Here is a 113,258-nt window from a genome sequence, read left to right as displayed (position 1 = left end):
TCTGGTGCATGAGCGTGATGCCTGGCGTCTGGCGGATTATTACGCCGAGAATCGCCAGTTTTTGAAACCCTGGGAACCCGTTCGGGATGAGAGCCATTGTTACCCCTCCGGCTGGCAGGCGCGCCTCAGCATGATTGCGGAATTTCATAAGCAGGGTAGCGCGTTTTATTTTGCGTTGCTGGATCCAGAAGAGAAAGAAATTATCGGGATCGCCAATTTCTCGAATGTGGTGCGCGGGTCGTTTCACGCCTGTTACCTTGGCTACTCCATCGGTCAGAAATGGCAGGGGCAGGGGCTGATGTACGAGGCGTTAACGGCGGCCATCCGCTATATGCAACGTACGCAACACATTCATCGCATTATGGCGAACTATATGCCGCATAATCAGCGCAGCGGAAATTTACTGGCGCGCTTAGGGTTCGAGAAAGAAGGTTACGCCAAAGACTATTTGTTGATAGACGGCGAGTGGCGTGACCACGTGCTGACGGCGTTAACCACCCGTGACTGGACTGCAGGTCGTTAAGGAGAAAAGATGAAGTATCAGCTAAACGGTACAGAAGCGCGCGTGATTGGGTGCTTACTCGAAAAACAGGTCACCACGCCGGAACAGTATCCGCTTTCTGTTAACGCCGTGACCATGGCCTGTAACCAAAAAACGAACCGTGAGCCGGTGATGAACCTCAGCGAGCATGACGTTCAGGACGTGCTGGATGCGCTGGTAAAACGCCACTATCTGCGCACCGTCAGCGGCTTCGGTAACCGCGTGACCAAATACGAACAGCGTTTCTGTAACTCCGAATTTGGCGACCTGAAGCTGAGCAGCGCCGAAGTGGCGGTCATAACTACGCTGTTGTTGCGCGGGGCGCAGACGCCGGGGGAGCTGCGCACGCGTGCTTCCCGTATGCATGAGTTTAGCGACATGCATGAAGTTGAGCAGACGCTGGAGGGGCTGGCCGCACGTGAAGATGGCCCGTACGTTGTCCGTCTGGCCCGCGAGCCGGGTAAACGTGAAAGCCGCTATATGCATCTCTTCTGCGGTGACGTTGATATTTCAGTTACGTCTCCTGTAACCGATATAACCGCTGGCGATGACGATTTGGTTGCCCGTGTGGAGGCTCTGGAAGGTGAGGTTGCCGGGTTGAAACAACGTCTGGATGCATTACTGGCGCATTTGGGAGACTGACGGTGAAAAAATTACGCATTGGCGTCGTGGGGCTGGGCGGAATAGCGCAAAAAGCCTGGCTACCGGTTTTAGGGGCTGCGACCGACTGGACGCTGCAAGGCGCATGGTCTCCTGGCCGTGAAAAAGCAGAGCGTATCTGCGCAACCTGGCGCATTCCGTATGCCGCCTCGCTGCAGGATCTGGCCCGCGAGTGTGACGCCGTCTTTGTGCATACCTCCACGGCCACCCACTATCAGGTGGTAAGCGAGCTGCTCAATGCGGGCGTCCACGTCTGCGTGGATAAACCGCTGGCGGAAAACGTGCAGGACGCCGAACGCCTGATTGATCTGGCGGCGCGTAAAAACCTGACCCTGATGGTGGGGTTTAACCGCCGCTTTGCGCCGCTTTACCAGCAGCTGAAAGCGCAGTCCGGCAATATGGCTTCGCTGCGTATGGATAAGCATCGTACCGACAGCGTAGGGCCGAACGATCTGCGTTTTACCCTTCTTGATGATTATCTTCACGTGGTGGATACCGCGCTGTGGCTGAGCAACGGTAATGCACAGCTGAAAAGCGGCACCCTGGTCACTAACGAACGAGGGGAGATGGTGTACGCGGAACACCATTTTGCCGTTGAGCATCTTCAGATTACCACCAGTATGCACCGTCGTGCGGGCAGCCAGCGTGAGTTCGTTCAGGCCGTCACCGACGGTGCGCTGTATGACATTACCGATATGCGCGAGTGGCGCGAAGAGAAGGGCAATGGCGTTGTTACGCCTCCTGCACCCGGGTGGCAAAGTACGCTTGAGCAGCGTGGTTTCGCAGGATGTGCCCGTCACTTCATCACCTGTGTGCAAAATCAGACGGTTCCTGAAACGTCCGGCGAGCAGGCCATTCTGGCGCAGCGCATTGTGGAAAGGCTCTGGCGCGATGCCATGAGTGAATAATTCGCTGTAACATCTGCCGATAGTAATTCGATGAAATCCGGTTAGACTAAGCGCCGCTTGTTGGCTTTGCCGGGTGGCGCTTATGCTAACCCGGCCTACAAATCCGTATGGTTCTGGAAATTCACGTTAATGAACTTATTAAAATCGCTGGCGGCAGTCAGCTCGATGACCATGTTTTCTCGCGTGCTGGGCTTTGCACGTGACGCGATTGTGGCAAGAGTTTTTGGTGCAGGAATGGCGACGGACGCCTTTTTCGTCGCGTTCAAATTGCCAAATCTGTTGCGTCGTATTTTTGCGGAAGGGGCATTTTCGCAGGCATTTGTGCCTATTCTCGCGGAATATAAAAGCAAGCAGGGCGAGGATGCGACCCGCGTCTTTGTCTCTTACGTTTCGGGACTACTGACCCTGGCGCTGGCCGTGGTGACCGTTATCGGGATGCTGGCCGCGCCGTGGGTGATTCTGGTGACCGCCCCCGGTTTTGCCGATACGGCTGATAAATTTGCACTGACCTCGCAGCTGCTGCGCATTACCTTCCCCTATATTCTGCTGATCTCGCTGGCCTCGCTGGTGGGGGCGATACTGAACACCTGGAACCGTTTCTCCGTTCCGGCGTTTGCGCCGACGTTCCTTAACGTCAGCATGATCGGTTTTGCCCTGTTCGCCGCGCCGCATTTCAACCCACCGGTACTGGCGCTGGCCTGGGCGGTAACCGTGGGCGGCGTGCTGCAGCTGGCGTATCAGCTGCCGCACCTGAAGAAAATCGGTATGCTGGTGCTGCCGCGCATTAATCTCAAAGATGCCGGCGCGATGCGCGTGATTAAGCAGATGGGGCCCGCCATTCTTGGCGTCTCCGTCAGCCAGATCTCGCTTATCATCAACACCATCTTTGCCTCTTTCCTGGTGTCGGGCTCTGTGTCGTGGATGTATTACGCGGACCGTCTGATGGAGTTTCCATCCGGTGTGCTGGGCGTGGCGCTGGGGACCATCCTGCTGCCGTCGCTGTCAAAAAGCTTTGCCAGCGGCAACCATGATGAATACTGCCGCCTGATGGACTGGGGGTTACGTCTCTGCTTCCTGCTGGCATTGCCAAGTGCGGTGGCGCTGGGGATTCTGGCCAAGCCGCTGACGGTGTCCCTGTTCCAGTACGGTAAATTCACTGCCTTTGACGCCGCGATGACCCAGCGGGCGCTGATTGCCTACTCCGTCGGCTTGATGGGGCTGATTGTCGTCAAGGTGCTGGCTCCGGGGTTCTACTCGCGTCAGGACATTAAAACGCCGGTGAAAATTGCCATTGTGACGCTGATTATGACGCAGCTGATGAACCTGGCGTTTATCGGCCCGCTGAAGCATGCCGGTCTGTCGCTGTCTATTGGTCTGGCGGCCTGTCTGAATGCCGGGCTGTTGTACTGGCAACTGCGCAAGCAGGATATCTTTACGCCGCAGCCGGGCTGGGCGAGCTTCCTTGTGCGGTTGATTATTGCAGTACTGGTGATGTCTGCGGCATTACTCGGGATGATGCATGTTATGCCAGAGTGGTCCCAGGGCACGATGCCTTATCGTCTGATGCGGCTGATGGCCGTGGTGGGCGTTGGGGTGGTAGCTTACTTTGCCACGCTCGCTGTACTGGGCTTCAAAGTGAAAGAATTTGCCCGCCGTACGGCATAAACGCCAAAAGGGGAGTTCACCTTAGGGTGCTCCCCACTGCATGATTTGTCGCAGATGCGTCAAATCGAAATCTTTTTCACACCCGCAATGCGCGCCGTCGCTGTCTGACCATCCGCACCGTAAAGTCCGGTTTCTTTATGCGGCTTCAACACCTCAAGCGCCTGCTGATTACGCTCTATCTGGCCTTCAAGCAGCCAGCCGTTATGCTGGTTGAGGTCGCGCAGGTGCTGGGTTTTTTCCGTTATGGTCTGCCAGCGCTCAACAATATCGTCATTGGCGCTGCGCTTAGGATCCTGCTCAGCGCGTCGTTGCTGCTCCAGATAATCCAGCGTCGCCAGAAGCGAACTCTTATCCTCAGTAATCCGCTGCAGCGCACTGCCGTTGATGTTACCGGAAGAGAGGTGCTGCTGTTCAGCGTCCATTACCGTTTTCAGGTCGTTCAGGACAACCGTCATGTGATCCAGTATTTCTGACAGTCGACTCATACGGTTAGTTACTCTGTAAGAAACTCTGTGCTTCCTGAATCAGGGCGTCAGCGATTTTGCTGGTGTCCATTTTCAGCTCGCCGTTACGAATTGCGGTTTTCAGCGCTTCCACACGTTCCATATTGATATCGTTGCTGCCGGGCTGCATCAGTTTTGCCTGGGCATCGCTCAGCGTCACGCTGGTGCTGTTAGACGTTGACGGTTTTTCCAGACGCGTTTTCTGAGGGGTAGCGTCATTCGTTTCGCGAGGCTGTACAGCGCTTACCGGCTTCAGGGCTGATGTACGATCAATGCTCATAGTGTTGTCCTCATCGAGGGTTCGCGGCGTTTGCGCCTGACATCATCATTAGTTGAATATTTATCGGCACGCGCCGCGAAATCTTTAAAAAGATTATAGGTTAATCAGAATATTCCCATCAGAATCGACGGTTCCGCTCACCACCTGGCCTGAGGACATTCTGACGCGGGCGTTTTGCGCGACCGCGGCATTGTTTAACGCTTTCCCTTCACTGTTGATGCTAAAGCCGTCTCCGTTGGCCACAACCATCACCTGCTGTCCCGCTTTGACACGCCATGCCTGGCGCAGCATTGAAAGCTGAATCGGCTGGCCTGGCGCAACATCGCGCAGGCTGACGGCATCCTGTGCCTGGTTCATTTCCAGCATTGTCCGTGGCGGGAGCTGATCCAGGCGCCCGCGCTTCAACGTCACGCTGTTTGCCTGCAGCAGGCTGCCACGCGCAATAGGCACGGCGGCAACAACATAATTGCCCGTCGCCTGAACGGCAACCTGTAAATAGCGTTTTTCGTTGGCGCAGCGAGCCAGCACGTTCACATTGCCCCACAGCTTCGTGGTTCCCGTGACGCTGAATGACGGTTGCTCACAGGTGGGGTACATATTCGGGGGCGTACGTACGGTAACGGTAACGTCATCGCTAAAGCCTGCCAGCTTTTCCGCAAAGAAAGCCGTTAACTGATCCTGTAAACCTTCAGCCTGCACCAGAGGGCTAAACAGCAAGAAAGCCGCCACCAGACCACGTTTTAACGTTTGCATCGCAAGTTCCACCGTTTCCAGAGTTGACTGAATTCTACCTGCAGTGGTTTTGCATCAACGGAATAAATAGCGACGCATTTTGCGCTTATTCCGTCGATAGGGGAGACCGGGTGAGATTTAAGCTGTGAACTGAAATTTTGCCATCAGCGGAGGAGACATGCTCGATAAACTCGACGCCGCGTTACGTTTTCAGCAGGAAGCGCTCAATTTACGCGCCCAGCGGCAGGAGATTTTAGCCGCCAACATCGCTAACGCCGATACGCCCGGGTATCAGGCGCGCGATATTGATTTTTCCAGTGAACTCAAAAAGGTGATGGAGCGTGGACGTGCCGAAGGAACGGGTGTTGCACTTGCCATGACATCCTCTCGCCATATTCCTGCTCAGGCGATGACCGCGCCAGCGACCGATTTACTTTATCGCATCCCCGACCAGCCATCACTCGACGGTAACACCGTGGATATGGACCGGGAGCGTACGCAGTTCGCCGATAACAGCCTGAAATACCAGACGGGCCTGACCCTACTCGGCGGACAAATCAAAGGCATGATGAACGTCCTGCAGGGGGGCAACTGATAAATGGCCTTGCTGAACATTTTTGATATCGCCGGTTCGGCGTTAACCGCCCAGTCCAAACGTCTGAACGTGGCGGCCAGTAACCTGGCGAATGCCGACAGCGTGACCGGACCTGACGGACAGCCTTACCGTGCCAAACAGGTCGTCTTTCAGGTCGATGCGGCGCCCGGTGCGGCCACGGGCGGCGTGAAGGTGTCTGACGTGGTAGAGAGCCAGGCGCCGGACAAGCTGGTGTATGAGCCCGGTAACCCGCTTGCGGACGCTAACGGATACGTGAAGATGCCAAACGTGGATGTGGTAGGTGAGATGGTGAACTCCATGTCGGCCTCTCGTAGCTACCAGGCGAACGTCGAAGTGCTTAATACCGTGAAGAGCATGATGCTCAAAACACTCACTCTCGGCCAGTAAAGGAGACACGCATGTCCATCGCCGTCAATGTGAATGATCCCACGAACACGGGTGTTAATAACACCCAAAGTTCGACAAGCTCCAGCTCCCTGACGGGAAGTAACGCCTCCGACTTGCAGAGCAGCTTTCTGACGCTGCTGGTGGCTCAGCTGAAGAACCAGGATCCCACGAACCCAATGCAGAACAACGAACTGACGACGCAGCTTGCGCAGATCAGTACCGTGAGCGGCATTGAGAAACTTAACACGACCCTGGGTTCCGTCTCCGGCCAGATTAACAGCAGCCAGTCTCTGCAGGCGGCCAGCCTGATTGGTCACGGGGTAATGATCCCGGGCACCACTATTCTTGCCGGCACCAGCACCACAGACGGTACCTCGACCACCACGACGACCCCGTTTGGCGTTGAATTGCAGCAGGCCGCTGACAAAGTGACTGCGACGATCACCGACTCGACCGGCGCGGTTGTTCGCACCATCGACATTGGTGAGCTGAAGGCGGGCGTTCATACCTTTACCTGGGATGGCAGCCTGGCGGACGGCACCAAAGCACCAAATGGCTCCTACAAAGTCGCGATTAGCGCCAGCAACGGGACAACCCAGCTGGTGGCGCAGCCGCTGCAGTTCGCGCTGGTTCAGGGCGTGATTAGAGGGGGCGACGGCAACAAACTGGATTTGGGTACCTCAGGTACCACCACACTCGACGAAGTTCGGCAGATTATCTAAGCCTTAACACTTATCAGGAGTAAGTCATGGCCTTTTCTCAAGCGGTCAGCGGCCTGAATGCTGCGGCCACCAACCTGGATGTCATTGGCAACAACATCGCCAACTCCGCGACCTATGGTTTTAAATCCGGTTCTGCTTCCTTTGCAGACATGTTTGCCGGTTCCAAAGTGGGTCTGGGCGTCAAAGTTGCGGGCATCACTCAGGACTTTACTGACGGCACCACCACCAATACCGGGCGCGGCCTGGACGTTGCCATCAGCCAGAACGGTTTCTTCCGTATGGTCGATGCAAACGGCTCGGTGTTCTACAGCCGTAACGGCCAGTTTAAGCTGGACGAGAACCGTAACCTGGTGAACATGCAGGGGATGCAATTAACCGGTTATCCGGTTGCCGGCACGCCATCAACGGTTCAGACCGGTGCGAATCCACAGGCGATTAATATCCCGACCACGCTGATGGCCGCGAAGTCCACCTCCACGGCTTCCCAGCAGATTAACCTCAATTCCACCGACACCGCACCGACCACCGCCTTTGATCCGGCTAACCCGGATACCTACAACAAAAAAGGCACGGTAACCGTCTTTGATAGCCAGGGTAATGCGCACAACATGAACCTGTTTTACGTCAAAGATGCGACTCCGGCCAACTCCTGGAAAGTGTATGCCCAGGACGGTAGCGTGGCAGGCAGCACGGCGGCACTGGCCACCACGCTGACCTTCGATAATAACGGGACGTTGACCGGTGGTGGAAACATCAACCTGACGACCGGGACCATCCCGGGTGCGACCCCTGCGACCTTCGCCATGAGTTTTGCTAACTCTATGCAGCAGAACACCGGCGCAAACAATATCGTGGCGACCAGCCAGAACGGCTTCAAGCCGGGCGATCTGGTGAGCTATCAGATCAACGATGACGGTACCGTGGTGGGGAACTATTCCAACGAACAGACTCAGGTGCTGGGTCAGATCGTGCTGGCAAACTTCGCCAACAACGAAGGCCTGAAGTCTGAAGGCGATAACGTCTGGTCGGCTACCCAGTCCTCCGGCGTGGCGCTGCTGGGTACGGCGGGAAGCGGTAACTTCGGTACGCTGACCAACGGTGCGCTGGAAGCCTCAAACGTCGATCTGAGTAAAGAGCTGGTGAACATGATTGTCGCGCAACGTAACTATCAGTCGAACGCGCAGACCATCAAGACCCAGGATCAGATCCTCAACACGCTGGTTAACCTGCGTTAAGCGGCTAACAGGAAAGCGCAATGGATCACGCAATATATACCGCGATGGGCGCGGCAAGTCAGACGCTCAATCAGCAGGCCGTTACTGCCAGCAACCTGGCAAACGCCTCGACGCCGGGCTTTCGCGCGCAGCTGAATGCGTTGCGCGCGGTGCCGGTAGAAGGTCTTTCCCTGCCGACCCGTACGCTGGTCGCAGCCTCTACCCCTGGCGCAGATATGACGCCAGGGCAGATGGATTACACCTCACGCCCGCTGGACGTTGCGCTGCAGCAGGACGGCTGGCTGGCGGTGCAGACCGCTGATGGCAGCGAAGGCTATACCCGTAACGGGAATATCCAGGTTAGTGCAACCGGCCAGTTGACGATTCAGGGTCATCCGGTGATGGGGGAAGCGGGTCCGCTGACGGTGCCTGAAGGCTCTGAGTTGACCATCGCGGCTGACGGTACCATCTCCGCGCTGAACCCGGGCGATCCGGCCAATACCGTTGCCCCTGTCGGACGACTGAAACTGGTGAAAGCGGAAGGCAAAGAGGTGCAGCGTGGTGACGACGGGATGTTCCGTCTGACCCAGGCTGCTCAGGCTACCCGTGGTGCTACGTTACAGGCCGATCCGAGCATCCGCGTGATGTCCGGCGTTCTGGAAGGCAGTAACGTCAAGCCGGTAGCCGCCATGAGCGACATGATCGCCAGCGCCCGTCGTTTCGAAATGCAGATGAAAATTATCAGCAGCGTGGATGAAAACGCGGGCAAGGCTAACCAACTTCTGTCTATGAGTTAACAGGACTCTTTATGATCAGTTCTTTATGGATCGCGAAAACTGGCCTGGACGCGCAGCAAACCAACATGGATGTGATTGCCAACAACCTGGCAAACGTCAGCACCAATGGTTTCAAGCGTCAGCGCGCCGTTTTCGAAGATTTGCTTTATCAAACCATCCGTCAGCCGGGCGCGCAGTCTTCTGAACAGACGACGTTGCCGTCAGGTCTGCAGATCGGTACCGGTGTTCGCCCGGTGGCCACCGAGCGTCTGCACAGCCAGGGCAACCTGTCTCAGACCAACAACAGTAAAGACGTGGCAATCAAAGGTCAGGGCTTCTTCCAGGTGCAGTTGCCTGACGGTACTTCTGCCTATACCCGTGACGGCTCGTTCCAGGTCGATCAGAACGGCCAGCTGGTGACGGCGGGCGGTTTCCAGGTTCAACCTGCGATCACCATTCCGGCGAACGCTCTGAGCATTACTATCGGCCGCGACGGTGTGGTCAGCGTGACCCAGCAGGGCCAGGCTGCGCCGGTCCAGGTCGGACAGCTCAACCTGACCACCTTCATGAACGATACCGGTCTGGAAAGCATTGGTGAGAACCTCTACACCGAAACGCAATCCTCCGGTACGCCAAATGAAAGCACGCCTGGCCTGAACGGCGCGGGTTTGCTGTATCAGGGGTATGTAGAAACCTCCAACGTGAACGTGGCGGAAGAGCTGGTGAATATGATCCAGGTTCAGCGCGCGTATGAAATTAACAGTAAAGCAGTCTCGACGACCGATCAGATGCTGCAAAAACTGACGCAACTCTAAGGTGTAGCCCGGTGCGGTAAACGCCGCACCGGCTCCCTGTTTTCGAAGATGAAGGCAATGCAAAAAAACGCGGCGTTTCGTTATCCGATACTGACTGTCCTGGCCGTCACCCTCAGCGGGTGTGCCTGGATCCCGTCTAAACCATTGGTCCAGGGTGCGACGACTGCCCAACCCGTTCCTGGCCCTGCGCCAGTGGTAAACGGCTCTATTTTCCAGACCGCGCAGCCGATTAATTACGGTTATCAGCCGCTGTTTGAAGATCGCCGCCCGCGTAACGTCGGCGATACATTGACCATTGTTCTGCAGGAAAACGTCAGCGCGAGCAAGAGCTCGTCGGCGAATGCCAGCCGAGATGGCAAAACCAATTTTGGCTTTGACACCGTACCGCGTTATCTGCAAGGGCTCTTCGGCAATGCGCGAGCGGACGTTGAGGCTTCCGGCGGCAATACCTTTAACGGTAAAGGTGGCGCGAACGCCAGCAATACCTTTAGCGGTACGCTGACGGTCACGGTTGACCAGGTGCTGGTCAACGGCAACTTACACGTTGTGGGTGAAAAACAGATCGCCATTAACCAGGGCACTGAATTCATTCGCTTCTCGGGCGTGGTGAATCCACGCACCATCAGCGGCACCAACACCGTTCCGTCCACTCAGGTGGCGGATGCGCGCATTGAGTACGTCGGTAACGGCTACATTAATGAAGCGCAAAATATGGGTTGGCTGCAGCGCTTCTTCCTTAATTTATCGCCGATGTAAGCGAGGTGACCCATGTTTAAATCGATCTTCGCCGTGGCGCTGGTTCTGGTGGCTACCTTTGCCCAGGCTGACCGTATTCGCGATCTCACCAGCGTTCAGGGCGTACGCGAGAACTCGCTGATTGGCTATGGCCTGGTTGTGGGGCTGGACGGTACGGGTGACCAGACAACCCAGACGCCATTCACGACGCAGAGCCTGAACAACATGCTTTCCCAGCTCGGTATTACCGTTCCGGCGGGAACCAACATGCAGCTGAAAAACGTGGCTGCGGTCATGGTCACGGCCTCTTACCCGGCGTTTGCACGCCAGGGGCAGACCATTGATGTGGTGGTCTCCTCTATGGGGAACGCCAAAAGCCTGCGCGGCGGTACGCTGCTGATGACGCCGCTGAAAGGCGTCGACAGCCAGGTCTATGCCCTGGCGCAGGGTAACATTCTGGTCGGCGGTGCGGGGGCCTCAGCTGGCGGTAGCAGTGTGCAGGTGAACCAGCTGAACGGCGGACGCATTACCAACGGCGCGATCATTGAGCGTGAACTGCCGACCCAGTTCGGCGCCGGGAATACCATCAACCTGCAGCTGAACAACGAAGATTTCACCATGGCGCAGCAGATCGCCGACACCATCAACCGCAGCCGCGGCTATGGCAGTGCGACGGCGCTGGATGCCCGTACCGTGCAGATCCGTACCTCCACAGGCAGCAGCAACCAGGTGCGCATGCTGGCCGATATCCAGAATATGGAAGTGAACGTCCCTGTTCAGGATGCCAAAGTGATCATCAACTCCCGTACGGGCTCCGTGGTGATGAACCGGGAAGTCTCGCTGGATAGCTGCGCCGTGGCGCAGGGTAACCTCTCCGTGACGGTTAACCGTTCTGCCAACGTCAGCCAGCCGGATACCCCATTTGGTGGCGGCCAGACGGTGGTGACGCCACAAACGCAGATTGATTTACGTCAGAGCGGTGGTTCTCTGCAGAGCGTACGCTCCAGCGCCAACCTGAACAGCGTCGTGCGTGCGCTGAATGCGCTGGGTGCCACGCCGATGGATCTGATGTCCATTCTGCAGTCCATGCAAAGTGCAGGCTGTCTGCGCGCCAAACTGGAAATCATCTGATGCTGACCGATAGCAAACTGTTGACCAGTGCCGCCTGGGATGCCCAGTCGCTCAACGAACTGAAAACCAAAGCAGGTAAAGACCCGGCGGCGAATATCCGCCCGGTCGCCCGCCAGGTGGAAGGGATGTTTGTACAGATGATGCTGAAAAGCATGCGTGAAACCCTGCCGAAAGACGGGATGTTCAGCAGCGATTCAACGCGTCTTTACACCAGCATGTATGACCAGCAGATTGCGCAGCAGATGACCGCCGGTAAAGGCCTCGGTCTGGCTGACATGATAGTCAAACAGACCGAAGCCGCGCAGGGGATCCAGCCGAAAGATGAGCCGCAGCAGGTACCGATGAAGTTTGACCTGCAAACGGTGACCAGCTATCAGAACCAGGCCCTTACGCAAATGGTGCGTAAAGCGATACCGAAGGCGACGGTGAGCAGCGACGAGCCGCTCTCCGGTGACAGCAAAGACTTTCTGGCACAGCTTTCGCTGCCGGCCCGCCTTGCCAGTGAGCAGAGCGGTGTGCCACACCATCTGATTCTGGCTCAGGCCGCGCTGGAATCCGGGTGGGGCCAGCGCCAGATCCGTAAGGAAAACGGCGACCCGAGCTTTAACATCTTCGGCGTGAAGGCCACCTCCAGCTGGAAGGGACCGACAACGGAGATCACCACCACCGAATACGAGAACGGTGCGGCGGTGAAGGTGAAAGCGAAATTCCGTGTTTACAGCTCCTATCTGGAAGCATTGTCCGACTATGTCGGTCTGCTGAGCCGAAATCCACGTTATACCGCCGTTACGCAGGCGGCGACGGCGGAGCAGGGCGCTCAGGCCCTGCAAAACGCAGGCTACGCGACCGACCCGAACTACGCTCGTAAGCTTACCAGCATGATCCAGCAGCTGAAATCCATGGGCGAGAAGGTCAGTAAAGCCTATAGCACAGATATTGAAAATCTGTTCTGAAAGTTCTCAAGTCCCGGTGGAGGTTGCCGATAACCTTCATCAGGACTCGTGTCTGAACGTATAAAAGGAACCCCCATGTCCAGTTTGATTAACAGCGCCATGAGTGGCCTCAGTGCCGCGCAGTCGGCACTCAATACCGTCAGTAATAATATTTCAAGCTATAACGTGGCAGGTTACACCCGCCAGACCACGGTACTGGGTGCCTCTAACAGCACGCTGACCGGCGGTGGCTGGGTGGGTAACGGGGTGTATGTCTCCGGTGTCCAGCGTGAGTATGACGCTTTCATCACCAACCAGCTGCGCGCCGCGCAGACCCAGAGCAGCGGCCTGACGACGCGCTATCAGCAGATGTCAAAAATTGACGATGTGCTCTCCGATACCACGAACTCGCTTTCGACCACCCTGCAGGATTTCTTCAAGAGTCTGCAAACGCTGGTGAGCAACGCCGAAGACCCGGCTGCACGTCAAACGGTGCTGGGTAAAGCGGACGGTCTGGTGAATCAGTTCAAAACGAACGATCAGTATCTCCGTGACCAGGATTCACAGGTTAATACGGCCATTGCTTCAAGCGTCGAGCAGATCAACAACTACGCAAAACAGATTGCGAATCTGAACGATCAGATTTCCCGTCTTACTGGCGTGGGAGCAGGTTCATCGCCAAATGATCTGCTGGATCAGCGCGATCAGCTGGTGAGTGAGCTGAACCAAATTGTGGGTGTTGAAGTGGCTGTTCAGGACGGTGGCACCTATAACGTCTCCTTTGGCAATGGTTACAGCCTGGTGCAGGGGAGCAAAGCAAACCAGTTAGCCGCGGTAAAATCCAGCGCCGATCCGACCCGGACCACTATCGCCTACAGCGATGAGGTGTCCGGCAACGTCGAAATTCCCGAGAAAATGATCACCACCGGTTCTCTGGGGGGCTTGTTTACGTTCCGCTCAGAAGATCTGGATAAAGCGCGTAACAACCTCAACCAGCTCGCACTGGCCTTTGCGGACGCGATGAATAAGCAGCATGAAGCCGGGTTTGATGCCAATGGTGATGCCGGTGGCAAATTGTTCGACTTTGGTTCGCCAGCCGTGGTGACTAACAGCCGCAATACCGGTACGGCTGCAATGACAGCCACTGTGGCAGACAGCACCAAAGTGCAGGCGACCGATTATAAGCTGCAGTTTAACGGTACCGACTGGACTATCACCCGTTCGGATAAAACCAGCTTTACCATGGCCCCAGATGCAAGTGGCAATCTGTCCTTTGATGGCCTGAGCGTCAACGTGACCGGTAGCGCGAACGCCAAAGACAGTTTCACCGTCAAGCCTGTTTCCGATGTCATCGTCAATATGGAACTCAAGTTCAAAGATGAGTCTAAACTGGCTATGGCATCTGCAAGCAACGGCGGCGAGAGCGACAACCGCAATGGCCAAAAACTGCTGGACCTGCAAAACAGTAAGGTTGTCGGCGGGAATAAGACGTTCAACGATGCTTATGCTTCCCTCGTCAGTACGGTCGGCAGCTCAACCGCCGCGCTGAAAACCAGCAGCGAAACGAAAGCGAATGTGGCGACGCAACTGACTAAGCAGCAGCAGTCCATCTCTGGGGTAAACCTCGACGAAGAGTATGGCAACCTGCAGCGCTATCAGCAGTATTACCTTGCCAATGCGCAGGTGTTACAAACTGCCAGCACGCTCTTTGATGCAATTATCAATATTCGCTAAGGCTGAGGTGAGAAATGCGTATTAGCACCCAGATGATGTACGACCAGAACATGCGGGGAATCACCGATTCCCAGAGCAAGTGGCTGAGCTACGGTGAGCAAATGTCCACCGGCAAGCGTGTTAACCGTCCGTCTGACGATCCTATCGCGGCGTCGCAGGCGGTTGTACTTTCACAATCGCAATCCCAGAATAGCCAGTTTGCTCTGGCAAGAACGTTCGCCACGCAAAAAGTGTCTCTGGAAGATAACGTGCTGAGCCAGGTTAACGCGGCAATTACCAGCGCGAAAGAGAAACTCGTCAACGCAGGAAATGGCACGTTAAGTGATGACGATCGTCTGTCACTGGCGAGTGACTTGCAGGGTATCCGCGATCAGCTGATGAACCTGGCAAACTCAGCGGATGGTAATGGCCGGTATATTTTTGCTGGCTATAAGACCGAAGCGCCACCGTTTGATTCCGTTACCGGTGATTACAACGGGGGAACACTGGCCATCTCTCAGCAGGTTGATACCGCCCGTAATATGGTGATTAGCCATACTGGTCAGCAGATCTTCGAAAGTATTACCAGTAACGCGAAAGAACTGCCTGGCGGCGGTTATGGCGAGACGAATATGTTCAAGATCCTCGACTCGGCGATTTCCGCACTTAAGGTTCCTGTTGATAACGATTCTGCGGCGGCGGAAGTGCAGAATAAAGCGATTTCTGACGCACAGATCGGCATCACCAATACCCAGAACAATGTCCTGACCGTCGTGGCGGATGTGGGTACCAAGATGAACGAACTGGAAAAACTCGATAACCTCGGCGATGACCGTGCGCTGGGACAGACACAGCAGATGAGCGATCTGGTCGATGTTGACTGGAACAGTGCAATTTCTTCTTACATTATGCAGCAGGCGGCTTTGCAGGCCTCGTATAAAGCGTTTAGCGATATGCAGGGCATGTCTCTGTTCCAGCTGAACAAATAACATCTTGACCTCTTAGAACATGTCTTGAAACTGGGCATGTTTTGCTGCCCAATCCGTCTGGATTGGGCATTTTTTTTATGCCATTTCCGCCGGCGCTGAGGCGAGGCGGGCGCTTTCAACCAGACGGATTGCCAGCGCAATGATGCCGCATACCGTTGCCAGAGCGACCACGCCCGTCCAGCCCGCCAGCGTATAAATATTGCTGCCTAATGCGGAGCCCAATGCCATGCCGATAAAGATCACGGTAAAGAGCAGGGCGTTAAGACGACCGCGCGCCTGCGGTTCAAGGCTATAGACCAGATTCTGGTGTGCAACCAGACTGGACTGCAGACCCAGATCGAACCCGACAGCAGAGAGGGCAATCAGAACCAGCTGTCCGTGCACCCCCAGCGCGGGCATCAGGAACATCAGGGCAAACGAGATGGTCACGAGGATAGCACCGAGCTGCGTGACTTTCCCGGCACCCAATTTGTCTGCCAGACCACCCGCCAGCGGCGCGGCTAACGCACCGGCCGCACCGGCGATACCAAAACCACCCGCGACTGCACTCCCGAGGTGATAGCGTTCCAGCAGCATGACCGCCAGCGTAGACCAGAAGGCACTAAAGGCAATCGACAGAAAACCCTGAGCCAGCGCCGCACGGCGCAGAGCGGGGTAACGACGCCACAAATGCGCCATTGAGCGCATAAGCGCGGGATAGCTCAGCGTGGAGTGAATGGCAAAACGAGGAAGTACCGCCCACATCACCACGCCGATAAATGCAATGCTTACCGCAGCCAGCTGATACATCACGCGCCAGCCGAACGCTTCGCCCACGACACCGCTGACGGTTCGGGAGAGCAAAATCCCCAGCAGCAGACCGGTCATCACCGTACCCACGGTTTTCCCCTGTTTACCTTCCGGCGCAAGAATAGCCGCTGCCGGGACAATATCCTGCGCCATGGTGGCGGCCATGCCGATGAGCAGACTCGTCAGCAGCAGGGAGTGGATCTGTCCGGTCAGACTACAGCCCAGAAGAAACAGCGCCAGCGCAGCACTTTTTATCAGTATTAACGTCCTGCGGTCGTGGCGGTCGCCGAGCGGTAACAGGAACAGGATCCCTAAGGCATAACCGGCCTGGGTGAGCGTCGGGACCATGCCCATTCCTTCGATACTCAGGTGAAGGTCTGCGCCCATCAGGGGCAGCAGAGGCTGGGCATAATAGATAGATGCCACGCTAAAGCCAGCCCCGAGTGCCAGCATTAAAATGACCCAGCGGCTTACGGCATGGGCGGCAGTGGTTGTGTTCATAAGACATTCCTCATTCATGGTGTACGGCTATTTTTTACCAGGACGCCTTGCGACGGTAGCGGGCCCAGTGGTAAAACGCTTATACGTTGAACGTATAAGTGGAAAGATAATGAAAAGAGTTGAGCGTATAGACAGGGTGGAGTTAATGCGAACGTTTGTCCGTATTGTTGAGGCTGGTTCACTCTCTGCTGCGGCACGCCAGCTGGCAACAACCCAGGCCACGGTGAGTCGACGGCTGCAATCGCTTGAGACGATGCTGGGCGTACGCCTGATGTTGCGCACCACCCATACGGCGCGGCTGACGGATGACGGTGAACGCTGCTACCAGCACGCTCGTCGGGTGATTGACAGCTGGCTGGCACTGGAAGATGAGGTGGGGCATACGGAAGATGAACCGGTAGGTGTGTTGAGGGTGCGGGCACCGCACGCGTTTGGTCAGGATCAACTCCTGCAACCGTTAACCGAGTTTTTGCAGCGTTATCCGCAGCTTTCCATTGAGTGGTTGCTCAACGATCGGTCGGCTGATTTTCTCGGTGACAACCTTGATTGTGCTATTCGGGTGGGGGCAGAAGTCGATCCGGCGACCGTATCCGTGCTGCTGGCGGAAGTGCCGCGCTCGGTGGTGGCATCTCCGGCTTTACTGGCACGTTTCCCGGCGGTTAACACGCCTGAGGATTTGCAACCGTTTCCGTGGATTGCCATTAACTCTTTCTACCAGCGTCATGTAGAGCTTTTTCATGATGCTTCGTCAGCCACCGCGCGAATTGACATTACTCCGCGACTCAGCACCGACAGCCTGTATGTTGCACGTAAAACGACACTCACCGGGCTGGGTGTGGCGGTAGTGTCAAGCTGGACGGTACATGACGATATTCGGGAAGGGCGGCTGGTGCATGTGCTGCCAGAGTGGCAACCGGCGGCATTACCGGTGCATCTGGTTTATCCCTGGTCTCGTTATTATCCTGCGCGTTTGCGGCGTTTTCTGGAGTTGATGCGGCAGGTCATGCCGGAGGTAACGGGAATGAGAAAGCCCGTGCAGCAGCCATAAAAAAGCCGACCCGAAGGTCGGCTTTCAGCGCCAGCGTCCGTTATTCAACAGACTGCGGACGGGTGGCTGGTGCAGTAGCCTTGTGCGTAGCACTGTGACCACCGGCTGCACCTTTACCTTCGAAGTTGAATTCCGGGCGAACCCAGTCGCTGTGACGCGGTGCTTCAGGCACATAATCCGGTGCCGGAGCACGTGTCATCGGCGCTGTTGCAACGTGAACTGGCGCAGGCGCGGCGACAATCTTAACCGGCTCTGGCTCCACTTCAGGCACTTTCACGTCTTCGACAACCGGTTCAACCTGAATCTCAACGTCCTGAACAACGTCTTCAGCGGTGGTTTCGACGATGGCTTCAGCGGTCTCTTCCACTGCGGCTACAGGTTCAGCCTCTTCAGCGACGTCCTTAGCGACCACGACATCTTCTTCAGCAATCAGCTGTGGAGCGGCTTCAACCGGTGCGGCAATCACTTCAGGGTGCGTGGTTTCGACTTCTACAGCCTGAGGTTCTGCTGTTTCAACAGCCTGAGGCTCAACCACGGTTGCGGCTTCAGTCACGACCTCTTCAACCGCTGCGACAGGTGCAATCACCTCTTCGGTCACAGCCTGTTCTTCAACAGCCTGCTCCGGGCGAGCAACCGGGTAACGGATCCAGACTTTGCCGGATGCCATTTCAGGTGACGCGCACGCGACGGTCAACGGCATTGGAGACTGAGTCGGGTAACGCTCGTCACGGTAACGACGACGACGCTGGCCGCTGACGCGCAGATGACGCGGAGAACGACGTGAACGGCGCGGCATGCCTGCGTTGTCACGGTTTTCCCCATTCTCATCCTGCTCAACGTGATTTTCCACAACGGCTGGCAGATCAACTTTTGCAATCTGCGTACCCGTTGCGGCTTCCGGTACTTCAGCCGCTACAGCTGCGGTTTCTTCTGCCTGAGGAGCACCAATGCGCACTTTCTGCGTCAGCTGGCGCTGCTTACGACGTGGCATAACCTGAGTACGTTCTTCCTGCTCGCCGTCCTGCTGCTCTACAGGCTCTTCGCGGTTCAGGTTTTTGACTTCCTGCTGCGCCTGACGTTTCTCGTCGTTACGACGACGGCTACGTTCGCGACGTGGCTGCTGGTCGTCACGCTGTTTGCCCTTCTCAGACTCATCGCCCGCCTGCTGGCGAATTTCACGATCTTCAACGTTCTGCTGTTGTTTCTCGCGACGGTTGCGACGGTTGTCTTCGCGTTGCTCGCGGCCTTCGCTGTTGTCTGAACGGTTGTCACGACGGTCGTTACGATCGTTACGGTCGTTGCGGTCATTACGATCGCGGCGGTTGTTCTGACGTTTACGACGATCCTGCTGACGCTCAGGTTTAGCCGCTTTTGGTTCTTCTTTCGGCTGCTCTGGCTGGACTTCTTCACCCGCAAACATCTTTTTCAGCGCGCCGAAGAAGCGGCTCAGCAGACCCGGTTGCGCGGGCTGGGCTTTCGGTGCCGCGGCTTCTGGTTTCTGCACGACAGGTTTAGTGACCGGTTTTTCCAGGGCCGCTTCTGGCGGTGCTTCTGGCATGATGAAAGTGGCTAACGCAGGCTGCTCTGGCAGTTTGCGCTCGGCGGGTTCCTCATCGGAAGGCAGCGCCATCTCTTCTTCGTGCAGTTTCGGCAGCAGATAGCTGAGCGTGCTGGTCTCTTCACCTTTACGGACACGCAGCACGTGGTAGTGCGGGGTTTCCATCTGGTCGTTTGGCACGATGATGCAGCGAACGCCGCCCTGACGTGCTTCGATAGCACTCACCGCAGCACGTTTTTCGTTCAGCAGGTAGGAGGCAATTGGCACAGGGACAATGGCGTGAACCTCTTTGGTGTTCTCTTTCAGCGCTTCTTCTTCAATCAGACGCAGGATAGAGAGGGAGAGAGATTCGTTATCACGTACGGTACCGGTGCCGGAGCAACGCGGGCAGACGTGATGGCTGGATTCACCCAGCGACGGGCTCAGGCGCTGGCGGGACATCTCCAGCAGGCCGAAGCGCGAGATATGGCTAATCTGGATACGTGCACGATCCTGACGTACCGCTTCACGCAGGCGGTTCTCGACCGCACGCTGGTGGCGGACCGGCGTCATGTCGATGAAGTCGATAACAATCAGACCACCCAGGTCGCGCAGGCGGAGCTGGCGGGCGATTTCATCTGCGGCTTCAAGGTTGGTGTTGAAGGCGGTCTCTTCGATGTCACCGCCGCGTGTGGCACGTGCGGAGTTGATGTCGATTGCGGTCAGCGCTTCTGTTGTATCGATTACGATAGAACCGCCAGAGGGCAGGCGCACTTCACGCTGGAAGGCGGACTCAATCTGGGATTCAATCTGATAGTGGCTGAACAGCGGGATTTCGCCGGTGTACAGTTTGATTTTGCTGGTGAAATCCGGACGACCCAGTGCGGCGATGTGCTGGCGAGCCAGTTCAAGCACTTTTGGGTTGTCGATCAGGATTTCACCGATGTCCTGACGCAGGTAGTCACGGAAGGCACGCACGATAACGTTGCTTTCCTGGTGGATCAGGAACGGAGCAGGGCGGCTTTCTGCAGCTTTCTGGATAGCTTCCCAGTGCTTCAGGCGGAAGCTTAAGTCCCACTGCAGCGCTTCGGCAGATTTGCCCACGCCTGCGGTACGCACGATAAGCCCCATGCCATCCGGCAGCTCAAGGCTTGCCAGCGCTTCTTTCAGCTCGGTACGGTCATCACCTTCGATACGGCGAGAGATGCCACCCGCACGCGGGTTGTTTGGCATCAGCACCAGATAGCTCCCTGCCAGGCTAATAAAGGTAGTCAGTGCGGCACCTTTGTTGCCACGCTCTTCTTTATCAATCTGGACGATAACTTCCTGACCTTCACGCAGAACATCTTTGATGTTTGGGCGGCCATGGGCGTTGTAGTTGGCAGGGAAATATTCGCGGGCGATTTCTTTCAGAGGGAGGAAACCATGACGCTCAGCACCGTAATCAACAAATGCAGCTTCAAGGCTGGGTTCAATGCGGGTGATTTTACCTTTGTAAATGTTCGCTTTTTTCTGTTCGTGTCCAGGACTTTCGATATCCAGATCGTACAGGCGCTGCCCATCCACAAGGGCGACACGCAACTCTTCTTGCTGAGTTGCGTTGATTAACATTCTTTTCATCGTAACTTACTCGTTATTCTTACATTGACGACAAAGCTGCGGGCAAGGTGACGCTTTCCGGGGTATGAACCGATGGCCTCGTGTCTGTTCACGTCGCCAACCTCACGGTTGTCGCTCGCTTAAGAGGCGCAGAGTGTCGGTTGCCTGTATTTCATACGGAAACACAGCGCAATTATCAGGGGAATTGCCTGGGTAGAACTCTCCAGAGAACAATCCTTATACCGGGAAGTACTGCAACCCGCAGCCCGCTAACTGCCTGAAAGATCAATACGTCTTACGCCATTGCTGCGTGGATGATCGGTCAGGCAAAATTGGTCATTCCGTCAACATCCTTACGTAACCAGGATTTAACACGGAAAACGGCTTCATTATTCCACTGCTCGCCGGGTTATAGCAAGATGACTTTTACCAATTATCACCCGGTTACTCACAGTTTCTTCACTTCAAAACGGTGATTGGTTTAATAACCACCAAATCGATTGCGTGAAACGGGGTGCAGGCCGGACAAAAGTAAATATAAGCATAGAAAAATGAGTGGCGCTAATGGCTGACGATATTTAGAATCGCCAACCATGAAAACAGAGACTCCAGCCGTAAAAATGGTTGCTATCGCGGATGATGACGCGGGGCAACGTATCGACAACTTTTTGCGTACCCAGCTGAAAGGGGTGCCAAAGAGCATGATTTACCGCATCCTGCGTAAGGGCGAGGTGCGGGTTAACAAAAAACGCGTGAAGCCCGAGTACAAACTCGAGGCGGGTGATGAAGTGCGCATTCCGCCGGTGCGCGTTGCCGAGCGTGAAGAAGAGACCGTTTCACCTAAATTACAGAAAGTGGCGGCTCTGAGTGATGTGATCCTGTATGAAGACGACCACATTCTGGTGCTGAACAAGCCGTCAGGGACCGCAGTCCACGGCGGTAGCGGTCTGAGCTTCGGCGTGATTGAAGGGTTACGCGCGCTGCGTCCGGAAGCCCGTTTCCTCGAGCTGGTTCACCGTCTTGACCGTGATACCTCCGGCGTGCTGCTGGTGGCGAAAAAGCGTTCCGCGCTGCGTTCCCTGCATGAGCAACTGCGTGAGAAAGGCATGCAGAAAGATTATCTCGCGCTGGTGCGCGGTCAGTGGCAGTCCCATGTGAAAGTGGTGCAGGCGCCGTTGCTGAAGAACATTCTGCAAAGCGGTGAGCGCATCGTCCGCGTAAACCAGGAAGGGAAACCGTCTGAGACGCGCTTTAAAGTTGAAGAGCGCTATGAGTTTGCCACGCTGGTACGCTGCAGCCCGGTGACGGGGCGTACCCATCAGATTCGCGTGCATACGCAGTTTGCGGGCCATCCGATTGCGTTTGATGACCGCTATGGCGATCGCGAATTTGATAAGCAGCTGGCGGGAACCGGCTTGTCTCGTCTGTTCCTGCATGCGGCTGCGCTGAAGTTTACCCATCCGAATACCGGGGAAGTCATTCGTATTGAAGCGCCGCTGGATGAGCAGTTGAAACGCTGCCTGAAGGTTTTGCGCGGCTGATTATGTGCCGGGTGGCGCTGCGCTTACCCGGCCTACGAAACCTGTAGGCCCATGCAAGCGAAGCGCCGCTGTGCAAACGTCACAGGGTCAGCGGATTACACGCTTCTCTGCGCAACATCTGGCACAGCGCTATCAACGGTAACCCCACCAGCGTATTCGGATCGCGTCCGTCCAGCTTGTCGAATAGCGCAATCCCCAATCCTTCACTTTTAAAACTTCCCGCACAGTTCAGCGGACGCTCCCGGCGTACATAATCCATGATCTCCTGCTCGCTGAGATGGCGGAAGTGCACGTCAAAAGGCTCACACTCCGTTTGCAGATGACCAGAGGCGGAGTTATAGAGCGCCAGACCCGTATAAAAGGTCACAATGTTGCCACGCGCCTGCATAAGCTGTTTGAACGCGTTCTCTTCAGTGTGCGGTTTACCTGTTATTTCTCCGTCCAGCACACAAACCTGATCGGAGCCTATAATCAAGTGTGAAGGATAGCGCGCGGCGAGCGACTGCGCCTTCTCCTTAGCGAGACGGCTCACCAGATGTCGTGGTGATTCACCAGGCTGTGGCGTTTCATCAACATCCGGTGCGGCACATTCAAACGGGATCCCAAGCTTTTCCAGCAACATTCGGCGGTAAGGAGAAGTGGAAGCAAGGACGAGATTTGGCATATTTTTATCACCAGATATAGCGTATCGATGCCAGCCATTTTAAACTACAGGCCGCAATGTGTGCGAATAATTGGCAAAAGGCAGCTCTGGTTGCCTTTTTCTTTGACTCTATGACGTTACAAAGTTAATATGCGCGCCCTATGCAAAAGGTAAAATTACCCCTGACTCTTGATCCGGTTCGTACGGCTCAAAAACGCCTCGATTACGAAGGTATTTATACTTCCGATCAGGCTGAGCGTATTGCCGAATCCGTAGTCAGTGTGGACAGTGATGTAGAATGCTCCATGTCGTTCGCTATCGACAACCAGCGTCTCGCCGTTTTAACCGGTGATGCAAAGGTGACGGTAACCCTCGAGTGTCAGCGTTGCGGGAAACCGTTTGTACAGCATGTTCACACAACGTATTGTTTTAGTCCGGTTCGTTCTGACGAACAGGCTGAAGCACTCCCGGAAGCGTATGAGCCGATTGAGGTAAACGAATTCGGTGAAATCGATCTTCTGGCTCTGGTTGAAGATGAAATCATCCTCACCTTGCCAGTGGTTCCGGTGCATGATTCTGAACACTGTGAAGTGTCCGAGGCGGACATGGTCTTTGGGGAATTGCCTGATGAAGCGCAAAAACCAAACCCATTTGCCGTATTAGCCAGCTTAAAGCGTAAGTAATTGAGGAGTAAGGTCCATGGCCGTACAACAGAATAAACCAACCCGTTCCAAACGTGGCATGCGTCGTTCCCATGACGCGCTGACTGCAGTTACCAGCCTGTCTGTAGACAAGACTTCTGGTGAGAAACACCTGCGTCACCACATCACCGCTGACGGTTTCTACCGCGGCCGCAAGGTTATCACTAAGTAATCACGCGTCAGCGTGATTAGGCTTAGTGAGGATTTCCCCGTGCAAACGGGGAAGTTACCGAACCAGGCTGCGACGATACCTTGACACGTCTAACCCTGGCGTTAGATGTCATGGGGGGAGATTTTGGCCCTTCCGTGACAGTGCCTGCAGCATTGCAGGCACTGAATTCTAATTCGCAACTCACACTTCTTTTAGTCGGCAATCCCGACACAATCACGCCATTACTTGCAAAAGCTGACTTTGAACAACGTTCACGTCTGCAGATTATTCCTGCGCAGTCAGTTATTGCCAGTGATGCCCGGCCTTCGCAGGCGATTCGCAACAGCCGTGGGAGCTCAATGCGGATCGCGCTGGAGCTGGTGAAAGAAGGGCGAGCGCAGGCTTGCGTCAGTGCGGGAAATACCGGCGCGCTGATGGGGCTGTCGAAATTATTGCTCAAGCCGATTGAGGGTATTGAGCGCCCGGCGCTGGTGACGGTATTACCGCATCAACAAAAGGGCAAAACGGTGGTGCTGGATCTCGGTGCTAACGTGGATTGTGATAGTACCATGCTGGCTCAGTTCGCCGTGATGGGATCGGTGCTGGCAGAAGACGTGGTCGGGATTAAGAATCCCCGCGTGGCGTTATTAAATATTGGTGAAGAAGAGACCAAAGGCCTGGACAGCATTCGCGAAGCTGCTGAAATGCTCAAACAGGTTCCCTCCATCAACTATATTGGTTATCTCGAAGCCAATGAGTTGCTGACGGGGAAAACGGACGTTCTGGTGTGCGATGGCTTCACCGGGAACGTCACGTTGAAGACCATGGAAGGGGTCGTGCGCATGTTCCTTTCTCTGCTGAAATCTCAGGGAGAGGGCAAAAAAAGTGCCTGGTGGCTGATTTTATTGAAGCGTTGGTTACAAAAAAGCCTGACGCGGCGATTCAGTCACCTCAACCCCGACCAGTATAATGGCGCCTGTCTGTTAGGATTGCGCGGCATTGTGATTAAGAGTCACGGAGCCGCCAATCAGCGAGCATTTTCTGTCGCCATTGAACAGGCAGTGCAGGCGGTGCAGCGACAAGTCCCTCAGCGGATTGCCGCTCGCCTGGAATCTGTATTAGCTAAAAGTGACTGAGCGTACATGTATACGAAGATTTTAGGTACCGGCAGCTACCTGCCAAAACAAGTGCGTACCAACGCCGATCTGGAAAAAATGGTAGATACGTCTGACGAGTGGATTGTCACGCGCACAGGTATCCGTGAACGTCGTATCGCCGCGCCAGACGAAACCGTGTCCACCATGGGTTACGAAGCCGCACAGCGTGCTATCGAAATGGCGGGCATTGATAAAGAACAGATTGGCTTGATCGTGGTCGCTACGACGTCTGCCACGCATGCTTTCCCTAGCGCAGCGTGCCAGGTGCAAAACATGCTCGGTATTAAAGGCTGCCCGGCGTTTGACGTTGCCGCCGCGTGTGCAGGCTTTACCTATGCGCTGAGCATTGCCGATCAGTATGTTAAATCGGGTTCCGTCAAATATGCGCTGGTGATCGGTGCTGACGTACTGGCGCGTACCTGCGATCCAACCGATCGCGGGACGATCATTATTTTTGGTGATGGTGCAGGCGCGGTGCTGCTGGGGCAGTCCGAAGAGCCGGGTATCATCTCTACGCATTTGCATGCCGATGGTCGCTACGGTGAACTGTTAACGCTGCCTAACGCCGATCGCGTTAATCCGGATAACGCTATTTACCTGACCATGGCGGGTAATGAGGTGTTCAAGGTGGCGGTGACTGAGCTTGCGCACATTGTCGATGAGACGCTGGAAGCGAACAACCTTGAACGTACCGCACTCGACTGGCTGGTACCGCATCAGGCGAACCTGCGTATCATCAGCGCGACCGCTAAAAAGCTGGGCATGTCGATGGATAACGTTGTGGTGACGCTGGACCGTCACGGCAACACCTCTGCGGCGTCAGTACCGTGCGCATTTGATGAAGCGGTACGCGACGGACGAATCAAACGGGGCCAGTTGGTCTTGCTTGAAGCCTTCGGTGGCGGGTTCACCTGGGGTTCCGCGCTGGTTCGTTTCTAGGATAAGGAATAAAAAAATGACGCAATTTGCTTTTGTGTTCCCGGGCCAGGGTTCTCAAACCGTTGGGATGTTGTCTGAAATGGCAGCAAACTACCCGGTCATTGAAGAGACTTTTCGTGAAGCTTCTGACGCACTGGGTTATGATCTGTGGGCGCTGACTCAACAGGGTCCGGCCGAAGAGCTGAACAAAACCTGGCAGACCCAGCCAGCATTGCTGACCGCCTCCGTTGCACTGTGGCGCGTCTGGCAGCAGCAGGGTGGTAAAGCCCCCGCGCTGCTCGCGGGTCATAGCCTGGGAGAATATTCTGCGCTGGTCTGCGCCGGTGTGATCGCGTTTGCTGACGCGGTGCGTCTGGTGGAACTGCGCGGTAAATTCATGCAGGAAGCGGTGCCGGAAGGCACGGGTGGCATGTCTGCCATTATCGGCCTGGATGATGCCGCGATTGCAAAAGCGTGTGAAGAGTCTGCTGAAGGTCAGGTGGTTTCTCCGGTTAACTTCAACTCGCCAGGCCAGGTTGTTATCGCCGGTCATAAAGAAGCGGTTGAACGTGCCGGTGCTGCCTGTAAAGCTGCAGGCGCGAAACGTGCACTGCCGCTGCCGGTGAGCGTGCCGTCTCACTGTGCATTGATGAAGCCCGCTGCCGAGAAACTGGCGGTTGAGCTGGAAAAAATCACCTTTAACGCACCGACGATTTCCGTTGTGAACAACGTCGATGTGAAATGCGAAACCGCGCCGGAAGCCATCCGCGACGCGCTGGTTCGCCAGCTCTACAGCCCGGTACAGTGGACCAAAACCGTTGAGTTTATGGCCGCTCAGGGCGTTGAGCAACTGTATGAAGTCGGCCCAGGTAAGGTCCTCACCGGTCTGACAAAACGTATTGTTGACACCCTGACAGCGTCCGCGATTAACGAGCCGGAAGCGATGTCAGCGGCACTCTCGCAATAAAAGAGGAATACCATGAGTTTTGAAGGAAAAATTGCCCTGGTCACTGGCGCAAGCCGTGGTATCGGGCGCGCAATTGCTGAAACACTGGTTGCGCGCGGCGCGAAAGTGATTGGTACAGCAACCAGCGAGAATGGCGCTCAGGCCATCAGCGAATATCTGGGTGCAAACGGTAAAGGTCTGGTACTGAATGTGACCGAACCTGCATCTATCGAATCTGTTCTGGAAAATATTCGTGCAGAGTTTGGCGAAGTGGATATTCTGGTAAACAATGCCGGGATCACTCGCGACAACCTTCTGATGCGAATGAAAGATGATGAGTGGAACGATATTATCGAAACCAACCTGTCATCTGTATTCCGTCTGTCAAAAGCGGTAATGCGCGCTATGATGAAAAAGCGTCATGGTCGTATTATCACTGTTGGTTCTGTGGTTGGTACCATGGGAAATGCTGGTCAGGCTAACTACGCTGCGGCGAAAGCGGGTCTGATTGGTTTCAGTAAGTCGCTGGCGCGTGAAGTCGCGTCCCGCGGGATTACTGTAAACGTTGTTGCTCCGGGCTTTATTGAAACGGACATGACGCGTGCGCTGACCGATGAGCAGCGTGCGGGTACACTGGCAGCAGTTCCGGCGGGTCGTCTTGGCGACCCTAAAGAAATCGCCAGTGCGGTTGCATTTTTAGCCTCTGACGAAGCGGGTTACATCACTGGTGAAACCCTCCACGTCAACGGCGGGATGTACATGGTTTAATCACGATCGAAAATATTTGCGTTATTAGGGCAAATGGCCTCAAAATAACGTAAAATCGTGGTAAGACCTGCCGGGATTTAGTTGCAAATTTTTCAACATTTTATACACTACGAAAACCATCGCGAAAGCGAGTTTTGATAGGAAATTTAAGAGTATGAGCACTATCGAAGAACGCGTTAAGAAAATTATCGGCGAACAGCTGGGCGTTAAGCAGGAAGAAGTTGTGAACTCCGCTTCCTTCGTTGAAGACCTGGGCGCAGATTCTCTTGACACCGTTGAGCTGGTAATGGCTCTGGAAGAAGAGTTTGATACTGAGATTCCGGACGAAGAAGCTGAGAAGATCACCACCGTTCAGGCTGCCATTGATTACATCAACGGCCACCAGGCGTAAGTGAACATCTCCAGGCGGTCATTCGACCGCCTGAGTTTTATCTTTTTTAGTCCCACGAATCTCTTTTTTTATCCCTCCCTGGAGGACAAACGTGTCTAAGCGTCGTGTAGTTGTGACCGGACTTGGCATGTTGTCTCCTGTCGGCAATACCGTAGAGTCCACCTGGAAAGCTCTCCTTGCCGGTCAGAGCGGCATCAGCCTAATCGACCATTTCGATACTAGCGCCTATGCAACGAAATTTGCTGGCTTAGTAAAGGATTTTAACTGTGAAGAGATCATCTCGCGCAAAGAACAGCGCAAGATGGATGCCTTCATTCAATATGGAATTGTCGCTGGCGTTCAGGCCATGCAGGATTCTGGCCTTGAAATTACGGAAGAGAACGCAACCCGTATCGGTGCCGCTATCGGCTCCGGGATTGGCGGTCTTGGCCTGATCGAGGAAAACCATACATCCCTGATGAATGGCGGCCCGCGTAAAATCAGCCCGTTCTTCGTTCCGTCCACGATTGTTAATATGGTGGCGGGTCACCTGACCATCATGTTTGGCCTGCGTGGTCCAAGCATTTCAATCGCGACTGCTTGTACGTCTGGCGTACATAACATCGGCCAGGCCGCGCGCATGATTGCGTACGGCGATGCAGATGCTATGGTTGCGGGTGGTGCAGAAAAAGCCAGTACCCCTCTGGGTGTCGGTGGTTTTGGTGCAGCGCGTGCGCTCTCTACCCGTAACGATAATCCTCAGGCGGCAAGCCGTCCGTGGGATAAAGACCGTGACGGTTTCGTACTGGGTGACGGTGCGGGCATGCTCGTGCTGGAAGAGTACGAACACGCGAAAAAACGCGGCGCGAAAATTTATGCTGAAGTCGTTGGCTTTGGTATGAGTAGCGATGCTTATCACATGACGTCTCCTCCGGAGAATGGCGCAGGTGCTGCGCTGGCAATGGAAAACGCGATCCGTGATGCGGGCATTACGCCAGCTCAGATTGGCTACGTTAACGCGCACGGTACCTCTACACCTGCAGGCGATAAAGCGGAAGCTCAGGCTGTTAAGTCTATCTTCGGCGAGTCTGCCAGCCGCGTACTGGTCAGCTCCACAAAATCCATGACCGGTCACCTGTTGGGTGCGGCGGGTGCAGTAGAGTCAATCTACTCTATCCTTGCGCTGCGCGATCAGGCGGTTCCACCAACCATCAACCTGGATAACCCGGATGAAGGTTGCGATCTGGACTTCGTGCCTCACGAAGCGCGTCAGGTTAGCGGTATGGAGTACACCCTGTGTAACTCCTTCGGCTTCGGCGGTACCAATGGCTCGCTGATTTTCAAACGCGTGTAATGGTTTCTTGCCCATAAAAAACGGAGCGCATAGCGCTCCGTTTTTTTTAGTTCACATTTTTGTTACTGATAGGTGAAAGTGAACTGGACGGTGGTGTTAAATTCGCCTGCCGTGACGGTTCCCGTAGGGGTATAGAGGCGGGCCGCGAGAGGAAACTGCGCATTGTGCGTTGTTCTGTCTACATCGACGGTAATCGAGCCCGCGGGTGAGATCTCGGTGAGATGATCGCGGGTCATGATCTGCATCGCCATGCCTGTTGCATCCCCGCTGCTATTAGCAAATTTTGTCTGATCGTCACTGTCTGAATCGCCGGTCAAGGTAGCCTTAACACGTGTCGTTGAGCTGGGGCAGGATGAAAGCGTGAGTGAAAAATCCTGCCATTCTCCGGTTGCCCCAACGCGACTAAAGTTTACCGCTCGTGCTTGATCGAACCTTACTGTCTGATTTTTGGATCCCGCATCCACGGTACAGGCAGACGCCACGACCGTGCCGCTCAGATCGATAGTGGTTGCTTGCGCGGAGCTACAAAGTGCAAACACCAGGCATGCGAGAGTAGATTTTACCCGTTCTATCATCATCCCCATCCTGCATTACTGATAGGTAAAGGTGGCCTGTGCCTGGCCGATAATGGTGCCTGGCATCACGTTGCCGTTGGAAACGGCTCGGGCGCGCATTTTCAAATCATAGGCGTGCGTACTGCTGCTGATGGCGACATTTTGCAACGTGGCGCCACTCTTGTAAGCCGTGTTAGTCGTTTCGTCGGTCAACTCCAGCTTCAGGTTAGTGGCCGTTCCGGTATTTTTATAATAGTTAGTATCGGTATCCGCTGTACCGCCAAAAGTAACGCTAAAGCTGGACGTTGAAGCAGGGCAGTTTGTTAATGCAAGCGTAAAGTTAGTCCAGTTTGTTGCACTTCCGGCAGTGGCCAGACTATCAGCCTGTATATTGTCACCTAATTTTACCGCCAGCGAGGGGCTATCTCCATTGACCACACAGGGTGAGGCAACAACCGTGCCTGTAATGTCAATATTGACCGAGTTGGCTGAACACGCGCCAGAAAACAGACCTCCGCAGAGCGTTGCCAGAATCGCTATTTTTTTTCCATTCGCGATATTCATTTTCATTCCTTATGTATTAGTTGTAGGTTACTTTAAGTTCAATGGCCGATTTCACATTGCCAGCAGTAACGGTTGCAGCGTCATCAATATAATAAGCGACCTTAAAATCGGGCAGGGTGTAATCGCCTGAGCCGTCATAAAGGCCCAGATTGATCTCACTGTTGATCTTATGTGCAGAACCATCGGCGTTCTGTACCTGAATATAGACATTGCTGGCGTAACCATCGCCAGTGACCGTATTTAATACCCCATTATTGGCATTGTGTGCGCCGTATACCGCGAATAAGTTATAGGTGATCCCATTAATCGCGCCAGGGCAGTTTTTCAACTCAACTTTAGGTACGTCGGTAATGTTTGATGCGCCACTTGCCAGGCTTGCGCCATACAGTGGGGATAATTTTATTTCCTTTGGTGCGTTAATAGTACAGGCAGTTATAATTGGCTGACTGACTACGCCGGACAGAATCAGGCCCGAATCTAACGCAACACCATCACCATCAGGGTTATGTACGTTCATGGTTACGTCGGGGACAGAAATAATAGTACCTGCTGGTATTTTTTCACTTAATCTGACCAGGCGATACCATACATGGTAGTAACCGTCACGCGCGCTACCATCGACAATTGGCAGATTGATGCGGTAATTGGGAGCTGTGGGATTATCTTGCGGTGAATATCCCGGTACAGATGAAACATGGACCTGATATTGAATACCAATACCTGGATTGCTTGTTGCCCAGGTCACATTGTCGGCAAGTAATTGTCCGTTAACAGACAAATCAATATAGGAGTTTTTTCCTTCGCCGGGGATAGTCTCGGTATAAATGGAATCATTATCATACCAGTCTGTCGTGCCGCCCACGACATTCGGTATAGATAATGTAGAAAATCCATGGTGCATGACATGGAAAGATTGAACTTCAATATAATTTGCGTAGGCGCAATTTATGCCTGACAGACCACATGGAATAAAAATAACAGGGGTTAGCCATTTTTTAAGCATTTTATTTAACGACATGATGCGTTGACCTCTACAATTGCGCTTGATGATGTGCTCTCTGGTAATTGCCAGCGGGTATGACACTGCTTATTTGCACCCCATTTAACGGTTGCACTTCCCTGAAGTGACATACCAGCCAGATAAACCTGTCCACCATCACCGACAATCGAGGTGGTTTTTGCGTTCTTGTCGTCAGTCACGATTGCACCAAACGGAACAGGGCGCCCGTCACGACGGGTTAACGTCATCAAAACGCGTTTACCCACACGTGTGTCAAAATGTGCCCGGACAATAGCCCCTCGGGTTGGCGTAACCGTTTTCGCAGAAAGCTCAACGTCGGCATCATCCGGCAGTTGTTCGGTATTCAGCGACAGCGTGTTTTCACGGTATGGGCTGATAAACGGCACAACGGTATAGCCGCGGAAATCGGTGCTGACGCCCGTCTGGTTAGTGATATCAACACCGCTTGCTCCCGGCGCTTCAACCAGAGCGACGGTCTCACCTAATTCCTGACTCAGCGTAATGCCATTTGCATGCGCAACCACACCGCCGCTGATACCATAATTTACCCGGCGCTGATCGTGGTCGTAACTGTAGGCGCTGTTCATTCTGGCATAGGTACCCTGGTAGTCCAGGCTGGCGCTACCGCCGTTACCCCCATCGTGGTTCGTCTCGCTTTCCTGCACGCTCCAGTTGAGGTTCTGATCTTGCAGCGCGGTGCCATTCAGCCCGACCGTATGGCTGGTGCTGCCATGTTTACTGGTATTGAGGTTGTAGGTGGCGCGACTGCTGCTGAGCCAGCGATCCAGCGGCACGCTGATACTCATTGAGAACACCTGGTCCTCGCTGTAAACGGTGTCGCTGTCGCGGGCATCAGTAGTGTTACGGTTAAAGCTGTAGTTCAGGCTCCAGGTGATGCCGTTCCAGCTGTTGCTGTAACCCGCGCCGATTGAGCGCATTGTTCGGTCGCTGTTCCAGTAATCCTCGCTGATGGCGTTCAACGAGATGGACCCCGCGCCTTCCCAGAGATTCTGGTTAAGCAATATCTCGGCACGATTACGCCGGCGTTCGGTATTGTCCTGCCAGTTACTGTCCCGCCAGGTGTCGAGTACTTCCTGCAGGGTGTAATAGCCTGAAGTTGAGTAGCGATAACCCGAAATGGCGATATTGGTCCCCGTTTCGAGAATGTTTTTACTGTAACGAACCCGCATTGACTGGCCGATCGCTTTTTCCTGATCCTGTTGGGTTGACCAGGCCTGCGTGCCATCGACGGATACGGCTCCCAGCCCACCAAAGTTTTTACCGATCCCCACAAGTAGCGACTGATAATGTTGCGATAGCTGTCCGCCGCCGTAGGCGGTAAATCCTGCTGGCAGGCCGTAGATGGCCGAGCCCTGAGTAAAGAATGTTTTATCGACGGCGCTGTCGTAAGGACGGTACTGACCGCTGGTCAGGCTGTACTTTAAACGACCTTCACGCTGTAGAACCGGCAGTGAGGCGAAGGGGACCAACTGGTGCTGTTCGCTGCCGTCAGCTTCTTTAATAGTCACGTCCAGATCGCCGCTACTGCCCGTGGGATACATGTCAGTGATCTCAAATGCCCCCGGCGACACATAGCTTTGGTAAATGGTGTAGCCGTTTTGTTTAATGATGACCTGGGCGTTGGTCCGGGCAATTCCGCGAACCACCGGTGCGTAGCCGCGCAGGCTGTCAGGCAGCATGTCGTCATCGGAGGCCAGTTGCGCACCCCGGAAAGGCACGCTGTCAAACAGATCGGAAGGGGAGTTGCTTTCGCCAAGCGTCAGCTGACTTTTGAGCGCGATAATATTTCGCTGAGCGTAGGTATATGCCGAATCCCAGTTATTCTGGGTATTGTCGCCGCTGGTATTGCGTGACCAGGTGCTGTAGTTACGAACGCGCCATGGGCCGATATTTAGCCCTGGGCGCAGGTTCAGGTAATAGCTGTCTGAATCGGTCATATCAGAGTGACGAGCCTGGGTGTTGCCGCCTGTAAAGCTGTAATTAAGCAGCAGCGCATTGATGCCTTCATCCAGGCGTTCTGGAGCAACATATCCACGCGCCTGGTTATTCATCGCCGCCTGAGGGATGCTCAACAAAAGTTGCTGTTTATTGAAGACGAACTGAGTAGCAGCGTTGGGAATAGCGGCCAGGTTTGCGCAATGGTTCTCTCCGGTCAGTTGCGGAAATTGCTCGGTTCGGACGCCAAAGTCACGTAGCATCTCCATGCTTATGCACGGTTGCAATGATGTCTGGCCGTGACTGTCCTTTTGCATGCTAAATTCAATGTCATGTGTGCCAGTCAATGTCTGATTGACCAGCACGTCAACGCGATAAGTACCCGGCATTTGGCCAACACCTTCTTCAAAGGCACTCAGGTCAGAAATGTCTTTACCTGGACCGTCAATACCCAGTAGCGCGGGGTTAAAATATTCCCGGGCACAGGCAGGGTGCGACAACGAGAACGTACACTGCAATGCGATGAAGCAGGCCAGCCTGGTTGGCGAGATCTTATTTTTTTTAGCTCTGATCATTCCGTGATCCTTTCGGAGTCCGAGTATCTAATGAGTGATTACTGCGTCTGGTGTTCCGCGCCAGCTGCGCCGAAGTCACTGATAATTTTCCAGCGAATATTGCCTTTGGCATTTGCCGGAAGACTGAAGGTCGCGCTGGACATGGGCGCAACGTATGTCGCATCCGTAACCGTACTGGCACCGACTTTGACTTCGCTGAAGTTCATGTAATAGGGGGTTGGGTTACTGACCGTAAGCTGTTGATCGCTGCGTTTCCAGCTAAGCTTGCTGGCAAACTTTTCCGGCATCTCAGTAAGCGATGCGGGGCGATAAATGATTTTGATACGTGTCTTAATCGCAATCTGTAGGGTATTTACGTTGTCTAACTTTTCTGTTGCCGGAATGGTTTTAATGTTCATCCAGAACAGTGACTCACGATCCTGTGGCAGATTCCCGCCCGTATTAATAATACGCAGTTTGTTTTCTTCATTGCCAGCTAAGCGGAACAGGGGCGGCGTGACGATAAACGGTGTTTTACTGGTGTCGTTTTCATCTTTATCAACCCATGACTGAATTAAATAGGAGTATGGGTCTGGGTTTTTGACGTCCAGGGAAGATTCTTTTTTGTCTGCATGGTATATAATGCGAGTGCCTCCAATAATAACACCCGCTTGCGCTGTTGCCATTGAAAAAACAAATGCAGCGGCGATTAATGAATTCACTAATTTCATCTGGTTAACCTCAAAATAACAATGCCGGGAAGCCCCGGCATTGCTTATAGCCTAAGGCGGAAATTTATCGCGCTATGATTAATTGTATGCCAGCGTAAAGTTAGCGGTACCGTTAGCGGAACCCGCCTCAACGGTAGCGGCAGTTGCGATATACTGTGCGCTGAAATTCATGGTAGCGGTGCCAGCAGTCGCATCGATGGTCGCTGCTTTAGATGCGGTTGCCAGCGGTAACGCGGTGCCGTCGCCGTTCAGCAACTGAATAGCAACGCCTTTGGCAACGCCAGTGGTGCCTGCGCCGGTGACTTCCAGATAGTCATTATTAGTGGCGTCTGGTTTGCCGGTGTATTTCACAACAACAGCTTTGCCTTTCAGGTCTGCCGGGCACTCAGACAGTTTCAGAGTAAAGCGAGTATTCGCGGCAACGGAACCAGCCTCTGGCAGAGCAGTTTTAGCGATATCACCTAACTTGACGGTCTGCGGTGCGGTCATGGTGGTGTCAATTTTACAACCTTGCTCGATGATATTACCGGTGAAATTTACCTGTCCATCATCGGCCTGCGCGGCAGAAACCATTCCGAGTGTAGTGATTAAGGCAACAGCCGCTACTTTTCCTTTCATTGATAATGTCCTTGAAGAGTGTGATTGATATAAAACACAGGTGAGTACTCATGGCACACGATGTGATGATGCTCGATAGTTTTCAGCAAGAAACATTGTCTTGTGTTTTTAAAACCATCTTGCGCACTTGGGTATTCACATGGGGGATTATATCTATGTGCTAAAATATGAACTATAAACTATATCTAATGAGTGTTTTTAATTTAACTTTAATAATCCTCTCCGTGAATAATATTTCATTTATTCATTAATAGATGAATAGCATTTCTCTCATGTATACAGGCGTAGGCGCACCCAACCTTCCTGTGCTTTTTTACATTTATTCGAAGATAACAGACTTGCGATATCCTCTTTCACCTGCCACCCTAGTCAGGTATTTATATGGAGGGTGAATGTATCTAATTAATGGTGAGTTACAAAAAAAGTTAGATGTGAACGATCGTAGCGTTCAGTTTGGGGATGGTTGTTTTACCACTGCTCGAATTAGCGGCGGCGTTGTTTCACTTTTCAGCCACCATCTGACACGTTTGCAGACGGCCTGCACAAGGTTGGCTATCCCGTTTGATGCATGGGAAACCCTTGCTGCGGAAATGCGGGATATGGCGCAAAAACAGGGTGACGGCGTGTTAAAGGTCGTTATCACGCGTGGAGCTGGCGGTCGCGGCTATAGCCCCGCAGGCTGTCAGCAACCGGTGCGCATCCTGAGCGTTTCTGAATATCCTACGCATTACGCACGCTGGAAAGAAACCGGCGTAACGCTTGCTCTCAGCCCGATCCCCTTGGGTCGCAACCCTTATCTTGCAGGAATGAAGCACCTCAACCGCCTTGAGCAGGTGCTGATTCGTTCTCATCTTGAGCAGACGGATGCCGATGAAGCCCTTGTCCTTGACAGCGATGGGTGGCTTACGGAATGCTGTGCCGCAAATCTGTTCTGGCGCTGTGGGCAGGATGTCTTTACCCCACGCCTCGATCAGGCGGGCGTAAACGGCATTATGCGGCAGTTTATTATCGCCCAACTGGCACTGACCGCGTATCGCGTTGTCGAAGTGAATGCGCCGCTAACGGCGCTCGCGCAGGCTGATGAAGTGCTTATCTGTAACGCGCTAATGCCGGTTGTCCCCGTACAGCGCTACGCAGAGCGAGAGTGGCCCGCGCGCGAACTTTACCACTATTTAGCCCCAATTTGTGAGTCGTCCGATTAGCATGATGAAACTGTTACGCCTTGTTCTGTTACTGTTGGTTGTCCTCGGCGCTGCCGCCGGCGTCGGTGTATGGAAAGTTTTCCAGCTGGCGGACAGTAAGATCCTCATTAAAGACGAGACGATTTTTACCCTTAAAGCCGGTACCGGGCGGATGGCGCTGGGCGAACAGCTTTACAGCGATAAAATCATCAACCGCCCGCGCGTGTTCCAGTGGTTACTGCGTATCGAGCCGGAACTGTCTCACTTCAAGGCCGGTACCTATCGTTTTACGCCCGGCATGACCGTCAGGGAGATGCTGCAGCTGCTGGAAAGTGGCAAAGAAGCGCAGTTCCCGCTGCGTTTTGTCGAAGGGATGCGACTGAGCGATTACCTGAAACAGCTGCGTGATGCGCCCTATATCAAGCACACTCTGAAAGATGATCGTTACGAGACGGTCGCCGGGGTGCTGAAATTTGAGCATCCTGAGTGGGTGGAAGGTTGGTTCTGGCCGGACACCTGGATGTACACCGCGGGCACGACGGATGTCGCGATTCTTAAACGGGCGCACAAAAAGATGGTCGCGGCAGTCGATTCGGCCTGGGAAGGGCGTATGGAAGGGCTGCCCTATAAAGACCAAAACCAGTTCGTGACCATGGCTTCGATCATCGAGAAAGAGACTGCCGTTGCTGCCGAGCGCGATCGGGTTGCGTCGGTATTTATCAACCGTCTTCGCATTGGCATGCGTCTGCAAACCGACCCTACCGTTATTTACGGCATGGGCGAGCGCTACAGCGGAAAGATTTCGAGGAAAGATCTCGAGACGCCAACGGCGTATAATACCTACGTCATTAACGGCCTGCCGCCGGGCCCGATTGCAACGCCGAGCGAGGCGTCGCTTAAAGCCGCCGCGCATCCGGCCAAAACACCGTATCTCTATTTTGTGGCTGACGGAAAAGGGGGGCACACCTTTAACACCAACCTTGTCAGTCATAATCGCTCTGTTCAGGACTATCTGAAGGCACTTAAGGAAAAAAATGCGCAGTAAATACATCGTCATTGAGGGACTCGAAGGCGCGGGGAAAACCACCGCTCGCGACGTAGTGGTGGAAACGCTGAACGCGCTTGGCGTCACTGACATGGTCTTCACCCGAGAGCCAGGCGGCACTCAGCTGGCTGAGAAACTGCGCAGCCTGGTGCTGGATATCAAATCTGTTGGCGACGAAGTTATCACTGACAAAGCCGAAGTGCTGATGTTCTATGCGGCCCGCGTCCAGCTGGTTGAGACAGTGATAAAACCCGCTCTGGCCGATGGCAAGTGGGTGATCGGCGACCGTCACGATCTGTCCACTCAGGCGTACCAGGGCGGGGGACGCGGTATTGACCAGACAATGCTGGCAACGCTGCGTAATGCCGTACTGGGTGATTTTCGCCCGGACCTGACGCTCTATCTGGATGTCACTCCGGAAGTGGGCCTCAAACGCGCCCGCGCGCGCGGCGAGCTGGATCGCATTGAACAAGAGTCCTTTGATTTCTTTAACCGCACCCGCGCACGCTATCTTGAGCTGGCCGCGCAGGACAGCTCAATTCGTACCATCGATGCGACGCAATCGCTGGAAGACGTCACGCAAGACATCCAGCAGACCGTTACGCAGTGGCTACAGGAGCAGCAGGCATGAAATGGTATCCATGGTTGCGCCCGCACTTTGAACAGCTGATCAACAGCTATCAGGCCGGTCGGGGGCATCATGCGTTACTGATTCAGGCATTGCCGGGGATGGGGGATGATGCGCTAATTTACGCCATTACCCGTTTCCTGATGTGCCAGCAGCCTGAAGGGCACAAAAGCTGCGGGAAATGCCGTGGCTGCCAGCTGATGCAGGCGGGCACGCATCCTGACTATTACACGCTGGCGCCTGAGAAGGGCAAAAGCGCGCTCGGTATTGATGCCGTGCGTGAAGTCAGTGAAAAACTGTACGAACATGCGCGGCTGGGCGGGGCGAAAGTCGTCTGGCTCAACGACGCTGCGTTACTGACCGAGGCGGCGGCTAACGCGCTGCTCAAAACGCTGGAAGAGCCGCCGGAGAAAACATGGTTCTTCCTCTCATGCCGCGATCCGGGCCGATTGCTGGCAACGTTGCGCAGCCGCTGTCGTCTTCATCACCTTGCGGTGCCCCAGGAATCATGGTCCTTGAGCTGGCTAGAACGCGAGGTGACAACGTCACAGGAAAGTGCGCTCTCTGCGCTTCGCCTGAGCAGCGGCGCGCCCGCAGCGGCGCTGGCATTACTGCAACCCGACGTCTGGTCGCAGCGAGAAACGCTCTGTAAGGCCGTCGAGGCTTCGCTCAACAGCCAGGACTGGTTGAGCTTGCTGCCTGTACTGAATAGCGATCGGGCCGTTGAGCGTTTGCACTGGCTGGCGTCCTTACTTTTGGATGCGCTAAAGCTCCAGCAGCGGGCAATGCTACTGACAAACCTGGACGCGTGGCCACTGGTGAACCTGCTGGCGAGCCGCCTTTCAGGAACGTCCTTGCACGCTATCCTTCATGATATCTGCGAAAGCCGGGAACAGCTTTTAACCGTAACGGGTCTTAATCGCGAGCTGTTACTGACCGACCAGTTACTGCGTATTGAACATTACCTGCAACCAGGCGTTACGCCGCCTGTTTCCCATCTCTGAGAGAGACATTATGTTTTTAGTCGACTCACACTGCCATCTTGATGGCCTGGATTATCAATCCCTTCACAATGACGTGGATGACGTGCTGGCAAAAGCCGCTGCCCGCGATGTGAAATTTTGTCTTGCCGTGGCGACGACATTGCCGGGGTACCGCGCCATGCGTGAGCTGGTGGGCGTTCGCGATAACGTGGTGTTCTCCTGCGGCGTGCATCCGCTGAACCAGGATGAAGCGTACGATGTTGATGAGTTACGCCGACTGGCTGCGGAAGAGGGCGTCGTGGCGATGGGTGAAACCGGGCTGGACTATTTTTACACGCCGGAAACGAAACCGCGCCAGCAGGAATCCTTCCGCAACCATATCCGCATTGGCCGCGAGCTGAACAAACCGGTCATCGTGCATACCCGTGATGCACGCGCCGATACGCTGGCGATCCTCCAGGAAGAAAAGGTGACGGATTGCGGTGGCGTACTACACTGTTTCACAGAAGACAGAGAAACGGCGGGTAAACTGCTTGATCTAGGGTTTTATATTTCGTTTTCCGGGATCGTGACGTTCCGTAATGCAGAGCAGCTGCGTGATGCTGCGCGTTATGTTCCGCTCGACCGCATTCTGGTAGAAACAGACTCTCCGTATCTGGCACCGGTACCGCATCGCGGGAAAGAGAACCAGCCAGCCATGACGCGAGACGTTGCGGAATACATGGCCGTGCTTAAAGGCGTCAGCATCGAAGAGCTGGCCCGCGTCACGACGGAAAACTTCTCTGCGCTGTTCCATATCGACCCCGCCCGCCTGCAATCTGTCTGATACACCTGTTTTTTTTAGGCTCGTAATTAATAAACAAAACGAGTAAAGTTCACCGCCTCATTTGGGGCGGTGAGGATGTATTTAGACACATCCAGACATGCTTTTTGTAAATAACTGCAAGTTTTTCGTCCGTCTTAAGCTGAAACGTGATAGCCGTCAAACAATCCCAGAGGGAATTATTTTACTCTGTGTAATAAATAAAGGGCGCTTAGATGTCCTGTCCACGGCACGGTACTCCCCCCGGGCCAATGCGTGAAAGCGTAAAAAAAGCACAAATACTCAGGAGCACTCTCAATTATGTTTAAGAATGCATTTGCTAACCTGCAAAAGGTCGGTAAATCGCTGATGCTGCCAGTATCCGTACTGCCTATCGCAGGTATCCTGCTGGGTGTCGGTTCTGCAAACTTCAGCTGGCTGCCAGCCGTAGTTTCCCATGTGATGGCCGAAGCAGGCGGTTCCGTCTTTGCTAACATGCCTCTGATCTTCGCGATCGGTGTGGCGCTGGGCTTCACCAATAACGACGGCGTTTCTGCGCTGGCTGCAGTGGTTGCCTACGGCATCATGGTGAAAACCATGGCTGTGGTTGCGCCTCTGGTTCTGCATTTACCGGCAGAAGAGATTGCCGCGAAACACCTGGCAGACACCGGTGTTCTGGGCGGTATCATCTCCGGTGCGATTGCAGCGTATATGTTTAACCGCTTCTATCGCATCAAGCTGCCTGAGTATCTGGGCTTCTTCGCGGGCAAGCGTTTCGTTCCGATCATCTCTGGTCTGGCAGCGATTTTCACTGGCGTGATCCTGTCCTTCATCTGGCCACCAATCGGTTCCGCGATCCAGACCTTCTCTCAGTGGGCTGCTTACCAGAACCCGGTTGTCGCTTTTGGTATCTACGGCTTCATCGAGCGTTGCCTGGTGCCATTCGGTCTGCACCACATCTGGAACGTTCCATTCCAGATGCAAATTGGTGAATTCACCAACGCAGCAGGCCAGGTATTCCACGGTGATATCCCACGTTACATGGCAGGTGATCCAACTGCAGGCAAACTGTCTGGTGGCTTCCTGTTCAAAATGTACGGCCTGCCGGCTGCTGCGATTGCAATCTGGCACTCTGCTAAACCAGAGAACCGTGCAAAAGTGGGCGGTATCATGATCTCCGCAGCGCTGACCTCGTTCCTGACCGGTATCACCGAGCCGATCGAGTTCTCCTTCATGTTCGTTGCGCCGATCCTGTACGTTATCCACGCGATTCTGGCGGGGCTGGCGTTCCCAATCTGTATCCTGCTGGGTATGCGTGACGGTACGTCCTTCTCTCACGGTCTGATCGACTTTATCGTTCTGTCCGGTAACAGCAGCAAACTGTGGCTGTTCCCAATCGTGGGTGCGTGCTATGCCGTTGTCTACTACACCATCTTCCGCGTGCTGATCAAAGCACTGGACCTGAAAACCCCAGGCCGTGAAGATGCAACTGAAGACAGCAAAGCAGGTGTGACCAGCGAAATGGCTCCGGCCCTGGTTGCAGCGTTCGGTGGCAAAGAGAACATCACTAACCTGGACGCGTGTATCACTCGTCTGCGTGTGAGCGTTGCCGATGTTGCGAAAGTAGACCAGCCGGGTCTGAAAAAACTGGGCGCAGCGGGCGTGGTTGTTGCAGGTTCTGGTGTTCAGGCAATCTTCGGTACGAAATCCGATAACCTGAAAACCGAAATGGATGAGTACATCCGCAACAGCTAAGCTGTGAGCAGGGGAGACTAAGGCAGCCGAATGGCTGCCTTTTTTATTGCTGCGGTTTGTTGTGCCGGGTAAGGCGCAGCCGCCACCCGGCTAAACACTCAGAAGTCGTAGCTCGCGCTCACCGAGACGTTCAGCGGTGCGCCATAAACCATATAAGAGCCGACGTAATCGTAATACTCTTTGTCAAACAGGTTGTTGACGTTAGCCTGGACGGCAAACTCTTTGGTGACCTGATAACGGCTGAACAGGTTAACCAGCCCGTAACTGCCTTGCTCTGCACGTGATTGTCCCGCCGGGCCGCCGTCCACATCCGTCCACACCTTATTCTGCCAGTTTACGCCACCGCCCACGGTCAGTTCTGGCAGCATTGGCAGTTGATAACGGGTAAACAGCTTCATGGTTGTGCGCGGCTGATCGGAGCTGACTGCGTTGCCGTTTTTATCTTCAGCAATGTAGCGGGTTGCGCCGAACGTTAGCTGCCAGTTATCCGTCAGCGCGCCGTTAAGCTCGAACTCAATCCCTTTACTCACCACACCGTCCAGCGATTCATAAATGGATTCACCGCTCGGCATGTAGGTATAAGTGTTGCTCGCCACGTTATCCTGTTCAATGCGGAAAATTGCCAGCGAGGTGGTCAGGCGGGTATTAAACCAGTCCGCTTTCACACCGGCTTCATAGCTTTTACCCGTGGTTGGGTCGAGGTAACGACCACTGGCATCACGCTTGTCCTGAGGCTGGAAGATTGAGGTATAGCTGACGTAAGTCGACCAGTCTTCATTAATGTCGTAGACCAGACCCGCGTAAGGCGTGACGTCATCTTTGGTACTTTCCAGACGGGTGTCCGGAGAGCCCGCCGGGTTATAGCGAATGTTATAGTTGGTATAGCGCGCCCCGAGGATCAGGTGCAGCGGATCGGCCAGCGAGAAGCGGGCGGAAGTATAGGCCGATGACTGACGGATGTCGTCCTGGCTATAGAGCTTCCATGGCGTCCACTGAGGATCGGCAATATCCCCGTTCCAGTTTTTGAAATTACCCACGTCGACCATGCCGTATAACGCATCCGGCATCCTATTGTCATAATGGTTGCGCTGGCGGCTGAAGCTGCCGCCAAACATCATTTCGTGCTGACGGCCAAAGAGATCGAATCCGCCCCGCAGGAAGGCATCAACCGCATCCTGTTTGCGCTCGCCTTTGTTCCAGCCACCATAGCCCACCATGCCTGCACCGGTCGCTTGATCGGGATAGCCGGACATATACATCAGTTTGCTGTCGAAATTCGTATCAGCATGCATGCCGTTGATGTGGGCTTCCCAGCCGTTGTCAAAGCGCTGAGTCAGGTTGGCGAAAATGCGGGTGTTATCTTTATCCGAATATGCCCACTTTGGCGCTACGGTCTGGCTACGATCGTAATGGGTTTTACTCCCGTCGCTGTTCCAGGTTGGCAATCCACCCCAGGTCGGATCCTCGGTGTTGCTTTCCTGGTATTCATAGCCGACAGAAAGGGTCGTGCTGTCGGTCACATCCGCATCCACCACGCCGTAGAGGAATTTTTTACGGTAGTGGTAGTTATCAACAAAGCTGTCGTTATCCTGATAGCCTGTAATCAGGCGGCCGCGTATCTTGCCGGACTCCACCAGCGGCGCCTGCAGATCCAGCACGTAGCGCTGTTTATCCCAGCTGCCGTAGCTGGCACTGACATTACCTTTGAATTCATTGCTGTCTGCATGTTTGCGCACCATATTGACATAGGCCGCCGGGTTTCCCGTCCCGGACATCAGGCCGGTTGCGCCGCGTACCACTTCGATACGGTCATAAATCGCGGTATCGGCGGCAGTATCGCCGAAGTTCCACACTTCGCTGATGGAGGTCGGCAGGTCATCGTACGCATAGTTACTCACGAAGAATCCGCGTGAGTAAAATACGGTACGGTCGCTGTCCTGAACCTGCGCCGTCACGCCAGTGGTATTAGTTAACACCTGGCCGATAGACTGCAGGTTTTGATCCGCCATGCGCTGCTGGCTGATGACGCTGACGGACTGCGGAATATCGCGAGGCACGAGGAGCAGTTTGGTCCCGGTGGTGGTGGTCTTGACGCTGTAGTCCCGATCCTGCCCGTCGGACAAGGCAGGCGCGTTATCGAAACTGCCATCAACCACAACGGTATCTTCGTCTGTGGAGGCAGCAAAACTCACGGCTGGCATCAATGCCATAGCAATACAGGCTGCCAGCAACGAAGGCGTTGCGACAGGCTGACGTTGCCCATCCCTGGTATGATGATTGAAAGACATGATCAAACCCTTAAGAACGGTGAAGGTTGGTAGCATCAGTCCCGCGATCGCGGTCTGACGTCGTTTTCTATGTTAAAAATGCGCATGAAAATGCAAATGCGAAATATACGCATTGCCATTAATGCTGTAAACAGATGTGTCGAGCGGAACTGAAATAATGTTTCAGCCAGTGAATACGCCTGAGCGGTCACTCTTCATTCAGCTGATGAAGATTCAGGAAAGAATTCGGGGGAGAAGGTTGAAAGGACAGGAGAAACTCGCTCATACTCTTGGATTGTGTCACACAGTCTTCCCGAGAGTGTGTTATCAGCGGACGCACCACGCCAGATTTAACAAAAAAGGAAAAGGTCATGGCTGAAGAAACGATTTTCAGTAAAATTATCCGTCGCGAAATCCCCTCGGATATCGTCTATCAGGATGAACTGGTGACGGCTTTCCGGGACATTTCCCCCCAGGCACCGACACACGTCCTTATCATTCCCAATATTCTGATTCCGACCGTAAATGACGTAAAAACCGAGCACGAAGTGGCGTTAGGTCGTATGCTGACGGTGGCGGCGAAAATTGCCGAGCAGGAAGGCATAGCGGAAGACGGTTACCGTCTGATCATGAACTGTAATCGTCATGGCGGCCAGGAAGTTTATCATATTCACATGCATCTGCTGGGTGGACGTCCTCTGGGGCCGATGCTGGCACACAAAGGTCTTTGACATGTTTAAAGGGCGTATTGCAGCGCTGGTAATGACGATGATGATTGTGGGATGCAGCACGCGCCCGGCGATCCCCGTGAGCGATGAACAGACGCTGGTGATGGAGTCCTCCGTGCTGGCGGCGGGTATTACGGCGCAACAGCCCGCGTTAACCGTCAGTGAAATTAAGTCTTCAGCCTCCTCTGCGCTCTTTAACGAACGAAATGAACCCGTGACGGTCCACTACCGTTTTTTCTGGTATGACGTAAGAGGTCTTGAAATGCATCCGCTGGAGGCGCCGCGCAGCGTCACCCTTCCGGCGAGGTCGTCGGTAACGATCTATGACAGCGCCAGCTATTTGGGTGCACATAAGGTAAGACTTTATCTTTATCTGTAAGGGGTGAACTTTGATTAAAAATTTGAGCCGTTATGCGCTCGTGACAGCTTTCGCTCTGTTTCTGGCAGGGTGTGTGACCCGTACTGAACAGCCTGCACCTGTAGAAGAGGCTAAACCGGGTACTGAGCAGCCGACAACGCCAACGGAGCCACAGCCAACCGTGCCGTCTGTACCGTCCATTCCGTCACAGCCTGGTCCAATTGAGCACCCGGACCAGACGTCACAGCCTACGCCGCGCGTGCGCCATTATGACTGGAACGGTGCAATGCAACCGATGGTCGGTAAAATGCTGCAGGCACAGGGCGTGACGGCAGGCGGCGTGCTGCTGGTCGACAGCGTTAACAACCGTACTAACGGTTCGCTGAACGCGGGCGAAGCGACGGAAACCCTGCGCAATGCCCTGGCGAACAACGGCAAGTTTACGCTGGTCTCTGCTCAGCAGCTCGCGGTGGCCAAACAGCAACTCGGCCTGTCGCCGCAGGATAGCCTCGGCACCCGCAGCAAGGCGATTGGGATTGCCCGCAACGTTGGCGCCCAGTATGTGCTGTACTCTAATGCGACCGGCAACGTGAATACCCCAGCCCTGCAGATGCAGCTGATGCTGGTTCAGACAGGCGAAATTATCTGGTCAGGTAAAGGTGCGGTTACGCAACAATGACAGCACGCGTGATGCGATCCTGACGCGCTATTTTCCGCAGTACCGCCTTATCGCGCCGCAGGCCCACTCCGGGCTTGGCGGCGCGAGTTGTATTCTGGAGCAGGGTGCGCACCGTCTGGTCTTACGGCATAATCACGATCCCTTCGCGCCCGCTTTCCATTTTCGTCGTCAGTTTCGTGCCCTCAGACGTCTTCCGTCAGATCTCGTGCCGGAACCCCGTTTTTTCCGACAGGGCTGGATGGCCGTCGACTATCTTGAGGGCGAGGTGAAAAGCGCGCTGCCGGACACCCCGGAGCTCGCGGCGATGCTGTATCATCTGCACCAGCAACAGCGTCTGGGGTGGCGAATCGCGTTACTTCCGCTGCTTGAGCACTACTGGCAGCAAGCCTCCCCGAAAAGACGTACCCCAGTCTGGCTTGCGCATCTCAAACGGCTGCGTAAAGCGGGCGAGCCGCAACCGATTCGGCTCTCACCATTACATATGGATGTGCACGCCGGGAACATTGTGCATACGTCAGGAGGAGCCAGACTTATTGACTGGGAATATGCCGGAGACGGCGATGTGGCGCTGGAGCTGGCCGCGGTCTGGACGGAAAGTGACGCCGCGCGGCTGACGCTCATCAGAGAGTATGCCAGAGTAGCGCATATTGACGCCGACGCGCTGGCTCGTCAGGTGAGACGCTGGCGACCCTGGGTCATTATGCTGATGGCGGGCTGGTTTGAAATGCGCCTTCAGCAGTCCAGAGATAAACAATTTATTGCGCTGGCAAACGATGCCTGGCGTCAGTTACAAACGAAAGGATAAGAGAGGTGAGTGTGGGTCCAGTCATGTTGAATGTTGAAGGGTTTGAGCTGGATGCGGAGGAGCGTGACATTCTGGCGCATCCGCTGGTGGGCGGCCTGATCCTGTTTACCCGCAACTATCACGATCCGGCGCAGCTGCGCGAGCTGGTGCGTCAGATCCGCGCCGCGTCGCGTAACCATCTGGTGGTGGCCGTCGATCAGGAAGGCGGGCGCGTGCAGCGTTTTCGCGACGGTTTCACCCATCTGCCGGCTGCCCAGTCTTTCGCCGCGCTGCTCGGGACGGAAGAGGGGGGAAAACTGGCGCAGGACGCTGGCTGGCTGATGGCCAGTGAAATGATTGCTATGGATATCGACATCAGCTTCGCCCCGGTGCTGGACGTGGGCCATATCAGCGCCGCGATTGGTGAGCGCTCATACCATGAAGATCCGCGTATTGCACTGGCAATGGCGACCCGATTTATCGACGGGATGCACGATGCAGGTATGAAAACCACCGGCAAACACTTCCCGGGCCACGGAGCCGTGACGGCGGATTCCCATAAAGAGACCCCGCGCGATCCGCGCCCGGAAGCGGAAATTCGTGCCAAAGATATGTCGGTGTTCCGTTCACTTATCACCGATAACAAACTTGACGCTATCATGCCTGCCCACGTGATTTACAGCGACGTCGACCCGCGGCCGGCCAGTGGCTCTCCGCACTGGCTGAAAACCGTATTGCGCCAGGAGCTGGGTTTCAATGGCGTGATTTTCTCTGACGATTTGTCGATGGAAGGGGCGGCAATTATGGGCAGCTATGCAGAACGCGGTCAGGCGTCGCTGGACGCAGGTTGCGATATGATCCTGGTCTGCAATAATCGTAAAGGGGCTGTTAGCGTGCTGGATAACCTGTCGCCGATCAATGCAGAGCGTGTTACACAATTGTATCATAAAGGTTCATTTACCCGTCAGGAGCTGATGGATTCGGCGCGCTGGAAGACGGTCAACGCCCGGCTTGAAGACCTGAATGAGCGCTGGCAGGCGCACAAAGCCAGCCTGTAATCCCTCCCGGAAGGCGTAGCATGGTGAGAAGACAATGATCATCTATTTACACGGTTTTGACTCAAACAGTCCAGGTAATCATGAGAAGGTGTTGCAGCTGCAGTTTATCGATCCCGATGTCCGGTTGATCAGCTACAGCACGCGCCATCCGAAGCATGATATGCAGCATCTGCTCAAAGAAGTGGACAAGATGCTGCAGCTTAATATCGACGATCGCCCGCTGATTTGCGGCGTGGGCCTGGGTGGCTACTGGGCAGAGCGGATTGGTTTTCTGTGCGACATACGCCAGGTTGTATTTAATCCTAACCTTTTCCCGAATGAGAACATGGAAGGCAAAATTGACCGCCCGGAAGAGTACGTCGATATTGCCACCAAGTGCGTCAGTAATTTTCGCGATAAAAACCGCGACCGGTGTCTGGTGATCCTTTCGCGTAATGATGAGGCGCTCAACAGCCACCGGGCTGCGGAGCTTCTGCATCATTACTATGAGATTGTCTGGGATGAAGAACAGACCCATAAGTTCAAGAACATCTCCCCACATCTGCAGCGCATAAAAGCCTTTAAAACGCTGGGCTAAGCCCCAGTCAGTCACCTCCGGAACCCGGTCGCTAATGCGTACCGGGTTTCTTTTTGTCCAGAATTGTCTACTTTTAAGCCATCAAAACTTGATGCATATCAATTTTGGTATGACCAATGCGCCTGACGTGGTATTCTCAATTCACCTGAATGGTTTCAGTGTTGTAACCTGTTGTTAATTAAGGGTTATTTTTATAACTTTTAATTAACAATTGGTTAATAATTTGAGGGGGTCACGTTGACTACGCCATTGAAAAAGATAGTGATTGTAGGCGGTGGTGCTGGCGGGCTGGAGCTGGCCACACAGTTGGGTAAGAAGCTGGGTCGCGGTAAAAAAGCCAAAATCACGCTGGTGGATCGTAACCACAGTCACCTGTGGAAACCGTTGCTGCACGAAGTGGCGACCGGATCGCTGGATGAGGGCGTGGACGCGCTGAGCTATCTGGCGCACGCACGCAATCACCATTTCCAGTTCCAGCTGGGTTCCGTGGTGGATATCAACCGTGAAAGCAAAACCATCACCCTGGCAGAGCTGCGTGATGAAAAAGGCGAGCTGCTGGTTCCTGAACGCAAACTGGCGTATGACACGCTGGTAATGGCGCTGGGCAGTACCTCTAACGATTTCAACACGCCGGGCGTGAAAGAGCACTGTATCTTCCTTGATAACCCGCACCAGGCACGTCGTTTCCATCAGGAGATGCTGAACCTGTTCCTGAAGTACACCAATAACATGGGTGCGAATGGCAAGGTTAACATTGCCATTGTCGGCGGCGGGGCAACGGGGGTAGAGCTCTCTGCTGAGCTGCACAATGCGGTGAAACAGCTGCACAGCTACGGGTATAAAGGGTTAACAAACGACGCGCTGAACGTCACGCTGGTCGAAGCCGGTGAACGCATCCTCCCGGCGCTGCCTCCGCGTATCTCCGGTGCGGCGCACAATGAACTCACCAAACTGGGTGTGCGGGTGCTGACACAGACGATGGTGACCAGCGCCGACGAAGGCGGTCTGCACACCAAAGACGGCGAGTACATCAAAGCGGATCTGATGGTCTGGGCGGCAGGTATCAAAGCGCCTGATTTTATGAAAGATATCGGTGGTCTGGAAACGAACCGCATTAACCAGCTGGTGACGGAGCCAACGCTGCAAACCACGCGCGACCCGGAAATCTTTGCGATTGGCGACTGTGCTTCCTGCGCGCGCCCTGAAGGTGGCTTCGTGCCGCCGCGTGCTCAGGCTGCACACCAGATGGCAAGCCTGGTGCTGCATAATATTCTGGCGCAGTACAAAGGCAAACCGATGAAGACGTATGTCTATAAAGACCACGGCTCTCTGGTATCGCTGTCCAACTTCTCTACCGTCGGTAGCCTGATGGGTAACCTGATGCGTGGCTCGATGATGGTAGAAGGGCGCATAGCACGCTTTGTCTATATTTCACTGTACCGTATGCACCAGATCGCACTGCACGGCTACTTCAAAACGGGTCTGATGATGCTGGTGGGCAGAATCAACCGCGTCATCCGTCCGCGTCTTAAACTCCACTAATCTTTCACTCCCTCCGGGCCCTCCGGAGGGAGTTTTTAGCATATCATGCTGCCCGTCATGGATTAGGTGCTTAAGAGTTCTCCTAAACATGATATATCCCTCTCCAGCGTCCACTTTTTGATCCTTTGTCTTATTGGCGAAGCCGTGGCTTCATTGCAAAATTGTTACCAATAGCAACAAAGGAGGAAGTCCCGTGAATAAATCTATGTTGGCGGGTATAGGGATTGGTGTCGCAGCGGCGTTAGGTGTGGCTGCTGTTGCCAGTCTCAACGTATTAGATCGCGGCCCGCAGTATGCGCAGGTGGTTTCTGCTACTCCCATTAAAGAAACCGTAAAAACCCCTCGTCAGGAGTGCCGTAACGTCTCCGTGACCCACCGTCGTCCGGTACAGGATGAAAACCGTATTGCCGGCTCTGTTCTGGGTGCGGTAGCGGGTGGGGTAATTGGTCACCAGTTTGGCGGTGGCCGGGGTAAAGATGTCGCGACCGTCGTTGGTGCGCTGGGTGGCGGCTATGCCGGCAACCAGGTGCAGGGTGCGATGCAGGATAACGATACTTACACCACGACTCAGCAGCGTTGTAAAACCGTCTATGACAAGTCGGAGAAAATGCTGGGTTATGATGTGACCTACAAAATTGGCGATCAGCAGGGCAAAATCCGTATGGATAAAGACCCAGGAACGCAAATCCCACTGGATGGAAATGGCCAGCTGGTACTGAATAACAAAGTGTAAAAAAGATGTTCTCTGAACTTAGCTCCTCAAGCGCTCAGGCTGAGGAGCTTTTTTTTACCTCAAATTTTGAGGAGTTCAGGCCACAAGCGTAGTGTGGTTTCGGTTATACTCTGAAGTTTTTCCAGCGTCGCGCCTTCACGCGCGCTGATCGACATACCCTGCAAAATACAGCTCAGGTACTGCGCCAGCATCTGCGGCTGACAATGCGCGGGAATTTCACCGCGCTGCTGGCGTTGAGCCAGAAATGCGCTGAGCGTCTCTTCCTGCATGGCATGACGCGATTTCACCGTATTGGCGATCTCTTTCGACGCTGCCGCCAGGGTGGCGGAGGTGTTAATCATAAAGCAGCCCGCGGGCGTATCTTTACTGGTGAAGCAGGTGGCAACGGCGGTGAAGTAATCCCGTAGCGCCTGTTCAACGCTTTTCTCTTCACAAAACAGCTGGGCTTCGTGTTTCGCTGCAAAGCGCGAAATGTATCGGTCCAGCACTGCCCTGAACAGCCCCTCTTTGTTGGTAAATTCAGCATAGAGCGTCGGTGCTTTGGCGCCGGTGGCTTCTACCAGATCGGAAAGCGAGGTCGCTTCATACCCATGTTGCCAGAAGAGAGTCATGGCCTTATCAAGCGCTGCATCCCTGTCAAACACTTTTGGTCGGCCACGGCTTTTCTTCGCACAACTCGTGACGTCGGTTGTCATTTGCCGTTGGTCCTCTGTTGATTTGTTGAATAACCATTATAAAAATAAACGCAACCCATCACCAGTGCAGAATGCTTAAAAATAAATTAATCATATATGTATGAAAATAAACGACTTTAAAAATTAATTAATGTTCGTTATAAAATTATGTTGACGCGTGAGCTGGATCACATTTATGATTTACCTATCGATCGTTAACTAAATAGCTAACGACCTCCAAATTCATCTGCCAAAGGTAAACATCATGAAAAACGTAAAAACCCTCATCGCTGCAGCCGTACTGAGTTCACTTTCTTTCGCAAGCTTTGCTGCTGTACAAGTTCAGTCAACGCCAGCCGATCAGCATAAAGTCGGGACGATCTCTGCGTCTGCCGGGACTAACCTGGGTTCACTGGAAGATCAGCTGGCACAAAAAGCGGAAGCAATGGGTGCAAAATCCTACCGCATCACCTCTGTGACCGGTCCTAACACGCTGCACGGCACGGCTGTCATCTACAAATAAGCCGGGCATAAACCCTCATTTATGCCACTGCAATAAAAAACGCCCTGCTAAGCAGGGCGTTTTACGTTCTGTTTTACATCGACTGCTGAACGATATCGTGATGCCGGGTGACATCGGTCGGCATGCCTGACCGGGCCTCCATCGCACGTTCCATCACCTGGCTCTCGGTATTCGCATTCGTTTTAAAGCTCACCATCGCAGCATTCAGGTTAATGGGTAACGTCTGCGGATCGTCGCCGATATTTTTTGAGAGCGGCTGGTGAATCTCAACCAGCCGTACGCCGCCCGGCTCCTCAGAGACTTTAATCGGCGTATTGATAATATTCACTTTAGTCCCTGGCGTAACGACGTTGAACAGCGTTTTGATATCGTCATCGCGCAGACGAATACAGCCGGAGCTGACGCGCATGCCGATGCCAAAGTCGGCATTCGTTCCGTGCAGCAGGTAAACCCCACCGTATGCCGCCAGGCGGATCGCGTGGTGCCCCATTGGGTTATCCGGGCCAGCCGGAACAACCGCGGGAAGATCGATGCCCTGGGCTTTATAACGGGCGCGAATGTTGGCCGTTGGCGTCCAGGTTGGATTCGCCCGTTTATCCGAGACGGTCGTCACCATCGTCGGTGTCAGGGTGTCGCCGCCAAGTTGACCGATACCGATAGGGTAGACGGTCACTTCATTTTTACCCGGCGGATAATAATAGAGACGTAACTCAGCCAGGTTTATGACGATCCCCTCGCGCGGGGCATCCGGCAGGAGAGTTTGTAACGGGATCGTCAGTACGCTGCCCGCGCGCGGGACATACGGATCGACGCCGGGGTTCGCCTGCAGCAGAGCCAGAAAACCGACGTTATATTTTTTGGCAATGGCTTCCAGTGAACCGCCATTATTTTCAACCACATGAAAGCGGTTTTCCCCGACCAGCTTGCTGCCAGGCGGTGGAAGAGGCCAGGTGTTTGCGCGAGCGGGAAGTGCAACCGCGACGGCGGCAGCCAGCGTAAACAGGGTTATCCAGCGGGTAAAACGCGAAGAGGTCATCATCACCATAATCCATATAAATGATAAGGTTATTGTTTTATAAGGTGTTAATGATAATTATGGCGAAAGGGTGTGTCGGGAAGATCGGGTGAAGTGCAAAGAGTTTGTAAATTGTCCCCCCGGCAGCACTGGCTAACGGGGGGAGGTCAGATTACGCGACCGCGTTCTCTTCGAGCTGCCGCATAAAGTTACGCACCCAGTCCATACGGGTTTTGCGATCCGCCAGCTCCTGGGTAAATTTCAGACGGGTTGGCCCATCCAGGCGGAAATACTGCGGCTGTTTTTGCAGCAGGCCAATCAGCCACATCGGGTTGACGTGGTTCTTCTCGGCGAATTCAATGACGCCGCCTTTTTCATTACCTTCAAGTTTGCGGATCCCCAGCTTCTGCGCCTGCTGGCGCAGCCGCGCGATATCCAGCAGATTTCTCGCCGCATCGGGCAGCAGGCCAAAGCGGTCAATCAGTTCCACTTTGATCTCTTCCAGCTCATTTTCATTCTTCGCGCTGGCAATGCGTTTGTAGAATGACAGGCGGGTATTCACATCAGGAATGAAATCATCCGGCAGCAGGGACGGCATACGCAACTCGACCTCGGTCTGCTGGCTGGTGAGATCTTCCAGCGACGGCTCGCGTCCGGCCTTCAGGGCATCAACCGCGTTTTCCAGCAGCTCCATATAGAGCGAGAAGCCGATGGTTTCCATGGAGCCGCTCTGATCCTCGCCCAGCAGTTCGCCGGCACCACGGATCTCAAGATCGTGCGTGGCCAGCGCAAAGCCTGCACCGAGGTCTTCCAGCGAGGCGATGGCTTCCAGACGCTTTTGCGCGTCGGTGGTCATCGCTTTCGGATGCGGGGTCAACAGCCAGGCGTAAGCCTGATGATGCGAACGGCCGACGCGACCGCGCAGCTGATGAAGCTGCGCCAGACCAAAGTGATCCGCACGCTCAATAATGATGGTATTCGCCGTCGGGATATCAATGCCGGTTTCAATGATGGTGGTACACACCAGTACGTTAAAGCGCTGGTGGTGGAAGTCGTTCATCACCCGCTCCAGCTCGCGCTCGCGCATCTGCCCGTGGCCGATGGCAATACGCGCTTCCGGTACCAGTTCGGCCAGCCTGTCCGCGGCTTTCTGGATGTTTTCAACGTCGTTATAAAGATAATAAACTTGGCCCCCGCGCAGTACCTCACGCAGGATCGCCTCGCGTACCACCAGATTATCGTACTCGCGGACAAAGGTTTTCACCGCCAGACGACGCGCCGGTGGTGTGGCGATAATCGACAGATCGCGCATGCCGCTCATCGCCATGTTCAGCGTACGCGGAATTGGCGTTGCGGTCAGGGTCAGAATATCGACGTCGGCGCGCATCGCTTTGATCCGCTCTTTGTGACGCACCCCGAAGCGGTGCTCTTCATCGACGATCAGCAGCCCCAGATCTTTCCACTTCACGTCGCTTTGCAGCAGCTTGTGCGTACCTATCAGAATATCGATTTTGCCTTCGCTTGCCTGTTCGAGGATCTGCGTCTGCTCTTTGGCGCTGCGAAAACGTGACAGCATCTCAATGCGCACCGGCCAGTTGGCGAAACGGTCGCGGAAGTTGTCGAAGTGCTGCTGGGCGAGCAGGGTGGTCGGCACCAGCACCGCCACCTGCTTGTTGTTTTCGACCGCCAGGAAGGCGGCGCGCATCGCCACTTCGGTTTTGCCGAAGCCGACGTCGCCGCAAACTAAGCGGTCCATCGCCAGCGGCTGGCACATGTCGCTCAGTACGGCGTTGATGGCCTGGGCCTGGTCCGGCGTGGTTTCAAACGGGAAGCTGTCGCAGAACAGCTGGTACTGCTCTTTATCATGCTTAAAGGCGAAGCCCTCTTTGGCCGCGCGCTGGGCGTAGATATCCAGCAGCTCGGCCGCCACGTCGCGTACTTTCTCCGCCGCTTTCTGGCGCGCGCGAGCCCAGGCATCGCCGCCCAGTTTGTGCAGCGGGGCGTTATCCTCCGCGCCACCCGCGTATCGGCTGATCAGATGCAGGGATGACACCGGAACATACAGTTTGGCGTCGTTGGCGTAGGTCAGCATCAGATATTCACCTTTGATGCCGCCGGCTTCCAGCGTGGTCATTCCCTGATAGCGCCCAACGCCATGCTCCAGGTGAACAATCGGCTGGCCCGGATGCAGCTCGGCCAGGTTACGGATCAGCGTGTCCGGGTTGATGGTGCGACGGCTGTCCTGACGGCGCCGCGCGACGCGCTCGCCCAGCAGATCGCTTTCGCAAATCAGCGCCAGGTTGTTGAGGGTATCAATAAACCCGTGTTCGGCGGCACCGATCATCAGATAACGGCCGTTTCCGGCCGCGTCGCTCAGGCGCTGAATGCGTTTCGGCGCAACTTTTATTCGCCCCAGCAGCTCGCCGAGTGCTTCGCGGCGGCCTTCACTCTCAACGGAGAACACCACCGGGCCGGTAAAGGACTCCAGGAACTTACGCAGATTATCCAGCGGCGATTTCTGCTGCGCCTGAACGGCCAGGTCCGGCAGCGTCCGGAAGGCGAGGTTGGTGTTGGCGGCCTTATCGGCAAGCGAATCGGTTTTGAGCTGGATCCGCGGCCAGCGCTTTAGCTCCGCATTGAGTTCGTCGGTACGCAGCCACAGCGCTTCCGGCGGCAGCAGCGGACGCATCGGGTCAACGCCCCGGTTTTCGAAGCGGGCGCGGGTTTCGCTTTCGAAACGGCTGGCGCTGGCGTCGATATCGCCGGTGTTCACAATCAGCGTATTTGTCGGGAAGTAGCTGAACAGAGCAGGCAGCGGCTCGTTAAAGAACAACGGCTGCCAGTATTCGATCCCGGCCGGGAGCGTGCCTTTGCTGACCTGCTGATAGATGTGCTCGGCATCACGCTTGACGTCGAACTTATCGCGCCACTGGCTGCGGAACAGTTCGATGGCAGTTTTGTCCGTCGGGAATTCATGCGCGGGCAGTAAGTTAATGGACTCTACTTCCTCCAGCGTGCGCTGGGTGTCGGCGTCGAACACGCGCAGGCTGTCGATTTCATCATCGAAGAAATCGAGACGATACGGCTGGTCGCTGCCCATGGGATAAAGGTCAAGCAACGCGCCACGGGTTGCGTATTCCCCGTGCTCCATCACCTGATCGACATGGCGATAGCCGGCACCGTCAAGCTGCTCGCGCAGGGCATCACGGGACAGGCGCTGGCCTTTTTTCATCACCAGCGCATGACCATGCAGATAGCTGTGCGGACAGACGCGCTGCATCAGGGTATTCACCGGCACAATCAGCACACCGCGCTGCATGGTCGGCAACTGGTAGAGCGTCGACAGGCGCGAGGAGATGATCTCCTGATGCGGAGAGAAGCTGTCATACGGCAGCGTTTCCCAGTCGGCCAGGCTGAACACCAGGCTATCGGTGAACTGGCGGATTTCGTCGTGCAGGCGCAGGGCATTTTGCATATCCGGGGCAACAAGCACCACCGGGCCGGGGTGTCGCTCAGCAATTTCTGCCACCAGCGTGGCGCACGCCGCGCCCGTAAGTTCACCCAACTGGCGCTGGTCGCCCGCTTTGACAGGCAAGGAATAACGATAGTGTTCAGGCATGGCTATGTCAGAGTCTCTTATGGATATACCAACAGTATTGGGGCATATCACTGATACGCAATGTCTTTATTATCCTCGATCGTTTTACATAAGCAAATTGTAACCGCACGGGGTCACTTTCCGCCCCCAAAACGGGGGCGGAGAGGGCATTAGCGGGTGGACGGTGACAGGGAGAGCGTTGACGGAGGAGAGAAGAAAAGATCGCCAAACAGCGCGGTGGAGAGTTTGCGCACCCCGAGCCCGGCAAGGGTGCAGATAAGCAGGCTGGCAAACGGATAGACCAGAATTAAGCCCAGCTCTGCCCAGACCGGCCAGTATGCGGCATTCATCTCGCCAATCAGGAACAGGCTGAAGGCCTCAATGAGGATGCGGTGGGTGGTATAGATCGCAATGGTGTTGGAGCCAATCACGTTCAGCAGATTGTTGGGATGCACGGCGTAACGCTGCTCAATACTGTAGAAAAGCTTCATGATCAACACAATCGACAGCAGGGAAAGCAGGAGAGGAACGTTAGCAAACCACAGCACCACGGAGACGGCGGCGAACGCGCCTGTCGCCAGCCACGTGCGGCGCAGGTTGAAACTTTTCATCCACGCCATCAGCTCTGCGCCATACCACGCTCCGAGGCTGTAGTAGATCATGTTGCGTACTACGCTGTTCATTCCCCACCACGGCAACGGCAGGAAGTTGATCGCGACGCTCGCCAGTGCCAGCAGCCCGAGCACCGGTAGCTTCCAGCGGCTCAGCAGTTTACACAGCGTGAAGTAGACGACCAGAGCATACAGATACCACAGGCTGGTGCTGGCGGTGAGCATACCGCGTACAAATCCTGAGAGGGAATCGGCGTAGGCCGCGTTCGAGGAGGTGGCAAGCTCACGGTCGGGCGCCAGCCAGGCATTCAGGTGGGTCAATGCCTGCCATTGCAGAATCCCCCACAGGACCAGAACCCAGACAATGCTCCAGATCCGTTTGTCGAGACTGGTTCGCCAGTTCACCTCATCGATATAACGACGGATCAGATAGCCGGAGATAAAGAAGAATACCGGCATGCGGAATGGGGCGAGGTAGAGATTAAAATAGACCCAACATTTCGCGAGAAGGCCGGATAGCGGGTGTTGCAGCCCGCTCAGGTGCGGATAAAAGGTGATGACCGAATGATAGATAACCACCAGGCAGATACACAGCCCTTTTATCTGGTTAATCCATAATGCTTTTTGCTTCATTGTTCGCGACTACCTTAAATTGCCATAAACGAACGAGCAATTGTTGTGAAATGAAACCGGGATGTAACGGGTAACAGTCTGTATCAGGAGGTTTTTCGGAAAAGGTGGAGGTTGCGAGGCGACAATTCAGACAATAGCACGCTGATTTATCTGAATTTTTCAGAAAAATGATTACCAAAGCTTACGGTTTCAGTCATTTACGCTTAACGGATTCGCTTATATACTCGTGGGTCTGCTATCAGCAAACAGACGGATTTCATGTATCAACCTGTCGCACTCTTCATAGGCTTACGTTACATGCGTGGGCGCGCCGCGGACCGCTTCGGTCGCTTTGTCTCCTGGCTTTCGACTATTGGCATTACGCTCGGCGTGATGGCACTGGTGACGGTCCTTTCCGTCATGAATGGCTTCGAGCGCGAGCTGCAAAACAACATCCTGGGGCTGATGCCGCAGGCCGTTCTCTCCTCCACCAACGGTTCGCTGAACCCGCAACAGCTGCCGGAAAGTGCGGCGAAGTTACAGGGTGTCACGCGCGTTGCGCCGTTAACAACCGGCGACGTGGTGCTGCAAAGCGCCCGCAGCGTGGCGGTCGGCGTCATGCTGGGTATTGACCCTGCACAAAACGATCCGCTGACCCCGTACCTGGTTAACGTGAAGCAGACCGATCTGGCCGCCGGAAAATACAACGTTATTCTGGGTGAGCAGCTTGCCGGCCAGCTTGGCGTCAACCGTGGCGACCAGCTGCGTGTGATGGTGCCCTCTGCCAGTCAGTTTACGCCGATGGGGCGCCTGCCAAGCCAGCGCCTGTTTAACGTAATTGGTACCTTTGCCGCCAACAGCGAAGTCGATGGTTATCAGATGCTGGTTAACATTCAGGATGCTTCGCGCCTGATGCGTTACCCGGCAGGGAACATCACGGGCTGGCGCCTGTGGCTCGACGCGCCGCTGAAGGTTGATACCCTCAGCCAGCAAAAACTGCCGGACGGCACCAAATGGCAGGACTGGCGCGAACGTAAAGGCGAACTGTTCCAGGCCGTGCGTATGGAAAAAAACATGATGGGGCTGCTGTTGAGCCTGATCGTGGCCGTGGCCGCTTTTAACATCATCACCTCGCTGGGTCTGATGGTGATGGAAAAGCAGGGCGAGGTCGCCATCCTGCAAACCCAGGGGCTCACGCCGCGCCAGATCATGGCGGTCTTTATGGTGCAGGGTGCCAGCGCCGGCATTATCGGCGCGCTGCTGGGGGCGGGGCTCGGCGCTCTGCTTGCCAGCCAGCTTAATAATTTAATGCCGATCATCGGCGCGCTGCTTGATGGCGCGGCGCTGCCGGTGGCTATCGAGCCGCTGCAGGTTATCGGTATTGCGCTGGCCGCGATGGCCATTGCGCTGCTTTCGACGCTTTATCCTTCCTGGCGCGCTGCCGCCACTCAACCCGCTGAGGCTTTACGTTATGAATAAGATCCTGTTGCAATGCGACAACCTGTCCAAACGCTATCAGGAAGGCGCTGTGCAGACCGACGTGCTGCACAATGTGAGCTTCAGCGTGGGCGAAGGCGAGATGATGGCGATTGTCGGCAGCTCCGGCTCGGGCAAAAGTACGCTGCTGCACCTGCTGGGCGGGCTGGATACCCCAACCAGCGGCGACGTGATTTTTTCCGGCCAGCCGATGAGCAAAATGTCCTCAGCGGCGAAGGCCGAGCTGCGTAATCGCGAGCTGGGCTTTATCTACCAGTTCCACCACCTGCTGCCGGATTTCACGGCGCTGGAAAACGTGGCGATGCCGTTGCTGATTGGCAAAAAGAAACCGGCAGAAATTAACGCCCGCGCCAGCGACATGCTGAACGCAGTAGGGCTGGGTCACCGTGGCAATCACCGTCCGTCGGAGCTTTCCGGCGGCGAACGTCAGCGCGTGGCCATTGCCCGTGCGTTGGTCAACAACCCGCGTCTGGTGCTGGCGGATGAACCGACCGGTAACCTGGATGCGCGTAATGCGGACAGTATTTTCCAGCTTTTGGGTGAACTTAACGCCTCGCAGGGCACCGCGTTTCTGGTGGTCACCCACGATCTGCAGCTGGCAAAACGTATGGGGCGCCAGCTTGAAATGCGCGACGGTCATCTGAATGCAGAACTGACCCTGATGGGAGCGGAGTAATGGCTTCACCGTTATCGTTACTCATCGGGTTACGCTTTAGCCGCGGTCGCCGTCGCGGCGGCATGGTGTCGCTCATCTCCGTCATCTCGACCATCGGTATTGCGCTGGGCGTGGCGGTGTTGATTGTCGGCCTGAGCGCCATGAACGGCTTCGAGCGCGAACTGAATAACCGCATTCTGGCGGTGGTACCGCACGGGGAAATCGAGCCGGTTAACCAGCCCTGGACCCACTGGAGCGATGCGCTTAACAAAGTTGAGAACGTCCCGGGCATCGCTGCTGCCGCGCCCTATATCAACTTTACCGGGCTGGTGGAGAGCGGGGTAAACCTGCGTGCCATCCAGGTGAAAGGGGTGAACCCCGCCCAGGAAGAACGCCTGAGCGCGCTGCCGAAATATGTGCAGAACGGCGCGTGGGCAAACTTTAAGGCCGGCGAGCAGCAGATCATCATGGGCAAAGGCGTTGCAGATGCCCTGAAGGTGAAGCAGGGCGACTGGGTGTCGATCATGATCCCGAACGCCAGCGCCGATCACAAATTGCAGCAGCCGAAACGCGTGCGCCTGCACGTCACCGGTATTCTTCAGCTGAGCGGTCAGCTTGACCATAGCTTTGCGATGGTGCCGATGGAAGATGCGCGGCAGTATCTCGACATGGGCGACAGTGTGACGGGCATTGCCATTAAGGTGAACGACGTCTTTAATGCCAACAAACTGGTACGCGACGCGGGCAGCGTGACCAATAACTATGTTTACATCAAAAGCTGGATCGGCACTTACGGGTATATGTACCGTGATATCCAGATGATCCGCGCGATTATGTATCTGGCGATGGTGCTGGTGATTGGCGTCGCGTGCTTTAATATCGTCTCGACGCTGGTGATGGCAGTCAAGGACAAGAGCGGTGACATTGCCGTGCTGAGAACGCTCGGTGCGAAAGACGGTCTTATTCGCGCCATCTTCGTCTGGTACGGTTTGCTGGCAGGATTGTTCGGCAGCCTGTGTGGCGTGGTGATTGGCGTGGTGGTTTCCCTGCAGTTGACGCCAATTATCAACGGCATTGAAAAGCTTATTGGTCACCAGTTCCTGTCGGGTGATATCTATTTTATTGACTTCCTGCCGTCTGAATTGCACTGGCTGGACGTTTTTTATGTGCTGGTTACAGCACTTTTACTGAGTCTGCTGGCAAGCTGGTATCCGGCGCGTCGCGCAAGCCGAATTGATCCGGCGAGGGTATTAAGTGGCCAGTAATTACGTCATGATCTAGCGGCTTTTGGGCCGCCAGGTCAAAAGAGGAATGCACTATGTATTATGGATTTGATATTGGCGGCACCAAGATTGCGCTCGGCGTATTTGATAAAGACCTCAGGCTGCAGTGGGAAACGCGCGTTCCCACGCCCCGCGAGAGTTACGACGAATTTTTAACTGCCATTGCCGCGCTGGTGGCGCAAGCAGATGAACGCTTTGGCGTCAAAGGCAGCGTCGGCATTGGTATTCCGGGCATGCCCGAAACCGACGACGGCACGCTGTATGCCGCCAACGTACCTGCTGCCAGCGGCAAACCGCTGCGTGCCGATCTCTCTGCCCGCCTTGAACGCGACGTGCGTTTAGATAACGATGCCAACTGTTTTGCGCTCTCTGAAGCCTGGGATGATGAATTCCGTCAGTATCCATTGGTCATGGGACTGATCCTCGGCACGGGCGTCGGCGGAGGGATCGTGATCAACGGTAAGCCCATCACCGGGCGTAGCTATATCACCGGTGAGTTCGGCCATATCCGCTTGCCGGTGGATGCCCTGGACGTTGTCGGGCGTGAGTTTCCGCTGACCCGCTGCGGCTGCGGCCAGCACGGCTGTATTGAGAACTACCTCTCCGGCCGCGGGTTTGCATGGCTTTACGAACACTTCTATCATCAGAAACTTGAGGCCCCTCAAATCATTACCTTGTGGGAGCAAGGGGATGCGCAGGCGCGTGAGCACGTTGAGCGCTATCTGGATCTGCTGGCGGTATGTCTGGGAAATATTCTCACTATCGTCGACCCGGATCTGCTGGTGATTGGGGGAGGGTTGTCAAACTTTACTGCGATTACGGAACAGTTGTCCGGGCGTTTGCCCCGACATTTATTGCCGGTTGCACGCGTGCCGCGTATTGAACGTGCGCGACACGGGGACGCAGGAGGCATGCGCGGAGCCGCATTCCTTCATCTCACCGATTAGTTTACGAGGTTTCTATGCTGTCGCGTCGCCAGGGTCGACTCAGCCGTTTTCGCAAAAACAAACGCCGCTTACGTGAGCGCTTGCGTCAGCGGATCTTTTTCAGAGACAGAATGATGCCAGAAGCGATGGATAAACCCAGAGTGGTGGTGCTGACCGGGGCGGGGATCTCCGCTGAGTCAGGAATTCGAACCTTCCGCGCGGCGGACGGACTGTGGGAAGAACACCGCGTGGAGGATGTCGCCACGCCGGAAGGTTTTGCCCGCGATCCGGAACTCGTGCAGGCGTTTTACAACGCCCGCCGTCGCCAGCTGCAGCAGCCTGAGATTGCGCCCAATCCGGCGCATCTGGCGCTGGCGAAGCTGGAAGAGGCGCTGGGGGATCGTTTCCTGCTGGTGACGCAGAATATCGACAACCTGCATGAGCGAGCCGGTAACAAGAACATCATCCACATGCACGGTGAGTTGCTCAAAGTTCGCTGTGCCTGGAGCGGCCAGGTGCTGGACTGGAAAGAGGACGTGCTGCCAGAAGACAAATGCCACTGCTGTCAGTTCCCCGCACGCCTGCGCCCGCACGTGGTGTGGTTCGGGGAGATGCCCCTGGGGATGGATGATATCTACAGCGCGCTGGCGATGGCGGACGTGTTCATCGCCATTGGTACATCCGGCCATGTTTACCCGGCGGCGGGGTTTGTTCACGAAGCGCGACTGCACGGCGCCCATACGGTTGAGCTCAATCTGGAGCCAAGCCAGGTGGGCAGCGAGTTTGAAGAGAAACACTACGGTCTGGCAAGCGCGGTCGTCCCGGAATTTGTCGACAAGCTGCTGAAAGGGCTGTAGCGGCAATGGTGTAAAAAGGCACCCGTCCTGCGGGTGCCTGACGATTTACGAATGAAAGAACGCCAGCGTCTTCTCCAGCGATTTAGCCTGCTCGTCCAGTGAGAGCGCCGCGGCTGAGATCTGCTGCACCAGAGCGGCGTTCTGCTGGGTTGTGCTGTCCATCTGATTCACGGCGGTGCTGACCTGGCTAATCCCCCGATTTTGCTCGTCCAGCGCCTGAACGATATCGTTGATCACCAGATGCACATGCGACACCGCCTCGATAACCTGTTTCATCATCACGCCGGTTTCATTGACCAGCTCAACGCCTTTGTTGACGCGGCCAGACGATTCGGCAATGAGCTGAGAAATCTCTTTTGCTGCGTTAGCGCTCCGCTGGGCCAGGTTACGGACTTCACCGGCCACCACCGCAAAACCGCGTCCCTGCTCACCCGCCCGTGCGGCTTCTACGGCAGCGTTTAGCGCCAGGATATTGGTCTGGAAGGCAATGCCATCGACAATGCTGTTGATCTCACCGATCTTACGCGCGCTGTCATCAATCTCGCCGATCACCGTGACGACGTCGTTCACCAGCGTTTCGCCATGTCCGGCGAGGCTGGCGGCGCGGTCGGTCAGCGTGGTCGCTTTGTGCGCATTGTCGGCATTATTCTTCACCGTGGCCGAAATCTCTTCCATGCTGGCCGCGGTTTCCACAATCGCTGCTGCCTGCTCCTCGGTTCGCGAGGCAAGGTCAAGGTTACCTGCCGAAATCTCGCTGGTGCCACCCCGCACGGAATGGCTGGCATCGCTGATGTTGTCGACGATGCGTTTGAGCTGCATCTGCATGGTGTGCAGGGCGTAAAAAATACTGCGAGTATCTCCCGCGCGCACCGGAATTGTATTGTTCAGCTCCCCGCGGGCGACGGCCAGGGCAATTCCGGCGGCGTCAGAAGGTTCGCCACCCACCGGTCGGTCAACTTTACGCGTAAAGATTTGCGCCATGACCAGGCTCACCACTACGATACTGAGCACCATAAGGACAATGGCTTTCAGCAAAAATGCACGCGCCTCGGCCATCACCTCACTGACAGGAGTGACGATGGCCAGCTTCCACGGCGTCTGGCTGTTACCAATTGCAATATCCTGCCAGGTAATAAATGCCTCCTCATTCAGCAGTGGATCGTTTTCCCGGATGACATCATGGCCCGTTATCTTCCCCGCGTAAGGCTTTCCGGTGGCCTGTTTGTCCGGGCTGAATACCACTTTATTTTCCGCTGAGAGGAGCAGGGCATAGCCAGTCCCGTTCCACGGTTTTATTGCCCCAGTCATGGCTTGCAGCGTGGCGAGTGAAAAGTCAGAGGTGACCGATCCCAGAAACTTGCCGTCAGCCATAATGGGGGCGGCAATGGAGGTAAGCATGACGTCTACGCCATTGTACGGGTAGATATAGGGTTCGATGATCACCTCTTTTTGCCGTTGCTTCGGCAGCAGGTAATAATCGCCGCTGCCGGGTGTTTCCAGGTCCGTCAGCAGGTGCAGTGCGGGTTTGCCAGAGGCATCGCGGTCGACATAGCGGGCATAGCGTCCGGCAGGATCCTCTCCGCTCTGTCCGGCAAAGGCGGCATCCTGATGGTCAAACGCGTTGGGCTCAAAAGCCATCGACATGGAGAGAAACTGCGGGTGGGCCGCAAGATAATGGATCAGCAGCTGGTTGAGACTTTGGCGATCGGAGATGCCCGCATCCCGCAGCGCCAGGGCACTGTTGCCCATATCCCTGGCGGCAGCCAGCGCGGAATCCATCTCCTTACTGACCTGCAAAGACTGCACCTCAGCAATCTGGCGGATATGTTTTTTGGCCAGACTGTCCTGCTGCGCCATCCACTGCCACATCATAAAACCAATCGTGGCGGTAAAGCCCACCGTCACGGTGAGAAAAATGGACAATAGCATTAACGTTTTGACGCTCATTTTTGATCTTCGGACCATGGCGTTTTGCATTCTTATCTCCCGTAATCGTGTGCGTGTCGGTCAGGCACATATTACTTATCGGATATATCACTCTCTTTCTGTAGAGTACCGGGAGTATTTAATTTAAATTCTGAGAATATAAACCCTGTTAATTAGTGTGGATGCTTTTATTTTGTGCATTCAATCAAAATAGTGCTCGATAATGCTCGTTATCGTCGTGTAGAAAGAGGATGCTAATAAATATTAAGTGGTAGAGGAGGATGGGATATGTACGGATTTATCGCCAGACAACCCATTTTTAACCCGGAGATGAAGACGGTCGCCTATGAACTGCTCTTCAGAGAGGGAATGACAAACCGTTTTCCGGATGTCTCGGCGGAATATGCGACATCCAGAATGATATCAGATCAGTTTTTATGTGTACCCGCGCAACGGATCGCCGGGGAGCACACGTCGTTTATTAATTTTCCCTCCCGGATGGTCATCGACCGGAGCGGAGAAGCGCTCGATAAAGAGAGCGTGGTCATTGAGATACTGGAAGATGCGGTTCCGGGGGCTGAGCTGTTGCAGGCCGTCAGAGAGATGAATGCGCACGGCTACCACTTCGCACTCGATGATTTCACCCTCGCTCCGGAATGGGATGCGTTTTTACCTTATATTTCGGTTCTGAAATTCGATGTCAGAAATTATACCTTAGCGCAAATTAAAGAGTATCTGGCATCGCGTAAAAAAGAGACCGCACATATAAAATATCTCGCTGAAAAAATTGAGACTAAAGAGGAATTTATTCGATTCAGAGATGAAGGATTTTCTCTGTTTCAGGGTTATTTTTTCTGCCGTCCGGAGATGATTAAATATAAACGCTTATCGCAAAATCAGCTTGCGATTTTCCGCCTGCAAATGGAAATCGGACGTAATAAACCTGATTATCGCATTATCGAGTCGCTGATAAAAAGTGATCTCACGCTCTCCTGGAAAATTATGCGCTACATGAAGCACACGGCATTTAAACATGTTGGTGCCTGTAATTTCAGCAAGTTAACCCTGAGTGAGGTACTCCGCTATCTTGGGGAGAATCAGCTGAGACGGTTCGTTGCCGTCGTGGTCCTGGCGAGTGCGGACAATGACACCGTCAGCGAGCTTTATCCGTTGAGCATGATGCGTGGGAAATTCTGCGAATTGATCGCAGAGGCGATAAACGAACCGACGCTGGCTGAAAATGCTTTTCTGTGCGGCCTGTTCTCGCTGCTGGATACTCTCCTTGAACTGCCGATGACCGAGTTGATGAAGCAGATTGCGGTGCCGCAGAGCGTGAGCAACGCACTGTGCCATCAGGAGGGGCAGCTAGCTGATATGATCGCACTCTGTCATTACTACGAGCAGCAGCAGTGGGAGGAGGCGACAAGACTGAGTCACGCACTGGGGCTGTCGGATGATGATGTGGTCGAGGCGATGAGAAGGGCGACGATTTGGGCTGGCGAGAATGCGGCCAGTTAATGCTTCCTCACGCCGTTAGCACGGCGTGAGGAATCGCGCGATGCCGTTTATCGGCCCGCTTTTAGTTTCTGGTAATACTCTTCGTAGAGGCGGCTGGCGTCACCAACGTCGTTCTGCCATTCCCCTTTGCTGATGGTGTCGGCATCCGGATAGAGTGACTTATCGTTAGCCACTTCAGGCTTCAGCAGCTTGCGTGCCGCGAGGTTCGGTGTCGGGTAGCCAATCGTTTCGGCAACCTGCTTCGCCACGTCCGGGCGCAGCAGGAAGTTAATCAGCTTCAGCGCACCCTCCACGTTTTTGGCATTGGCAGGGATCGCGAGGCTATCCATCCAGAAGATCCCGCCTTCTTTCGGCCACACTACCTCCAGCGGCGTACCGGCCTGACGGGCAACATACGCGGAGCCGTTCCACACCATGCCCAGATTCACTTCGCCTTCCATATACGGGTTTGCCGGGTTATCAGAGTTAAATGCCGCCACGTTAGGCATCAGCTTTTTCAGCTCGTTATAGGCCGCTTCAATCTCTTTTGGGTCCGTCGTATTGCCGGAGTAGCCGAGCTTACGCAGCGCTACCTGGAACACTTCGCGCGCGTCGTCGGTTAACAGCAGGCTGCCTTTGTATTCCGGTTTCCACAGATCGGCCCAGCTTGTAACGGTTTTCGGATCGATAGCCTCGCTGTTGACACCAATTGCGGTTGCGCCCCAGATGTAAGGAATGGAGTAGTCGTTATTCGGGTCAAACGGCTTGTTGAGCATCTCCGGATCGAGATTGTTGAAGTGAGTGAGCTTCGTTTTATCGATCTTCTGAATCATGCCCTCTTTGCGCATTTTGTCGACAAAGTAGGTAGACGGCACCACCAGATCATATGCGCCGTCCTTGTAGGTTTTGAGCTTGGCATACATGGTTTCATTCGACTCGTAGGTCGAGTAGATGACCTTGATGCCCGTCTCTTTCGTAAACTGTTCCAGCAGGCCCGGTGGCACATACTCGGTCCAGTTATAGAAGTAGAGCGTTTTACCGTCATCAGCGTGCGCGGCACCCATGCCAAGTACCATTGCCGCAGCGGCGAGCATTTTTTTCATTTCATTGTCCCCTGAGATTTTGTTTTATCACGAGCAATAATCTGGCTGGCAATCACCAGAACCAGCGAAAACACCAACAGAATGGTCGCCAGCGCGTTCACTTCAGGTGAGACGCCGACTTTAACCATCGAATAGATCTTCAGTGGCAGGATTTCGTAACTCGGCCCGGTCACGAACGAAGAAACAACCACGTCATCCATCGACAGCGTAAAGCTGAGTAGCCATCCTGCGGCTACCGCGGGCATCGCAAGCGGCAGAATGATTTTGCGCAGGATGGTCATCTCGCTGGCCCCCAGATCTTTCGCCGCCTCAAGCATACGCACGTCAAACCCTTTCAGACGTGCAAAGACGGTGACCACCACAAACGGCAGGCAGAAGGTGATGTGGGAAAACAGCAGCGACCAGAAGCCAAGCTGAATGCCCAGCAGCATAAACAGCACCAGCAGCGAAATCGCCATCACGATATCCGGCGACATCATTACCACAAACAGCATGCCGCTGACGAACGGCTTACCGCGAAAGCGATAGCGATACAATGCCACCGCGGTGAGGGAACCGATCAGCGTGGCGAAGGTGGCGGAGAAAATCGCCATCGTCAGCGAGTGCTGAGCGGCCTGCAGCAGACTGTCATTATTCATCAGCAGGCTGTACCAGTTGGTGGTAAAGCCCTGCCAGTTGATGCCGAAGCGTGAACTGTTAAACGAATTCACGATCAAAATGATAATCGGAATATAAAGGTAAGCGTAAATGGCGGTCATAAAACCGCCGCGAAGCAGTCGACCGATCATTCGAGTTCCACCTTCTTATTCAGCAACCGTGAGGCGCGCCAGTAGACCAGCAGCATCAGCCCCATTACCACCGTCAGCGTAATGCTGGTCGCGGATCCGAACGGCCAGTCGCGGATGTTCAGGAACTGGCTCTTGATCACGTTACCAATCAGCAGGTTTTTTGCCCCGCCCATGAGATCTGAAACGTAGAACAGCCCCATTGCCGGGAGCATCACCAGCAGACAACCGGCGATAATGCCGGGCATGGTCAGTGGAATGATAATGCGGATAAAGGTTTGCAGCTTGTTAGCACCCAGATCTTTTGCCGCTTCCAGCAGCGGTTTATCGAGCTTCTCGATGCTGGAGTAGAGCGGCATCACCATAAACGGCAGCAGAATATAGACAAGGCCAATAATCACCGCACCCGGAGTAAACATGATGCGTACAGGGGTATCGATCACCCCCAGCCACAGCAGAAACGCGTTGAGGTAGCCTTTGGTGCTCAGGAAGATTTTTAACCCGTAGATGCGAATCAGCGAGTTGGTCCAGAACGGCACAATCAACAGAAACAGCAACAGCGGGCGCACCTTTTGTGGCAGCCCGGCCAGGAACCATGCGAAAGGATACCCCAGTAGCAGGCAGGCTACGGTAGCAATCAGCGCCATATTCAGCGAGTGCAGAAGCACGTCAAAATAGAGCGGGTCGAGCAGGCGCGCGTAGTTATCCAGCGTAAAGACCAGCTTAACGAAGTGGGCATCGTCGCGGGTCAGAAAGCTTGTGGCGATGATCATCAGGTTGGGTAAAAAGACAAATAACACAAGCCAACCGACGATAGTGGTAATCACAACCTTCTGGAATTTACTTGTGTTCTTCATCAGCCAGTACAACCTCCCAGCTTTCTACCCAGTTGATAACCATTTTCTGGTCGAGAGAGTGGTCGAAGTCAGGATCGTCCTCGTTAAAGAATTCGCTGACCATTACCATTTTGCCATTTTCCAGTTCGACGACGGACTCCAGCGTCATCCCTTTGTAATTGCGCTCGCGGATATAGCCGATAAGCCCTTCGGCTTCGGTATTACCGTGAATTTCATCGACACGCAGATCTTCAGGACGCAGCAGGACGTTGAGTTTTTGTCCCTTCTCGACGGCGAAGTTCACGGTGATATTGCATTCACGTCCTTCCACGTTCGCGCGCACGCGCCGATCGTCCAGACGTTCAATCACCGTGGCATTAAAGATATTGATTTCGCCAATGAAGCTGGCAACAAACAGGTTTTTCGGCTCTTCGTAAATTTCACGCGGCGTGCCGTCCTGCTCTATTTTGCCATCGCGCATCACCACAATACGGTCTGACATGGTCAGCGCCTCTTCCTGGTCGTGGGTGACGAAGACAAAGGTGATGCCAAGCTTGCGCTGTAGCGCCTTCAGCTCGTTCTGCATCTGCTTGCGCAGTTTGTAGTCCAGCGCGGAAAGCGACTCATCTAACAGAAGCAGGCGCGGTTTATTGACCACGGCGCGGGCAATGGCCACGCGCTGCTGCTGACCGCCGGAGAGCTGGTGGGGTTTTCGCTGAGCAAACTCGTCCAACTGCACCATCCGCAGGGCTTCCGTGACGCGCGGGGGGATCTCGCTGGCCGGCGTTTTTTGCATCCGCAGGCCAAACGCCACGTTCTCAAACACGGTCATGTGCGGGAACAGGGCATAGCTCTGAAAGACGGTATTGACGTGGCGATCTTCGGCAGGAACCTGGGTTATGTCCTGGTTCTCAAGATGGATGTGGCCATTATCGACGCTTTCCAGCCCGGCGATAAGGCGCAGTACGGTTGTCTTGCCGCAGCCGGAGGGGCCAAGCAGCGTAAGAAACTCGCCGTCATTGATGGTCAGATTGAGGTCGGAAATGACCTCTTTGCCATCAAAACTTTTACGAATTCGTTCAAGTTGCACCAGCGGTGAACGAGAACGGGGTTGTGTATTCAATTTTTGCACTGTCCCATATAGACGCCTCAGGCAGCAGGCCGAAGCGGGGTTTGTGTGTAACCACCTTGGTGACTCGTAATGAGGGCGGACATTCTACGGCAAACCTCGGGAATCGCCAATCCTTGTCACTGATTCATAAGCTACATTTACTAACGCAGAACGATATAAACGGAAAATATTCTCGTTTGCGGGATAAAAGTGACCTGACGCAATATTTGCGTTTTGATGCTTATTGATAATGTTGTCACAAAAAGTGAGGGTGACTGCATGGATAAATTACTTGAGCGTTTTTTACAGTACGTTTCGCTGGATACCCAATCTAAACCGGGTGTCCGCCAGGTGCCAAGCACCGAAGGCCAGTGGAAGTTATTAAACCTGCTTAAAGAGCAGCTCGACGCCATGGGGCTGGTTAACGTCACGTTAAGCGAAAAGGGCACTGTGATGGGCACGCTGCCGGCGAATGTCCCGGGTGATATCCCGGCGATTGGCTTTATCTCCCATGTCGACACCTCTCCGGATTTTAGCGGTAAACATGTGAACCCGCAGATTGTTGAAAACTACCGCGGCGGTGATATTGCGCTGGGCATTGGCGACGAAGTGCTCTCTCCCGTGATGTTCCCGGTCCTGCATCAGCTGCTCGGTCAGACGCTCATCACCACCGACGGGAAAACGCTGCTGGGCGCAGATGATAAGGCGGGGATCGCGGAGATCATGACGGCGCTGGCGGTGCTGAAAGGCAAAAACATTCCGCACGGGGATATCCGGGTTGCTTTCACGCCGGACGAAGAGGTGGGGAAAGGCGCGAAACATTTCGATGTGGAGGCTTTTAACGCGCAGTGGGCCTACACCGTCGATGGCGGTGGCGTGGGCGAGCTGGAGTATGAAAACTTTAACGCCGCTTCGGTGACCATTAAAATTGTCGGGAACAACGTTCACCCCGGCTCAGCCAAAGGGGTGATGGTGAATGCGCTGTCGCTGGCGTCGCGTATTCATGCTGAAGTCCCGGCGCAAGAGAGCCCGGAGATGACAGACGGGTATGAAGGTTTCTATCACCTGACCAGCATTAAGGGCACCGTGGATAGCGCCCAGATGCACTACATCGTGCGCGATTTTGACCGTAAAGCTTTTGAAGCGCGCAAGCGTAAGATGATGGAGATCGCCAAAAAGGTAGGCAAAGGGCTGCATCCTGACTGCTACATTGAACTCATCATCGAAGACAGCTATTACAATATGCGTGAGAAGGTGATGGCGCATCCGCACATAATTGATATCGCCCGGCAGGCAATGCGCGACTGCGATATTGAACCGATCTTAAAACCGATTCGTGGCGGTACCGACGGTTCACAGCTGTCATTTATGGGATTGCCGTGCCCGAACCTGTTTACCGGTGGCTACAACTACCACGGCAAGCATGAGTTTGTGACGCTGGAAGGAATGGAAAAAGCGGTGAAGGTGATTGTGCGCATAGCGGAGTTAACCGCGAAGCGGTGAGACATTGCCCGGTGGCGCTGCGCTTACCGGGCCTACGATCGAAATGTAGGCCGGGTAAGGCGAAGCCGCCACCCGGCACATCTCAAGACTCAATCCTCAAAAAACCAATACCCGCTGTTAACCAGCGCGGCCAGCATGGCGAGGAATGAGGGATCTTCCAGCGCATCGCCAAAGGTTTCAGCAGTCAGAACCATATGGCTGGCAATCGCTTCCAGTGCAGGACGGTGCGGGGAATCCAGCTTCTCGCCATTGACGAAGACCTCTTCACCGATGCGCAGCACGCGCAACCCGCCCAGACGAACCAGCTTGTCGCCCTGCTGAAGGGCATCATAAATCTCGTCAGCCTGATAAGGCGGCTCCGGAGGCGCCACGTCCAGCTCGTGGCGGGACTGGCTAATAAACTCGCCAAACCACTGTCTGAAATGTTCCGGCTCGTTGATCAGATCCAGCATCATACCGCGCAGCTTGTCCAGCTCTGCAGGCAGAATATCTGCCGGATGTTCGCGCGCAGGCACATCCGGATCGCTGTAGCGATAGCTGCCCAGCTCGCGTTGCAGAACATAGTCGGCAAAGCCGCTGATCATCTCGCGACCGCTTGGTGCGCGGAACCCAACCGAGTAGTTGAGCGAGTTTTCCAGGGAGTAACCCTCATGCGGGAACCCAGGCGGAATGTAGAGAATATCGCCTGGCTCCAGCTCTTCATCAATAATCCCTTCAAACGGATCCACCTGAAGCAGGTCCGGATGCGGACAGTGCTGTTTCATCGGCACTTTCTCGCCCACGCGCCAGCGGCGGCGACCCGTACCCTGAATAATAAACACGTCGTACTGGTCCAGGTGCGGACCCACGCCGCCACCCGGAACGGAGAAGGAGATCATCAGATCGTCCATCCGCCAGTCGGGCAGGGCGCGGAACGGGCGCATTAGCGCGGCAGTGGGTTCGTGCCAGTGGTTGACGGCCTGCACCAGCAGCGACCAGTTGTTTTCACCGAGATGATCATAGCTTTCGAAAGGACCGTGACTGACCTGCCATTTCCCGTCCTGGTGACTGACCAGGCGGCTGTCGACTTCGTTTTCCATGGCCAGACCGGCCAGTTCGTCAGGCGAGATAGGGTCGACAAAGTTGCTGAACCCACGTTTCAGAACCACCGGGCGTTTTTGCCAGTAACGTTCAATAAACTCGGGCCAGTTAAGCGTTAAGTGATAATCCATATTTTTTTATTCCGCAGGTTCTTACTGACACGGATTATAACGGAAGCTCAGCCCCCCGGCTGCGAGATCCTCGCATTTTTCACATAACGGGTTAACTATCGTTCGATGTGGGCTGCTGGCGACCAAAAATCACTTCCATTCTGGCGCCGCCCAGCAAACTTTCGCTGGTTTCAATTTTTCCATCGTACTGGTCGACAATTTCACGTGCGACGGCTAACCCCACCCCCTGGCCAGGGCGCAGCGTATCGGCGCGCTGGCCGCGATCGAACACCACATCACGTTTATTGCGCGGGATCCCCGGGCCATCATCTTCAACGATAATATGTAACTCGTTATCCGTCTGACGCGCAGACACTTCCACAAATTCCAGGCAGTATTTACAGGCGTTATCCAGCAGGTTGCCCATGACTTCCATGAAGTCATTCTTTTCGCCGACAAAGCTTATCTCAGGCGAGATATCGAGGCTGATGTTCACCCCTTTACGCTGGTACACCTTGTTGAGGGCGGACGTAAGATTATCCAGCAGCGGTGCCACCGGGTGCAGCTCGCGGCTCAGAAGCGCGCTGCCGGAACGCATACTGGCGCGGTGCAGGTAATAGCCAATTTGCTGTGAGATTCGACTGATCTGCTCCAGCATCACCGGCTCGGCATCATCAACGCTCAGCTTTGAACTGCGCATTGAACGCAGGGTACTTTGCATCACGGCCAGCGGTGTTTTCAGGCTGTGAGTGAGGTCAGTCAGGGTTGTACGGTACTTATCATAGCGTTCGCGTTCACTTTTCAGCAGGCGATTGAGATTACGTACCAGACTTGTCAGCTCACGGGTGGTTTCCGGATTGAGTTTTTCGCGATGGTGTTCCTCAAGCTCGCGCACCTCTCGCGCCAGGGATTCAATGGGGCGCAAGCTCCACCACGCCGCCACCCAAAGCAGCGGGATTACCAGCAGCAGGTTAGCGGCCAGAACATAAACGAACCAGCTCCAGACCCTGTAGGAGCGCTTGAGCTCGACAGGAATGGTGTCGATCACCACAATGGTCAACTGCGGCATGTTCATCGTCGCCGGGTAGATATTAATCGCCACGGAGTGCGTCATCTCCGTTTCGGCATCATCCTCGCGGATTTCATTGAGTTTCTGCTGCATAGAGCGATCTTCGCGAATCAGCGAGCTGGTGGTGTTAAGATCGGCTTCTATCTCATGAAAACCATTGGTTTTAAGCCACTCCGGACGAATGCTTTTAACCAGCCACGGAATATCTCTTTGCGCCCACAGCAACTTCCCTTTTTCGTTGTAAATCAGAGCTAAAGTAGGGCTCTGTTGATTCAGGTTCTCGGGCATTTCAACGCTGATACGGTTGTTTTCCCATTTCGCCAGAGTGTAAAACAGATTACTTTCGCCACGTAACAGTCGAAAAGTCGTTTTATCGAAGCTGACGCTGTAACCCACCAGGGCGACCATACCGTAGGAGAGCGACAGCACCAGCACCACTGCGGCCGTTGCCAGCAAAAAACGAACCCGCAGTGAGAGGGGCAGAATATGGCGCAAAATCTGTCTCATTTAGCGTAATTCAAACAGGTAGCCCTGGCCGCGGACGGTTGTGATCACATCCTGCGGGTACTGCGCCTGAATTTTCTTACGCAAACGCCCCATCAGCACATCAATAGTATGGCTCTCGCGCAGCTCCGCGTCCGGGTAGAGCTGGAGCATTAAGGAGTCTTTGCTCACAACCTTGCCACTGTTACGGATCAGCGTTTCCATGATGGTGTATTCGAATGCAGTCAGCTTGATCACTTCATTGTTAATCGAGAGCTCGCGTCGGGAGAGATCCACCTGGAAAGGCGGAATGGAGATAACCTGTGAAGCCAGCCCGCTGTTGCGGCGTAATAGCGCCTGCATTCGCGCAGCCACTTCTTCAATATGGAACGGCTTGGTGACGTAATCATCCGCACCGGCGCTGAGCACTTCAACTTTGTCCTGCCAGCCTTCGCGGGCGGTCAGAACCAGCACCGGGAGAGAAACATCATGGCTGCGCCAGCGACGAATTAACGACAGACCGTCTTCATCAGGCAAGCCTAAATCGACAATGGCGATATCCGGCAGATGTTCATTGAGATAATAATCGGCTTCTTTTGCATCTTCAGCATCGTCCACCTGATGTCCCATCTCCTGAAGCTGAACCTTCAGGTGGTGGCGTAGCAATGCGTTATCCTCAACAACCAGTACGCGCATCATCTTTTCTCCCAGAATATGTAGTACGAATAGTTTAACGCTGATTATGTAGTTTGAAACCAGCGTCATGAAATTAAATGACTTTTTTAATGTTCCCAATACCTTGGGGGCGTCCTGGGGGCATAGCTGTCGGCATCTGATTGTTCAGCATGTTGACCTGATCCTGGTTCATATCGCCGATCCACTTCGAGTAAACCTCATACACCATACGCGCGTCCTCATGGCCCATCTGGCTGGCGATAAAGGAAGGATTAGCACCGGCCATTAGCGTCCAGCAGGCGTATGTGTGTCGGGACTGATAGGGATTTCTTTCACGTATCCCGGATAGTTTAGTGCCCCGTTTCCACCCATACGAAATCGAGTTCTTCGAAAAATATCGGTTCTTGCCCGACGTGCACCTCTCAGGAGAAAAAACGAAACGTAGATTTTGCGTTTCGGTTTTGCCAAGCTCCCGATGATGGAAGATGATTTGCTGCCTGGGACTATTGCCGGTGATTTCGTACTGCTCCTTCAACGCATCAAGGGCAGGCTTCAGCAGAGTGATCGTTCTTATCCCGGCATCAGTTTTGGGCGGCACAAACAACCCTTTATTCGTAAGGCTTCTGGATACATGAATTTCACCTTTCTTCAGGTCGATATCATCCCATGCCAGAGCACAAACCTCACCTGGCCTCATTCCTGTATGGACAGACACAATAATGATTAAAACCCACTTGCGAGGGAGGAGAGCAATTAACGCATGATACTCATGAAGTAAAAGCGGATCAGGATCTGCCTTTGATAGCTTGAGCCTCGATACTCCCTCATAAGGAGCGTGTAATATAAACTGGCTTCTGTTCGCAAGCTTCAGCATTTCTGATAAAACAGCCATCTGTTTATTGACTGTTGAAGGCGCGCGACCTTTTTTGCTCCGATTGGGCATCGAAGGATTAACAACCTCCCCAGTAAGTAGCTCTTTGCGGTAATTCAGAACATCAGCATGCTGAATATCAACCAGGCGAGTGTTTTCGCCCACAACACGCTTAAGGGTATTAACCACAGAGACAATGGAATGCAATGTAGCTTCTGAGACTTCCAGCGCCTTAGTATCTATAAAAAATTCACAAAGATCGTTGAATGTGCCGATTCGTTTAGTTGATGAGAATTTTTTAAGAGCCTTTGATTCAGGGAAGCGCGCCGCGTAATCGAACTGGCCGAACTGGATCTCACTTACGATGACGGCGCGAAGGTTTCCCGCCTTCTTGATGTTGCTGCTGTTAACCACCCAGCCACGGAGAACTTCGCGGCAGCGAATGCCGCGATAGGTAAAAGTGATCCTGATTTTTCCGTTATGAAGTTCAACGCCGGTTGGAAAGTTCATCATGCTTCCTGAATAAATCTATTAATCAGCGGGAAGTTGTACCAGACCAAAGCGCGTTTGCTTTCTCCGCCGGGTACCGCAGGTACTCGCTTAAAATGAACCCCTTCAATCCAGCATCCGAGGCGATAAGCTTTTATTTGCCTGTCATCCAGCCCCGTTTTTTCAGTTAGCTTTCCCGCCACCATCCACTCTTCATCAAAAATGATTTGCGCCATGCTTAACTCCATGACGCCGCCACGATACCGCAGCGGCAGATAGTATATTGATTGTCAAAAATCATCGACCAAGGCCAGGGAGGCACCGGAGATGCCTGGCACCGGTCATTGCCGTGGCCACGTAACTACGGGGGCGGTTAACAACCTCAACCGTAATTTTTCTCCCTTGGAACTTGATGGTGTAAAAAGTCTGCTTGTCGCTGCGACCATGCGCGCCATATTTCTCAAAATGGCATTTGAGCGCGGCGGCGCATGCTGGCCCGCCGATGCTGTCTCCCTTGCTACGGTTAATCAGACGCACAGGATCCTTCCTGATGGTTGATCACGCTGTGGGCAAGCCCGGCGGCCATAACCGGTAACTCTTCATACTGATTGCAATAAGCCGGGTTGGAACATAAGCCCTGCAGCGCTGCAATTGTCAGCTGTTGCAGGTAGGTAACAGACGAAAGCGGCGAGTATGTTTCAGGTGCTGGTTCGGACTCGATTTTCGGCTTTGCAGTAACGGTCGGTGGAGCGAGCACGACAGGTTTTGGCAGCTCAGGGCGGCGGTATTCCACAATCGCATCAAGGGCTATTTTCTGACGAACGCTGATATCGTCAGACCACTGTTCAAGAATCGTAGTAGCAACGTCTTGTACTTCATCATCACTGAAATAAGGCGACAGAGAGAATTCAGTCGTGGTGATATCTGCAATCAGTAACGGGAAAATATGCTCGATGTCTTTACCCGTGGTGGCGGTGAGATTTTCGATATCGTCCTGGTCACCGATGTTTGTGCGCCCGGACATCAGCTCGTTTAATGCATGGGCGATTTCAATCTCGCGATCATTTAGCGCGGAAGGCACTTCCTGTTTTTCGACTTCATTTGAGGAGGTGGCGTTTATCAGAGTATCAACTGAGAAGACTCCGCCGCCCATATTCTCCACCCGCGGCTGATCACCAGCCTGCTTTTCAGGTGTGGAGTACTGAGCGAATGCCTCGTTGAGTTCTTTGTCGAGTTGCGCAGCTTTGCCAGGGCAAACTGCTGGTGGCAAAGTTTCGCCAGATACAGGCGGTTTGGCTTTATCATTTTCGATTTCCTCAGGGTTGGCGCGAGGTTTTGGGCGGCAAGCCTTATCAATCGTTTTCTGATCGGGGTGCGCGTGGTCAGATTCAACCAACTCGCGATTGATGTACTCACGCAAGGCGACGGGATCCATCCAGAGGTCTTCCTGAGCAGATTTAATCAGGGCGATAATGGCTGCGCGTGAATAGTCCAGAATGCCTGGGGTACCGCGCAGCTTTTTCCACCAGGCTGTGAAGCGGGTGTCCTGCTCAGCTTCGGCCATGGCCTTAGCGGGAATGAAAAACTTGTTTGGAATTGAGTAAATATCGATTTCGTCGAAGGTGCTCAGAATCGCAACAGCAACCTCTATCTTGAGCGTAGAGAGGTTGTGTACCAGATCCGGGCTTCGGTCTGTCTTATTTCCCCCGCCCAAAGTGGAGCCAGTGTCTGTGAGGTTTTCTTCGGTGGTAGTACGAACAGTTTGAGGTCGCTTATCTACCGGGGTATCGATCCATTTAGCGATCTGCTTTTTGATATCCGGCCACTGCGCAGAATCTTTTGTGTTCTCACGTACCCATGCGAGAAGCTGCTCCTGCCGTTCCGGCGCCAGCGCCAGCGCACGGGTCTCTTTCGCCAGTGCCTCTGCCAGTTCGCGGGTAAAGCTGCCAGCATCATCGTTAATCAGGTCTACGATCTGGCCGAACTGCGCCGTAGTGATTCCAGGGACCGGCCCGAACAGTGCCAGACAAGCTGCTCGTGATGCCTGGTCAAGACGCGCAACGGTTTTAATTTCTTCCTGTGCCTTGTTGTCCTCGCAGTCTGCTTTTTCATTGATTTCTGGCTGTGGCGCTGCAGCTGGCTCACCTGCATTCACATTCCATATAGCAACGGTATCGAAAAAGGCAGGTGAGAAAACATCAAGCTCAGGGCAGGGTAAACCTTCTCGGTGTTCCCAGATTTTAACTTTGAAGAAATCATCAATGTGTTCCGGGTGTTCAGCTGCCAGCTTGCCAAAAATAACGGCTTCAGCTATGGCTTTTGTGGTCGCATTAACAGCAGTGGCAAGCGGTTTTAAATCCGGACATTTTTTTAATGCTTTATCTTTCGGGAAATAAGCGCCGCCGAAAACTTTTAATTCAACAGACATAATTACCTCTATTAATTTTTGGGGAAGTGATGTTTATCGATATGGTTTTTGAATAACGCGCCTTACATTTCTTAACGCGTTACGCCTTTCTCTTTTTTCATTGCATTGCTCACATAAATAAATCGTGCGCTTAAAGGGGTATATGTCTGTTTTCCTTTCATGCATTCCCGATTTCTTATATTCTTGGCAGCAAACAGCGCAATGACAAATGGCGTCATTCATATCAGTTAAGTTGATGGCGTTTGTAATCGTAATAAGACATGCCACAAGCGTTCTGCGCTTCTGCGAAATTCACAGACAGCAAGCTAATGTGCTTAACAGCGCAAACCGGGCAATGAAATTCACCGAGCACGTAGCCACTGTCAAGCACGACGGTTACAGGACCTGATGAAGGCAAATGAACTACACCTGAAATGGTACCGTTAATATTAAAGGTGGCAATTTCTTTATTTACGATAACAAGATTCAGTTCAACGGTTGTAACGCTCACTTTCATTTTTAACTCCTTGACTCAGGATGTGAGAATCCCTGCCGTTTAAGGCATAGGTTTTAAATTGAGAAAACTAAATTGCTTTTAAACTATTACGCCATTCCTGGTGAGGTTGGCGATGCACAACGAAATTTCTGTATTTCCGTAATACTTTCCAGGCGGCATGGCATCCAGCAACATCACGAAGAAATACTGAAGTTACGAGTTTTCCCTGTGCCCAGGCAATTTGTTGTTCCGGTGTTAATTGTGTCTTATCCATATAGGAACACTCCACTGGCTTACGCCACATTCATGAAACTGCCTGGACGAACTCGGTAAAGCACAGTGCTTCTTCACCCTCCGCCAGACTGTTGAAATACTCTTCGTATGCTTTTTCCATCTCAAACCCCTGTTTGCTGCTTTGCTTTGTGAATCACCCTTATCGCCGGGTAGGCGGAACGTTTACCTGTCGCACCTGTTGTGCTTCGATGAGTAGAGGATACAACACAAAGTAGATGTGTCAACACCAAAAGTAGAAATCAAAGAGGTGTTAACTACTTATGGTAGTGTTGGAAGGCGTAAAAAAACCCGGCATGGGCCGGGTTCTTTGGGACTTTTTTTACTTCTGCGGGTTGTTGGCGTACTTCAGAAAGAAATCATAAAGCTGTTTATACCGCATTTCGAATGCAAGTAGCATGTTCTTAGCTTCAGCGCTTGGGAACTGTCGATACACACGAACTAGTCGTTTTTCGTCTTCGCTTAACTCTCTGAATTCCGCATCACTGCCGGTGTCTGACTCTGTCGCCTGGAAGCCCGAAAACTCAGTGTCCTGAAGCTTAGCTGGCGCACTCTCACCTTCGCCGTAGTCAAGCCATGCCGCTTGGACATTCAGCCAGTCAGCTATTTTCTGCAGTTTCTCATCGCGTGGCTTAGCCGTGCCCAGCGTATAACGACGAGCCATTTCGTATGTGACATCGCAAGCCTGGCTTAAATCCTTTACGGAACGGCGCTGTCTGCGCATTTCATCGGTCAGCCGGTTCGCGAAATCTTGATGTTTATTCGCTTTTTCTACCATAGGTAGAAGAGTAAGGCACGGCGCGGTCATAGTCATTTCTATTTTTCGTAGTTGTATATTCTACTTTATGTAGTATATTGCAGTCATTGGCTCATTCAGGAGAACACGATGACTACTTCATACAAGAACATAACTGAAAAGGCAGTGAGGTCGATCGGTTCGGTTTCGGCCGTTGCCCGAAAATTCAACTTTAAGTCCTCACAGTCAGTTGCAAACTGGATTATTCGAAACCGAGTTCCAAGTGAGCGAGTGATAAAGCTCTGTGAATTTGGCGGCTGGAGTGTCACCCCGCATGAGTTACGTCCGGATTTGCATCCAACCCCTACCAGTGGAATTCCTGTTCAGGATATCCCACACGCGCAAAAGGAGTCTGACTGATGGAAATCAAAAAACTGGCATGTGAGCTGGAGTCTTGGGCGCAGGAAAAGGGCTGGAAGACGGTGACGCAGCTGATAACCCCGCATCACTTTGGCGATCTTCTCCAGCCACTGGATGACGTTTCGGATCCGGATGAGTACGCGCGGCGGCTGCACAACAACAAGCAGATTATTCAGCGTGCGTTCCGCAACGATACGCCGAACTACCTGAAACAGGCTGAAGCGCTGAGTTATGCCATCCGTACCGCCATTGATAACGAGCTGGCGCAGAAGGACTGCATGCACTACCGGGCGGCCAGGGTGAACAAAGAGTGCATCGAAGCCACCAATGCGGTCTTCACTGGCAAACCACAACCGGTAATCCGCCGCGAGACTCTGGAAGCGATCGACGCCCTGGCGCAGCTGGTTGGCGTCAAAGTGAAGCTCGTTTCGACTTGTTCGAACGTAGCCTAGTTCAGTTGTATCGAGGTGTTCTATGAGCATGGAACTGATGGTTCAGGCGATGAAGGTCAAGGTGGGAAACCCGCTTCGTAAGCTGGTCCTGCTTAAGCTGGCCGATAACGCAAGTGACCAGGGCGAGTGCTGGCCGAGCTATCAGCATATCGCTGATCAGTGTGAGATCAGCCGTCGTTCAGTCATGAATCATGTTGCCGCGCTTTGCGAGTCTGGACTGATGCGAAAAGAGACCAGATCGGGGCCTAAAGGTAACGGCAGTAATTTCTACCGACTAACCCTGAGCGGTGCAAATACCAGCGCAAGGGTAGTGCAGGAGATTCACCAGGGTGGTGAAGCAAATTCACCAGGGGATGGTGCAGGAGATTCACCAGATGGTGCACCACATTCACCAGGGGATAGTGAAGGAGATTCACCCAGAATCAGTCACTCTTCTGAACCAGTCAAAGAACCAGAAAATAATTCTTGTCCGGACGCTTCGCTGTCGGACGAACAGCTGGCCAAAGATGCGTTTTTAAATCGTCATCCAGAGGCCGTGGTTGCCCATGCAGGAAAACGGCAGTGGGGAAGCAAGGAAGATCTGACCTGCGCTCAGTGGATGTGGAACCGCATCGTCAAGCTTTATGAAAAAGCCGCTGAGACAGACGGGGAACTGGTGCGCCCCAAAGAGCCTAACTGGGCTGCATGGTCCAACGAAATCCGGCTGATGTGTGCCATTGATGGCAGAACACATAAGCAAATTTGCGAAATGTTTTCGCGTGTACAGCGTGATCCGTTCTGGTGCCGAAACGTGATGTCACCGTCAAAACTGCGCGAAAAATGGGATGACTTAATTCTACGGCTGACATCGGCAGGGGCAGCTCAGAATCAGGCTGGTGGCCGGGATATCAATCGGATCTCCCGTCCTGACAGCACCGTTCCACCAGGATTCAGGGGGTAAGCATGCAAAACGCAGGTTCCATTCTCGATCGCCTTCGCCGCGTCATTCCGGCAGGCGTAGAACCCAAATTCAAGAACGCCGCTGAGCTGATGGCCTGGCAGCGGGAAGAAGGGCAAAAGCGTGCAGCTGAGATTGACAAGATCAACCAGCAGGCGCGGGCAGAGAAAATTTTCGGGCGATCCGGGATCCAGAACCTGCACCGCAGCTGCAGCTTCGCGAATTACACGGTGAACGGCGACGGCCAGCGCCATGCCCTGAGTATGGCAAAGAGCTATGCGCAAAATTTTGGAACCGGCTTTGCGAGCTTCGTTTTCACCGGAAAGCCCGGCACGGGAAAAAACCACCTCTCAGCGGCGATCGGAAATTATCTGCTGAAACAGGGGCGAACGGTTTTGATTGTGACCGTGCCGGACCTGACCCTGCGCGCCAGGGCCTGCTATGACGAAGGGCGTTCTGAAGCCGCGCTGCTGGATGACCTCTGCAAAGTGGATTTGTTGGTGCTCGACGAAGTAGGCATTCAGCGCGACAGTCGCGGCGAGAAAGTTTTGTTGAACCAGATTATCGATCGCCGCCTGGCCGCTATGCGCCCCGTTGGCGTTCTGACCAACCTGAATTACGACGCGCTGGTAGACACCCTGGGTGAAAGGGTTATTGACCGCCTGCGCATGGATAACGGCATTTGGGTGAACTTTGACTGGGAGAGCTATCGCGGAAACGTTAGCCACCTGAGACCTGTTTAGTGAATTTTGAGGAGAAAATTATGGAATCCGTAATCGACGCACTGAAAGCAATGGGTAAAGCAACCTACCTCGATGTAGCAGCCCGCCTTGATATCGAGCCCGTAGAGGCACTGAAAATGCTTCGCGAGCAGAAGGAAGAAGGATTGTGCGATTTCTTCGATGGATCATGGTCGGTCGGTGCCGCGAAGGAGCATAAGCCGAAGCGTATCAGACCCAAGCAGCCATCGCCGCTGGTGGAGAGGGTATTGGCAGCGATGCAGGGTCAGGGAGCTATGAGTGCTAATCAGGTCGCAGAAAAGCTGGGCAAAGGTTCCCGAGCCCTGAATGCATCGCTTGGTGCGATGTGCAAGGACGGTCTGGTCCTACGCCATGTGGACGGGAAAAACATCACCTGGAGCCTGGCGGGGGAAGCGACAATACAGCCAGAGCAGCAGGAGCCCGAAGCAGCGGAAGTCATGGCCGCACCAACTCAGGAGAGCAAATCCTTGGAAGAAATTATTGGGGATATCCCTGCTTTCGCCAGCCGTCCGGATGATCTGATTGTTCCGTCATCGCGTTTTATCTCAACCGAAATCCGCCGCACGAAAGCGAAGTTGGCAAACCTGCAGCGTCTGCAGGGGGCCGTTCGCGAACTGCGCCGCTACAAACATCTGCTGCAGGGGTTGGGGAATGACTGATTTACCGAAATGCCCTGAATGCGGCATGGCTCCTTCACTGAGGGTTCGCAGCCGGGGGATGAACTGGGGGTCGGCAGAGGTCCGCTGTTCTAACGGTTGCCCTGGAGTCCGCGCGGGATTTTCGTTCCCGCCTGATGGACAGGCAGCGGCCCGGCAGTTGCTTCAAGAAAAATGGAAAGAGCTAGTGGAGGCCAAGTGAGCAACATCGACAAACACGCGCTGCGTGTAATGGAGCCGGTCAAGTCGACAGAAGACATGATCGTTAATGGGTTCGAGCTAGAGCCAGATGGCAGCGCTAAAGCCAGATATGCGGTAATGCCTATCAATAATCATGGTATGTAATGGTATCTCCTTTAAACAATATTATGCTATTGAAATTAAATGATTATTTTGTAAATAAGTTTTCCATAAGGATTTGAATTAGTACCATCATAGTGCAGTTAAATTCAAAGCGGAGGGGGTTATGGTCTGTCCTGATTGTGGTTCAATCACTATTGGAAAAGAGGTTACTCGCAGAGGGTGGAGTGGCGACTCCATTTGCCATCAGTGTGGATACAACAATGCAAAAAATGTATTTATAAATGATGGAAAGTCGGGGGAGAAAGTGTCCACATGGAAGTTAAAAAAGAAGGTCTACAGCACTTGATTTGGCTACACATCAATGTCTAACCCATTCGATACATAACAAACTCTTACAGGAGCTTAAAATGGAAGATTACTTAGTTTTTGGTTTAGGTCATGAAGGTGATATCAAGAACGATGAAGCGGGTCTTGATAAGATAAGCGTTGTAACGAAAGCGGTAATGCTTTCCACAAATTCCAGTGAACCAGTGGCTTACCAAATGACCGAGTTCAAAGAATTTAATGTTGTCAGACAGCAAGCATTTGATGGAGAATTCTACAACATAGCATTCGATGTTTTACCCTCTCGTGATCGTGTCGATGCTGCAATCCGAAAATATCACCCAAAGAAATCATCAACAGTTTAATTACCTTTAATTTTCTTAAATTAACACGCCATAATCGTCTCATCGGAGCCTGAACAATTCCGGTGACTTCTGCGCATTTAAGGGGACTTAAATGCGACCACAATCTGAACTCCTCACCTAGTCACAGATGCAGAAATGCACCTGTGATTTTGTGCATTCTGCGTTTTCCGTCAAGGAGGCCGTAAGGCCCTGCCTGTAGACGGTTTCAAACTCCATCGCGGTAACTTCGCCGCTATCGGCAAGCAGATTCAGCCATTATTGGATGCCGGGCAATGCTTCCGCCTGCAGGTGAAGTCGTTGCGAGAGAAGCGCAGCCTGGCTCAGAACGCGCTCAGCCACTTGTGGTACACGGAAGTCAGCTAATACCTTATTGCCCTAGGCAAGACCTTCGCTAGGCCGGGTGTGTCAAGGACACGATGAAACACACCTATCTCGGCTACGAAAACGATGACTGGGGGACGTCGTGTCCGGCAAGGTAACTGCCGTGCAAACCCTGCACCATACGACCGAGCTGGAAGCCGGCGAGATGTAAATCTTCTTGTGTAAAGTCGAAGCTTGGGCGTTAAGCATCGGCTGCCTTCTGACTATCCCCCAGTATTGCAAGTACCAGCGGTTGCGCGATAAGCATGAGGTAAAACCGTGAACCGCTGGCGCTGCAATTAGGGGCTGTATGGTTAGTTGTTTTAATCCTGCTGGTGGTGCTGGCTATGAGAGGAATTGATTGTTGATTAATCACTTACCCGCCTCGGCGGGTTTTTTGCGCCCAAAATCTTGACCCTCGTTTTTTTGGTGATACTGTATAAATATACAGTTAATTGACAGGGGTGGTCATCATGGGTTTTCCATCACCAGCAGCAGACTACGCAGATCAGACGCTCACTATCACCAGCCTTTGCGGCTATGACGGTAACTGCCGCACCATCGAAATATCAGCCGGGTACGCGATTATCAACGTTGCCAGAAAACCCGAAATTGGTGACACCGTTCTGATCTCGTTCTGCGGGGGGCTGGACTTTGCATCTGTCCAGGGTAAGGCGCTCATCACACAGGATGGGGAGGCGATAGAGGGGGATGCTTTGGACGATACGACGGTGATGGGAGTTGTCACGCACCTTCTGAATCGCGTTACCGATACTGACAACAGACCGGTAATTTAGCAGACCGTACACGATTCCTGTGCTTTAAGGACCGATCGGTTACACAGATCAATTACGGTTAATTGATCTTTCTAACCGCTTAGACGTTCGTTAGTGGGACTGCTTTAGTAACGTTCAGCGCGCAGGGAGAAAAGGGACGGCCCCGATTAGTCGGGGGAAACTGAATTGAATAGGATTTTCCGTTATGAATGAGCAAGAGTTAATTGCTGCCGTTCGCCCTGCTGGACGTTATGAGGTAGTGAGCCAGGAGGATGGCTCCTTTGTTGTTGTCCCGGTACCTGCCGAAGCAATACTCATCACCAGGGAAGCACTCAGACAATGCCTTGAGCGCTTCCGCAACCCTGACAACTGATTTATAATAATCAAGCTGGCCTGAACAACCAGCGCCTGTCGCACCATCACCGGAGAAAAGTGATGGCGCAAAGAACCACCCCGAATTACCCACACCGCCCGTTAATGCGCGGGGTTTCTGCTTGTGCTGGTGGTCCAGCATGAAGAAAGCAGATAGCCTCCATCTTTCACGTGTGGCCGCGCTGGGCTGCATCGTGTGCAGAAATCAGAACCTGGGCGAAACGCCTGCGGAAATCCACCATATCCGAACCGGGCAGGGCATAAGCCAGCGCGCTGACCATCGAAAATCAATTCCCCTGTGCCATACGCATCATCGCAACGGCGGTTATGGTGTGGCGATTCATGCTGGCCGTAAGCAATGGGAGAAAAACTTCGGTACCGAGTTGCAGCTGCTGGAGCAGGTCCAGTTAGAGCTGGGGGTGTTCTATGCCTAAATACATCATCACCCCAGTCGGTAAACCCCGCATGACTCGCCGCGATAAATGGAAACAGCGCCCGCCAGTGATGCGCTATCGCATGTTTTGCGATGAAGCCCGCCTGCATGGAATCAGGGTGCCGGAGAGCGGCGCCCATATAACCTTCGTTTTGCCGATGCCGCCGAGCTGGAGCAAGAAAAAGCGCGATGCTATGGACGGCCAGCCCCATCAACAAAAGCCCGATCTGGACAACCTAACAAAATCTCTGTTGGACGCCTTGTTTGAGGATGATTCCCACATTTGGGACGCCCGGACATCAAAAGTATGGGGCGAAACCGGAATGATAATTATCGAGGACATAAAATGAAGGTTTCGGCACGACTTAGCGATCTTAATCCAGTAGAACTGCATATCAGTTACATTATGAGGCTTGACGACAATGCCTGATATTAAAATTGTTCTTGAGCGCTGGGGAGGGTGGGCTGCGAGAGATAGCTCTGGAGTCGATTATTCAAGCATTGCAGCAGGCTTTAAAGGGCTTCTTCCGCCAAGTGGAAAATCTCGTCTCTCTTGTACCGATGACGATGCTCTGATTATTGAAAGCTGCTTGGCACAACTACACAAAAGAAAACCGTATGAGCATTCTCTGCTGGTCGCTTATTATTTGTATGGTATTCCTAAGCGTAAGTTAGCCAAAATGCGAAAAAAAGATGAGAAAATTATTCGCATAGAGATGCAAATGGCTGAGGGATTCATTGAAGGTTGTTTAGCTATGTTAAATGTTAAGCTAAGTATGGAGTGAAGTAAGCGGCCAAATAACTTGGCCGTTATTTTTAATTTTGCAGTTCGACAAAGGCATCTTCGAATGTTGTGTTTATGAACCCCCACTCAAGGAAAGCCAAAGTAGATCTTCTGATAAATTGATAAATTATAGGTGGGTAGGGATTGTTTTGGCGAAGCTCATTGATTTTTACGTAATTTTTTAAAATCAACACTTCAAGTTCATGGCCGTTTTTAAAGTAAAACTCTCTATCAGATTTGAAAGTTCGGCCATTCATATATGAAATTTCGTAATCTCTATTATTATCTCTCCCTAATAATCTTCTGATTATATTATCAATGACCTTTTGCAGTATATTATCATCTTCTAATATTTCACTCCATGATTTATAACGTGTATCGTCAAGGGTGAAATCCTCATGAATAATGTCATTGCGGTGATGATATGCAAAAATACTTATTGGATCAAAGACGATGTTTTCAATGGAATAAGCCTTGTTTTTCGCGAATACTTTAATATCTTCAATATGTCTTCTCGTTTTTAAATCCCAATCAATTAGTCCTCTTACAGTATGGTTGCCATTTTTTCTCAAGCTTTCAACCATCCCGACAACATTCCCCCAGTTGCCTTGGCCATTAATTGTAGCCACAATTCCTTTTATTTTATCTTCATCGTTAATATGTGCTCTTAAATGTTTTGATAATTCATTTTCTGAGATTTTCTCACCAGAACTGACGAAAGTAAGGTTTATGAATCTATTAATTCTCGAAGAATGGTCTTTGATTTTACGATAAACTAATTCATAGATATTATAGTCATTTTCGTTCTCAACGTATACCTGTCGATTATTGTCTGGATTTATAGATATCTGACTCACTCCGTCAAGAAGTTCAGCGATAGCTTTATCTTTTTCAATGATTTTAGCTAAGTATTTAGAAGAGGTTTCTGAAAAAGTTAAATTAATGATACTATCATTTGGGCACAACGCAACTGTTGTAGGGGAATGAGTAGTAATGATAAAGTTAACCCTTAAGAGATTATGTAATTGATCAAGGCATCTAAAAAGGTCATTTGTCATCTGAGGATGTAAATGCGCATCAGGCTCATCTATTAGCACAATCGACTTATTGTTGAATATGTATTTTGGATTGGAATATTTAATTTCAAAGGTTTTTTCGGCCAGCCAAAAAATTATTTTTTCACCAGATGATAAATCTTTAATGTCAATCTGCTCATTTGTTTTGTTAAGAGTTAATTTGGGGTTGTAATCAAAGTGTGCATTTTTTTCAATAGGTAGGGAGATGGAGAATTTACCTCTAAATAATGACTCTAGGGTTTTATTAAAAGCAATTGCTGGATTTTCTTCACCCATAATAGCATATAATTCATCCTCCTCCAGATAGGAAATATCTTGACCTTCACTTTTAAGGAATTTTAACCATTTATTCTTGAATATTGTTTGAAAATAATTAACGGTTAATTGACTTAGGCTTGCTTGAGTTAAATTTGCCTTTCCATTAATAATATCCTTGTGTGCCAGGATTGATAACTCTAATTCGTCTGCTGTAATATCATGGATTTTTTTCTTTAATAATGCTTCAGCCCGCTCTACTATTTCTTTAACTTTAAATTCTTCATGTTCATAGATTCCAGAGTGGTGATTTACATTCAGACCACAAATTTCAGGGAGTTGGGTTGTGTCGGTTACGGTGGATGCTATCCGAAGGACGCTGTAGGAGAGGTTTTGTGCATAATTGTTATTGCTAAAGTTGACAAGTATGTTCCTATTATCTATGTCCATGTTTAATAAAGTTACTTGATTTTGATATACTTGTGAATCATCAATTATCGCTTGAATGTTACTATTCACTATACCTTCTAAAAGTCGAGTCTTACCTGCGCCGTTTCGCCCTGTAACTAGACACAAATAGTCAAAAAAAGTTATGGGTGACTCTAGTTCAAAGCCTTTATAGCGATTTACTGAGTTAAGAGATGTATTCATGTTGCGTTCCATCTATGAACTGAAAGAGAAATTTTATCAAAAAAAACTAACGCGGTCCGCAAATTTGATTGTAATCTGTTAAAAATTGTTATTCAGCACCGTACTTAACTGCATCTAAATATAGCTACCTTTCCGAGCTGCCCAAAAGGCAGCTTTTTTATTGGCTTTGGCATAACTCTTGGTAAGAGACTGTGAAAATGAATGGTTCAGGGAACATCTTCACGCAGTTCTTCGCGTGGGTAGCAGCTGTTGCGTCTGCCATTGGATTTACCACTCAGGATCTGGTGTTCATGTTCTTTGGCGCTGCTGGTTTGCTTATCTCGCTTGCCTCCTACATCAACGGGCGTATAGATGCACACCGCAGGCGTAAAGAGGATGAGAAGCGAACGAAAATGGTCAATGACTACCTGAAAGGGGTCGGTGATAAACCTCTTCACGAACGTCCGGCTGCGGCAAGCGTGGTTGTCGAGGCATTACAAAAGGAAGGTGAGTAATGGGGAACCGGGCAAAGTTGAGCGCGGCTGTTCTGGGGTTGGTGCTTGCTGGCGCATCTACACCGACTATCCTCGATCAGTTTCTGAATGAGAAGGAGGGTAACAGCCTCACGGCGTACAAAGATGGCAGTGGTATCTGGACTATTTGCCGTGGCGCCACGATGGTTGATGGTAAACCGGTTGTGCAGGGCATGAAATTGACTCAAGCCAAATGCAATCAGGTGAACTCTATCGAGCGAAATAAGGCTTTGGCGTGGGTTGACCGCAATATTATGGTACCGCTTACCGAACCGCAGAAAGCCGGGATCGCATCTTTCTGCCCATACAACATCGGGCCGGGTAAATGCTTCCCGTCAACCTTCTATAAGCGCATCAATGTTGGCGACCGGAAAGGAGCCTGTGAAGCTATCCGCTGGTGGATTAAAGACGGTGGGCGTGATTGCCGCCTGACCAAAGGCCAGAAACACGGCTGCTATGGTCAGGTGGAACGTCGCGATCAGGAAAGCGCTCTGGCATGCTGGGGGATAGACTAGTGAAACTTAATCTTTTCCCAGTCGCCATTGTCATCATCGCTGGCCTGTCAGTCGCACTCGTTAAAAGCTGTTCAGACGCCAGCAGCCTGCAGAGTGATAACGACGTTCTGAGAAATGACAACACTTTGCAGGGGCAGGTGATCGCCACTCAGGCATTCAACTTCAATCGGTTCAATCAGGTTGCTGAACATGCCAACAAGCTTAATTCCCTGATCGATACCAGCACCGAAGAAACCGTAATCGAATACCGGGAGATTCTCCGCCGTGAAAAAACCTGTGATATGCCTGTTCCTGCTGATGTCTCTGGTGGGCTGCTCAGCTACGCGCACCGTTTACGTGCCAGCGCCATGCACGCCGATTCCGACAGAGCTAACGCGGCCAATGTTAGTTCCGCTTCCTCCAGCGCAATGACATATTGCCAGGCTGTTCTCTGGATTAAGCCTCTGTTGGCCGTTATTGAGAAGGGTAACAACAACTTCGCGAGCATAAGGCAGATAGAGCTGGAAAGAAAAAACTAGGGATGGCTCGTCCTTGAGCACACGGGTATTCCTGAACGACGACTTTACCTGACATAGCAAAGCCTGAAATTAATTTTAGAAAACAGTGGGTAATTATCAAGCGAAGCGAGGAAAAAACATCCCTTCTGAGACAAGATCCGTAAGTTCAGAAGGGAGACCAATCTGGTCATCATTACAAGGAGACTCGAACTATAAAGGAAACTGTATGGGAAACCAGACATATTAGAATAACTTTCTGATTTAAAAAGTTTTAATTTAATATTAATTAACCTGATAAATATTTAAGCAAGGCTTAAATTTTTTAGTTCAGATACGAAAAATGTTGATTTTATACTAAATTAAAAATGCACATGCGAATCGACATTTCTGGCACTCAGTGGATCCCCCTATGCGGAGGGGCAAGCAGTCGATGCTGGGCGTAACGTTTGCGGACTTGAAGACTGTGGCAAGTTCACCGGGAGGCACCCGGCACATGAGTGAAAGATAAGGGAATATATAATTTGTCGACCAAGGTGCGAATTGCTACTTACTTACTGCTAGACCCAGCCAGTTCTGTCCGAGCTGGCTTTTTTTTTGAAAAAATGCCCCCACAAGGGAGGCTACAGGAGTCTCAGTTTCACATGCTCTTTTTATCGATGTTTCCCTGGAGTTGGCATTCTCCACATCAGAGTCACGTTTAGCCTGGCACTTAACTGGGAATTAACAAGCGTAAGCGGTTAGATTGAAAAATTAATTAGATTCTAGATCAACTGATTTTGGCCAGTAATTGTAAAAAAAAGCCCTCCAGTGGAGGGCAGCTAAAAAACGGCTAGTTTCGTTTAAGGTGCTATTTTCTCTGGTATTGGTAGGAGCCAGTTCAGAGAATCTTAAGGATGGACGCCATGGCTGATTTAACAAGCGTAAGCGGTAGGTTTTAGGAATTACCTTATTTTATCCCCTGTGGCGGATAATAACTACAACATCCCCACCCGAGGATATGACTCTCCCCCCAAGGCATCTGAGGCTCTATGGGTCCTTTCCGGCTATCAAACATGTTACGGGGCGGCGACCTCGCAGGTTCTCGCTATTTATGAAAATTTTCAGGATTTTGCCGTTTCCGTTCTTCTTCTGTCTAAGTCATTGTATTTGCTGGGTATGGCCAGCCAAAAGAAAGGAAGTATTAAAGCCTGGTAGTAGTCATTTTACGCGGCATGGTTTCCTTACCCTGTTTTTCGCCTGGAGTTCGTCATGGAGGTCAATAAAAAACGCCTTTCAGAGATTTTTGGTGTCAGCATCCGCACGATCCAGAACTGGCAGGATCAGGGAATGCCAGTTGTGCGAGGTGGCGGTAAAGGGAATGAAGTGCTTTATGACTCTGCCGCCACAATTGAATGGTATTCCGCTCGGGACGCAGCGATAGAAAACGAAAAGCTGCGCAAAGAGGTTGAACAGCTGAGAGTTGATTCAGAATCAGACCTCCAGCCTGGCACGATTGATTATGAGCGCCATCGGCTTACCCGAGCCCAGGCTGATGCTCAGGAACTAAAAAATGCAAAAGAGTCCGCTGAGGTGGTGGAGACCGCATTCTGCACGTTCGTGCTGTCGCGGATAGCCGGAGAAATTGCCAGTATCCTTGATGGAATACCTCTGTCGGTTCAGCGGCGCTTTCCGGAACTGGAAAATCGACATATTGATTTCCTCAAGAAGGACATCATAAAAGCCATGAACAAAGCAGCTGCGCTGGATGAAATGATACCGGGGTTGCTGAGTGAATATATCGAACAGTCAGGTTAAGGGGCTACAGAACTCCGCGCGCTCGGGGCTCCGTTCGTTGTACCGGCCAGAACCGCAAACGGCGGTTGAGTGGGCAGACGAAAATTATTACCTTCCAAAAGAGTCTGCTTATCAGGAAGGGCGCTGGGAAACGCTGCCGTTTCAGCGTGCGATAATGAATGCGATGGGTAATGACTATATCCGCGAGGTCAATGTCGTTAAGTCTGCCCGAGTAGGCTATTCAAAAATGCTGCTCGGCGTGTATGCGTATTTCATCCAGCATAAACAGCGTAACTCGCTTATCTGGTTACCTACCGACGGTGATGCAGAAAACTTCATGAAATCCCATGTCGAACCGACAATCCGGGACATCCCCTCACTGCTGGCGCTGGCGCCCTGGTACGGTAAAAAGCACCGGGACAACACGTTGAGTATGAAACGTTTCTCGAATGGTCGCGGTTTCTGGTGCCTCGGTGGTAAAGCTGCAAAAAACTACCGTGAAAAATCTGTTGATGTGGCGGGTTATGACGAGCTGGCGGCATTTGACGAGGATATCGAGAAAGAGGGCTCTCCAACGTTTCTGGGTGATAAACGTATTGAAGGGTCGGTCTGGCCTAAATCGATACGAGGATCCACACCCAAAATTAAAGGAACGTGCCAGATTGAACGTGCCGCCAAAGAGTCGGAGCATTTCTTACGATTCTATGTTCCCTGCCCACACTGTGGGGAAGAGCAGTACCTTAAATTCGGCGATAAAGAGACGCAATTCGGATTCAAGTGGACGCCGGGGGATCCTGCCAGCGTTATATACCTGTGTGAGCACAATGCCTGCGTAATTAAACAGCAGGAGCTCGATTTTTCGCAGGCGAGGTACATCTGTGATGAAACCGGGATCTGGACGCGCGACGGCCTTTGCTGGTTTTCATCATCGGGTACCGAAATTGATCCGCCTGACAGCGTTACCTTTCACGTCTGGACGGCCTATAGCCCCTTCACAACATGGGTGCAAATCGTCAAGGACTGGATCAAGACCAAAGGCGACACGGGGAAACGTAAGACGTTCGTCAACACAACGCTTGGTGAAACGTGGGAGCCTAAAATTGGTGAGCGTCCTGATGCTGAGGTGATGGCTGAACGTATTGAGCACTTCGGGGCCAGGGTGCCGGAGCGCGTGGCCTACCTTACTGCCGGTATTGACTCCCAGCTTGACCGTTACGAAATGCGTGTCTGGGGCTGGGGGCCTGGCGAGGAAAGCTGGCTTATCGACAAAATTATCATTATGGGTCGCCATGATGATGAATCCACGCTTCTCAGGCTGGACGAGGCGATCAACAAAACCTATCCGAGGCCTAACGGCGTTGAAATGCTTATTTCCCGCATCTGCTGGGATATCGGCGGCATAGACCCAACGATTGTTTATAACCGCTCGAAAAAACATGGTCTGTTTCGTGTCATTCCTGTTAAAGGCGCATCTGTCTACGGCAAGCCCGTGGCGAATATGCCTCGCAAGCGTAACAAGAATGGCGTTTATCTCACTGAGGTAGGAACAGACACCGCGAAAGAGCAGATTTATAACCGTTTCACGCTGGTGGCAGAAGGCGACGAGCCGCTGGCGGGTGCGGTTCACTTCCCTAATAACCCTGAAATATATGATTTAGCTGAGGCTCAGCAGCTTACGGCTGAAGAGCAGGTTGAGAAGTGGGTAGACGGGAAGAAAAAAATCGTCTGGGACAGTAAAAAACGACGAAACGAGGCACTTGACTGTTTTGTCTACGCGCTTGCAGCTCTGCGGATAAGTATCTCCCGCTGGCAGCTGGATCTGGATTCTCTTCTGGCCAGCTTACTGGAAGAAGACACTGGCCGTAAAAATAACAAATCTCTGGCGGATTATGCCAGGGCATTAGCGGGAGAAGAATAATGGCAACACAGGCTGAACTGGATGCCGCGCGCGCAGCGTTACATGACCTGATGATGGGGAAACGGGTTGCGACGGTACAGAAAGACGGTCGAAAGGTGGAATTTACGGCGACCTCAGTCAGCGATCTGAAAAAGTACATCGCCGATCTTGAGTCACAGGTCGGTACCACTTCACGACGCCGCGGGCCGGCAAGGTTCTACACATGAAAATTCCTTCTTTAGTTGGCCCTGACGGGAAAACCTCCCTGAGGGAATATGCAGGCTATCACGCCGGTGGCGGCGGATTCGGTGGACAGCTAAATGCCTGGAATCCCCGGAGTGAAAGTGCCGACGCCGCACTTCTGCCGAACTTCTCACGGGGGAATGCCCGTGCTGATGATCTGGTCCGAAACAATGGTTATGCGGCAAACGCCGTGCAGTTGCACCAGGATCACATCGTCGGGTCTTTTTTCAGACTGAGTTACTGCCCGAGCTGGCGATATCTCGGCATTAAAGAAGAGGAAAGCCGGGCGTTTGCCAGGGAGGTGGAGGCCGCCTGGTATGAATATGCGGAGGATGACTTTTGCGGGATTGATGCCGAGCGCAAGCGAACCTTTACCATGATGATCCGCGAAGGTGTCGCGACGCACGCTTTTAACGGCGAGCTGTGCGTACAGCCCACCTGGGACAGTGATTCATCGCGACTTTTTCGCACGCAATTTAAAATGGTTAGTCCAAAACGCGTGAGTAATCCCGGTAATACAGGTGACACGCGTAACTGTCGCGCGGGCGTCAAAATCAGTGATAGCGGCGCAGCGCTGGGGTACTACGTCAGCGAAGACGGCTATCCTGGCTGGATGTCGCAAAAATGGACCTATATACCACGGGAACTTCCGGGCGGAAGGCCATCATTCATCCATATTTTTGAACCGCTTGAGGATGGACAGACCCGCGGCGCAAACGTGTTTTACAGCGTGATGGAGCAGATGAAAATGCTCGACACCCTGCAAAATACCCAGCTCCAGAGCGCGATAGTGAAGGCCATGTATGCGGCCACCATCGAAAGTGAGCTTGATACCGATACGGCGATGGACTTTATCCTCGGCGCGGATAGCAAGCAGCAAAATAAGTTGACGGGCTGGCTTGGCGAAATGGCATCTTATTATGCCGCGGCGCCGGTTCGCCTCGGTGGCGCGAAAGTGCCTCATCTTTTGCCGGGCGATTCACTGAACCTTCAGTCAGCGCAGGATACCGATAACGGTTATTCCACCTTTGAACAATCCCTTCTGCGCTATATCTCGGCTGGTCTTGGTGTGTCGTATGAGCAACTTTCCCGCAACTACTCTCAGATGAGCTATTCGACAGCGCGTGCCAGCGCCAATGAATCCTGGGCGTTCTTTATGGGGCGTCGGAAGTTTGTCGCGGCCCGGCAGGCCTGTCAGATGTTCGTCTGTTGGCTCGAAGAGGCGATTGCGCGCCGGGTTGTCACGCTCCCGTCCAAAGCCAGGTTTAGCTTCCAGGAGGCGAGAACCGCATGGGGTAACGCCAACTGGATTGGCTCGGGGCGCATGGCTATTGATGGGCTGAAGGAGGTGCAGGAGGCCGTAATGCTGATCGAGGCCGGTCTCAGCACATATGAGAAGGAGTGTGCCAAACGCGGAGATGACTATCAGGAAATATTTTCTCAGCAGGTACGTGAAACTATGGAGCGCCGCCAGGCGGGACTTAAACCTCCGGCATGGGCGGCGGCTGCTTTCGACGCAGGGCTGAAAAAATCAAACGAGGAGGATAAAGATGACGCCAGAGCTGCGTAATCTCCCGCATATTGCCAGCATGGCCTTCAATGAGCCGCTGATGCTTGAACCCGCCTACGCGCGGGTTTTCTTTTGCGCGCTGGCAGGCCAGCTGGGTATCACCCGTCTGACGGATCCCGCTTCTGGCGTCACGCTCGGTGCAGAACAAATTGCAGAGCCGCTGGCGCTGTTTGGCGATGATGAGGAAATGGGCCCCCGGCCAGCGCGGAGCTATCAGGTAACAAACGGGATCGCGGTGCTTCCCGTTTCCGGCACGCTGGTCAGCAAAACCCGGTCACTGCAGCCTTATTCCGGTATGACGGGCTATAACGGGATCATTGCCCGCCTGCAGCAGGCAATCAGCGATCCCGGCGTGGACGGTATCCTGCTGGATATGGACACGCCGGGCGGGATGGTGTCCGGGGCTTTTGACTGTGCCGATATTATTGCCCGGATGCGGGATATCAAGCCCGTCTGGGCGCTGGCGAACGATATGAACTGCAGCGCAGGGCAGCTTATTGCCAGTTCTGCATCACGACGGCTTGTAACGCAAACGGCCAGAACCGGATCTATCGGCGTCATGATGGCGCACAGTAATTATGGCGCTGCACTGAAAACTAACGGCGTTGAGGTCACGCTGATTTACAGCGGCGATCACAAAGTCGACGGCAATCCTTACGAAAAACTACCGAAGGACGTGCGCGCGGATTTTCAGACGCGTATCGATGCCACTCGTCAGATGTTTGCCGAAAAGGTTTCCGCTTATACCGGCATGTCAGTGCAGGCCGTACTGGACACCGAAGCGGCTGTCTTCTCAGGCCAGGAGTCCGTGGATAACGGTCTGGCGGATGAACTTGTTAACAATACCGATGCGCTCGGCGTGATGCGTGAAGCACTCGACAGACGCAAAAAAACAACCACTGGAGGAACTATGCCATCACCTTCTGCATCTGCAGCGACCAATCAGCCAGCTGACCAGACAGCTACACAGACTACTGCACCGGCTGAGCAGGTCACCACCGTTGACACAACAACCGCGGCTTTAACGGACCCGGCAGACCTCAGCGCTCAGGTTTCGGCAGCCGTAGCCGCCGAGAACGGTCGCATCATGGGTATTCTGAACTGCGAAGAGGCAAAAGGTCGCGAATCACAGGCCCGCGCGCTGGCCGAAACGCCGGGCATGACGGTCGAGAGTGCGCAGCGCATTCTGGCCGCGGCGCCGCAAAGCGCCCAGGCGCGTACCGATACGGCGCTGGATCGTCTGATGGAAACCGCACCAGGCGCTCTTTCTGCAGGGAATGCCTCTGCTGAAGCCGGCGACGATTTGTTAAACACCCCCGTATAAGAGGCTAACATGGCTATCACTGAAGTATTTACTCATCACCAGCCGCTCGGTAACAGCGATCCGGCACACACCGCGTATGCACCGGGCGAACTGACAGCATCCACCCCGGCAATGACCCCGCTCATGCTCGATGCTACCTCCGGCAAACTGACCGTCTGGAACGGCGAAAATGCAGGTGCAGCAACCGGCATTCTGGCGGTTACTGCTGACCAGAGCAGTGCAGAACTGGCATTTTATAAATCCGGTTCGTTCCGCATCGAAGATGTGCTCTGGCCATCTGCTGTTACCGACGAAAATATCAAGCGTAACGCGTTCGCCGGTACTGCGATCAGCATCGTTTAATCACCCTCAACTTTCATAAAAGCCGCATATGCGGCTTTTTTTACGGGAAAATTCTATGTCAGTGTACACAACAGCCCAGCTTCTGGCGGTCAATGAGAAGAAATTCAAGTTCGATCCGCTCTTCCTGCGCATCTTCTTTCGCGAAACTTATCCCTTCAGTACAGAAAAAGTCTACCTGTCGCAAATTCCTGGCCTGGTCAACATGGCTCTTTACGTATCGCCGATTGTCTCCGGGAAAGTGATCCGTTCCCGTGGCGGCAGCACGTCGGAATTTACGCCTGGCTATGTGAAGCCTAAGCATGAAGTTAACCCGCTGATGACTCTTCGCCGCCTGCCTGATGAAGATCCACAAAATCTGGCCGACCCTGCCTATCGCCGCCGCCGCATCATCCTTCAAAACATGAAAGATGAAGAGCTGGCGATTGCACAGGTGGAAGAGAAGCAAGCAATTGAAGCTGTGCTCTATGGGAAATACACCATGAGCGGAGAAGCATTTGAGCCAGTAGAAGTCGATATGGGCCGCAGTGCCGGTAACAACATCATCCAGGCGGGTGCAGCTGCCTGGTCCTCTCGCGACAAAAAAACGTACGACCCGACCGATGATATTGAGGCGTACGCGCTCAACGCCAGCGGCACAATCAACATTATTGTGTTCGATCCGAAGGGCTGGGCATTGTTCCGCTCTTTCGACGCGGTGAAGGAAAAATTGGATACACGTCGCGGCTCTAACTCCGAGCTGGAAACCGCTCTGAAAGACCTGGGTGAAGCCGTTTCTTATAAGGGCATGTACGGAGATGTGGCCATTGTCGTTTACGCAGGCCAGCTTGTTGAAAATGACGTCAAAAAGAACGCTCTGCCAGACCTGACAATGGTGCTGGGAAATACCCAGGCGCGCGGCCTGCGTACCTATGGCTGCATTCTGGATGCGGATGCCCAGCGCGAAGGCATTAATGCTTCAACGCGTTACCCGAAAAACTGGGTGCAAACGGGTGACCCGGCGCGTGAGTTCACCATGATTCAGTCAGCTCCGCTGATGCTGCTGCCAGATCCTGACGCGTTCGTTTCAGTCAAGCTGGCATAACTTTCCCAAGTGGCCCTGTCGGGCCACATTTCTGGAGTATTTCCCATGACAGAAAAAGAAACCCTTATCGCCCGACTGAAAGAGCTGGGCGTAAAGCTTGATCGTGAGGTCAACGTCACAGGCACGATCCAGGAGCTTACGTTACGTATTTCTGAGCTCGAAGAGGAACTCGACGAAGACGGAGAAGAGGGAGCTGAAGCGGCCAGTAGTGCTGTTACCAGCACGTCGAGCCAGCCTGGCGCGGATAACACTTCTGGCTCGATTACCGAAAATCCTGCATCAACAGAGATCGGCGCGCTGGTGGCGGTTGAAACGCTGGTGACCTTGCACATAAACGCGCTTCACGCCACGCGTAACGAGTCTGTGTCTATTGTCGAGCCTGGTGTCGTTATCCGCGTGACTGACGTTGAGGCTAACGACCTGATATCTCGGGAGCTGGCCCGGGAAATCTGACAGGGGGCCTAATGGCTGATTTCGACAATCTTTTTGATGAATCGATGGCGCGCGCGGATACCACTATACGTGGATTGATGGGCGCAGAGGCAAGGATAACCTCAGGATCTTTATCCGGCGTCACGCTCCGGGGGGTCTTTGACGATCCAGAGAACATTGGTTACGCCGAAGTGGGGATCCGAATTGATGGAACCAGGCCGACGTTGTTTGTGAACACATCGGATGTTAGCGGGCTGGAAAGGCTGGATACGCTGAAGGTTAACGGGCGTGAATTTTGGGTTGATCGCGTTGGTCCGGATGATTGCGGGTCCTGCCATGTTTGGCTGGGTAGTGGATCACCTCCCGGCGGTTCGCGGCGTCGTTAAGGAGCATTCATGTCGATAAAAGGTCTTGAGCAGGCGATCGCTAACCTGGATAGCCTGGACAGAAATATGGTTCCCAATGCCAGCGCATGGGCTGTGAACAGGGTTGCTGCTAATGGCGTCTCGGTTGCCGTCCGAAGGGTGGCGAAAGAAACGGTAGCCGGTGATAACCGCGTTTCGGGGATACCCGTAAAGCTGGTCCGACAAAGGGTGCGAATCAACAAAGCCTCGGCGTCAGGGCACTCAGCGGCCCGAATTAAGGTTAACCGGGGCAATCTTCCCGCCATAAAACTCGGTGCCGCGCAGGTCAGGGCGACGAATCGAAAGGGCCCGCTGGTTCGAAAAAGTAGCGTGTTAAGAATTGGCCGTTATGTTTTTCGCGACGCCTTTATCCAGCGCCTGGCGAACGGCCGCTGGCACGTCATGAAGCGAATTGCAGGAAAAAGTCGTTATCCCATCGACGTGGTCAAAATTCCATTGTCCGCGCCCCTCACAACTGCTTTCGAAGCAGAAAAGAAACGCATGCTTGAAGAGGAAATGCCAAAACAACTTGGCTATGCCCTCAGGCAACAACTGAGGTTGCATCTGACACGATGAAACACACTCTCATTCGCCAGAAAATTATTGATGTGCTTGAAGAGGCCATCGGGAACGACGTCATGTTTTTTGACGGGCGTCCTGCTGTCATTGAGGAGGAGGATTTTCCTGCCGTTGCGGTCTATCTGACCGATGCGGAGTATACCGGCGAAGAACTTGATGCCGATATGTGGGCGGCAACGTTACATATTGAGGTCTTCCTGTCCTCGCAGGTACCAGATTCCGAACTGGATGAATGGATGGAAAGCCATATTTATCCTGCCCTCGCTGACGTACCCGGTCTCGATTCACTGTTAACGCTCATGGTTCCACAAGGCTTCGATTATCAGCGCGATGATGCGATGGGGTTGTGGACTTCCGCCGATATGAAATATTCAATCACTTACGAAATGTGAGGAAAACATGCCAACACCTAATCCACTCGCTCCTGTAAAAGGTGCCGGTACTACGCTCTGGCTGTACACCGGAACGGGTAACGCTTTCGCCAACCCACTCTCTGATATCGACTGGAATCGCCTGGCGAAAATCAAAGAACTCACGCCGGGCGAAATGACCGCCGAATCGTATGACGACACCTACCTCGACGACGAGGACGCCGACTGGAACGCCACCGCTCAGGGGGCAAAATCTGCTGGCGACACCTCTTTCACCCTCGCCTGGAAGCCGGGTGAAGAAGGGCAAAAAGACCTGGTCGCATGGTTTATTGATGGCTCAGTACGCTATTACAAAATCAAATACCCGAACGGTACCGTCGACGTTTTCCGCGGCTGGTGCAGCAGCCTGGGTAAAGCCATCCCGGCAAAAGAGGTTATTACCCGCACAGCGAAAATCACCAACACCGGCAAGCCGGAGCTGGCTGAAGAAAGCGGGAGCCCGAATATCCCCGTCACCGGCGTCACGCTCGATAAAGCCACGGCAAGCGTGGCCGTCGGTGCAACCACAACGCTCAATGTGACGGTTAATCCTGCCAGCGCCTCTGATACCTCGTTCCGCGTGGCAACCTCCGACGGGGCAAAAGCAACGGTCACCGTTAGCGGCAACGCGATCACCGTCACCGGCGTGGCGGCAGGCACCGCTGACATTATTGTAATGACCAGCGACGGTAATTTCGTTGCGGTCTGCAAAGTCACCGTAACTGCAGCGTAAGGAAGGACGCATGTTTCTGAAAAAAGAGAAGTTCACCTGGCAAACAGAATCCCTGACCATCTTCGAGCTGTCGGCGCTTCAGCGTATTGAGTTCCTCACGTTTATGGCCGCAGAGGAAAGGGCCGTCAGTGCTGACAGCGAGGGCATCAGCGATCAGGAAATGACGGCCAGGCTGATTGGCTCAAATATTCGCTGCGGTGTGCGTTTGATCGCGATGTCTTTGTGGCATAACGATCCGGCCGGCACGGATGTGGAAACGTTATATCAGCAGGTGCTGAGCGGCTGGCCGCCGGAGGCGATCGGTAAAGCAGAAATGGAAATAAAGCTGCTCTCCGGCATGCTCGTTCCGGTTGATGATGACAACGCTGCCGATCCAGATGGCTCAACGGAGGCCGAAAGCGCAGAAACCGTTACGGCGGAAAAGCCCTTGCCAGCGAGCTGAAGTTTGTCCTGAATCTGGCGCGCGAGTTCGGGCGACCCGACTGGCGCGCCATGCTGGCTGGAATGACCTCCAGTGAGCTGGGCGACTGGCACCAGTTCTACCGGGATCATTATTTTCAGGACGCGCAGCTCGATGCGCATTTCTCAGAGCTGCTTTATTCCATCTCCACTCTTTTCTTCCGCGATCCGGAACTTACCCCCGCACATTTCAGCCTGCTTTCTCCTTCGGATAGCGTCATCAGCAATGATGAGCCGGATGATGACACGCTGATGACCGCCGCCGAGGGGATCACAGGAGGTATCCGATATGGCCCAGCAGATTAGCGATCTGGTTATTAAGCTGGATGTTGACCGCGCCACCTTCAGCGAGCAGGTCGCCCGAATCAAAGGGCAACTGACAGGAATGGCGGATGAGTCTGATAAAGTTCAGGCGCGAATGCAGCGTGCAGCGGACCGTCAGAGCGCGGCATTAAAGAGCGTGGGCGACGCTGGCGCGGCGGCTGCCGCAGATATGAAAGCCCGACAGTCTGCTGCAACGGAAGGGCTGACCAAAGACTGGCAGAACGTTTCTAAGTCCGTTGATGAAACTCACCGCCGCGTGACCGAGCTTAATCAGCGTATGCGGGAAAATGACGGACAGGCCGCAGCGCTTGCCCGCCGTCAGGATGAACTGGCGGCATCATTTTTCCGCCAGATTGACGGCGTTCGCCAGCTCAATGGTGAAACGCAGTCGCTTGCGAACGTGCAGGCGCGCTTTCGTGCGGCAAGGGCACAGGGCAATATCACCCAGCAGGATTATCTCGCCCTGATTTCCCGCACCACGGCCAGGCAAAAAGAGCTGCAGATCGTAGAGGAAAAATCGGCCGCCGCGCGTACCCGATTCCTCAGTCAGCTGAAGCAACAGGTCGCAGAGCAAAAACTCTCCGGTACCGAGTTGCTGCGCATGAAGGCGGCGCAGGTTGGTGCAAGCGATGCGGCTGAGGTCTATATCCGCAAGCTCGAGGCTGCCAAAGTGGCCGCGCACGGTCTGGGCCTGCAAAGTGCCGCAGCGCGGCAGGAACTGGGGATACTGATCGGCGAGGTCATGCGCGGTAACTTCGGTGCACTGCGCGGATCCGGGATCACGCTGGCGAACCGGGCAGGATGGATAGACCAGCTGCTGTCGCTGCGCGGGCTTGGGATCGCCGGCATGGTTGGTGGTATTGCCGCGGCGGTTTACGGGCTGGGTAAAGCCTGGTATGACGGCAGCAAAGAGTCCGAGGAATTTAACAGGCAGCTGATCCTGACCGGAAATTACGCCGGGAAAACGTCCGGACAGCTACAGGCACTGGCGCGCTCACTGGCAGGTAATGGCATCACACAGCATGCTGCTGCAGGTGTGCTGGCGCAGGTTGTCGGAAGTGGTGCGTTTAGCGGTAATGATGTCAGCATGGTGAGCAATGTTGCTGCCAGGCTGCAGCAGGCCACCGGGCAGGCCGTCGACGAAACCATCAACCAGTTTAAACGCCTGAAGGATGATCCGGTTAATGCAGTCACAACGCTCAACGATTCGCTGCATTTTCTGACGGCCACGCAGTATGAACAAATTGCCTCTGCTCAGGCGATGGGAGATACGCAGAAAGCATCAGAGCTTGCCATGCGTGCGTATTCTGATGCGGTCATTCAGCGGGCCGGGGCGGTTGAGGAAAATCTTGGCTCCCTCGAAAAAGCCTGGAACTGGGTGAAGAATGCGGCCTCAGGCGCGTGGGATGCGATGCTGGGCATAGGGCGTAATCCTGACACCGCGATGAAGCGCCAGGACTCTTTTGCTGAATGGCAGGCAGCAGAGAAAGAGTACCGTGCTCTGTCCGGCAATCTCAAGGTTGATCCGGACTATGCCGGTAACAACGTTCTGCAAAAGGCAGATGCGGAAAGGCTGAGAAACGCGCGCCAGCAGGTAGAGCTTAAGAAGCAGGCTTACGATCTTGCCGATAAGCAATATGCCCAGGAAGGGCTGGCAGCTGCCAGGGAAAAAATGCGGACGGAACAGCAGACACAGGCCGTCCGGACACAGCAGCAATTTAATCAGATGGTTGAATCCGGGGCGACGGCGGCAGAAAAACGTGCCCTTGCGGAGAAAAAACTCAATCAGCTTATTGCTAAAAACCGCCAGGATGCGAAAGACGGCATCGCCACGCTGTGGACTGAAAAGGACATTGCCGCAGCCCGCGCCGGGATTGAAAAGCAGTGGAAGGATCCCAAAACGCCGAAAGGCAAAAGCTACTCAACGCCCGCCGGGGATAAAGCCGAGGAAAAGGCGCAGGCCGAACTTCTCACCCTTCAGGCCCAGCTTAAAACGCTCGAGCAGCATACCAGCGTGAACGACGTCATAAGCAAACAGCGTCAGGATCTCTGGCAGACTGAAAATCAGTTCGCCGTTCTGCAGGAGGCGGCTGGTCGTCGTCAGCTTACGGCGCAGGAAAAATCCCTGCTTGCGCACAAGGAAGAAACGCTCGAGTACAAGCGGCAGCTGGCCGACCTGGGCGATAAGGTTGCCAGGCAGCAAAAGCTCAACCAGCTGACCGACCAGGCCGTGAAGTTTGAGCAGCAGCAAAAAGCCGCCAGGGCGGGTTTACAGGCTCAGTCTGAGGGGCTATCCACCCGCGAAGCCGGGCGACAAACCACCCTGCAACGTCTCAGCGAGAGCTATTCATATAACCCTCAGGCGCTGCAAAAGGTTCTGGAAGAGCAAAGGGCGACGTTCGAGGCTGAAGATGCCCTGCGCGCAAACTGGCTGGCCGGTGCGAAACAGGGCTGGGCCGAATATCAGGATTCAGCGACAAACGTTTTCAGCTCAGTTCAGCAGATTTCGCAGGCAACGTTCAGCGGGCTGGCGGGCCAGCTTACCAGCCTGACGACAACCGGGAAGGCGAGCTTCCGGGACTTCACCAGCTCAATCCTCAAAATGATTGTGTCTGTTATCAACCAGCTGCTGGTGGCTTACACCATCCAGAGCGCAATGGGCTGGGTGAGCGGCGGGGCGAAAGCCTCCTCTGCAGGTCAGTCATTCGCGGTCCCTTCATACCGGCCACAGGGTTTTGACGTGGGCGGTTTTACCGGGCACGGCGGCAAGTACGAGCCAGCCGGTATCGTTCACCGCGGGGAATTCGTCTTCACCAAAGAGTCAACCAGTCGCATCGGCGTGGCGAATCTCTATCGCCTGATGCGCGGGTATGCCTCGGGTGGTCTGGTCGGCGGCGGGAGCGCAGCCGGGGCTGGCATGGGCGGGATCAGTGTTTATGCCCCTGTGAACATCAGCCAGCAGGGGAGTGACGGGAGCATAAATCAGGCGAACGCCACGGGGACGGCGAAACAGCTGCAGGCGATTGTTCAGCAGACAATCACCGAGCGACTGAAAAAAGAAATGTCCGCAGGCGGCGTGCTTTATTCGAGGAGGACACCGTGACAGACACGTTTACCTGGCGCACGCGGAAAACCGCGCAGGGCACTGAAACGGCCCGAACGCTGCAGGCCCAGTTCGGGGATGGCTACAAACAGATAGCGAGGATGGGGATCAACGACAAACAGGAAACGTGGAACCTGGACTGGACGGGCACCAGACAGGAGGCGGCTGCGCTGCGCGCTTTTCTGATGTCTCACGTTACTAAATCGTTCTGGTGGACCACGCCATGGGGTGAAAAAAAGCTGTTCAGAATGAAGGCCGATTCGTTCAGCGTTTCATTCCCTACCGGGAAAAAAGCCACGGTGGCCTTCACTTTTGAACAGGCGTTTGCGCCCTGATTTTCTCGACAAACACTGAAAGCTGCCTCCGGGCGGCTTTTTTTATGGGGGGGGTATGAGTTTTACGGCAGATATACAACAGCTTGAGCCCGGCAGCGTTATTCAGCTGATTGAGATCGACGGCACCGAATTCGGTATGGATCAGGTGCTGCGGTTTCATGCGCACAATATCCAGGAGGAGGGGTGGGCAGCCTTCGCCGCTGAGAACCTGCCCGCCATAATCTGGCAGGGCAACCAGTACGATCCTCATCCTTATGAACTGAAGGGTATGGAGTTATCAAGTACCGGCTCCCAGCCGACGCCCACGCTCTCAGTCGGGAACGTCGGGAACTATGTCACGGCGCTATGCCTGGAGTATGACGACATGGTCCGGGCGAAAGTAAAAATCCACACAACGCTCTCTAAGTACCTCGATGCCGCCAACTGGAAAGACGGCAATCCGGGGGCCAGCCCGGCCGATGAGCGCGTACAACTCTTTTTCGTCAATGCCAAAACCGCAGAGACGAGGATACAGGTTGATTTTGAGCTGTGCTCTCCCTTCGATATTCAGAGCCTTCAGCTGCCTACCCGGCAGATTACGCCTGTCTGCACCTGGTGTATGCGGGGCTGGTACCGAAGCGGAACCGGATGCGACTACAACGGTACGAAATATTTTACCAAGGATGGCACGCCTACCGATGATCCGTCGAAGGATGTATGTGGCGGCCGCCGGCAGGATTGTCAGGATCGTCACGGTCCGGACGCGCCGCTGCCATTCGGGGGCTTTCCGGCCGCCAACCTGCAGGGGAAATGATAATGCGAGAAAAATTGCTGGATGCTATCCGTCAGCACGTCGCTGGTGAATACCCCAAAGAAGCCTGTGGCCTGATTGTTCAGTCAGGGCAGCAGCAAATCTTTATTCCCTGTCGCAACATCGCGGATAAACCGGAGGAAACATTCACGCTCTCTCCTGAAGACCAGCTTGCTGCCCGCGCGCTCGGTGAAATCATTATGGTCATTCACTCCCATCCGGATGTGGTCCGGCTGGTGCCCTCCGAGCTGGACCGCATCCAGTGTGACTGGTCGGGTATTGAGTGGGGGATCATGTCCTGGCCGGACGGTGATTTTTGTACGATTTCCCCGCGTGAAGACCGGGATTATGCCGGGCGGCAATGGTTGCTGGGTTACGCGGACTGCTGGTCGCTGATCCGGGAATATTATCAGCGTGAATATGGTATTGGCCTCGGGAACTATTCGGTGCCTTACGAATGGTGGGAGAGCGGCAAAGAGCGGCTCTACGATGACAACTGGGAGCGTGAGGGGTTCGTTGAGATTGACGCCGGTGCTATGCAGCCCGGGGACATCATCATGATGAGTGTGCAGGCATCGGTGACCAATCACGCCGCTGTATATCTGGGTGACAACATCATTCTTCATCATTTGCTCGGGCACCTTTCTTCGCGTACGCCGTATGGGAAATATTATCGCGACAGAACGGTCCGGGTGGTCAGGCATAAGGACAACATGAATGCTTAAAACGCTTATTCTCGACGGTAAGATGGCTAAAAAATTCGGGGCCCGCGTTCAGTTTGATGTTGCCGATCTGCGTGAAATGCTCAGGGCAGTATGTTCGCAGGTTCCCGGCTTCAAAAAATACATGTCGGAAGCCCATATGAAGGGGATCCGTTTCGCCTTTTTCAACGGGGATAACAATATCGGGCTGGAAGAGTTCGATATGACTCGCGGGGGAAGTGTATACCGGATCGTGCCCGTTTATGAGGGGGCCAAAAACTCTGGGGTTCTTCAGATAGTTGTTGGTGCCGTTGCGCTGGTCGCTGCATTCTTTACCGCCGGTGCGAGTATGGCATCCTGGGGGGCGGCGATGAGTGCAACAGCCATCAGCGCCACGTCAATTTTGACCGGGGTCGGGGTATCAATGATGCTGGGCGGCGTTGTCCAGATGCTCACGCCCCAGCCATCCTTCGGCGCGGGTAAATCCTCCAGCACGGATAACACGCCTAACTATGCCTTCGGGGCGCCGGTCAATACCGTCGCTATGGGGCATCCTGTTCCCCTGGCTTACGGTCTGATCGAGGCAGGGGGAGCGATAGTCAGCGCCGGTATGTACTCGAGCGATCAGCAGTAGGCCAGCGGCCATTAACTTAAAGGTGCTTCGGCACCTTTTTTTATGGGTGAAAAAATGCAGCTTCTTGAACAAGAAACCATCCTGCAGGGTGCCAAAGGGGGCGGGGGTAGCGCGCATACTCCGGTTGAGCAGCCTGACGATCTGCTGTCGGTCGCAAAATTAAAAATGCTCATTGCCGTTTCTGAGGGGGAAATACAGGGCGACCTGACCGCACAGAACATTTTTCTCAACGATACGCCGCTGGCAAACGACAGCGGGGAATACAACTTCAGCGGCGTGAAATGGGAGTTCCGCAAGGGCACACAGGACCAGACCTATATTGCCGGGATGCCCCAGGTCGATAACGAGCTGGCGGTGGGCACAACTGTCACAACCACCGCGCCCTGGACACGCCAGTTTACCAACCTTTCCCTGGATGCCATCCGCATCAAGCTCAGCCTTCCGGTCCAGTATCTCTATAAAGATAACGGCGATATGGTGGGCACGGTTACCGAGTATGCGATCGATTTATCAACGGACGGCGGCTCCTGGAAAACGGTTGTAAACGGCAAGTTTGACGGAAAGACCACGACGGAATATCAGCGTGACCACCGTATCGATCTGCCAAAATCCACGTCCGGCTGGTCTGTCAGGGTCAGGCGTATTACGGCTGATGCCAGCGGATCAAATTCGAAACTGGTTAACGCCTTCAAGGTGTTTTCGTATGCGGAAGTCATCGACAGCAAGCTTCGTTATCCTCTGACGGCGCTACTGTATGTCGAAGTGGACAGCAGCCAGTTCAACGGCAGCGCACCGAAGGTGACCTGTAAGATAAAGGGCAAACTGATAAAGGTTCCGGATAACTATGATCCGATAACCCGAACCTATTCTGGCTCATGGTCCGGTGGGTTTAAAATGGCCTGGTCCAATAACCCCGCCTGGATATTTTATGATCTGGTTCTGGATGAAATTTACGGCATGGGCACGCGCGTGGATGCATCCATGGTGGATAAGTGGGCGCTGTACTCAATAGCCCAGTATTGCGACGAAATGGTTTCCGACGGTGCCGGTGGCACCGAACCGCGTTTCACCTGCAACGTTTTCATTCAGAGCCAGGAGGACGCCTGGCAGGTACTTAACGATCTCGCCGCGGTATTTCGTGGCATAACGTTCTGGGGCAACGATCAGATTTATGTCCAGGCAGACGTCCCGCAGGACGATGTTGACTGGGTTTATAACGCCTCAAACGTTATCGATGGGCTGTTTACTTATGCGGGCGGCTCATACAAGAATCGCTACAGCTCCTGCCTGGTGTCCTGGTCCGATCCGCAAAACCATTACAGCGATACCGTTGAGGGGGTCTACGATTCGGCGCTTGTAGAGCGTTATGACGTCCGGCAGACGTCCCTGACCGCAATCGGCTGCACCTCGCAAAGTGAAGCGCACCGGCGCGGGCGCTGGGTACTACTCTCCAATGCCAAAGACGGTACCGTATCATTTGGCGTGGGGCTGGATGGCTACATCCCGCTGCCTGCTGAAATTATCGGTGTCGCCGATCCTTTCCGTTCCGGCAAGGAGAACGGGGGACGCATCAGGGCGGTCAATGGCCGCCAGATTACGTTGGATCGAGAAATAGACTACGCGGCGAAAGACCGGCTGGTGGTTAACCTGCCTGACGGAAAAGCCCAGACGCGCACAATCAGCGCGGTGAGCGCAGATAAAAAAACGGTGACGGTGGCCACCGCATTTAGTCAGGCAACTGTGGCGGGTGCTGTCTGGGCGATAGACAGTGATAACCTCGCAATACAGTATTTCCGGGTCACTTCAATTGCGGCTAACGACGACAGCACAGGCGGTTTCACTATTACGGCCGTTCAGCACGATCCAAACAAATACCGTTACATCGATGACGGCGTTCGGGTCGAGTCGCCCCCGATCACCGTCACGCCGATAAGCATCCTGTCAGCGCCGAAGAATATCGTGGTGACTGAGAGCGATCATGTTTCACAGGGCCTGACGGTAGCAAGCCTGGACGTGTCATGGAATAAGGTAGAGGGCGCAATCCGGTACGTTGCCCAGTGGCGTAAGGACAACGGGGACTGGATAAACGTTCCGGTTACCAGCGCGCAGGGTTTCTCGGTTCAGGGCATTTATTCGGGCAGCTATGACGTTCGCGTCCGGGCGCTGAATGCGCAGGATACGTCGTCACCATGGGGATACGGTGAAACAACTTATCTCTCCGGTAAAACGGGAAAACCGGGTACTCCGCTCAACTTCCTGGCGACCGAAGATGTGGTCTGGCATATCGACCTGACATGGAAATTTCCGGATGGATCTGGCGACACGGCCTATACAGAGATTCAGCGCGCCACAACTGCCGACTACGCCAATCCTGAACTGCTGGTCCTGGTGCCGTACCCGGCTGCAGATTATCAGCATGGCCCCATGCCTGCCGGCGTTCGCCAGTGGTACCGCGCACGCCTGATTGACCGTATCGGTAACGCCGGGGACTGGACCAACTGGGTCATGGGCACGTCCTCGATAGATGTCAGCGAAATAACCAATGACATTCTGGAGGATATGAAAGAGTCGGAAACGTTCAAAGACCTGCTTGAGAACGCAGTGGACAGCAATGAAAAAATTGCTGGCATGGCTGACGATATCAAACAGGCCAACGACGAACTGGAGCAGCAGGCGAAGGACATCGCCAAAAATGCCCAGGACGTCGGGAAGGTTCAGACCAGTGTTAATGAGCTTTCCAGTACGGTCGGGAATGTTTCGTCTTCACTCAGTCAGCTTGAGCAGACCGTTGCGACGGCTGATACCGCGCTGGGCCAGCGAATCGACAGCATCAGTGTGTCTATGGACGGCATGACGGGCGGGGTCAAGAACTCAGCCATTGCCATTATCCAGAACGGGCTGGCGCAGGTCGCCACACGCAAAAGGCTATCCGCAACGGTCGCCGGTAACAGCGCGCAGCTGGACCGTATTGATGACGTCATCGTTAACGAGAAGGAGGCAACGGCGCGCTCGCTGCTGAGCCTGCAGACGGACGTCAACGGCAACAAGGCATCCATCAATAGCCTGAATCAGACGTTCTCTGATTACCAGCAGGCAACGGCCACGCAGATAAACAGCATCACAGCGACAGTCAATGGACACACTGCAGCGATCACAACCAACGCGCAGGCCATTGCCAACGTGAATGGTGACCTGGAAGCGATGTACAGTATCAAAGTCGGGTTATCGAGCAATGGTCAGTATTACGCGGCAGGGATGGGGATTGGGGTTGAGAATACACCCGGTGGCATGCAGTCGCAGGTTATCTTCCTGGCTGATCGCTTCGCCGTCACCACGGCAGCCGGTAACAGCGTGGCTTTGCCATTCGTGATCCAGAACGGGCAGACATTCATCCGCGCCAGCTTCATCCAGGACGGCACCATTGGGAATGCCAAAATCGGCAACTATATCCAGTCGAATAACTATGTGGCTGGCTCAGCAGGGTGGAAGCTTGATAAGGGAGGAACGTTCGAAATTAACGGCGTTGCCGGGGGCGGGAGGATGCTGATAACCAGCACTCTCATTCGTATCTATGACAGCAATAACGTGCTGCGTGTCAGAATGGGGTTATGGTAATGCCACAGGGCTTGCAGTGCTGGGATAGTGCAGGGCGGGTTGCGGTTGATTTAAGCGATTATGCGATCCGGTATATCGGAAGCACCTCTGTAACATTTGCCGCGGGAGATACGTCGAAAAACGTTTCTTTCGGCGGAATAACACAGGACGGCTCATTTATTTCGATTGTGTCTACTGGCGTTACGGTCAATGAATACCACTGCCGGGCTTATAACGGCGGTTTTACTGCTTACTATTTGCCGACAACCGGAAGCCCTGCGATAACACTCAATGTGGAGGTTTATAACTTTCAATGAGCGGATTCGAAGTTTATAACAGCGATGGAAAACTGCTGGTGGACTCACAAAACAGGTCCACCCTTTTTTATGACCAGCGGGCACTCGGAGCTGTTGAGAGTAAAGGTTATTACCAGGTAGATAGCCCGTTTGGTAATGGCAGCACACTGGGTTTTACACCGCAGCAATTCTGGAATGACGGCAGATTGCGATGGCTGCAGTTGGGTACAAACAGGTACGGTATGCCAGGTGCAGACCTGCTTGAAGATAATGCGGGGAGTATGATCCGGACTGCACGTAATATTGGAATGCAGAGCGGTTATCTTGACGTTTTTGACAGCGGAGGGAATCTCATATGGAGCGCAGCTTCCGCATCGAAAATGCCCCGTGTAGTCGGGTTCTTTGATGTGCCAGCGAACTATGACCTGCAGAACAATACGCTTTCGGTGAGCCTGAGCTTTAACCCCTGGATTCTGGTAAATAATTGCCCGGGCAATCTTAGCGATGATGGAACCGTTACGGGCTATTCAGGGATAGTGCTCAAATGGACGGGCTCACAGCTGCAGGGGCGGTACATTTCAAAGAATCAGCGCAGCTGGAGCCAGACATTTCAGGGTAGGGGATTACGAATCCCCATTGCTCAGTTTGTCGGTATTTGACTCAGGGGGAACGCGAGGATACTGCGTGGCAATCATGTTTTGTCTCACGCCTTTCGCTGCGTTGAAGCGATAAACAACATCCAGTTTATCGGTTTTTTTATAGCAAATATTACTGAGCCGCTTATTTACATGGCGGCTAAATATTCCATTGCTGCTGTCAGAAATAACCGTCATTTCTCGCGTAGCGCAGTCAATATTCACGTGAATATCACCGCCCAATGATAAACGGGCAGCGTCAACCGGATAATCCATTCTGAATGCGTTGTCTGTGTGTTTACTGGAACAGCCAGCCAGCAGCAAAAATACTGCAGCAAATAATCGTTTCATTTCTACATTCCTGTAAATGCGGGAATATCCATTTTATTAGAGTTTAAAAAATAGTCAGATTGATATGAGCGATCAATTTTACATGATTGATCGTTTCAAACGATCGTTATTATCGTGAGGTAGTTCATGCTTTATAACACTGGCACTATCGCTATTAACGGAAATACCGCAACCGGCACTGGCACAAACTGGACGGCACCGGCCAGCCAGGTACGCGCTGGCCAGACGATTATCGTCATGTCTAACCCGGTCCAGATGTTCCAGATTTCATCCGTAAACAGCGCCACATCGATGACGGTTACGCCAGCTGCTTCCCCGGCGCTGAGCGGCCAGAAATACGGCATTCTGGTATCAGACAATATCTCTGTCGATGGCCTGGCGCAGGCGATGTCTCAGCTCATTAACGAGTATGACGAGAATATCGGTGCGTGGGAGACCTTCGCTACCACATCAGCAAATCAGAGCATCACCGTAACCATCAACGGCACGCCAGTAACCATACCCGGCATCGGTAAACTGGCGCAGAAAGGGAGTAACGGTGCGCTGGCTGTTGCTGACGGCGGTACCGGTGCAACGAAGGAAGAAGACGCTCGCACAAACCTCGGTTTGGGAAGTAGCGC

General features: G+C 53.6%; 117 protein-coding genes and 2 pseudogenes (1 of these 119 running past the window's edge). 85 read left to right on the top strand and 34 right to left on the bottom strand.

From position 1 onward, the window contains the following. The 4 genes from rimJ to murJ all read left to right on the top strand — a co-directional run. Positions 1 to 523, top strand: partial view of a ribosomal protein S5-alanine N-acetyltransferase gene (gene rimJ, locus ACOTY9_RS08215; RefSeq protein WP_014883355.1) — the 3' portion only. 62 nt of this gene lie to the left of the window's left edge; the window shows 523 of its 585 coding nt (coding positions 63-585); the start codon falls outside the window, past its left edge; it ends in the stop codon at positions 521 to 523. A gap of 9 nt (positions 524 to 532) precedes the next feature. Further along, positions 533 to 1,183, top strand: coding sequence for a YceH family protein (locus ACOTY9_RS08210; protein ID WP_201405394.1), 651 nt, complete (start codon positions 533 to 535; stop codon positions 1,181 to 1,183). A gap of 2 nt (positions 1,184 to 1,185) precedes the next feature. Then, complete coding sequence (locus tag ACOTY9_RS08205) at positions 1,186 to 2,109, top strand: Gfo/Idh/MocA family protein (protein ID WP_023332686.1); 924 nt, start codon at positions 1,186 to 1,188, stop codon at positions 2,107 to 2,109. A 129-nt stretch (positions 2,110 to 2,238) separates the two neighbouring features. Then, entirely contained in the window at positions 2,239 to 3,774 is a 1,536-nt protein-coding gene (gene murJ / locus ACOTY9_RS08200) for a murein biosynthesis integral membrane protein MurJ (RefSeq protein ID WP_045269404.1), read from the top strand. Positions 3,775 to 3,833: 59 nt separating this feature from the next. On the opposite strand, the gene flgN is transcribed toward murJ, so the two are convergent. From flgN to flgA, 3 genes are all read right to left on the bottom strand, one after another. Beyond that, a complete protein-coding gene (gene flgN, locus ACOTY9_RS08195; RefSeq protein WP_014883359.1) occupies positions 3,834 to 4,259 on the bottom strand; it encodes a flagella biosynthesis chaperone FlgN in 426 nt (141 codons plus the stop codon). Between the two features lie 4 nt (positions 4,260 to 4,263). Next, positions 4,264 to 4,557: a flagellar biosynthesis anti-sigma factor FlgM gene (gene flgM / locus ACOTY9_RS08190; RefSeq protein ID WP_014883360.1), complete on the bottom strand. Its 294-nt coding sequence runs from the start codon at positions 4,555 to 4,557 to the stop codon at positions 4,264 to 4,266. 93 nt (positions 4,558 to 4,650) lie between these two features. Beyond that, complete coding sequence (flgA, locus tag ACOTY9_RS08185) at positions 4,651 to 5,310, bottom strand: flagellar basal body P-ring formation chaperone FlgA (RefSeq protein ID WP_063614087.1); 660 nt, start codon at positions 5,308 to 5,310, stop codon at positions 4,651 to 4,653. Between the two features lie 157 nt (positions 5,311 to 5,467). Here flgA and flgB point away from each other — a divergent pair, with 157 nt between their 5' ends. The 11 genes from flgB (at position 5,468) to flgL (ending at position 15,319) form a co-directional block, all read left to right on the top strand. Continuing rightward, the gene (flgB, locus tag ACOTY9_RS08180) at positions 5,468 to 5,884 is read left to right on the top strand and encodes a flagellar basal body rod protein FlgB (RefSeq protein WP_014883362.1); all 417 of its coding nucleotides are present in this window, start codon (positions 5,468 to 5,470) and stop codon (positions 5,882 to 5,884) included. Positions 5,885 to 5,887: 3 nt separating this feature from the next. Further along, positions 5,888 to 6,292 carry a flagellar basal body rod protein FlgC gene (gene flgC, locus ACOTY9_RS08175; protein WP_013097138.1) on the top strand — a complete coding sequence of 135 codons (405 nt, stop codon included), beginning with the start codon at positions 5,888 to 5,890 and terminating at the stop codon, positions 6,290 to 6,292. Positions 6,293 to 6,303: 11 nt separating this feature from the next. After that, the gene (gene flgD, locus ACOTY9_RS08170) at positions 6,304 to 7,014 is read left to right on the top strand and encodes a flagellar hook assembly protein FlgD (RefSeq protein WP_014883363.1); all 711 of its coding nucleotides are present in this window, start codon (positions 6,304 to 6,306) and stop codon (positions 7,012 to 7,014) included. 26 nt (positions 7,015 to 7,040) lie between these two features. Next, a complete protein-coding gene (gene flgE / locus ACOTY9_RS08165; protein WP_014883364.1) occupies positions 7,041 to 8,249 on the top strand; it encodes a flagellar hook protein FlgE in 1,209 nt (402 codons plus the stop codon). Between the two features lie 20 nt (positions 8,250 to 8,269). Then, the gene (locus ACOTY9_RS08160) at positions 8,270 to 9,025 is read left to right on the top strand and encodes a flagellar basal body rod protein FlgF (RefSeq protein ID WP_014883365.1); all 756 of its coding nucleotides are present in this window, start codon (positions 8,270 to 8,272) and stop codon (positions 9,023 to 9,025) included. Positions 9,026 to 9,036: 11 nt separating this feature from the next. Then, a complete protein-coding gene (flgG, locus tag ACOTY9_RS08155; protein WP_008500810.1) occupies positions 9,037 to 9,819 on the top strand; it encodes a flagellar basal-body rod protein FlgG in 783 nt (260 codons plus the stop codon). 57 nt (positions 9,820 to 9,876) lie between these two features. Next, complete coding sequence (flgH, locus tag ACOTY9_RS08150) at positions 9,877 to 10,575, top strand: flagellar basal body L-ring protein FlgH (RefSeq protein WP_003857987.1); 699 nt, start codon at positions 9,877 to 9,879, stop codon at positions 10,573 to 10,575. A gap of 12 nt (positions 10,576 to 10,587) precedes the next feature. Then, complete coding sequence (locus ACOTY9_RS08145) at positions 10,588 to 11,685, top strand: flagellar basal body P-ring protein FlgI (RefSeq protein ID WP_014883366.1); 1,098 nt, start codon at positions 10,588 to 10,590, stop codon at positions 11,683 to 11,685. After that, the gene (gene flgJ, locus ACOTY9_RS08140; RefSeq protein ID WP_023332690.1) at positions 11,685 to 12,638 is read left to right on the top strand and encodes a flagellar assembly peptidoglycan hydrolase FlgJ; all 954 of its coding nucleotides are present in this window, start codon (positions 11,685 to 11,687) and stop codon (positions 12,636 to 12,638) included. Before ACOTY9_RS08145 ends, flgJ begins: the two co-directional genes overlap by 1 nt. Positions 12,639 to 12,713: 75 nt before the next feature. Then, on the top strand, positions 12,714 to 14,351 hold the full coding sequence (gene flgK, locus ACOTY9_RS08135) for a flagellar hook-associated protein FlgK (protein WP_063861561.1): 1,638 nt from the start codon (positions 12,714 to 12,716) through the stop codon (positions 14,349 to 14,351). Between the two features lie 14 nt (positions 14,352 to 14,365). Then, the gene (gene flgL, locus ACOTY9_RS08130) at positions 14,366 to 15,319 is read left to right on the top strand and encodes a flagellar hook-associated protein FlgL (RefSeq protein ID WP_063861562.1); all 954 of its coding nucleotides are present in this window, start codon (positions 14,366 to 14,368) and stop codon (positions 15,317 to 15,319) included. 75 nt (positions 15,320 to 15,394) lie between these two features. Here flgL and ACOTY9_RS08125 read toward each other — a convergent pair whose 3' ends face one another. Next, a complete protein-coding gene (locus ACOTY9_RS08125; protein WP_045135546.1) occupies positions 15,395 to 16,609 on the bottom strand; it encodes an MFS transporter in 1,215 nt (404 codons plus the stop codon). Between the two features lie 16 nt (positions 16,610 to 16,625). Here ACOTY9_RS08125 and ACOTY9_RS08120 point away from each other — a divergent pair, with 16 nt between their 5' ends. Next, entirely contained in the window at positions 16,626 to 17,657 is a 1,032-nt protein-coding gene (locus ACOTY9_RS08120; protein WP_421637344.1) for a LysR family transcriptional regulator, read from the top strand. Between the two features lie 40 nt (positions 17,658 to 17,697). Here ACOTY9_RS08120 and rne read toward each other — a convergent pair whose 3' ends face one another. Then, on the bottom strand, positions 17,698 to 20,814 hold the full coding sequence (gene rne / locus ACOTY9_RS08115; RefSeq protein WP_348565633.1) for a ribonuclease E: 3,117 nt from the start codon (positions 20,812 to 20,814) through the stop codon (positions 17,698 to 17,700). A 572-nt stretch (positions 20,815 to 21,386) separates the two neighbouring features. On the opposite strand from rne, the gene rluC reads away from it, so the two are divergent. Next, positions 21,387 to 22,334, top strand: coding sequence for a 23S rRNA pseudouridine(955/2504/2580) synthase RluC (gene rluC, locus ACOTY9_RS08110; protein WP_014883373.1), 948 nt, complete (start codon positions 21,387 to 21,389; stop codon positions 22,332 to 22,334). 79 nt (positions 22,335 to 22,413) lie between these two features. Here rluC and ACOTY9_RS08105 read toward each other — a convergent pair whose 3' ends face one another. Next, positions 22,414 to 22,998, bottom strand: a complete 585-nt coding sequence (locus tag ACOTY9_RS08105; RefSeq protein WP_023332694.1) for a Maf family protein — start codon at positions 22,996 to 22,998, stop codon at positions 22,414 to 22,416. 140 nt (positions 22,999 to 23,138) lie between these two features. Between ACOTY9_RS08105 and yceD the strand changes: the two genes are divergently transcribed. The 8 genes from yceD to fabF all read left to right on the top strand — a co-directional run bounded on the left by yceD (position 23,139) and on the right by fabF (position 29,342). Continuing rightward, a complete protein-coding gene (yceD, locus tag ACOTY9_RS08100) occupies positions 23,139 to 23,660 on the top strand; it encodes a 23S rRNA accumulation protein YceD (protein WP_014883375.1) in 522 nt (173 codons plus the stop codon). A gap of 16 nt (positions 23,661 to 23,676) precedes the next feature. Beyond that, positions 23,677 to 23,850 carry a 50S ribosomal protein L32 gene (gene rpmF, locus ACOTY9_RS08095; protein ID WP_003857964.1) on the top strand — a complete coding sequence of 58 codons (174 nt, stop codon included), beginning with the start codon at positions 23,677 to 23,679 and terminating at the stop codon, positions 23,848 to 23,850. 80 nt (positions 23,851 to 23,930) lie between these two features. After that, entirely contained in the window at positions 23,931 to 24,965 is a 1,035-nt protein-coding gene (plsX, locus tag ACOTY9_RS08090) for a phosphate acyltransferase PlsX (protein WP_014883376.1), read from the top strand. Between the two features lie 6 nt (positions 24,966 to 24,971). Next, positions 24,972 to 25,925 carry a beta-ketoacyl-ACP synthase III gene (locus ACOTY9_RS08085; RefSeq protein ID WP_023332696.1) on the top strand — a complete coding sequence of 318 codons (954 nt, stop codon included), beginning with the start codon at positions 24,972 to 24,974 and terminating at the stop codon, positions 25,923 to 25,925. A 16-nt stretch (positions 25,926 to 25,941) separates the two neighbouring features. Beyond that, positions 25,942 to 26,871: an ACP S-malonyltransferase gene (gene fabD, locus ACOTY9_RS08080; protein WP_014883378.1), complete on the top strand. Its 930-nt coding sequence runs from the start codon at positions 25,942 to 25,944 to the stop codon at positions 26,869 to 26,871. A gap of 12 nt (positions 26,872 to 26,883) precedes the next feature. Further along, a complete protein-coding gene (gene fabG / locus ACOTY9_RS08075; RefSeq protein WP_008500795.1) occupies positions 26,884 to 27,618 on the top strand; it encodes a 3-oxoacyl-ACP reductase FabG in 735 nt (244 codons plus the stop codon). Between the two features lie 154 nt (positions 27,619 to 27,772). Next, the gene (gene acpP, locus ACOTY9_RS08070) at positions 27,773 to 28,009 is read left to right on the top strand and encodes an acyl carrier protein (RefSeq protein WP_003857954.1); all 237 of its coding nucleotides are present in this window, start codon (positions 27,773 to 27,775) and stop codon (positions 28,007 to 28,009) included. A gap of 91 nt (positions 28,010 to 28,100) precedes the next feature. Continuing rightward, entirely contained in the window at positions 28,101 to 29,342 is a 1,242-nt protein-coding gene (fabF, locus tag ACOTY9_RS08065; protein ID WP_014883379.1) for a beta-ketoacyl-ACP synthase II, read from the top strand. A gap of 62 nt (positions 29,343 to 29,404) precedes the next feature. Here the strand turns inward: fabF and ACOTY9_RS08060 are convergent, their stop codons facing one another. From ACOTY9_RS08060 to ACOTY9_RS08035, 6 genes are all read right to left on the bottom strand, one after another. Further along, positions 29,405 to 29,926 carry a fimbrial protein gene (locus ACOTY9_RS08060; protein ID WP_032636988.1) on the bottom strand — a complete coding sequence of 174 codons (522 nt, stop codon included), beginning with the start codon at positions 29,924 to 29,926 and terminating at the stop codon, positions 29,405 to 29,407. 6 nt (positions 29,927 to 29,932) lie between these two features. Continuing rightward, the gene (locus ACOTY9_RS08055; protein WP_023332699.1) at positions 29,933 to 30,460 is read right to left on the bottom strand and encodes a fimbrial protein; all 528 of its coding nucleotides are present in this window, start codon (positions 30,458 to 30,460) and stop codon (positions 29,933 to 29,935) included. 16 nt (positions 30,461 to 30,476) lie between these two features. After that, complete coding sequence (locus tag ACOTY9_RS08050) at positions 30,477 to 31,478, bottom strand: fimbrial protein (protein WP_023338248.1); 1,002 nt, start codon at positions 31,476 to 31,478, stop codon at positions 30,477 to 30,479. Continuing rightward, on the bottom strand, positions 31,469 to 34,012 hold the full coding sequence (locus ACOTY9_RS08045; RefSeq protein WP_058689756.1) for a fimbria/pilus outer membrane usher protein: 2,544 nt from the start codon (positions 34,010 to 34,012) through the stop codon (positions 31,469 to 31,471). Before ACOTY9_RS08045 ends, ACOTY9_RS08050 begins: the two co-directional genes overlap by 10 nt. A 38-nt stretch (positions 34,013 to 34,050) precedes the next feature. Continuing rightward, positions 34,051 to 34,722: a molecular chaperone gene (locus tag ACOTY9_RS08040; protein WP_348565631.1), complete on the bottom strand. Its 672-nt coding sequence runs from the start codon at positions 34,720 to 34,722 to the stop codon at positions 34,051 to 34,053. 78 nt (positions 34,723 to 34,800) lie between these two features. Further along, complete coding sequence (locus ACOTY9_RS08035; protein WP_014883385.1) at positions 34,801 to 35,340, bottom strand: fimbrial protein; 540 nt, start codon at positions 35,338 to 35,340, stop codon at positions 34,801 to 34,803. A 392-nt stretch (positions 35,341 to 35,732) separates the two neighbouring features. Between ACOTY9_RS08035 and pabC the strand changes: the two genes are divergently transcribed. From pabC to ptsG, 6 genes are all read left to right on the top strand, one after another. Next, positions 35,733 to 36,542, top strand: coding sequence for an aminodeoxychorismate lyase (gene pabC / locus ACOTY9_RS08030; protein WP_014883386.1), 810 nt, complete (start codon positions 35,733 to 35,735; stop codon positions 36,540 to 36,542). A 1-nt stretch (position 36,543) separates the two neighbouring features. Then, positions 36,544 to 37,566, top strand: coding sequence for a cell division protein YceG (gene yceG / locus ACOTY9_RS08025; RefSeq protein ID WP_023332704.1), 1,023 nt, complete (start codon positions 36,544 to 36,546; stop codon positions 37,564 to 37,566). Next, positions 37,556 to 38,197 (top strand): dTMP kinase, encoded by a 642-nt coding sequence (tmk, locus tag ACOTY9_RS08020; protein WP_014883388.1) that lies wholly within the window; start codon positions 37,556 to 37,558, stop codon positions 38,195 to 38,197. Before yceG ends, tmk begins: the two co-directional genes overlap by 11 nt. After that, positions 38,194 to 39,198, top strand: coding sequence for a DNA polymerase III subunit delta' (gene holB / locus ACOTY9_RS08015; RefSeq protein WP_348565630.1), 1,005 nt, complete (start codon positions 38,194 to 38,196; stop codon positions 39,196 to 39,198). The genes tmk and holB overlap by 4 nt, the downstream gene beginning before the upstream one ends. A 10-nt stretch (positions 39,199 to 39,208) precedes the next feature. Then, the gene (locus ACOTY9_RS08010) at positions 39,209 to 40,003 is read left to right on the top strand and encodes a metal-dependent hydrolase (RefSeq protein WP_023332705.1); all 795 of its coding nucleotides are present in this window, start codon (positions 39,209 to 39,211) and stop codon (positions 40,001 to 40,003) included. Positions 40,004 to 40,300: 297 nt separating this feature from the next. After that, positions 40,301 to 41,734 carry a PTS glucose transporter subunit IIBC gene (gene ptsG / locus ACOTY9_RS08005; protein ID WP_014883391.1) on the top strand — a complete coding sequence of 478 codons (1,434 nt, stop codon included), beginning with the start codon at positions 40,301 to 40,303 and terminating at the stop codon, positions 41,732 to 41,734. Between the two features lie 98 nt (positions 41,735 to 41,832). Here ptsG and fhuE read toward each other — a convergent pair whose 3' ends face one another. Further along, a complete protein-coding gene (fhuE, locus tag ACOTY9_RS08000; protein WP_213782216.1) occupies positions 41,833 to 44,022 on the bottom strand; it encodes a ferric-rhodotorulic acid/ferric-coprogen receptor FhuE in 2,190 nt (729 codons plus the stop codon). 350 nt (positions 44,023 to 44,372) lie between these two features. Between fhuE and hinT the strand changes: the two genes are divergently transcribed. From hinT to ACOTY9_RS07960, 8 genes are all read left to right on the top strand, one after another. Then, on the top strand, positions 44,373 to 44,732 hold the full coding sequence (gene hinT / locus ACOTY9_RS07995; RefSeq protein WP_008500786.1) for a purine nucleoside phosphoramidase: 360 nt from the start codon (positions 44,373 to 44,375) through the stop codon (positions 44,730 to 44,732). A 1-nt stretch (position 44,733) separates the two neighbouring features. Then, a complete protein-coding gene (locus ACOTY9_RS07990) occupies positions 44,734 to 45,108 on the top strand; it encodes a YcfL family protein (RefSeq protein WP_023332707.1) in 375 nt (124 codons plus the stop codon). Between the two features lie 10 nt (positions 45,109 to 45,118). Continuing rightward, the gene (gene lpoB, locus ACOTY9_RS07985; RefSeq protein WP_014883395.1) at positions 45,119 to 45,766 is read left to right on the top strand and encodes a penicillin-binding protein activator LpoB; all 648 of its coding nucleotides are present in this window, start codon (positions 45,119 to 45,121) and stop codon (positions 45,764 to 45,766) included. Next, complete coding sequence (thiK, locus tag ACOTY9_RS07980) at positions 45,747 to 46,571, top strand: thiamine kinase (protein ID WP_023332708.1); 825 nt, start codon at positions 45,747 to 45,749, stop codon at positions 46,569 to 46,571. The genes lpoB and thiK overlap by 20 nt, the downstream gene beginning before the upstream one ends. An 11-nt stretch (positions 46,572 to 46,582) precedes the next feature. Further along, entirely contained in the window at positions 46,583 to 47,608 is a 1,026-nt protein-coding gene (gene nagZ / locus ACOTY9_RS07975) for a beta-N-acetylhexosaminidase (RefSeq protein ID WP_348565746.1), read from the top strand. 34 nt (positions 47,609 to 47,642) lie between these two features. Further along, the gene (ycfP, locus tag ACOTY9_RS07970) at positions 47,643 to 48,185 is read left to right on the top strand and encodes an alpha/beta hydrolase YcfP (RefSeq protein WP_014883398.1); all 543 of its coding nucleotides are present in this window, start codon (positions 47,643 to 47,645) and stop codon (positions 48,183 to 48,185) included. 237 nt (positions 48,186 to 48,422) lie between these two features. Beyond that, positions 48,423 to 49,727, top strand: a complete 1,305-nt coding sequence (locus tag ACOTY9_RS07965; RefSeq protein WP_023337096.1) for an NAD(P)/FAD-dependent oxidoreductase — start codon at positions 48,423 to 48,425, stop codon at positions 49,725 to 49,727. 193 nt (positions 49,728 to 49,920) lie between these two features. After that, complete coding sequence (locus ACOTY9_RS07960) at positions 49,921 to 50,460, top strand: glycine zipper 2TM domain-containing protein (protein ID WP_008500779.1); 540 nt, start codon at positions 49,921 to 49,923, stop codon at positions 50,458 to 50,460. Between the two features lie 59 nt (positions 50,461 to 50,519). Here the strand turns inward: ACOTY9_RS07960 and comR are convergent, their stop codons facing one another. Further along, positions 50,520 to 51,155 (bottom strand): TetR family copper-responsive transcriptional repressor ComR, encoded by a 636-nt coding sequence (gene comR, locus ACOTY9_RS07955; protein WP_348565629.1) that lies wholly within the window; start codon positions 51,153 to 51,155, stop codon positions 50,520 to 50,522. A gap of 244 nt (positions 51,156 to 51,399) precedes the next feature. Between comR and bhsA the strand changes: the two genes are divergently transcribed. Beyond that, entirely contained in the window at positions 51,400 to 51,657 is a 258-nt protein-coding gene (gene bhsA, locus ACOTY9_RS07950; protein ID WP_023332711.1) for a multiple stress resistance protein BhsA, read from the top strand. Between the two features lie 73 nt (positions 51,658 to 51,730). On the opposite strand, the gene ldtC is transcribed toward bhsA, so the two are convergent. From ldtC to ACOTY9_RS07935, 3 genes are all read right to left on the bottom strand, one after another. Next, the gene (gene ldtC / locus ACOTY9_RS07945) at positions 51,731 to 52,696 is read right to left on the bottom strand and encodes a L,D-transpeptidase LdtC (RefSeq protein ID WP_014883402.1); all 966 of its coding nucleotides are present in this window, start codon (positions 52,694 to 52,696) and stop codon (positions 51,731 to 51,733) included. A 148-nt stretch (positions 52,697 to 52,844) separates the two neighbouring features. Further along, positions 52,845 to 56,291 (bottom strand): transcription-repair coupling factor, encoded by a 3,447-nt coding sequence (gene mfd / locus ACOTY9_RS07940; protein ID WP_087529551.1) that lies wholly within the window; start codon positions 56,289 to 56,291, stop codon positions 52,845 to 52,847. A 149-nt stretch (positions 56,292 to 56,440) separates the two neighbouring features. Beyond that, complete coding sequence (locus ACOTY9_RS07935; protein WP_047625711.1) at positions 56,441 to 57,514, bottom strand: acyltransferase family protein; 1,074 nt, start codon at positions 57,512 to 57,514, stop codon at positions 56,441 to 56,443. 258 nt (positions 57,515 to 57,772) lie between these two features. Here ACOTY9_RS07935 and lolC point away from each other — a divergent pair, with 258 nt between their 5' ends. From lolC to cobB, 5 genes are read left to right on the top strand one after another with little or no spacing between them, the layout of a single operon-like run. Next, positions 57,773 to 58,972, top strand: coding sequence for a lipoprotein-releasing ABC transporter permease subunit LolC (gene lolC, locus ACOTY9_RS07930; RefSeq protein ID WP_014883405.1), 1,200 nt, complete (start codon positions 57,773 to 57,775; stop codon positions 58,970 to 58,972). Then, positions 58,965 to 59,666, top strand: coding sequence for a lipoprotein-releasing ABC transporter ATP-binding protein LolD (gene lolD / locus ACOTY9_RS07925; RefSeq protein WP_023332716.1), 702 nt, complete (start codon positions 58,965 to 58,967; stop codon positions 59,664 to 59,666). The genes lolC and lolD overlap by 8 nt, the downstream gene beginning before the upstream one ends. After that, entirely contained in the window at positions 59,666 to 60,910 is a 1,245-nt protein-coding gene (gene lolE, locus ACOTY9_RS07920) for a lipoprotein-releasing ABC transporter permease subunit LolE (RefSeq protein ID WP_058689747.1), read from the top strand. The genes lolD and lolE overlap by 1 nt, the downstream gene beginning before the upstream one ends. A gap of 53 nt (positions 60,911 to 60,963) precedes the next feature. Continuing rightward, positions 60,964 to 61,875 (top strand): N-acetylglucosamine kinase, encoded by a 912-nt coding sequence (nagK, locus tag ACOTY9_RS07915; protein ID WP_023337102.1) that lies wholly within the window; start codon positions 60,964 to 60,966, stop codon positions 61,873 to 61,875. A 14-nt stretch (positions 61,876 to 61,889) separates the two neighbouring features. Continuing rightward, positions 61,890 to 62,711: a Sir2 family NAD+-dependent deacetylase gene (gene cobB, locus ACOTY9_RS07910; protein WP_032636980.1), complete on the top strand. Its 822-nt coding sequence runs from the start codon at positions 61,890 to 61,892 to the stop codon at positions 62,709 to 62,711. A 45-nt stretch (positions 62,712 to 62,756) separates the two neighbouring features. Here cobB and ACOTY9_RS07905 read toward each other — a convergent pair whose 3' ends face one another. Further along, positions 62,757 to 64,688 (bottom strand): methyl-accepting chemotaxis protein, encoded by a 1,932-nt coding sequence (locus ACOTY9_RS07905; protein WP_348565628.1) that lies wholly within the window; start codon positions 64,686 to 64,688, stop codon positions 62,757 to 62,759. A 237-nt stretch (positions 64,689 to 64,925) separates the two neighbouring features. Here ACOTY9_RS07905 and ACOTY9_RS07900 point away from each other — a divergent pair, with 237 nt between their 5' ends. Then, positions 64,926 to 66,155, top strand: coding sequence for an EAL and HDOD domain-containing protein (locus ACOTY9_RS07900; RefSeq protein WP_348565627.1), 1,230 nt, complete (start codon positions 64,926 to 64,928; stop codon positions 66,153 to 66,155). A 47-nt stretch (positions 66,156 to 66,202) separates the two neighbouring features. On the opposite strand, the gene potD is transcribed toward ACOTY9_RS07900, so the two are convergent. The 4 genes from potD to potA are packed head-to-tail and all read right to left on the bottom strand — an operon-like array spanning position 66,203 to position 70,011. Next, a complete protein-coding gene (gene potD, locus ACOTY9_RS07895) occupies positions 66,203 to 67,237 on the bottom strand; it encodes a spermidine/putrescine ABC transporter substrate-binding protein PotD (protein ID WP_348565626.1) in 1,035 nt (344 codons plus the stop codon). Then, complete coding sequence (potC, locus tag ACOTY9_RS07890; protein WP_014883413.1) at positions 67,234 to 68,025, bottom strand: spermidine/putrescine ABC transporter permease PotC; 792 nt, start codon at positions 68,023 to 68,025, stop codon at positions 67,234 to 67,236. The genes potD and potC overlap by 4 nt, the downstream gene beginning before the upstream one ends. Continuing rightward, the gene (gene potB, locus ACOTY9_RS07885; RefSeq protein WP_014883414.1) at positions 68,022 to 68,879 is read right to left on the bottom strand and encodes a spermidine/putrescine ABC transporter permease PotB; all 858 of its coding nucleotides are present in this window, start codon (positions 68,877 to 68,879) and stop codon (positions 68,022 to 68,024) included. Before potB ends, potC begins: the two co-directional genes overlap by 4 nt. Beyond that, positions 68,863 to 70,011: a spermidine/putrescine ABC transporter ATP-binding protein PotA gene (gene potA, locus ACOTY9_RS07880; RefSeq protein WP_198923270.1), complete on the bottom strand. Its 1,149-nt coding sequence runs from the start codon at positions 70,009 to 70,011 to the stop codon at positions 68,863 to 68,865. Before potA ends, potB begins: the two co-directional genes overlap by 17 nt. Positions 70,012 to 70,248: 237 nt before the next feature. Between potA and pepT the strand changes: the two genes are divergently transcribed. Next, complete coding sequence (gene pepT, locus ACOTY9_RS07875; RefSeq protein WP_014883416.1) at positions 70,249 to 71,472, top strand: peptidase T; 1,224 nt, start codon at positions 70,249 to 70,251, stop codon at positions 71,470 to 71,472. An 89-nt stretch (positions 71,473 to 71,561) separates the two neighbouring features. Here the strand turns inward: pepT and ACOTY9_RS07870 are convergent, their stop codons facing one another. From ACOTY9_RS07870 to ACOTY9_RS07825, 10 genes are all read right to left on the bottom strand, one after another. Next, a complete protein-coding gene (locus tag ACOTY9_RS07870) occupies positions 71,562 to 72,683 on the bottom strand; it encodes a cupin domain-containing protein (RefSeq protein WP_014883418.1) in 1,122 nt (373 codons plus the stop codon). A gap of 91 nt (positions 72,684 to 72,774) precedes the next feature. Then, positions 72,775 to 74,238, bottom strand: a complete 1,464-nt coding sequence (gene phoQ, locus ACOTY9_RS07865) for a two-component system sensor histidine kinase PhoQ (RefSeq protein ID WP_014883419.1) — start codon at positions 74,236 to 74,238, stop codon at positions 72,775 to 72,777. Next, the gene (gene phoP / locus ACOTY9_RS07860) at positions 74,239 to 74,910 is read right to left on the bottom strand and encodes a two-component system response regulator PhoP (protein ID WP_014883420.1); all 672 of its coding nucleotides are present in this window, start codon (positions 74,908 to 74,910) and stop codon (positions 74,239 to 74,241) included. A 73-nt stretch (positions 74,911 to 74,983) separates the two neighbouring features. Next, on the bottom strand, positions 74,984 to 76,270 hold the full coding sequence (locus ACOTY9_RS07855) for an Arm DNA-binding domain-containing protein (RefSeq protein ID WP_421637333.1): 1,287 nt from the start codon (positions 76,268 to 76,270) through the stop codon (positions 74,984 to 74,986). Then, positions 76,270 to 76,485 carry an excisionase family protein gene (xisR, locus tag ACOTY9_RS07850; RefSeq protein ID WP_010429804.1) on the bottom strand — a complete coding sequence of 72 codons (216 nt, stop codon included), beginning with the start codon at positions 76,483 to 76,485 and terminating at the stop codon, positions 76,270 to 76,272. Before xisR ends, ACOTY9_RS07855 begins: the two co-directional genes overlap by 1 nt. A 61-nt stretch (positions 76,486 to 76,546) precedes the next feature. After that, positions 76,547 to 76,786, bottom strand: coding sequence for a DUF4060 family protein (locus ACOTY9_RS07845; RefSeq protein WP_010429806.1), 240 nt, complete (start codon positions 76,784 to 76,786; stop codon positions 76,547 to 76,549). Beyond that, positions 76,773 to 78,677 (bottom strand): exodeoxyribonuclease VIII, encoded by a 1,905-nt coding sequence (locus tag ACOTY9_RS07840; protein ID WP_421637332.1) that lies wholly within the window; start codon positions 78,675 to 78,677, stop codon positions 76,773 to 76,775. The genes ACOTY9_RS07845 and ACOTY9_RS07840 overlap by 14 nt, the downstream gene beginning before the upstream one ends. A 223-nt stretch (positions 78,678 to 78,900) precedes the next feature. Continuing rightward, a complete protein-coding gene (locus ACOTY9_RS07835) occupies positions 78,901 to 79,173 on the bottom strand; it encodes a hypothetical protein (RefSeq protein ID WP_421637331.1) in 273 nt (90 codons plus the stop codon). A gap of 67 nt (positions 79,174 to 79,240) precedes the next feature. Beyond that, entirely contained in the window at positions 79,241 to 79,426 is a 186-nt protein-coding gene (locus ACOTY9_RS07830; protein WP_131774834.1) for a hypothetical protein, read from the bottom strand. Between the two features lie 339 nt (positions 79,427 to 79,765). Beyond that, positions 79,766 to 80,257, bottom strand: a complete 492-nt coding sequence (locus tag ACOTY9_RS07825; protein WP_395291802.1) for a helix-turn-helix domain-containing protein — start codon at positions 80,255 to 80,257, stop codon at positions 79,766 to 79,768. Between the two features lie 72 nt (positions 80,258 to 80,329). Between ACOTY9_RS07825 and ACOTY9_RS07820 the strand changes: the two genes are divergently transcribed. The 12 genes and pseudogenes from ACOTY9_RS07820 to ACOTY9_RS07765 all read left to right on the top strand — a co-directional run bounded on the left by ACOTY9_RS07820 (position 80,330) and on the right by ACOTY9_RS07765 (position 87,123). Further along, positions 80,330 to 80,599, top strand: a complete 270-nt coding sequence (locus ACOTY9_RS07820) for a transcriptional regulator (protein ID WP_395291801.1) — start codon at positions 80,330 to 80,332, stop codon at positions 80,597 to 80,599. Then, positions 80,599 to 81,051: a hypothetical protein gene (locus ACOTY9_RS07815; protein WP_395291800.1), complete on the top strand. Its 453-nt coding sequence runs from the start codon at positions 80,599 to 80,601 to the stop codon at positions 81,049 to 81,051. Before ACOTY9_RS07820 ends, ACOTY9_RS07815 begins: the two co-directional genes overlap by 1 nt. Positions 81,052 to 81,073: 22 nt before the next feature. Next, positions 81,074 to 81,991 (top strand): helix-turn-helix domain-containing protein, encoded by a 918-nt coding sequence (locus tag ACOTY9_RS07810; protein WP_395291799.1) that lies wholly within the window; start codon positions 81,074 to 81,076, stop codon positions 81,989 to 81,991. A 2-nt stretch (positions 81,992 to 81,993) separates the two neighbouring features. After that, positions 81,994 to 82,731 carry an ATP-binding protein gene (locus ACOTY9_RS07805; RefSeq protein WP_421637330.1) on the top strand — a complete coding sequence of 246 codons (738 nt, stop codon included), beginning with the start codon at positions 81,994 to 81,996 and terminating at the stop codon, positions 82,729 to 82,731. A gap of 20 nt (positions 82,732 to 82,751) precedes the next feature. Continuing rightward, positions 82,752 to 83,408 carry a DUF1627 domain-containing protein gene (locus ACOTY9_RS07800; RefSeq protein WP_421637329.1) on the top strand — a complete coding sequence of 219 codons (657 nt, stop codon included), beginning with the start codon at positions 82,752 to 82,754 and terminating at the stop codon, positions 83,406 to 83,408. Between the two features lie 195 nt (positions 83,409 to 83,603). After that, on the top strand, positions 83,604 to 83,750 hold the full coding sequence (locus ACOTY9_RS07795) for a hypothetical protein (protein ID WP_248042059.1): 147 nt from the start codon (positions 83,604 to 83,606) through the stop codon (positions 83,748 to 83,750). Positions 83,751 to 84,115: 365 nt separating this feature from the next. Beyond that, a complete protein-coding gene (locus ACOTY9_RS07790) occupies positions 84,116 to 84,397 on the top strand; it encodes a hypothetical protein (RefSeq protein WP_248042058.1) in 282 nt (93 codons plus the stop codon). A gap of 189 nt (positions 84,398 to 84,586) precedes the next feature. Then, a pseudogene (locus ACOTY9_RS07785) lies at positions 84,587 to 85,040 on the top strand (hypothetical protein). Positions 85,041 to 85,230: 190 nt separating this feature from the next. Beyond that, positions 85,231 to 85,554, top strand: coding sequence for a hypothetical protein (locus tag ACOTY9_RS07780; protein ID WP_320688709.1), 324 nt, complete (start codon positions 85,231 to 85,233; stop codon positions 85,552 to 85,554). A gap of 491 nt (positions 85,555 to 86,045) precedes the next feature. Next, positions 86,046 to 86,339, top strand: a complete 294-nt coding sequence (locus tag ACOTY9_RS07775) for a Ref family recombination enhancement nuclease (protein ID WP_395291794.1) — start codon at positions 86,046 to 86,048, stop codon at positions 86,337 to 86,339. Continuing rightward, a complete protein-coding gene (locus ACOTY9_RS07770) occupies positions 86,332 to 86,688 on the top strand; it encodes a RusA family crossover junction endodeoxyribonuclease (RefSeq protein WP_395291793.1) in 357 nt (118 codons plus the stop codon). The genes ACOTY9_RS07775 and ACOTY9_RS07770 overlap by 8 nt, the downstream gene beginning before the upstream one ends. A gap of 72 nt (positions 86,689 to 86,760) precedes the next feature. Then, complete coding sequence (locus ACOTY9_RS07765; RefSeq protein ID WP_395291792.1) at positions 86,761 to 87,123, top strand: antiterminator Q family protein; 363 nt, start codon at positions 86,761 to 86,763, stop codon at positions 87,121 to 87,123. A 31-nt stretch (positions 87,124 to 87,154) separates the two neighbouring features. On the opposite strand, the gene ACOTY9_RS07760 is transcribed toward ACOTY9_RS07765, so the two are convergent. Then, positions 87,155 to 89,104, bottom strand: a complete 1,950-nt coding sequence (locus ACOTY9_RS07760; protein ID WP_395291791.1) for an AAA family ATPase — start codon at positions 89,102 to 89,104, stop codon at positions 87,155 to 87,157. 191 nt (positions 89,105 to 89,295) lie between these two features. Here ACOTY9_RS07760 and ACOTY9_RS07755 point away from each other — a divergent pair, with 191 nt between their 5' ends. From ACOTY9_RS07755 to ACOTY9_RS07635, 25 genes are all read left to right on the top strand, one after another. Then, positions 89,296 to 89,598: a hypothetical protein gene (locus ACOTY9_RS07755; protein WP_395291790.1), complete on the top strand. Its 303-nt coding sequence runs from the start codon at positions 89,296 to 89,298 to the stop codon at positions 89,596 to 89,598. Next, positions 89,598 to 90,131: a lysozyme gene (locus ACOTY9_RS07750; protein ID WP_421637328.1), complete on the top strand. Its 534-nt coding sequence runs from the start codon at positions 89,598 to 89,600 to the stop codon at positions 90,129 to 90,131. The genes ACOTY9_RS07755 and ACOTY9_RS07750 overlap by 1 nt, the downstream gene beginning before the upstream one ends. After that, a complete protein-coding gene (locus ACOTY9_RS07745) occupies positions 90,131 to 90,649 on the top strand; it encodes a hypothetical protein (RefSeq protein ID WP_421637327.1) in 519 nt (172 codons plus the stop codon). Before ACOTY9_RS07750 ends, ACOTY9_RS07745 begins: the two co-directional genes overlap by 1 nt. Positions 90,650 to 91,876: 1,227 nt before the next feature. Further along, entirely contained in the window at positions 91,877 to 92,422 is a 546-nt protein-coding gene (locus ACOTY9_RS07740) for a terminase small subunit (RefSeq protein ID WP_047357559.1), read from the top strand. After that, entirely contained in the window at positions 92,397 to 94,319 is a 1,923-nt protein-coding gene (locus tag ACOTY9_RS07735) for a phage terminase large subunit family protein (protein ID WP_395299018.1), read from the top strand. The genes ACOTY9_RS07740 and ACOTY9_RS07735 overlap by 26 nt, the downstream gene beginning before the upstream one ends. Then, entirely contained in the window at positions 94,319 to 94,525 is a 207-nt protein-coding gene (locus tag ACOTY9_RS07730; protein WP_248081264.1) for a phage head-tail joining protein, read from the top strand. Before ACOTY9_RS07735 ends, ACOTY9_RS07730 begins: the two co-directional genes overlap by 1 nt. Next, the gene (locus ACOTY9_RS07725; RefSeq protein WP_248081261.1) at positions 94,522 to 96,111 is read left to right on the top strand and encodes a phage portal protein; all 1,590 of its coding nucleotides are present in this window, start codon (positions 94,522 to 94,524) and stop codon (positions 96,109 to 96,111) included. The genes ACOTY9_RS07730 and ACOTY9_RS07725 overlap by 4 nt, the downstream gene beginning before the upstream one ends. Then, positions 96,092 to 97,435: a S49 family peptidase gene (locus ACOTY9_RS07720; protein WP_248081258.1), complete on the top strand. Its 1,344-nt coding sequence runs from the start codon at positions 96,092 to 96,094 to the stop codon at positions 97,433 to 97,435. Before ACOTY9_RS07725 ends, ACOTY9_RS07720 begins: the two co-directional genes overlap by 20 nt. A 9-nt stretch (positions 97,436 to 97,444) precedes the next feature. Next, positions 97,445 to 97,777: a head decoration protein gene (locus ACOTY9_RS07715; protein ID WP_248081255.1), complete on the top strand. Its 333-nt coding sequence runs from the start codon at positions 97,445 to 97,447 to the stop codon at positions 97,775 to 97,777. Positions 97,778 to 97,832: 55 nt separating this feature from the next. Next, positions 97,833 to 98,858, top strand: coding sequence for a major capsid protein (locus ACOTY9_RS07710; protein WP_047357273.1), 1,026 nt, complete (start codon positions 97,833 to 97,835; stop codon positions 98,856 to 98,858). A gap of 45 nt (positions 98,859 to 98,903) precedes the next feature. After that, positions 98,904 to 99,311 (top strand): DNA-packaging protein FI, encoded by a 408-nt coding sequence (gpFI, locus tag ACOTY9_RS07705; RefSeq protein ID WP_040017194.1) that lies wholly within the window; start codon positions 98,904 to 98,906, stop codon positions 99,309 to 99,311. A gap of 11 nt (positions 99,312 to 99,322) precedes the next feature. Continuing rightward, a complete protein-coding gene (locus tag ACOTY9_RS07700) occupies positions 99,323 to 99,676 on the top strand; it encodes a head-tail joining protein (protein WP_133279773.1) in 354 nt (117 codons plus the stop codon). A gap of 9 nt (positions 99,677 to 99,685) precedes the next feature. Further along, positions 99,686 to 100,270, top strand: coding sequence for a phage tail protein (locus ACOTY9_RS07695; RefSeq protein ID WP_023292731.1), 585 nt, complete (start codon positions 99,686 to 99,688; stop codon positions 100,268 to 100,270). Beyond that, positions 100,267 to 100,665: a phage minor tail U family protein gene (locus ACOTY9_RS07690; RefSeq protein WP_040017196.1), complete on the top strand. Its 399-nt coding sequence runs from the start codon at positions 100,267 to 100,269 to the stop codon at positions 100,663 to 100,665. The genes ACOTY9_RS07695 and ACOTY9_RS07690 overlap by 4 nt, the downstream gene beginning before the upstream one ends. Positions 100,666 to 100,672: 7 nt before the next feature. Further along, positions 100,673 to 101,416 (top strand): phage tail protein, encoded by a 744-nt coding sequence (locus ACOTY9_RS07685; protein WP_032678763.1) that lies wholly within the window; start codon positions 100,673 to 100,675, stop codon positions 101,414 to 101,416. Positions 101,417 to 101,426: 10 nt separating this feature from the next. After that, a complete protein-coding gene (gene gpG, locus ACOTY9_RS07680) occupies positions 101,427 to 101,858 on the top strand; it encodes a phage tail assembly chaperone G (RefSeq protein WP_248081248.1) in 432 nt (143 codons plus the stop codon). Positions 101,859 to 101,908: 50 nt separating this feature from the next. Beyond that, complete coding sequence (locus ACOTY9_RS07675) at positions 101,909 to 102,181, top strand: phage tail assembly protein T (RefSeq protein ID WP_248081245.1); 273 nt, start codon at positions 101,909 to 101,911, stop codon at positions 102,179 to 102,181. Further along, positions 102,165 to 105,302, top strand: coding sequence for a phage tail tape measure protein (locus tag ACOTY9_RS07670; protein WP_348565598.1), 3,138 nt, complete (start codon positions 102,165 to 102,167; stop codon positions 105,300 to 105,302). The genes ACOTY9_RS07675 and ACOTY9_RS07670 overlap by 17 nt, the downstream gene beginning before the upstream one ends. Further along, on the top strand, positions 105,299 to 105,637 hold the full coding sequence (locus ACOTY9_RS07665; protein WP_368277749.1) for a phage tail protein: 339 nt from the start codon (positions 105,299 to 105,301) through the stop codon (positions 105,635 to 105,637). Before ACOTY9_RS07670 ends, ACOTY9_RS07665 begins: the two co-directional genes overlap by 4 nt. A 55-nt stretch (positions 105,638 to 105,692) precedes the next feature. Further along, the gene (locus tag ACOTY9_RS07660; protein WP_264863561.1) at positions 105,693 to 106,430 is read left to right on the top strand and encodes a phage minor tail protein L; all 738 of its coding nucleotides are present in this window, start codon (positions 105,693 to 105,695) and stop codon (positions 106,428 to 106,430) included. Positions 106,431 to 106,432: 2 nt separating this feature from the next. After that, positions 106,433 to 107,152, top strand: coding sequence for a C40 family peptidase (locus ACOTY9_RS07655; protein WP_395299024.1), 720 nt, complete (start codon positions 106,433 to 106,435; stop codon positions 107,150 to 107,152). After that, positions 107,145 to 107,762 carry a tail assembly protein gene (locus ACOTY9_RS07650; protein ID WP_421637326.1) on the top strand — a complete coding sequence of 206 codons (618 nt, stop codon included), beginning with the start codon at positions 107,145 to 107,147 and terminating at the stop codon, positions 107,760 to 107,762. Before ACOTY9_RS07655 ends, ACOTY9_RS07650 begins: the two co-directional genes overlap by 8 nt. 42 nt (positions 107,763 to 107,804) lie before the next feature. Continuing rightward, on the top strand, positions 107,805 to 111,377 hold the full coding sequence (locus tag ACOTY9_RS07645) for a host specificity protein J (RefSeq protein WP_421637325.1): 3,573 nt from the start codon (positions 107,805 to 107,807) through the stop codon (positions 111,375 to 111,377). Further along, positions 111,371 to 111,673: a hypothetical protein gene (locus tag ACOTY9_RS07640; protein WP_069601932.1), complete on the top strand. Its 303-nt coding sequence runs from the start codon at positions 111,371 to 111,373 to the stop codon at positions 111,671 to 111,673. The genes ACOTY9_RS07645 and ACOTY9_RS07640 overlap by 7 nt, the downstream gene beginning before the upstream one ends. Then, positions 111,670 to 112,311 carry a hypothetical protein gene (locus ACOTY9_RS07635; protein ID WP_069601933.1) on the top strand — a complete coding sequence of 214 codons (642 nt, stop codon included), beginning with the start codon at positions 111,670 to 111,672 and terminating at the stop codon, positions 112,309 to 112,311. The genes ACOTY9_RS07640 and ACOTY9_RS07635 overlap by 4 nt, the downstream gene beginning before the upstream one ends. Here the strand turns inward: ACOTY9_RS07635 and ACOTY9_RS07630 are convergent. Beyond that, on the bottom strand, positions 112,276 to 112,638 hold the full coding sequence (locus ACOTY9_RS07630; RefSeq protein ID WP_032678751.1) for a hypothetical protein: 363 nt from the start codon (positions 112,636 to 112,638) through the stop codon (positions 112,276 to 112,278). The genes ACOTY9_RS07635 and ACOTY9_RS07630 overlap by 36 nt on opposite strands. 126 nt (positions 112,639 to 112,764) lie before the next feature. On the opposite strand from ACOTY9_RS07630, the pseudogene ACOTY9_RS07625 reads away from it, so the two are divergent. Next, positions 112,765 to 113,258: pseudogene (locus ACOTY9_RS07625) on the top strand (tail fiber protein); the annotation flags it as partial.

The sequence above is a fragment of the Enterobacter cloacae complex sp. SHL012 genome (assembly GCF_049237505.1).
Classification (GTDB): domain Bacteria; phylum Pseudomonadota; class Gammaproteobacteria; order Enterobacterales; family Enterobacteriaceae; genus Enterobacter; species Enterobacter kobei.
The sequence above is the reverse complement of the archived record's forward strand: the minus strand, read 5'-3'. Positions and strand labels throughout refer to the sequence as shown.

Bases quoted from the DNA above. Each gene is read 5' to 3' on its own strand.
- ACOTY9_RS07700 (WP_133279773.1), top strand. From the start codon at position 99,323: ATGGCTGATTTCGACAATCTTTTTGATGAATCGATGGCGCGCGCGGAT.
- rpmF (WP_003857964.1), top strand. From the start codon at position 23,677: ATGGCCGTACAACAGAATAAACCAACCCGTTCCAAACGTGGCATGCGT.
- ACOTY9_RS07740 (WP_047357559.1), top strand. From the start codon at position 91,877: ATGGAGGTCAATAAAAAACGCCTTTCAGAGATTTTTGGTGTCAGCATC.
- ACOTY9_RS07725 (WP_248081261.1), top strand. From the start codon at position 94,522: ATGAAAATTCCTTCTTTAGTTGGCCCTGACGGGAAAACCTCCCTGAGG.
- potB (WP_014883414.1), bottom strand. From the start codon at position 68,879: ATGAAGAACACAAGTAAATTCCAGAAGGTTGTGATTACCACTATCGTC.
- ACOTY9_RS07790 (WP_248042058.1), top strand. From the start codon at position 84,116: ATGGAAGATTACTTAGTTTTTGGTTTAGGTCATGAAGGTGATATCAAG.
- ACOTY9_RS08125 (WP_045135546.1), bottom strand. From the start codon at position 16,609: ATGAACACAACCACTGCCGCCCATGCCGTAAGCCGCTGGGTCATTTTA.
- potC (WP_014883413.1), bottom strand. From the start codon at position 68,025: ATGATCGGTCGACTGCTTCGCGGCGGTTTTATGACCGCCATTTACGCT.
- lolE (WP_058689747.1), top strand. From the start codon at position 59,666: ATGGCTTCACCGTTATCGTTACTCATCGGGTTACGCTTTAGCCGCGGT.
- ACOTY9_RS07905 (WP_348565628.1), bottom strand. From the start codon at position 64,688: ATGCAAAACGCCATGGTCCGAAGATCAAAAATGAGCGTCAAAACGTTA.
- acpP (WP_003857954.1), top strand. From the start codon at position 27,773: ATGAGCACTATCGAAGAACGCGTTAAGAAAATTATCGGCGAACAGCTG.
- potD (WP_348565626.1), bottom strand. From the start codon at position 67,237: ATGAAAAAAATGCTCGCCGCTGCGGCAATGGTACTTGGCATGGGTGCC.
- yceD (WP_014883375.1), top strand. From the start codon at position 23,139: ATGCAAAAGGTAAAATTACCCCTGACTCTTGATCCGGTTCGTACGGCT.
- tmk (WP_014883388.1), top strand. From the start codon at position 37,556: ATGCGCAGTAAATACATCGTCATTGAGGGACTCGAAGGCGCGGGGAAA.
- ACOTY9_RS07655 (WP_395299024.1), top strand. From the start codon at position 106,433: ATGCGAGAAAAATTGCTGGATGCTATCCGTCAGCACGTCGCTGGTGAA.
- ACOTY9_RS08210 (WP_201405394.1), top strand. From the start codon at position 533: ATGAAGTATCAGCTAAACGGTACAGAAGCGCGCGTGATTGGGTGCTTA.
- ACOTY9_RS07675 (WP_248081245.1), top strand. From the start codon at position 101,909: ATGCTGGCTGGAATGACCTCCAGTGAGCTGGGCGACTGGCACCAGTTC.
- hinT (WP_008500786.1), top strand. From the start codon at position 44,373: ATGGCTGAAGAAACGATTTTCAGTAAAATTATCCGTCGCGAAATCCCC.
- ACOTY9_RS08045 (WP_058689756.1), bottom strand. From the start codon at position 34,012: ATGATCAGAGCTAAAAAAAATAAGATCTCGCCAACCAGGCTGGCCTGC.
- cobB (WP_032636980.1), top strand. From the start codon at position 61,890: ATGCTGTCGCGTCGCCAGGGTCGACTCAGCCGTTTTCGCAAAAACAAA.
- ACOTY9_RS07715 (WP_248081255.1), top strand. From the start codon at position 97,445: ATGGCTATCACTGAAGTATTTACTCATCACCAGCCGCTCGGTAACAGC.
- pepT (WP_014883416.1), top strand. From the start codon at position 70,249: ATGGATAAATTACTTGAGCGTTTTTTACAGTACGTTTCGCTGGATACC.
- ACOTY9_RS07810 (WP_395291799.1), top strand. From the start codon at position 81,074: ATGAGCATGGAACTGATGGTTCAGGCGATGAAGGTCAAGGTGGGAAAC.
- bhsA (WP_023332711.1), top strand. From the start codon at position 51,400: ATGAAAAACGTAAAAACCCTCATCGCTGCAGCCGTACTGAGTTCACTT.
- ptsG (WP_014883391.1), top strand. From the start codon at position 40,301: ATGTTTAAGAATGCATTTGCTAACCTGCAAAAGGTCGGTAAATCGCTG.
- lolC (WP_014883405.1), top strand. From the start codon at position 57,773: ATGTATCAACCTGTCGCACTCTTCATAGGCTTACGTTACATGCGTGGG.
- ACOTY9_RS07695 (WP_023292731.1), top strand. From the start codon at position 99,686: ATGTCGATAAAAGGTCTTGAGCAGGCGATCGCTAACCTGGATAGCCTG.
- ACOTY9_RS07820 (WP_395291801.1), top strand. From the start codon at position 80,330: ATGACTACTTCATACAAGAACATAACTGAAAAGGCAGTGAGGTCGATC.
- ACOTY9_RS07730 (WP_248081264.1), top strand. From the start codon at position 94,319: ATGGCAACACAGGCTGAACTGGATGCCGCGCGCGCAGCGTTACATGAC.
- gpFI (WP_040017194.1), top strand. From the start codon at position 98,904: ATGACAGAAAAAGAAACCCTTATCGCCCGACTGAAAGAGCTGGGCGTA.
- flgA (WP_063614087.1), bottom strand. From the start codon at position 5,310: ATGCAAACGTTAAAACGTGGTCTGGTGGCGGCTTTCTTGCTGTTTAGC.
- ACOTY9_RS07750 (WP_421637328.1), top strand. From the start codon at position 89,598: ATGGGGAACCGGGCAAAGTTGAGCGCGGCTGTTCTGGGGTTGGTGCTT.
- ACOTY9_RS07835 (WP_421637331.1), bottom strand. From the start codon at position 79,173: ATGAAAGTGAGCGTTACAACCGTTGAACTGAATCTTGTTATCGTAAAT.
- ACOTY9_RS07805 (WP_421637330.1), top strand. From the start codon at position 81,994: ATGCAAAACGCAGGTTCCATTCTCGATCGCCTTCGCCGCGTCATTCCG.
- ACOTY9_RS07660 (WP_264863561.1), top strand. From the start codon at position 105,693: ATGAGTTTTACGGCAGATATACAACAGCTTGAGCCCGGCAGCGTTATT.
- flgD (WP_014883363.1), top strand. From the start codon at position 6,304: ATGTCCATCGCCGTCAATGTGAATGATCCCACGAACACGGGTGTTAAT.
- ACOTY9_RS07775 (WP_395291794.1), top strand. From the start codon at position 86,046: ATGAAGAAAGCAGATAGCCTCCATCTTTCACGTGTGGCCGCGCTGGGC.
- ACOTY9_RS08120 (WP_421637344.1), top strand. From the start codon at position 16,626: ATGGTGTACGGCTATTTTTTACCAGGACGCCTTGCGACGGTAGCGGGC.
- ACOTY9_RS07710 (WP_047357273.1), top strand. From the start codon at position 97,833: ATGTCAGTGTACACAACAGCCCAGCTTCTGGCGGTCAATGAGAAGAAA.
- ACOTY9_RS07800 (WP_421637329.1), top strand. From the start codon at position 82,752: ATGGAATCCGTAATCGACGCACTGAAAGCAATGGGTAAAGCAACCTAC.
- ACOTY9_RS08010 (WP_023332705.1), top strand. From the start codon at position 39,209: ATGTTTTTAGTCGACTCACACTGCCATCTTGATGGCCTGGATTATCAA.
- nagK (WP_023337102.1), top strand. From the start codon at position 60,964: ATGTATTATGGATTTGATATTGGCGGCACCAAGATTGCGCTCGGCGTA.
- ACOTY9_RS07670 (WP_348565598.1), top strand. From the start codon at position 102,165: ATGGCCCAGCAGATTAGCGATCTGGTTATTAAGCTGGATGTTGACCGC.
- phoP (WP_014883420.1), bottom strand. From the start codon at position 74,910: ATGCGCGTACTGGTTGTTGAGGATAACGCATTGCTACGCCACCACCTG.
- ACOTY9_RS07935 (WP_047625711.1), bottom strand. From the start codon at position 57,514: ATGAAGCAAAAAGCATTATGGATTAACCAGATAAAAGGGCTGTGTATC.
- gpG (WP_248081248.1), top strand. From the start codon at position 101,427: ATGTTTCTGAAAAAAGAGAAGTTCACCTGGCAAACAGAATCCCTGACC.
- ACOTY9_RS07855 (WP_421637333.1), bottom strand. From the start codon at position 76,270: ATGAACTTTCCAACCGGCGTTGAACTTCATAACGGAAAAATCAGGATC.
- ACOTY9_RS08085 (WP_023332696.1), top strand. From the start codon at position 24,972: ATGTATACGAAGATTTTAGGTACCGGCAGCTACCTGCCAAAACAAGTG.
- fhuE (WP_213782216.1), bottom strand. From the start codon at position 44,022: ATGTCTTTCAATCATCATACCAGGGATGGGCAACGTCAGCCTGTCGCA.
- holB (WP_348565630.1), top strand. From the start codon at position 38,194: ATGAAATGGTATCCATGGTTGCGCCCGCACTTTGAACAGCTGATCAAC.
- ACOTY9_RS08060 (WP_032636988.1), bottom strand. From the start codon at position 29,926: ATGGGGATGATGATAGAACGGGTAAAATCTACTCTCGCATGCCTGGTG.
- flgH (WP_003857987.1), top strand. From the start codon at position 9,877: ATGCAAAAAAACGCGGCGTTTCGTTATCCGATACTGACTGTCCTGGCC.
- ycfP (WP_014883398.1), top strand. From the start codon at position 47,643: ATGATCATCTATTTACACGGTTTTGACTCAAACAGTCCAGGTAATCAT.
- ACOTY9_RS08055 (WP_023332699.1), bottom strand. From the start codon at position 30,460: ATGAATATCGCGAATGGAAAAAAAATAGCGATTCTGGCAACGCTCTGC.
- flgB (WP_014883362.1), top strand. From the start codon at position 5,468: ATGCTCGATAAACTCGACGCCGCGTTACGTTTTCAGCAGGAAGCGCTC.
- ACOTY9_RS07770 (WP_395291793.1), top strand. From the start codon at position 86,332: ATGCCTAAATACATCATCACCCCAGTCGGTAAACCCCGCATGACTCGC.
- ACOTY9_RS07825 (WP_395291802.1), bottom strand. From the start codon at position 80,257: ATGACTATGACCGCGCCGTGCCTTACTCTTCTACCTATGGTAGAAAAA.
- fabD (WP_014883378.1), top strand. From the start codon at position 25,942: ATGACGCAATTTGCTTTTGTGTTCCCGGGCCAGGGTTCTCAAACCGTT.
- ACOTY9_RS07840 (WP_421637332.1), bottom strand. From the start codon at position 78,677: ATGTCTGTTGAATTAAAAGTTTTCGGCGGCGCTTATTTCCCGAAAGAT.
- xisR (WP_010429804.1), bottom strand. From the start codon at position 76,485: ATGGCGCAAATCATTTTTGATGAAGAGTGGATGGTGGCGGGAAAGCTA.
- ACOTY9_RS07720 (WP_248081258.1), top strand. From the start codon at position 96,092: ATGACGCCAGAGCTGCGTAATCTCCCGCATATTGCCAGCATGGCCTTC.
- ACOTY9_RS07990 (WP_023332707.1), top strand. From the start codon at position 44,734: ATGTTTAAAGGGCGTATTGCAGCGCTGGTAATGACGATGATGATTGTG.
- ACOTY9_RS07765 (WP_395291792.1), top strand. From the start codon at position 86,761: ATGCCTGATATTAAAATTGTTCTTGAGCGCTGGGGAGGGTGGGCTGCG.
- ldtC (WP_014883402.1), bottom strand. From the start codon at position 52,696: ATGATGACCTCTTCGCGTTTTACCCGCTGGATAACCCTGTTTACGCTG.
- ACOTY9_RS07630 (WP_032678751.1), bottom strand. From the start codon at position 112,638: ATGAAACGATTATTTGCTGCAGTATTTTTGCTGCTGGCTGGCTGTTCC.
- ACOTY9_RS08050 (WP_023338248.1), bottom strand. From the start codon at position 31,478: ATGTCGTTAAATAAAATGCTTAAAAAATGGCTAACCCCTGTTATTTTT.
- ACOTY9_RS08145 (WP_014883366.1), top strand. From the start codon at position 10,588: ATGTTTAAATCGATCTTCGCCGTGGCGCTGGTTCTGGTGGCTACCTTT.
- ACOTY9_RS08040 (WP_348565631.1), bottom strand. From the start codon at position 34,722: ATGAAATTAGTGAATTCATTAATCGCCGCTGCATTTGTTTTTTCAATG.
- comR (WP_348565629.1), bottom strand. From the start codon at position 51,155: ATGACAACCGACGTCACGAGTTGTGCGAAGAAAAGCCGTGGCCGACCA.
- fabG (WP_008500795.1), top strand. From the start codon at position 26,884: ATGAGTTTTGAAGGAAAAATTGCCCTGGTCACTGGCGCAAGCCGTGGT.
- flgC (WP_013097138.1), top strand. From the start codon at position 5,888: ATGGCCTTGCTGAACATTTTTGATATCGCCGGTTCGGCGTTAACCGCC.
- ACOTY9_RS07815 (WP_395291800.1), top strand. From the start codon at position 80,599: ATGGAAATCAAAAAACTGGCATGTGAGCTGGAGTCTTGGGCGCAGGAA.
- ACOTY9_RS07635 (WP_069601933.1), top strand. From the start codon at position 111,670: ATGAGCGGATTCGAAGTTTATAACAGCGATGGAAAACTGCTGGTGGAC.
- phoQ (WP_014883419.1), bottom strand. From the start codon at position 74,238: ATGAGACAGATTTTGCGCCATATTCTGCCCCTCTCACTGCGGGTTCGT.
- ACOTY9_RS07685 (WP_032678763.1), top strand. From the start codon at position 100,673: ATGCCAACACCTAATCCACTCGCTCCTGTAAAAGGTGCCGGTACTACG.
- ACOTY9_RS08035 (WP_014883385.1), bottom strand. From the start codon at position 35,340: ATGAAAGGAAAAGTAGCGGCTGTTGCCTTAATCACTACACTCGGAATG.
- flgM (WP_014883360.1), bottom strand. From the start codon at position 4,557: ATGAGCATTGATCGTACATCAGCCCTGAAGCCGGTAAGCGCTGTACAG.
- flgG (WP_008500810.1), top strand. From the start codon at position 9,037: ATGATCAGTTCTTTATGGATCGCGAAAACTGGCCTGGACGCGCAGCAA.
- ACOTY9_RS07900 (WP_348565627.1), top strand. From the start codon at position 64,926: ATGTACGGATTTATCGCCAGACAACCCATTTTTAACCCGGAGATGAAG.
- flgK (WP_063861561.1), top strand. From the start codon at position 12,714: ATGTCCAGTTTGATTAACAGCGCCATGAGTGGCCTCAGTGCCGCGCAG.
- pabC (WP_014883386.1), top strand. From the start codon at position 35,733: ATGTATCTAATTAATGGTGAGTTACAAAAAAAGTTAGATGTGAACGAT.
- ACOTY9_RS07870 (WP_014883418.1), bottom strand. From the start codon at position 72,683: ATGGATTATCACTTAACGCTTAACTGGCCCGAGTTTATTGAACGTTAC.
- lolD (WP_023332716.1), top strand. From the start codon at position 58,965: ATGAATAAGATCCTGTTGCAATGCGACAACCTGTCCAAACGCTATCAG.
- yceG (WP_023332704.1), top strand. From the start codon at position 36,544: ATGATGAAACTGTTACGCCTTGTTCTGTTACTGTTGGTTGTCCTCGGC.
- ACOTY9_RS07645 (WP_421637325.1), top strand. From the start codon at position 107,805: ATGGGTGAAAAAATGCAGCTTCTTGAACAAGAAACCATCCTGCAGGGT.
- flgL (WP_063861562.1), top strand. From the start codon at position 14,366: ATGCGTATTAGCACCCAGATGATGTACGACCAGAACATGCGGGGAATC.
- rne (WP_348565633.1), bottom strand. From the start codon at position 20,814: ATGAAAAGAATGTTAATCAACGCAACTCAGCAAGAAGAGTTGCGTGTC.
- ACOTY9_RS07830 (WP_131774834.1), bottom strand. From the start codon at position 79,426: ATGGATAAGACACAATTAACACCGGAACAACAAATTGCCTGGGCACAG.
- ACOTY9_RS08105 (WP_023332694.1), bottom strand. From the start codon at position 22,998: ATGCCAAATCTCGTCCTTGCTTCCACTTCTCCTTACCGCCGAATGTTG.
- rluC (WP_014883373.1), top strand. From the start codon at position 21,387: ATGAAAACAGAGACTCCAGCCGTAAAAATGGTTGCTATCGCGGATGAT.
- mfd (WP_087529551.1), bottom strand. From the start codon at position 56,291: ATGCCTGAACACTATCGTTATTCCTTGCCTGTCAAAGCGGGCGACCAG.
- ACOTY9_RS07780 (WP_320688709.1), top strand. From the start codon at position 85,231: ATGGGTTTTCCATCACCAGCAGCAGACTACGCAGATCAGACGCTCACT.
- flgN (WP_014883359.1), bottom strand. From the start codon at position 4,259: ATGAGTCGACTGTCAGAAATACTGGATCACATGACGGTTGTCCTGAAC.
- flgE (WP_014883364.1), top strand. From the start codon at position 7,041: ATGGCCTTTTCTCAAGCGGTCAGCGGCCTGAATGCTGCGGCCACCAAC.
- ACOTY9_RS07760 (WP_395291791.1), bottom strand. From the start codon at position 89,104: ATGAATACATCTCTTAACTCAGTAAATCGCTATAAAGGCTTTGAACTA.
- ACOTY9_RS07690 (WP_040017196.1), top strand. From the start codon at position 100,267: ATGAAACACACTCTCATTCGCCAGAAAATTATTGATGTGCTTGAAGAG.
- ACOTY9_RS08160 (WP_014883365.1), top strand. From the start codon at position 8,270: ATGGATCACGCAATATATACCGCGATGGGCGCGGCAAGTCAGACGCTC.
- ACOTY9_RS07650 (WP_421637326.1), top strand. From the start codon at position 107,145: ATGCTTAAAACGCTTATTCTCGACGGTAAGATGGCTAAAAAATTCGGG.
- murJ (WP_045269404.1), top strand. From the start codon at position 2,239: ATGAACTTATTAAAATCGCTGGCGGCAGTCAGCTCGATGACCATGTTT.
- ACOTY9_RS07640 (WP_069601932.1), top strand. From the start codon at position 111,371: ATGGTAATGCCACAGGGCTTGCAGTGCTGGGATAGTGCAGGGCGGGTT.
- flgJ (WP_023332690.1), top strand. From the start codon at position 11,685: ATGCTGACCGATAGCAAACTGTTGACCAGTGCCGCCTGGGATGCCCAG.